Source organism: Gilliamella sp. B3022, assembly GCF_028751545.1.
In the GTDB taxonomy this organism is placed as follows: domain Bacteria; phylum Pseudomonadota; class Gammaproteobacteria; order Enterobacterales; family Orbaceae; genus Gilliamella.
The window spans coordinates 403,700-519,042 of the sequence record NZ_CP071867.1; the positions used below are offsets into that span (position 1 = coordinate 403,700).

A 115,343-nucleotide genomic window follows, 5' to 3' on the forward strand; every position below is an offset into this window, starting at 1 on the left:
TGCCTATTTTATTAGAGCCTATGGTATTTATAATATCATTGTTTTAGGAGCAACTTTAGCCGTTCTGTCTCTGTTTAGTTATTAAAAAAGTTGGTATTTTCATTAACTTTCAAATTTCTCATCAAGGTTATTGTTAATGCTAAGGCGTTCTCGAACGCCTTGACCCATTAAATTTAGATGATATTACTGTCTATGATCGAGTTTTTCACGTTCAATAGCTCGATAACCAATATCATGACGATAAAAGCAACCGTGCCAACGTATATTATTCACTTGCTGATAGGCACGTTGTTGAGCATCTAATACTGTATTTCCTAAAGCGGTAACACATAATACGCGTCCTCCATTAGTAAATACTTGCCCTTTTTCAAAACTGGTACCGGCATGAAATACTTTGCAATCTAAGGAGGATTCGGTTGGTAATCCAATGATTTCATCTTGCGTATTATAGTCGCCTGGGTAACCGCCTGCGGCCATTACAATACCGAGTGCAGGTCTAGGATCCCATTTTGATTTTACGGTATCTAATTTACCATCAACGGCAGCTAAACATAATTTGATTAAATCTGATTGCAAACGCATCATGATCGGTTGGGTTTCTGGATCACCAAAGCGACAGTTAAATTCTATAACCTTGGGATTTCCCTCTTTATCAATCATCAAACCAGCATATAAAAATCCAACATACACATTACCTTCTTGTGCCATACCATTGACGGTTGGATAAATGATTTGATTCATGATGTTAGCAAAAACCTCATCGGTCACAACCGGTGCTGGGGAATATGCTCCCATACCACCAGTATTAAGGCCAGTATCACCATCACCAACGCGTTTATGATCTTGACTAGTTGCCATTGGTTCGACATGTTTGCCATCAACCATAACAATGAAGCTGGCTTCTTCACCTTCTAAAAACTCCTCAATAACCACACGATGCCCAGCATCACCGAAAGCATTACCAGCCAACATATCTTTTACAGCAGCTTCAGCTTCTTCAAGTGTCATCGCCACAATAACACCTTTACCCGCAGCTAAACCATCCGCTTTAATCACAATTGGTGCGCCTTTCTCATGTATATAAGCAAGAGCTGGTTCGACTTCAGTAAAATTCTGATATTCAGCGGTAGGGATGTTATGTCGTGCTAAAAAATCTTTTGTAAAGGCTTTCGAACCTTCAAGTTGTGATGCCGATTTTGTTGGACCAAAGATTTTTAATCCCGCCTTTTGAAAACTGTCAACAACGCCAATAACTAAAGGTGCTTCAGGACCAACAATGGTAAGATCAATTTGTTCTTGCTGAGCAAAATTTAATAATCCACTAACGTCCGTGGCTTTAATATTAATATTTTCCAGACCTGATTCAAGTGCAGTCCCTGCATTTCCAGGAGCGACAAAGACTTTAGATACTAATGGAGACTGTGCTATTTTCCAAGCTAACGCATGTTCACGCCCACCATTACCAATCACTAATACTTTCATAAAAGATCCTTTATATGCTTCTTCCTTAAGAAGATAACCAATGTAATTTTAATAAAGATAAAACAAACTTAAAAAATGCATTAATGCCTAAAATGACGCATGTTGGTAAAAATCATCGCAATATCATGTTCATTCGCAGCTTGGATAACCTCTTCATCACGAATCGATCCTCCTGGTTGAATTACGCAAGTTACCCCCGCAGCCGCAGCTGCATCAACACCATCACGGAATGGAAAAAATGCATCAGAAGCAACGACAGAACCAGCAACTTCCAGATTTTCATCTTGTGCTTTCATTCCTGCAATTTTAGCGGAGTACACACGACTCATTTGCCCTGCACCAATACCAATGGTCATTTTATTTTTTGCATAAACAATCGCGTTCGATTTTACAAATTTAGCCACTTTCCAACAAAATAGTGAATCTGAAAGCTCTTGCTCAGTTGGCTGTCGCTTGGTGACTACTGTTAGTTGTTCGGGTGAAATCATATCCATATCACGCGATTGCACTAACAAACCTCCAGTAACGCGCTTGAAGTCCAAGCTGGCTAATGACGACGTTGACCATTTACCACATTCAAGCACACGCACATTTTTTTTAGTTTGTGTAACAGCCAACGCATCAGTACTGATTGACGGTGCAATAATCACTTCAACAAATTGTTTATCAATGATTGTCTGAGCAGTCTTAGCATCCAACTGTCGATTAAAAGCAATAATTCCACCAAAGGCAGAAGTTGGATCGGTTTTAAAGGCATTAAGATAGGCATTTAAAATATTATTACTTACAGCAACACCGCATGGGTTAGCGTGTTTAACAATTATGCAAGCTGGTTCATCAAAGGATTTCACACATTCTAGCGCTGCATCCGTATCAGCAATATTATTGTAAGATAATTCTTTGCCTTGTAGCTGTTTAGCTGTAGCAATAGAAGCTTGTTCAAAATTTTCTTCAATATAAAAAGCTGCCTTTTGATGAGCATTCTCACCATATCGCAAATCTTGTTTTTTAACAAATTGAAGATTTAAGGTTCGTGGAAACTTTCCTGCTGGCTTTTCGGTTTCACCATAATATGGGGGAACCAATTTGCCAAAATAGTTGGCAATCATACCATCATATTTAGCAGTATATTCAAATGCTTTTATTGCTAAGTTATATCGATATTTAAAAGATAAACAATTTTGTTGTTCATCCAACATATCAATGATTGTACTATAGTCCCGACAATCTACTACAATAGCGACATCTTTGTTGTTTTTTGCAGCGGAGCGTACCATCGTTGGTCCACCAATATCAATATTTTCTATCGCTTCTTCTAAAGTACAATTAGCGTTGGCAACTGTTTTTTCAAAAGGATATAAATTTACAACGACCATATCTATAGCGTCGATATGATGTTGCTGCATGACTTGATCATCTATTCCTCGACGCCCCAAAATGCCGCCATGTATTTTGGGATGTAAAGTTTTGACGCGTCCATCCATCATTTCTGGAAAACCCGTATAATCGGACACTTCAATGACTGGAATATGGTGGTCGATTAATAATTTGGCGGTGCCACCAGTAGAAAGGAGTTCAATATTTCTTTTTGATAATGCTTTGGCGAATTCAATAATACCCGTTTTATCAGAAACACTAAGTAAAGCACGGCGAATAGGACGAAACTGCTGCATGAAAAACTCCGAAATTTATATTCTAAATCCAAGTCTGTAAGTGGATATTATATATAAAATCAGAAACGATGTTTAGTATTAACTCCTTAAAAAAAATCGAAACATTTGAATTATATTATTTTCATAGGCAAGAATTATAAAAATAACCTGTCTTATTTATGATTACCTTATTATTAACCTGCAAAATTTACATAATGAAATGTATCTACGAATGATCCATTTAGTGGGGAAAATGCTAATGACAAAGAATATAATGCTGTTATCTAGGAAAAATTGCCTCTATGACTATAATCACTTGTACTTTTAATATTGGCAGAAATCCGATAAGTACGATTAAATAAGCTTAATTATCGTAAACATGGTAATCATGCTATTATAAACAAATTAACGATATAATAAAAAATACCCTTCAAACTATGGCTGAATTTTTAGTTAAGTTTTACTATTAAGAATGGAGATTAACCCATTAAATTAGGTTTTCGAATAGAGAGATTAAGTTTATTGATTAAAATTTTTTAGAAATAAATATTAAAAAACACAACGTTTAAGAATAGCTATTAATAAAAAATCAGGCAAAATATTTACCTGATTTTTTACTAAATTTCAATTAATCATCACTATATCCTAAGCTACGTAACGCGCGCTCATCATCGGCCCAGCCAGCTTTAACTTTGACCCAAAGTTCCAAATGTACTTTGTTATCAAAAAATGACTGCATATCCTTACGGGCTTCTATACCGATTTTTTTTATTTTTTCACCTTTGTTGCCGATAACCATTTTCTTCTGACCATCTCTTTCAACTAATATTAACCCGTTAATACGATACATTCCATTGCGTTCATCAACTTTAAATTGCTCAATTTCAACAGTCACAGAGTATGGTAATTCATCACCTAAAAAACGCATTAACTTTTCACGAATGATTTCGGACGCCATAAAACGTTGAGATCGATCGGTAATATACTCTTCAGGAAAATGATGTTCGCCTTCTGGCAAATGTTCTTTAACAATTTTTCTTATAATGTCAATGCCATCACCTTTTTCAGCGCTAATTGGCACTACATCAACAAAATTAACTTTTTGGCTAATTTCTTGAATATGTGGTAATAGTTGAGTTTTATCGATAACGTTGTCAATTTTATTGATAACCAACAATACTGGGCATTTGCAATCTTTAAGTTTGTTGGCAACCATTTCATCGTCATCATTCCAATGGGTTCCTTCAACAACAAAGATAACTAATTCGACATCACCAATTGAACTGCTTGCAGCACGATTCATTAAGCGATTAATAGCTCTTTTTTCTTCAATATGTAAGCCCGGAGTATCAATATAAATAACTTGATCATTATCTTGAGTATCAATACCAACAATACGGTGGCGCGTAGTTTGCGCTTTACGCGATGTTATAGAAACTTTCTGGCCTAGTAGTCGATTTAATAATGTTGATTTACCCACATTTGGTCGACCTACTATGGCGACAAATCCACAATGTTGTGTTGCTTTTGTCATTTTATACCTAATTGATTAAGTGCTTCTTGAGCAGCAGCTTGCTCGGCTTTGCGACGGCTTAGACCTCGCCCTAAATATTCACGACTATCATTCTCAAGTTTACATTGAATTAAGAATTCTTGCTCATGATTATCACCCGTTACTTCGAGAATTAAATAACATGGGCGCTCACAATGAATGCCTTGTAAATATTCTTGTAAACGTGTTTTGGCATCTTTTTGTTTAATACCTGGTTGAATCTGATTCAATCGAGTTTGATACCAAGTCAAAATTAAGCGTCGTACAGTTTCGATATTGCTATCTAAATAAATGGCACCAATAATGGCTTCAACCGCATCGGAAATGATCGAGTCGCGACGAAAACCGCCACTTTTTAATTCACCTTGACCAAGGATAAGATAATCACCTAATTTAAATTCTTTACCCATTTCAGCCAGTGTTTGCCCACAAACAAGTGTAGCGCGCATTTGACTCAAATCGCCTTCATCTTGTTTGACAAAACGTTCATACAGTTCATTAGCAATCACAAAACTTAAAATTGAATCACCTAAAAACTCTAAACGTTCATTATGCAATTTGTTAGCACTTCGATGAGTCAGTGCTAATTCTAATAAGGATAAATTATTAAATTGGTAACCAACTGATTGTTGTATTTGACTAAATTTTTTCATTATCATTACAATTAATGTATACCACCAATACGGCTAAATCGAATGCCTGTTGGCCATTCATCTGGTTGTTTCTCGAAACTGATCCAAATTGCTGTCGCACGACCAACAAAATTCTGCTCAGGTACAAAGCCAAAATAACGACTATCACCACTATTATCTCGATTATCACCCATCATGAAATAGTGATCTTTCGGTACTACCCATGTAGCAATTGGTTGACCATTTTGGCGATAGAAATATTTAGGATCCTCATGTGAACCTTGGGTGGTTAAAATTTCATGAGGTTTATCACCTAACGTTTCTTGTTGCATATTCATATTAAGTGATACAACAGATTGAGAATTTACAATCCCTTTATCAGCATACTGCTCTAATGTATAAAAATTCGGATTTGTTTTAAACTCTTGATGAACTTCTTTCCAATTGCTTGGTTGTGGTTGCGTATAATGTAAGTCCAATGGTTCAGATTTTTGTCCATCAATACAATTAGTTTCATCAGTTTGACAGGCAGGATAAATCAATATTTTCTTCTCTTTAACAAGATAGACAATTTTATCTCCTGGCATTCCAACGACGCGTTTAATAAGGTCCATTTGAGGTATGTTTGGATGTTTAAATACAGCAACATCCCCCCGTTTAGGATGACCTGTCGAGATTAATACTGTATTAGTAATAGGATCTCTTAATCCATAAGAATACTTTTGAACTGCAATAAAGTCTCCAATAAGCAAAGTTTGCATCATTGAACCTGAAGGTATTTGAAAAGGTTCGAATAAAAATGAACGAATGACAAATACAACAAATAAAACAGGGAAAAACGATGCGATACTTTCAACCCAACCTTTAGGTTTACCGACTTCAGCAAGTATTTTTCCATCAATTTCGCCGTTATGTTGCTTACGAACTTCTTCAACTTTTTGTTGTCTTGCTGGTTTCCATCTAAATTTCTCTAGAAACCAGAAGATTGCAGTAATCAATGTAGCTACTGTTAATATGATGGCAAATATTCCAGCCATTTTTTACCTCTTTAACTGATTAATCTTTTCCCACATGTAAAATAGCCAAAAACGCTTCTTGCGGTAATTCAACGTTACCAACTTGTTTCATGCGTTTTTTACCTTCTTTTTGCTTCTGTAACAGTTTCTTTTTACGGCTAACATCACCACCATAGCATTTGGCTAATACGTTTTTACGTAATTGTTTAACCGTTGAACGAGCAATAACATGATTACCAATAGCAGCCTGAATAGCAATATCAAACTGCTGACGAGGAATAAGGTCTTTCATTTTTTCTACTAATTCTCGTCCACGATAAGGTGCATTATCTTTATGTGTAATTAATGCTAATGCATCAACACGTTCACCATTAATTAATACATCTAATCGCACCATATCAGCAGCTTGGAATCGTTTAAAACTGTAATCCAATGAAGCATAACCGCGAGAAGTTGATTTTAATTTATCAAAAAAGTCTAAAACCACTTCTGTCATTGGAATTTCATAAGTCAATGCAACTTGATTACCGTGATAGACCATATTTGTTTGCACACCACGTTTTTCAACACATAACGTAATTACATTACCTAAATAGTTTTGTGGAACCAATATATTACATTCAGCAATTGGTTCTCGTAATTCTTGAATATTATTTACTGCTGGAAGTTTAGCTGGACTATCCACGTATATAATTTCATTAGAAGTCGTTAATACTTCATAAACTACTGTTGGCGCTGTCGTGATGAGATCTAGATTATATTCTCGTTCTAGACGCTCTTGTATGATCTCCATATGTAATAAGCCAAGGAAACCACAACGAAAACCAAATCCTAAAGCGCCAGAATTTTCTGGCTCATAAAATAATGATGCGTCATTCAAACTTAATTTGCCCAGAGCATCTCGGAAAGCTTCATAATCATCTGAGCTTGTTGGAAACAAACCAGCATAAACTTGCGGTTTGACTTTTTTAAAACCAGGTAATGGTTTATCTGCTGGCCTTTTAGCTGAAGTTAAAGTATCACCTACTGGCGCACCTAAAATATCTTTGATGGCACAAACCACCCAGCCAACTTCACCACAATTTAAAGTATCTTTATCAACTTGTTTAGGCGTAAAAATACCTAGACGATCGACATTATAAGTCATACCTGTACTCATAACTTTAATTTTATCGCCTTTGTGTAATTCGCCATTTTTAATACGAATTAAAGACACAACCCCTAAATAATTATCAAACCATGAGTCAATAATTAGTGCTTGTAGTGGTGCATTGGAATCCCCTTCCGGTGGAGGAATATCTTTTACTAATTGCTCCAATACATCTGCCACGCCCAGTCCTGTTTTAGCAGAGCAACGAACTGCATTACTTGCATCAATACCTACAATATCTTCAATTTCTTCAGCCACGCGTTCAGGTTCTGCCGCAGGTAAATCAATTTTATTGAGTACTGGAACAACTTCTAAATTCATATCTAAAGCAGTATAACAATTTGCAAGGGTTTGCGCTTCAACTCCTTGGCCAGCATCAACAACTAATAATGCACCTTCACAGGCTGCAAGTGAACGAGAAACTTCATAAGAAAAGTCTACATGTCCAGGGGTATCAATAAAATTCAGCTGATAGGTTTGACCATCATTTGCATGATAATCTAACGTAACACTTTGAGCTTTTATTGTAATACCACGTTCACGTTCCAGATCCATTGAATCAAGAACCTGCGCTTCCATTTCACGATCAGAAAGCCCTCCACAAATTTGGATAATACGATCTGAAAGTGTTGATTTACCATGGTCAATATGAGCAATGATTGAAAAATTGCGGATATTTTTATTCATATCAATAAATTATATTTTATGTTTTAGTTATATACTCTTAATTATCCGAAATGTTATTACAAAAAATAACAGGTTAGATAATCATGAAAAATAGGAAAGGAACATTTTACACATTAATAACCGCAAAGCATAGTGTTATCGAAAGTTTTGCGATTATTTCTCCACAATATTTTGGGCAATACGCTCAATAGTAACTTTAGGCAGATTACCAATAATAATAATATTTTTATTATTAATATTTGTCGAAAATATAGTACGATCGCCTTGCATAATAAGCTGATTTGATTGATTTGATTGATCTGAAGACACATTAACAGTAAATGAAAAAACTCCATCAGAAAACAATTTAGTGGCGATATCAGAATTATAAAAATTAACATTATAAGCAGCAATTTCTTTAAATCCTTTAGGTAACCATGCTAAACGCCAAACTTCAAGTATGTTATTTTGTTTTTCAATTGATAATAAAATAGGATAAGTACGGCTATCTATATATTCTTTGATCGTTTTTGGTTCAAAATTTTCATTTAAATCAACTACTTTTTGTTGGCTAATGATTTCACCACTTTGATCAAGTAGGTCAATTCGAAGAGGTAAAAAATTTTCATCATCAATCCAAATAATATAGCTATAACGATCTTTATCTTTAGCAATGATTTTAACCAATTGGACACTATGATTTGCTGTTCTGGTTTTACCTAACAAAATGAAATCATAAACATCAACTAATTGACTAAAATCATTATAAATAACATCAGGAAAGGCTTCTGTGATGCGTGAGCTAGTAATTGAAAAAGAGGCACTATCCGGTTGAAAATAACTTGTTACACCATTGTGCAAAATGATTTCTTTTGCTGGACCTTCAAGATAAAGTAATTGCGCTTTGATATTATCTTGCTTTTCAGAACCTAAATGAGAATATTCATAAGTGGTAACATATTGATCTTTATCTTGAGAAAGAAAATGAATTTGATATGTGCTGGTTTTGACAGCTTTGTGCATATTATTTAGTAATTGTAACGCTTTTTCGGTATCTTCCGCATAGGAAGTGAAAGTAAACAGCATCAACAGCAAAGTAATGATAAATTTAATACTCTGCTTAAATTTAAATGTATTTAAATAAAATGAACAATTCATAAACAATTAATGAGCATTAAGCCTTTTTTGTAACTCATAATCCTGTACAAGTAATCTAATTTTATCATATTGTCTTTTTTCAAGTAGTTGTTGGTCGTTATGTTGTTGAATACCACCAACTGGAGCAACATTAACACCTACAGGTAGAGTATTGAGTGTTGGAGTACCATTAAAACTGTCTAATTGTCCCTGCTGATGTTGAACACCTGCAATAATTGCCAACGTTACACAAGCTGCCAATCCAACTTGACTAACTTTTCCTACTACATCTTTTATACGATTCCAAAATAAATTTTCAACTTTCGGTATAGTGACTTCTTTTGAGATTGGTTGATCTGGAATTTCAAAATATAGGTTTTCGTCAGAAATAGCTTGAGCAATTTGATTTGAAATATCTAAAGTTAAAGTACTACTGTGCAGCTCACCTCGCATAGCAGATCTTACAATATGATAACGATGCCAACAAGATTGTAAATTTTCATCTTTTGATACAGCATCAATGAAACGATCATCTTTAAACTCACCATCCATAAGTGATGAAAGTTGCTGTTTCTGTTCTGTTTGCATAGTAGATACCTTAATGTTATAACTACTTTAACTTAATTGTTTCAATTAGTTATTAATGGTTTAATCTTTTCATCAATAATATCACGGGCTCTAAAAATACGCGACCTTACTGTTCCAACAGGCGTCCCCATAATTTCAGCAATTTCTTCATAACTCAGTCCATCAATTTCACGCAATGTAATAGCCATTTTTAAATCATCGGGTAATGCTTCAATTGCCTCAAATATTACTTTTCCAACTTCTTTTGAAAGTACTAAGCTTTCTGGATTGTCAATATCCCTTAAAGATTCTGCATTGTCATAACCTTCGGCTTCTGTTGCATCAATGTCCGATGATGGAGGTCGACGACCCTGCGAAATTAAATAATTTTTTGCTGTATTAACTGCTATTCTGTACAACCATGTATAAAATATACTTTCACCTTTAAATAGGCTTAAAGATCGGTAAGCCTTAATAAAAGTTTCTTGCACAATATCCGGAACTTCAGAAGCTGAAACGTAGCGAGAAACCAGATGAGCAAGTTTATTTTGATAACGAACAACAAGCAAATTGAACGCATTTTTATCACCATTTAATACGCGGTCAACTAATACTTGGTCTGTTACTTGCTCCCCCATTAAAGGCCAATCCTCACTATGTTAATAACTGCTTGTGGCCCAAAAATATGCTTACTAACAGTTAGATTATTAAATTAGAAAAAAGTTCCCATTTATTTTAATAGAAATATAAATTTTTTTCATATCAAAAATACCTTTAAAACAATTTCTACAAAAAATAATATTACTTTTATCGAACTTTTTATAATATGACGTAATTTACGATCAATGTTAATTCAATAAATAGATCTCTCGCTCACCAACATTATTATAAGTAATTTGATAAAATTGCGGTAAATTGAAATTGACAGAACTACTAGTAGCGAAAGTAAATCTGTCATCCGATAGAACATAAAAATCATTGATGGCTTTAACCATAGTTTCTTTATTGCCATTACAATTGCGATATATTTCTATCTGATTATGTTCATTTAAAATATATAGATCAAATCCTGTGTTGGTGTCTTCAAAAAAGAACTGAATTACACCTTGATACGCTACGCTGTCTATTTCTTTAGGCAGTTCATTCGTTTCATCTAATATATTTAATGGTGTTCCTTGTGCTTTATTATTAGATACTGCACCATAAAAATCAATGGCATTTTCAAATTGATGAAATGAGACACCGAGCCGTTCGAAAAATAGATACCATGATGCACCATCAATTCTTAAAGGTTTTACTTGAGTTAAATTATTTATCGTCGAACTTAATCGAAGTTCAATGCAATCATCCATCAATTTTTTTATTTGCTGTCTAATTTGATTATTTAAACATTGACTATAACAAAATATTTCCATTGAATTCGGTAAATCTGCATCTTTATGCATTCGGTTAAGTAACGCTTTAATAGCTTCAAGAACACATAATTTACCATTAAAATGTAAAACACGAATTTCATTCCATGAATTACGATATAATAAGTCTATCGATCCAACTAAGCTTAATTCATTTTCACCATAATTTAATACATTAGAATTAAATTCATTTTCTAAGTTTAAATTAGCTGTAGGATCGTTTTCGAGATTTAAAATGATGGCTAAATGACGTATTTCACATGGTCCATAAAGCTGTTCTTCGGTTGCTGTTGGAACATTAATAGGAAAATATGCTTTGAGATCTCTAATAAATTTGGTTATTTTAGTCTTATCGCGATCTTCCCCATTATGATAATAAAACTCTGTTGAGTCACAAATCATATTATTAAAATAACACCAACTCACTAATTTTACCAAATACTTACTGTATTCAATATATTGATGACCAATAATGTCATTTAGAAGTGGTTTTTGTTTATACACATACCAACCCGCTCGATTGATTCTATCTTCTTTAACGCAAATAAAAGTAAGCGTGCTTTCTTGTAAATTACTGGAAATATTAAGTTTTAATGTTGTAATTTTACCTGGCAACACTTCAAAAGAAGCATAAAGTTTACGCGTTAATATAGCTAAGTCTTGTGGGCTAATTAATGAATCTAAATTATTACGACGACCAAAATTCAGTAAATTTCGATAACCTGTCATCATAGTCTGTAATAATATTTCATGTATTTCCCGAACTTGTTCAATTTTCCATGTATTGCTAGCATCTAATTTAGCTATGAGCTCTTTACTCCATCCCCATTGTTTGACTAACTCATCTAGAATTTTTCGACGCCATGATGGTAGACAAGTTGGTACTGATAGTTTTTCATTAACTTTTAAATAAAAACACGTTCTAATAAGTTCTAATCGAGCAAAATCTTTAATTTCAATGAGGTAATTTGTTAACCTTTGCAAAAGCATATAATATGAATCTAAATAGCAACCTTGATAAATTTCTGCCTTTTGAATAGAACTACGCATCTCATAAGCGATTGGTTTATTTTCTGGATAAATCCACGAGTAAGCTTCAAGTAATAAAGTTTTCAAAACAGCTTTAAATGGAGAATCAATACTTTTATAGAGTTGCCACAAACTAGCACCAAAATATTCTTCCGCCGATAATCCCGTTAATGGCCCAAAATCGATCCATTCATCACGAATGATAATATTCTGTTCGACTAATGCTTGAACACATTTTTCATAAGTCGGATATTTTGTGTTATTAATAGTTAAATTGCTAGGCACGGCAAACCATAATAATAACTTACCTGCCAATAAGTTAGCCGAACGATAAAATTCTTCTAACAATAATATATGTTGAGCCGAACCGCAATTTTCACCAATTAAACATTCATGATGCTTATTAATAAAACGATCGACATCTACTACAAATAAGGTTAACTTAATTCCTAATTCATCTGCCCATTGTTCAATTAGACGGCATTTTTTTTGTAAAGATGATTTTCTGTTGGCAGATAAATTATTTTCAATACAAATCCATATATCCAAATCTGATGTAATTGATTGTCCAATCGAACATGTGCTTCCCATTGAATACAAGGCTGAAATATCAGATTTATCGGTTGTCAGTGGAGTAATGAAATTAAAATCATTTTGCAATTGAGTGGAAACGGTTTCAGAAATTTGATAACAAGCAATACCCTTAGGCATATCTTCATTTAGATAACCTGGAAGATTGGGATCATGAAAATGAAAAAAAGCCGGCAGAAATGAAAAAACATGTTGAAATTCTTCTGACATAGCATTCAGAGCACGTTCATGCTTCAGTAAAGCAAGATCTTTAAGTTGTTTTTTTATGTTGTTAATATAATATTGCATGGCATTATTCAAGTAAAACACGTGTACTACTAACAAACAATTTCAATCTAACATTTTCTTATTATAACGTAAATAGAATGTTAAATTAAAAAATAAAATAAATATTATGATCACATTAGAAAAAATATCGGATATTTTGAAAACCACCGAACGTCCTAAACAAATCAAAAATAAAGCAGCTGTGTTAATGCCAATTGTCAAAGTAGATAATCAATTACACTTATTATTCCAAATTCGATCTCAGAAACTTAAGTGGCAGCCTGGTGATATTTGTTTTCCGGGTGGTAAAGTTGAAAAAGAAGATATAAACCCTGAACAAACCGCGAAAAGAGAAACTTGTGAAGAATTAGGGATTCCAATCAATGAAATCACTATTTTAGGTCAGTTACCAAAATTTATTGCCTCATTAGGAATGATAATTTATCCGTTTATTGGTAAAATTGATTCTATTAAAAATTTAAAACTAAACATTGATGAAGTTGAAAGCGTTTTTACTGTTCCACTTGATTGGTTTAAAAGAAATCAACCTGTACATGCTACGATGCAAGTTGGACACAAACCAGATAATGATTTTCCTTATAACTTATTACCTAATCGTTCAAAAGACTGGCAAAAAAGATCTGAACATTTAGTTTACTTTTATCAATATAATAATTATATTATTTGGGGTTTAACTGCACAAATAACAAAACAATTTATTAATACTATTCAAAAAGCAATAAAATAAAAAATTAGCTTACTAATTTAAAATATATTTTTACTTTAATTTCTGTTCTTCAGTAATCGTTGTTTTTTAACACAATGTTTCTATAATTTTATCTATTACTATATATTTTTATCAGCTTCGTTAAATCTGAATATTTTAAAATAAACAGCTTTTTTGTTTCTTAGAAAAAACTTTATAACTATAAATTAATTATTAATGTATAGATAACGACATAAATATCTTAGATTTTGAAGGTATACGTATATCTTTACATTATGTTTATGATGGCAAATTAAATACAGCGTTAAAAATTAACTTTAATTGAAATAATTCAAAAAATGAAGGAAATAATCATGAAACGTTTAAATAAATCATCAATTGCACTTGCTCTTTTATTATCATTACCTGTTGCTAATCTTTATGCAGCTGATGCTTTAACTGCGCAAGAAGCAAAAAACTTAATTCCACTTAAAGAAATTTCTGTAACAGGTAGATATTTACAAGCTGAAAATGCAGCAGATGATATTTCTCAAGCTGCCGATGAAGCTGGTGCTAAGTACTATTATATCAAATCAATTGAAAATGCAATGACTAATAATTCAGCTGATAGTGCCATTGTTTATGCTGATATTTATCAATCCAATCAACCTGTCGCAGTTATAAAAAAAGAAGTTACAAAAAATGGTGTTGTTCTATATCCACGAGCTAAAGCTCTTTATTATCTCCCATTTGAAGTTATCAAATTTAAAGGTAATTACAATAATACTGCTGAAGTAATGAATGATGCGAGTAAATTGGCCGCAGAAAAAAATGCATATGCATTTTATGTTTTCTCTATTGCGCCTTCAGATATCAAAAATCAATCGCAAGAAATTGATGTTGCATTATACAAAAAAGATGCAGTAGTGAGAGATTTTATTGTTTCTAAGGCAATAGAAGGTGAAGATGCTTACGAAATCACAAGCGATGCGTTTAAAACAATGACACCATATAAAACAATCAGTTTCCATGGTTCATTCAACAATACAGCAGAAATCAGCGCTGAAGCTCAAAAATATGCAATTGCCAATGATGCACACTTCTACTATGTTAAAGAAATAACAACAAATTCAGCCAGTACTGCACAAACTGTTTATGTAAATTTATATAAATAGTGAAGTAATTTTTTATATAACTTTCTACGTGAAATATAAACTTAACTACGTGGAAAGTTATATTATCCCCTCCTTACTCTAGTCATAATATTCTTAAATATACATTGTCTTTAAGTGGAAAAGAACATCGATAATCAATATACGATCGACGTATTAGTTGAAGCGACTAAATAACGGAAAAAATGTATGACTAATTTAGTTATGATACTAGGACAAAATTATGAAGAATTGGTAAAATATAAGAAGAAAATCTATGTTTATGGCTGGGGTACCAGGATTCGAACCTGGGCATGGCGGGATCAAAACCCGCTGCCTTACCGCTTGGCTATACCCCAAGAAAAGATAATTATTAAGATTAAATGGTGCGGAAGAAGAGACTTGAACTCATATACCTTACGATAGTAGAACTTAAATCCAGCGCATTTACCAAACTCGTCATATCCGTAGTAAATAATCAATAAAGAGGCATATACTCAAGGATTAAACGGACTAAATCATCTTAAAAAATTATTCAAAAAGTAATGGCTGGGGTACCAGGATTCGAACCTGGGCATGGCGGGATCAAAACCCGCTGCCTTACCGCTTGGCTATACCCCAATAAAGGACAAACTATTAAGATTAAATGGTGCGGGTGAAGGGACTTGAACCCCCACGCCTCACGGCGCCAGAACCTAAATCTGGTGCGTCTACCAATTTCGCCACACCCGCACTGAATACTCCGATAAAAGTACTACCTAATCTTAATGGTGGCTACGACGGGATTCGAACCTGTGACCCCATCATTATGAGTGATGTGCTCTAACCAGCTGAGCTACGTAGCCATCTCATTCGCAACGTCATAACCAACACTGCGAGGCGCATTATGCTTAAGTTCCGGCAAATCGTCAACACTTTTTTTTAGATATTTTGAAAAAAAGCTGTGATCGATTAAGATGCAATCAAATCCGGTTTAATAACAATTCAATTCGCCTTTTTTGTAGTTCAATTTGAATGTCTTTACCAATAAATCCATCCGAAATAATTTTTTGCACATTAACGCTATTAGCTAGTTTATAAGCATTTTCTAAATATTGTGCTTGTGGATAAGATTCTGTTTTAGCCAATGCTTCGCTAGCCAAAACTAATTGATAAAGGTGTTGTGGATTACGCCATACATCAATCCTATTTAGCAAACAAATAATTTGCTCGGCAGTCAATGTTTTTACACACTGGACATCTTTATAGTATTGATTAACCATTATAGCAAGCTTAGTATAGTTATTGGGTGATTTCATTTTATTGCATAATTGTTCAACTGAAAGCATACTTGGTAATTGCGAACATAAAACACTAAAACGAATAGTTAAATCGTGAGTTAATGAAACAGAACGTTTTAGAGCATCGATGACAGTATCAGATAAAGATAACAATGGAAACAATATAGCAAGTGCACCACATTGTTCCAAAACTTTAAAGTAGATTTGAGGATCTGTAGTAGATAAGGCTTTTTCAGTCTCTTTCCAGACACGTTCTGAAGTAAGATAACTAATTTCTCCAGCTAACACCATATCTTTCATCAGATTCATTGTTTCGCTTGCAACAACAAAACCTAATTGGTGATAGCGTGCAGCGAAACGCGCTACTCGCAAAATTCGTAAAGGATCTTCACGGAAGGCGGGAGATACATGACGTAACAACTTACGTTTGATATCATCAACGCCATGGTAAGGGTCAATAATATTACCTTCTTCATCCATAGCAATTGCATTGATGGTAAGATCTCGTCGGATAAGATCTTGTTCTAAAGTAATATCTTTACTAAAATCACAAATAAATCCAGAATAGCCATTACCTGCTTTGCGTTCTGTCCTCGCTAATGCATATTCTTCTTTTGTAACCGGATGCAAAAATACAGGAAAATCTTTACCAACCTGTTGATAGCCTAAAGATAATAATTCTTCCGGTGTCGCTCCAACAACAACCCAATCACGGTCTACACTCAGTAATCCTAATAATCTATCACGAACACACCCACCAACTAAATAAATTTGAGACATTTAACGCATCCAACGATCTTTTTTACGACGAGGCATTATAAATGGTAAAATTAGACCTAATATAAGACCACCACCAGCAACAAGACCGCCATAAGTGAACCAGGTAAGAATAAGATCAACTCGTTTATCATCAACTTGATTTAACATTGAGTCTATCTGAGTTTTCTGCTGTTTGACTTTTTTTTCAAGATCGGCATTTTTATTTTGAAGAGTTTCAATTAATTTTTCCGCAGATTGCAATTTTTGCTCATATTCATTCACTATGATTCGTTGATGTTCATCAACATTATTCACTTTGTCTTGATATTCAGCTAATTTTGCTTCTAATTCGGGAAGGCGTTCTCGATAACTTGGCTCATCATTAAGTTTATTGCTCTCAATCCACGCTATTTTGCCATTATTAATTTGAACTCTTGTGTATTTTCCATCGTCACTTTTTTCAAGAAAAGTCACTTTTTGACCAGCTTTAACTGATCCAGAAAAACCATAATTAGCACTAGGACCACGGCGTAAGTAGATATCCATGTCTTCTGTCACGTATTTATCTGCAGCAATAGCACTAAAAACAAAACCAAGAAAAGAAATTATAATAATATTATGTTTTTTCATCATATTTAATTCAATCCATCCGTTTTTTAACCATGATAACATAAAAAATAAACTTTTCGCACATTCATTTCACAATATATGTCTTGAAAAAAAAGCCATCAACACAAAAAATGAAATCGATTACATTTTTTATGAGATCTTAATCACAAAATAAAAAATTAATCATTTAACTTTAATAGAAATAAAATTATTTTGACAGATAAAGAACATAAATTTTGGAGTCATCATGAACTATCGTCTTAAAAACAACCATATAGATGTCCTATTTCGAACAACACCTTATGCTGAACTTAGCTATTTTGGTAAGCGATTACAAAACATTCAACTTGAACAACTGGAAATATTAACTCCTGCTGTTCCTAACGCTCGTATTGATGTTGACGTTCCTTTTACTCTATGTCCTGAAGAAGGTTTGGGTAATTTTAGTACACCGGGACTTGAAGGCCATCGCAATAATAAAGATTGGTCTCCTGTTTTTATCACCAAAGAAGTAATTCAAAAAGAAAATGAAATTACCATTATAAGTGAAGATAATATTGCTAACCTACGTTTCATCAGCCATTTTATTTTAGATAACAGCGGCGTATTACAATGCCAAAATAGTTTAATTAATTTAGATGATGAGCCTTATCAGGTCAATCGTTTATCAATCACTCTCCCCTTACCTGAGAGAGCGCAAGAGTTAATGGCCTTTAGTGGACGTTGGATTAAGGAGTTTTACCCTCATCGTATAAAAATCGAACACTGTGGGTATTTGCAGGAAAACCGTCGTGGACGCACTTCGCATGAATATTTTCCGGGTATGGTAGCTGGCACCGAAGGTTTTAAAGAACAATCTGGTGAAGTATGGGGTATTCATTTAGGTTGGAGTGGAAACCATCGAATCCAAGTAGCCGTAAAAAGTAATGGTAAACGTTTCATACAAGCTGAAGCCTTATATATGGCAGGTGAAATAACATTAGCTACAAACGAATCGATTTCAACACCATGGTTATATGCAACTTATAGTGATCAAGGCTTGAATCAGATGAGTCAGCATTTTCATGAGTTTTTACGTGGTAACATTATTAAATTTAGCCAAAATAAACCTCGTCCAGTCCATCTTAATACTTGGGAAGGCATCTTTTTTGATCATAATCCAGATTATATTATGCAAATGGCGTCCAAAGCTGCACATATGGGGGTTGAACGATTTATTATTGATGATGGCTGGTTTGGTAAACGTGACGATGATTATCAAGCATTGGGAGATTGGTATTTGGATAAACGGAAATATCCAAACGGATTAGAGCCCGTAATTAAACATGTTAAAGATCTGGGCATGGAATTTGGTATTTGGGTTGAACCTGAGATGATTAATAAAAATTCTGATCTTTATCGTGCTCATCCTGATTGGCTACTTGAACTGAAAGGTTATAATCAGCCTGAAGGTCGTCATCAATATTTACTCGATTTACAGAATCCAGCGGTTTTTGAATATTTGCTTGAAAGATTGACTTGGTTGCTTGGAAGCTATGACATTGACTATATAAAATGGGATATGAATCGTGAAATAGTGCAAGCAGGTCATAATGGTAATCCAGCGATTGTTGGACAGACCGAAGCGTTATATCGTTTAATTGATATTTTACAAGAAAAATTCCCTCATGTTGAAATTGAGTCTTGTTCATCTGGCGGAGGACGTATCGATTATGAAATATTAAAACGTACTCAACGTTTCTGGACATCGGACTCTAACGATGCATTAGACCGCCAAATCATTCAACGTGGCATGAGTTACTTCTTCCCTCCTGAGGTCATGGGCGCTCATATTGGTGGTGCTTTATGTCATACTACATTTCGCGAGTTACATATGAATTTACGAGGTTTAACTGCCCTATTTGGACATATGGGCGTTGAACTTGATCCTGTTAAAGAATCTGAAAAGGAACAAAAAGAATTTGCTCATTATATTAATTTACACAAACAATTGCGTCCATTATTACATAGCGGTAATAGTGTGCGTTTGGATGTTGATGATCCTAATGCAATGCAAAGTTATGGTGTTGTAAGCAAAGATAAAAAAGAAGCTGCTTTCATTATTGCTCAATTGACATTACCAACCTATGCATTGAGTGGCAATTTACGATTGACGGGTTTGTCAGCTGATAAACAATATCATATAGAAATTCTTGATATGCCAGATAATATTGATCCAAAAATCAGTGGTCATGTGATGAAAATATTACCTATGTGGATGCAAACGAAAACAACAGTTTCTGGCGATTGGTTAATGAATATAGGATTACCATTACCCGTGCTCGATCCTGCAACGGCTATGCTGATAAAAATCACATCCAAATAAATTAAAAAAAACACAAAAAAACTATATTATTTAACAAAAAATGGGGATGAAAGTATTCATTCCCTTTAATAACATGTTAAATTTGAAATGGTTCGGCAAATAATACAATGATTGGCAAATAAAAATTTTTCTATTATTATAAGGTTTTATCTCATATGTTCAGTACCAAACAGACTGAATTAGTTAGAAGATATAAAAATATTTCAAGTATCGGTTCCCTCCCCCCTTTGCGAACCACTTTTGCTTTAATCGTCGGTAAACTACAATATTTTATATGGATAAACTTTAAGTAATATGGATATAAATTTTAAGTAGTAATATCAAATTAAAAGGAAGTTTTATGGTGACAATAAAAGACGTTGCACAATTAGCCAATGTTTCAGTTGCAACAGTATCTCGTGTTATCAATAATGCAAACAATGTTAGCAATAATAAGCGTGAGATTGTTAAAACTGCTATGGAAAAATTGAATTATTATCCAGATGCAAATGCTCGTGCTTTATCTCAACAAAATTCAAAAACCATTGGTATTATTGTCGCAGACGTTTCGGATCCTTTTTTTGGTGCTATGGTTAGTGCGGTTGAAAAAGTAGCTTATCGAACAGGGCATTTTTTATTGATAGGTAATGGTTATCACAATGAAAAAAAAGAATATAATGCTATTACCCAATTAATTGAGCATCGCTGTTCTTCGTTAGTGGTTCATGCAAAAATGCTTTCCGATAGTACCTTAATAAGATTGATGCAACAAGTTCCAGGAATGGTATTAATTAATCGTATAATAAAAGGTTTTGAAAAACGTTGCATTGCACTTGATGACCGCTATGGTTCTTACTTAGCTGTAAAACATCTAATTCAAAATGGTCATACCAACATTGGTTATTTATGTTCAAATCATGACATATCAGATTCATCCGACCGCTTACAAGGATATAAAGATGCGCTTTTAGAACATGATATTGACATCAATGATAACTTGATTGCTATTTCCTCACCAAATGAAATAGGCGGTGAACAAGCTATGATGTCCCTTTTAGAGCGCAATCGTCAAATTACGGCCATTGCCTGCTATAATGACTCAATGGCAGCAGGTGCTATTTCTGTGTTATATGATAATGATATAAAAATTCCATCAGATATTTCTATAATTGGTTTTGACGATTTATTACTTGCTCGGTATTTACATCCCAAATTGACAACTATCCGGTACCCATTGCAAACTATGGCTGAGCAAGCTGCTGAACTGGCATTATGTTTAGCAAAAAAAGAAATTCCACCCGCCAATTTAATTAATGTTTTTACTCCAACTTTAACCAAACGATATTCTGTTAACAAAATTAAATAATGGTATTGGATAATAAAAAATGTCGAAAATACTATAGATTAAGTGTTTTCGACATTTAACTATTTTTTAGAAACTATTATTTAAAACCAAACTTCAGTTTGCACACCAAAGCTAATTTGATTATCCTTACCATTAAAGTCAAATTTACTAATTTCATTTTGCAATGACTCTATATATGAAACATAGAAACGTATATCAGGTCTTGATGTTAAAATACTTTTACCAACTTTAAATGAGTGGAAAAGCGTTGTTTTAAAACCCTCTTCATTATAGTTTTTACCTTTGACTTTATTTTTTTGTTGAAAATAACCTAATTCAATGCCACTTTGATTATAATTATCCCATATATAAGCAGGTCTTATTGCTGATTTAAAACTCGAAAAATCCGTATGAGCCAAATTAAGATCATATGAGTAAACATCTGTTCCTGTCGTCATCGCAATTGCATGAGCCATAATAACTTTATCGGCTAGATAAGCTTCACCTTCAGATACCAATCGATAAGCTTTTCCTCCTGTGTGAGTACCGATGTAATCATTATCAGCATTAGCTGCAAATTCAGGATTATTCGTATTAATATTAGCCAATTGTGAAGCAACAGAATTGGTTGCTATTTGTAAAGTCCATTGATTAAATCCACCAAAGAAATTATTTTGCCTTAAAACAAAACTTCCCAGCCAAGCATTTTTTACACTCACACTATCTTGAATTTTGGATTTATTGGGTGCAGAATAACGTCCGTTAACGGCAAAAATTGCATCTTGCCATAAAGGAATATCTCGATAGCGAAATTCAACTTCATTCAAATCGACTTCTTCTCGTTTCGTTACGGTTTGTACTCCAGTATTACCACCATTTATAATTTTAACTTGTTTAACATTGACATCTGCTCTCACAAGCGCTAAATCAAGTTTCCCCACTCCAATTCCAAGATCCTCGATACCTATACCCCCCCCCGCCGGTGTTTTTTGTGTTTTCCAATCTAACATTTGGATTTCATTATAAGGAAGTGAATGTTTTCCTACCCATAAATTTGCATTAGGAAATCCAGGTACAAAACCTTTGGTAGATAAGTAAATATCAGAAAACTGCATAATATTGTCATCTTGAGTATTAAATAAACCAGCAGCTTTATTAGTTGCTACATTACCATCAATCATAACAATGGCATCAACTCTATGACTATCTTCATCATAAACTTTTTGTTTAAAAACAAGATCGTACCAACCTCCATATTCATTACCAAACCTACCTAATGCACCTTCAGCATAATTTTTTGGTTTACCATTTTGGGAAGTAGACCAACCACCACGAAAATAACCATTAAATGAAAAACCGATTTCGTCTTTGATGAAATCTTTAAATTCTGACAGAGTAAAAGCATTTTTTAGTGGTTTTATTTGTGATGTTATATCTGCATTATCACTTGGCTTGATATCATTAACTATAACGATTTGATTATTGGATGCCTGATTTTGTTGAACAACAGATTTAGAATTAATGTGGGTTTGAATTTGGGTTTGTTTTAATACTGGGGTTTGAGTTGAAAATTGAGTTGAAGTTTTAACTAAAGCACTACTTTGTTTTTTCAATACTTTTTGCTGATTGTTAATTACAATCTGTTGTTGTTGAATATTCTTATTTAATTGTGCTAGCTGTTTATTCGATTCAATCACTTGTTTTTTTAAATCTATGGATTCTTGAGAAAGTGCTAATAATTTTTGTTCTAATAAAGATATTCTTGCTTCTAACTCTTCTTGAGTAGCAGCAAAAGAGTGTTGTACTGAGCACAAGCCAAGTAAAGTAATTAAAACAATTCTTTTAGGTTTGACGTTAAATACAGCTTTAGTTAAATATTTCATTTTTCCTACTCATTATTGTATAGAGATTAAAGAAGCCTCATAAACTTGAGACAAAAAAAAACCTAAAAAATAGCAATAACTATTTTTTAGGTTTTGCCCATAATATTACGGTAGCAATCCAATGCTTAATAAATAAGCTTATTTAATATAACGAATAAAATTGATTATTAACAATATAAATCTACACAATGTGATATATATCACATTAAAATTGCATTTATTATTCAATTTCCTTTTTTAAACTAATCAAAAAATATTAATGTAATCGATTACACAAAGTGTTAACTTGATCACTTAAATAAAATAAAAACGATTTATAATAAATATTAAAGAGCCAGATTAATAAATGAAATAGTAAATAATTGATAAGTTGAACAAAAAGGAGAAAATAATGAATCTTTGTTTCAGTGAAATTATCAATCGATCGGATTGGAATAATTTATCTATTTTAAGTGTTAATCGACTTGATACCCATCCCAAATTTAATAGTTGGAGAGATAAACAACACGCTAAAAATAATAGTGATTCAGATGCAATATTATCACTCAATGGTGATTGGTTTTTTAGTTATTTTAATACTCCAAAACAAGTACCTGAATCATGGTTGGAAAAAGAACTTGATAATACCACTATTCCTGTTCCATCAAATTGGCAATTTTATGGTTATGATGCGCCAGTTTATACAAATATTCGTTATCCTTTTCCTTATAATCCTCCTTTTGTTCCTGAAGATAACCCCACTGGCTGCTATTCTCGCTATTTCAAAATTGATAAGAAATGGTTAAATCACGGAAATACAAGAATTATATTTGATGGTGTCAGCGCAGCATTTCATCTTTGGTGTAATGGTAAATGGGTTGGCTATTCACAAGATAGTCGCATTGCTGCAGAATTTGACTTGACTCCTTTTTTAAAAAATGGTGAAAACCGAATTGCTGTATTAGTTTTAAAATGGTGTGATGGTAGTTATTTAGAAGATCAAGATATGTGGCGTTTGAGCGGCATTTTCCGTAGTGTTTCATTACTTAACAAGCCAAAAGCACATTTAAGTGATATTCATATTAAAACGGCACTTGATGCTTGCTATCAAAATGCCACATTAACATTACAAGTTGACGTAAAATATCAAAGCGAGACGGATAGGCTAGATGTTGGCATTGAATTATGGCAAAAAGATAAACTTATCGTTGAACAAACACAACCAATCGGAACACCTTTTATTGATGAAAAAGGTGGATACAATGACCGAATGACATGCAATATTCCCATCACTAAACCACAATTATGGAGCGCCGAAACTCCAAATCTTTACCGAATCGTTGTTAGTTTAAATCATAATAAATCTGGCTTAATTGAATCAGAAGCTTATAACATCGGTTTTCGAACTGTTGAAATCAAATATGGTCAGCTCTGTTTGAATGGTAAACCCCTTCTTATTAAAGGGACTAATCGTCACGAATTCTATCCTGACCTAGGGTATGCTGTTACTAAACAAGCCATGTTGGATGATATTAAATTAATTAAACAACATAACTTTAATGCTGTACGTTGCAGCCATTATCCAAACGATCCGCGTTGGTATGAACTTTGTGATCAATACGGTCTATATTTAGTTGATGAAGCCAACATTGAATCACACGGCATGTTCCCTATGTCTCGTTTGTCGGACGATCCTCGTTGGTTAGCGGCTTATAGTGAAAGAGTCACCCGAATGGTACAACGCGATCGTAATCATGCAGCTGTAATTATTTGGTCATTAGGAAATGAATCTGGACATGGTGCAAATCATGATGCACTATATACATGGATAAAAAGCTATGATCCTACTCGCCCAGTACAATATGAAGGTGGAGGTGCCAATACCAAAGCCACTGATATTATTTGCCCTATGTATGCCCGTGTTGAACAAGATCAACCTCATCCTAATGTTCCCAAATGGGCGATAAAAAAATGGATATCCATGCCAGACGAAAACAGGCCTCTCATTTTATGTGAATATGCTCATGCAATGGGAAATAGTTTAGGGGCATTCTATAAATATTGGCAAGCCTTTAGACAATATCCCCGTCTACAAGGTGGATTTATTTGGGAATGGGCCGATCATGGTATTCGTTGCCATACCAAATATGGCAAAAGTTATTGGGCCTATGGTGGTGATTTCGGTGAAGCGTATCATGATAGGCAATTTTGTTTAGATGGTTTGGTTTTTCCTGACCGCATACCGCATCCAAGCTTAATTGAAGCTAAAAAAGTACAACAACCATTTCAATTTAAACTTGTTAGCCAAAAACCATTAGTTATCGAAGTGAAAAGTGAATATCTATTTCATACTACAGACAATGAAACATTGGAATGGGAATTACTGATAGATGGCAAAAAGCAACAAAGTGGTAAAGTTAAACTCAGAATATCACCTAACAATATCATTAATCTCAAACTTATTGAAGACATTGGTAATAATTTTGAAGGTGAAGACTTACACTTATCACTTAAAGTCATTCAAAATAGAGCTACCAAATGGTCGCCAGCAAAACATATCGTAGCTTGGGAACAATTTAAATTGACCAACAGTTTTATTCCACAATTGGCATTTAGCAAAAATAAAAAATTACTAAAATTAACTGAAAATAATAATGCTTTTAATATCAATTGGAAAAATCAAAGTTGGCAAATCAGCAAAAAAACGGGACAATTAAGCCAATGGGTTAAAAACAAGAAACCATTACTGGCCAGTGCACTTACTGATCAGTTTATTCGTGCACCAATTGATAATGATATTGGTATTAGCGGTGATTTCAACAGTAATAATAACCCTTATGCCTGGATTGAACAGTGGAAGGCAGCGGGTTATTTTGATCTAAGCCACCAATGTTTGGCAATCAAAGCATCACAATCCAGTGATTATGTTATCATTGAAGCCCTACACAACTACTCAGTGAAAAAACGCAAAGTCATTCAAAGTAAGTGGTTATATCAGTTTGATCAAGATGGTAAGTTAACTATCTCAGTTGAAGTAGATATTGCCAATGACATGCCTGCTCCCGCTCGTATTGGTTTGATGTATCAATTGAAAGAGATACCAGAACAGGTAAACTGGCTAGGATTAGGACCTCATGAAAATTATCCTGACCGAAAGACCTCTGCTATTTTTGGTGATTGGTCATTACCATTTGCAGAACTTTATACGCCTTACATTTATCCCTGTGAAAACGGCTTACGTTGCGATGTTAAACAATTAACTGTTAATGACATGACGATAATGGGTCATCAATTTAAATTTAACATCAACCAATATGGAACTAAACAGTTGATGGAAAAAAAACATCGTCATTTATTAGAGCCTCAAACATGCGCCTATGTCAGTATAGATGCTTATCATATGGGCATTGGTGGAGATGATTCATGGACACCTAGTGTACATCCAGAATTTTTACTAACAGATAAACATTATCGCTATCAATTGATTTTTACATGTTAATAAACGAAGATTGTACGACTAAAGTTAGGCACAGTTTATTTGTGCCTAAATTTTAGATAATTAAAAGGTTAATATTTCTTCACCTTCAAATAATTGATCGAGTTTTTCAATAAACTCTTGCTTAGGTTGATGATAAAAAATGCCATTATCAGGCATACCCCGTAAAAAGAGATAATATACCCCACCAAAATGAGTTTGAAATTGATAATTGGATAGTCTACTTCGCAAAAATCGATGCAATGCTAAACTATAAAGTTGATATTGTAGATCATAACGATGTTCTTCCATCACTTTTTTCAGTGCACGTTGCCCATAATAATCAATATTATCACCTAACCAATTTGACTTATAATCGACCAAATAATATTTTCCTTTAAATTCAAAGATTAAATCAATAAATCCTTTCAACATACCTTGAACCGTATCAAAGGATAATTCAGAACGCGATTGAGACAAATCATCATATTTTTTACACAAAGAATCCAATTGTTGGCAAGTTACAGATTGACGTATAGGTAAATAAAATTGTAACTCGTTTATGCATCTACCCATCAATATTTTTGATAAGTTTAACCCAGGTAGACCAAGGTCAGTCGCCAATACTTGCCTCATCCAATTGGCAATCGTGTTATTCCAATTAGAATTAAGATTAAGCTTTTTCACCATTTGTGCACATAATTCATCAATATTATCGGGTGAGATCTGTTCCATAATGCTGTGCATTAATGTACCTACATATGCCCCTTTAGGGAAATGGTGAATGTTGTAATTTGATATTATTGCCTCTTTACTATCCGATTCTGGTTGCGACTCATCCCAATCATTGATGATATCAAGATGATAAGTTAAGACACCTTCATCATGGCGTTGCAATTCAGTATAACTGGTCACTCGCCAACAGTTTGAAAGCTTACGCTTAAAAACGTTAGCGGATAATGTTGGAGCGGATAACATAGGTGGCACATAACGTTGCCCGTCAATTGGCAATTGAACATCAATTAAGTTTGCCAAACTACTAATAGCTCTTAAGTCATTTTTCAAAAGATGATTAATGGCTGTCTGGTTTTTTTTCAAAGAAGCAAGACCGATGCTGCAATGATAAACTGATCGCGTCATGGCAACATATAATAAACGTAAATCCTCGGCAAGGCGTTCATCTTCAATTTGTTGCTTAATTTCATCCGTTAATAACCATGCATAACTTAGTTTATAATCATTATCTTTATCATGATAAAATTGATTGTTAGATGATCGATACATTGAAATAAATGGTAACCAAACAATTGGAAATTCCAAACCTTTTGATTTATGTATCGTTATGATTTTAACTAGGTTATCATCACTTTCGAGACGCTGTTCGTGATTTTCTATATTAAGGTCAGGATTCACTATTTGTTTGGTCAACCAACGTACTAAAGCATGTGGGCTGTCTAATTCATCTGCAGCTTCTTGAAGCAATTCGCCTAAGTGCATTAGATTAGTTAAAGTACGCTCCCCATCTTGACGTGCCAAAATATTTTCAGCTAAATGACGTCTTTTCATCATACGGCGTAACATCACTAATACACCATAGTATAACCAAATCACTTGGTATTGTTTAAACTCTTCAACCAAACTTTCCCATTTATCCTGATCCTCTGTAATTTGCTCAAGTTCAGTCATTGTTTGACCAAATAATGATGTCATTAAGGCTAACCGTAGTGTTGATTCATTCTCTGGCATTAATACTGCTTGCAACAAACAAAGTACATCTTTTGCCTCACTTGATGAAAAAACACTATTATGATTTGATAGGTAGACACTTTTAACACCAGAAACGGCTAATTTCTGTTGAATAATTTCAGCTTCACGTCCGGTCCGCACTAAAATAGCAATATCAGAGGTCATCACCGGACGTTGTTCATGATTATCACTTAATACTGAAGAATTTGATAATAAACTTACTATTTGTTGAGCACAGCAGCTTGCCATGTATTGTTGATAATCCGCATTTGTTGAAACACTTTCAGGCAATAGATAAGCAGTTAATGCTGACACTTCTTTTTTATTGATTAATAATGATCTTTTCCGATTTCTTTCTGCTGCTTGCATTGGTAAAAAAGGAATTTCATCAAATACAAACGGTTTATCGTGATTGGCAAATAGTTGATTAACTGCATTCACCATTGAAGCTGAAGAACGTTGGTTTACATCCATCGTATAATGATTTTCACCTGTCGATCGCTTAGCTTCTAAATAAGTGAAAATATCAGCACCACGAAAACTATATATAGCTTGCTTTGGATCACCAATAAATAACAGACCGCAATCAGAATGCTGGCTATCGTAAATACGATTGAATATTTGATACTGTAATGGGTCGGTATCTTGGAATTCATCAATTAAGGCTACACAATATTGTGAAGCAATACTTTGCGCTAGTCGTTTACCATTTTTTACATACAAAGCACGATTAAGTTGCCAAATCAGGTCATCAAAACTTATAGCACCCTGTTTGAGTTTTTCTTTATAGATGCCTTTTTGGATAACACCGACAATATCCATTAAAATTTGGCTGCGTAAATTAAGTGGTTGTTGATAAAGTAACTCAATTTTTGCAAAAATACAGTGATAAGGAGCCTTCTTGCCATCTTTAGTTTTTTCGATTAATACGGATTGGCAAAATCTTTCAAGTTCATTGGGTAATTCAAACGTCTGGGTTGGTTGATTGGCCCATGTGGTGACTTTGTTTATCCAATTAGGTAAGTTACGGCTACTATAAGATTGTTTACTAATGCCTGATTGGGTAATAATCTCGGTTAATTCGTTAACCGCAGCTAACCATGATCGTTTTACTTCTTCAATCTGGTTAAAGTTATTCTGGTAAAATGTGTTAATCATATCGCTGATATCAGGATCAGCCTCATTATTGTTTTTTAATTCTAAAGTTAAATACGGCTTAATGTCTTTTAATAATGTGGCAGGATCTTGCCAAGTGCCGATGACTAAGTAAGCAAGAGATTTATCAAGTGGCGTAAAGTAATGACGCCAAAAGTCTTGTGCTACACGTAATTGCAGTTGATATTCATCAGCCATGAGTGTTTGTTCAAATAACACTCCTGATTCAAAAGCATGACTGGTTAATATACGTTGACAAAAACTATGAATAGTATAAATAGCGGCATCGTCCATTGATTGTTGAGCATCAGTAAGTTTTTGCACCGCAAACTTGCGATCATCGATTATTTCAATCAGTTTTTGATAAATAGGATCTTGATGATATCCCTGAAGTAAACCAAGCCTTAATTCTTGAATATTTTGTCGAATACGTGAACGTAATTCTTGCGTTGCCGCCTTAGTAAAAGTTACAACTAGGATTTGATTAACGTCAAGTGGCTTTGGATAACTATTTTGACCAATACCAAGTAATAACCTTAGATAAATAAAAGCGAGTGAATAAGTTTTACCTGTTCCGGCCGATGCTTCAATTAAGCTTCGACCGGTTAAAGGTAGATCAAAAAGATTAAGTTTTTTTACTGAACTTGCTGAAACCATTCAAGCTTTCCTACAGCATCTAATGTTAGCTCAATACAAGCAATAGCAGCAGTTGGAAACATAGGAGGTGGGACCTGCGGACAAAGTTCATTAACAACATATCCCACTAATGGCAGATGCGATACAATAATAACATTTGTTAAACCATTAGATAACAATACTCTAATTAAATCAACGATATGTGATGAGCTACCACTGGGTACTAAGCATTTTTCAGTTTCGACCTTTGTCACGTGGACATAAGTTGATAATCCGGACAATGTTTGCTGAGCACGTAAATAAGGACTCACTAAGGCTAAATCGAAGTTAAAATTTTGTTCTTTAAGCCATATACCAACTTTTTTAGACTGTTCAATACCATAATCAGTCAGAGTGCGACTTGAATCAGATGAAGCAGAAAATCCTGCTTCACCGTGTCTCATAATACAAACTTTCATTAATCTATTATTAACGTAATTTTAATTGGAAGATCATGCATTCTGCACCACAGCAAAAAGTAAATGTTGCTGATAATTTAAAACCATCATCAACTTTCTCAATATTACTGTTAATTTCACAAGGTTCTGTTTCAACAGTTTTTGCAGCTTGGGTCAATGATGCCAATTTAGCTTGTGCTTCTGATTCTGTTGCAAAGACATGTTCGTACTCAGCGCTGCAATTGTCATTATCAATAATTGTACCAACATCTACACAACAACACGCTGGAGTTTCGTTCGCTTTACATTTGTTTAAAGAATCTGTCATGCTATACCTCTGTTTACCGATTGATTTCGTTAATAGTATACTCTTAATCATAACTTAGGGCAAAATGTAAAAATTTTTATCACAACTGAAATTTTTGGCATATATTAAAACTTTATTTTTATTTTTCTCAATTAATTAAATAATATGATGCAACAAAATAATTACGTCCGAAAAATGGCAATCTTAGTTGCCGCAACGTTCTTTATGGAAAATCTAGACGCTACGGTGATCACTACTGCAATACCTGCAATGGCAAAATCATTTTTAACGAATCCTCAAGACTTATCTATTGGTATTAGTGCCTATATGCTCGCGCTTACGATTGGTTTACCCGCAAGTGGCTGGATAGCAAATCGTTTTACAGCCTATCGAATCTTTTCTATTTCGATTGTATTATTCATGTTGGCGTCAATATTGTGTGCTTTATCGACTAATTTAACTATGTTTACTATCGCAAGATTAATACAAGGTTTAGGTGGATCTTTAATGGTACCTGTAGGCAGAACCGTTGTATTAAGCCGAACTGAAAAACAGCATTTAGTTAGTACCATTTCGATTCTAGTTTGGCCAGGATTAATTGCACCACTGATTGGGCCAATTATTGGTGGATTCTTTGCTCAATATCTTACTTGGCACTGGATATTTTTTCTTAATATTCCATTAGGCTTTATTGCTCTATTTTTCGCCCATCGACTTTTACCGAAAGATCGACCTGAAAAGCGTTCATTTGATAGTGTTGGATTTATCGCCTGTGGATTAGGTCTATTACTGTTTGTTTATGGGCTTGAAATGATTTCTCACTCAAATAGTCGTCTTTGGCTTGCTCTCGGCAGTTCCTCTGCCGGTAGTTTAGTCTTAATCTTTGCCTATTATCATCTCACGCATACTCAATACCCATTAATCAGTCTGTACGCTTTTTCAAAACGCACATTTAAAATGACTTTTTTGGGCGGATCATTAACACGAATTAGCTTAAACACCGCACCATTTATTTTACCACTGATGTTCCAAGTCGGTTTTGGATGGTCGCCATTAACTACCGGTTCATTACTGCTTTCACTATTTGCGGGTAATATCATCCTCAAAACCGTTAATACCCCTTTAATTCACAAGTTTGGATTTCGTAAAATTCTTATCGTTAATGGTCTATTACTTTCATTCAGTTTTGTATTGTGTGCCTTTTTCACTTCAGAAACACCAATCATCTGGATTATATTGGTGCTATTTTTTTCTGGTGGTGCACGTTCTATCCAATTTACCACGATCACAACACTTAGTTTTTCTGAAATTGATAAAAACGAAATACAAAGCGCCAATATATTATCAACCATTATTCAACAATTGAATAACGTACTTGGTATTGTTTTAAGTGCATTATTCCTTTTTATTGCTTCCAGCTATAATGAACATAGTCAAACAGGTTTAATGGTTGAAGATTTTCGACTAGCCTTGTTTATGGTAGTAGGAATGACTTTAATGGCGATGATTGACTTTATCACCTTACCAAAAGGTGCAGGCAATAATCTAAAAGAAAAACAATAAAAAACCTCTACCATATGGCAGAGGTTTACAAGCATCAAAACACAATGTATTAAAATTTAGGTGCTGCTGGACGACCACGTTTTTTAGTGAAATTTTTGCTGTCGCCTATATCAGATTTTGTGCTTTTGCGACCACGCTTAGTTTCCGTAGCTTTGCCACTAATAAGGCTCATCTTCATTGGTTGATTAAGCACTCTTACTTTTTCAAAATGATTTAAGATATCTTTAGGCATACCTTTTGGTAGTTCAACAGTTGAATAAGTTTCATAAAGTTTAATATTACCAATATATCGACTACTAATATCTGCTTCATTCGCAATTGCACCAACAATATGACGTACTTCAACACCGTTTTCTTTACCCACTTCTATACGGTACATATCCATTTCACCCACATCACGGCGTTCACGACGTTTTGGTGTTTCACGATTATCCCCACGCAAACGACGTTCACCACCACGACTATCTCGATCGCGCAATTCACGTGATGGTTTGAATACTGGATCTGGAGGTAAAATTAATGGACGCTCACCTTGAGCTAACCTTAATAAAGCAGTCGCAATGGTTTCAAGATCTGCCCCACTGTCAGCTTGTATTTGTGATAACAAAATTTGATACTGTTGTAAATCGCTACTATCAAGTTGTTTTTGAACTTGCTCAGTAAACTTCGCTAAACGACGTGCTTCAAGTAGCTCTTTTGAAGGTAATCCCACTTCAGGAATTGGTTTTTTAATTGTTTGCTCAATATTTTTAAGCAAACGACGTTCACGACTATCAACAAATAAAATTGCACGACCAGCACGTCCTGCTCGCCCTGTTCGCCCAATACGATGAACATAAGACTCTGAATCTAAAGTAATATCATAGTTGATAACTAAGCTAATACGCTCAACATCTAAACCACGAGCGGCAACATCGGTTGCAATCAAAATATCTAAACGACCATTACGTAATCGATCTAAAGTTTGTTCACGTAACTGTTGTGTCATATCACCATTTAAAGCCGCACAACTGTAACCATGTTTTTCAAGTACTTCGGCCACATCCAATGTCGCTGATTTTGTGCGAACAAAAATAATCGCAGCATCAAAATCTTCAGCTTCCAAAAAGCGAACAATTGCTTCATTTTTTCTCATACCACGAACAAGCCAATAGCTCTGATCGATATCTGGTGCAGTTTGGTTAGTCCCTTTGATTTGTACCTCTTTAGGGTTATGCATAAATCGTTTAGTAATACGGCGGATTGGCGCTGGCATTGTTGCTGAAAATAGTGCTGTTTGATGATCTTCAGGAATCGTCGCCATGATGCTCTCAACATCATCAATAAAACCCATTCGTAGCATTTCATCAGCTTCATCAAGCACTAATCCTTTAAGATTAGAAAGATCTAATGTTTTACGATTTAAATGATCAAGTAAACGTCCTGGTGTACCAACCACAATTTGAGGGCCTTGCTTTAACGCTTTTAATTGAACGTCATAACGTTGACCACCATATAATGCTAATACTTTGATCCCTTTCATATATTTTGAATATTCTGCACAAGCGTCAGCAACTTGAATTGCAAGTTCTCGAGTCGGTGCTAAAACTAAAAGTTGTGGTGCTTTTAGATTTGCATCAATATTCATTAAGAAAGGAATTGAAAACGCAGCAGTTTTACCACTACCTGTTTGTGCCATCCCCAATACATCGTTTCCTTCTAATAATAAAGGAATACATTCAGATTGAATTGGTGATGGTTTGCTAAAACCAAGATCATTTAATGCGTTAAGGATATCCTCAGATAAACCAAGGTCAATAAAAGAAATTTCTTTTGTCATGTAAACTCGCTTAAAAATTTTGAATATACAAACTTAATTTTGGTTAACCATATTAGATACATTGATTAACAAATAACAGTAATCGCTAAATTATTACTATTTCAAACAAAAAAAGTTTATATAAATTTATGCCAGCTCACTAAATTGAAAATTTACAACTCACCCCAATAACTAACTACCGATATTGACTCAACTACGATCCAATGTATACAAAATAAATAAATTTAAAGTTAAATGATATTTATTTAAAAGATGATAAAACTATTTGTATTATCAAATGTTGAGAATATATTTTTTGGCAAATCAGAACTACGCTATAACAATATTTTCACTTTTAAAACTGGCATGACCCATGTTACTTTTCATTTTCTGCAAGTAACTTCATTTCATAGAGCGCCTGTTGATGTTCAACAAAGTTATAAATATTATTAGCTAAAGCATATTTAAATAACATTTTAGCACGCTCGTTGTTACCTTTACTTTGATAATATTTACCTAAATAAAAGTAGGCTTCGCAAAGACGTTCGGCTAGTTGCCGGTTACTTTCAACGCCTTGTTGAAGATTTTGCATTAACTTAGATTCATTAATCTTACCTAAATAAAATGCAATGATATCGCTACTATAAATCGTTTTATCATTCATAAGATCATAACGTTTTTGTAGCTTATTTTGTGCAGCTTTATTATCTATCTCTTTGTCAATTAAATAAAGCCATAAAATTCTTATCGGTTCATTCACATCAAATTGATAGAATTGATGTGCATCGCGTTCTGCTGATTGATAATGACCAGTACGATATAAAGTAATGGCACGATTTAAATAAGCATAAGCATAATTTGGATCAAGTTCTAATGTCGTATTAAAGGACATTAAAGCATTGTCAAAATCCCCTTCACGTAAAGCATAAGTTCCCATGAAATTGTAAATGTCTGGAATTTCAGGATTGAATTCCATCAAGTAACTAAAATCACTTTGCGCAAATGCTTTGAAGCCTAGTGAATCGTAAACAATGCCACGTTGAAATATAAGCTGTATCCGCGTAACTGTATCAATGTCTTTTTGAGATAACTGTTGACTTATTTGTGCAATTTTCAGTTCGTCATCATAGGAGACTTGATCAGGAACAGCAAGCAAAGGCTGAGAATTACAACAACCTGACATAAGAATAATTGCTAATGAAAAGCTAATAATTCTCATCAGGTTGTATTGTCTCATCTTAACTCCTAGTGAATAATTTTTTATTCGGTAGTTTGAGCTGCTTCTGTTGTTGGTTCTACAGCATCTTTCATGCTCAAACGAATCCGACCTTGTCGATCAATTTCTAACACTTTAACATTCACTTCTTGTCCAACTTTTAAATAATCAGAGACTTTTTCAACACGATGATCTGCAATCTGTGATACATGGACAAGACCTTCTTTACCACCAATAATTGATACAAAAGCACCAAAATCAACAATCCGTGTAACTTTACCTGCATAAATTTTGTCAATTTCAACATCTGCAACTAAATTATTAATGCGCGCCATTGCGTCTTTCGCTTTATTGCTGTCTGAAGCAGCAATTTTAACAGTACCATCATCAGTGATTTCAATAGTGGTACCCGTCTCTTCGGTCAAGGCTCTAATCGTTGCGCCACCTTTTCCAATAATATCGCGAATTTTGTCCGGATTGACATTCATGGTATAAATACGTGGTGCAAACTCTGAAATCTCTTGACGAGGTTTATTAATAGCTTGTTCCATCACGCCTAAAATATGTAAACGAGCACCTTTTGCTTGATTAAGCGCAATTTGCATAATTTCTTTCGTGATACCTTCAATCTTGATATCCATTTGTAATGCACTTACACCTTCACGGGTACCCGCTACTTTAAAGTCCATATCACCAAGATGATCTTCATCACCTAAAATATCAGATAAAACGACAAATTTATCGCCTTCCTTCACTAGCCCCATTGCAATACCAGCAACGGAGGACTTAATTGGTACACCAGCATCCATAAGTGCTAATGACGCACCACATACAGAAGCCATTGAAGAAGAACCATTAGATTCCGTAATTTCAGAAACAACGCGAACCGTGTAAGGAAACTCTTCTATACTCGGCATTACAGCTGCAACACCACGTTTAGCTAAACGACCATGACCAATCTCACGGCGTTTTGGTGAACCAACCATACCTGTTTCACCAACAGAATACGGAGGGAAGTTATAATGCAATAAAAAGCGTTCAGTGTATTCACCGGTCAACTCATCAATAATTTGAGCATCACGTTCAGTACCTAAAGTGGCTGTTACTAATGCTTGAGTTTCACCACGAGTAAATAATGCACTACCGTGAGTTCTAGGTAAGACATTCGTACGAATATCAAGCGCACGAATCATATCTTTTTCGCGACCATCAATACGTGGTTCACCAGCAATAACGCGTTGACGAACGATTTGACTTTCTAAATCAACAATAATATTGATAACTTCGTTTTCATCAAGTTCTTCATCTTTCTCTTTAAGTGCCGCTAATACCTCTTCTTTAATTAAATCGATTTGAGCATAGCGCGCTTGTTTTTCAGTAATTCGATACGCTTCACCTAAGCGATCTTTTGCTAATTCAGAAACAGCATTATAAAGTGCTTCATTTTTAACTGGTGCAACCCAATCCCATTTTTCGCAATTAGTTTTAGTCACAAACTCATTAATATTATCAATGACAACTTGTTGTTGCTCATGACCGAAAACGACCGCCGCCAACATTTGATCTTCAGTTAATAAATCTGCTTCAGATTCAACCATTAAAACCGCACTTTTAGTACCAGCAACCACTAAGTCTAAACGACTTGTCGCTAGCTCTTTTACTGAAGGATTTAAAACAAATTCATCATTTATCAAGCCCACACGAGCTGCACCAATTGGACCATGGAAAGGCACACCAGATAGGCATAGCGCAGCAGAAGCACCAATCATAGCAACCAAATCAGGACTAACATCTGGATTAACTGATACAACCGTGGCAATAATCTGAATCTCATTAACAAAGCCTTCAGGAAATAAAGGACGAAGTGGTCGGTCGATCAAACGAGCAATGAGAGTTTCCCCTTCACTTGGCCGGCCTTCACGTTTAAAAAATCCGCCAGGAATACGCCCAGCTGCATAAGTACGTTCTTGGTAATTAACTGTTAAAGGGAAGAAGTCTTGGCCTTCTTTAACTTTCTTGTCAGCAACAACCGTTACAAATACAGCAGTATCATCCATATTAACCATTACAGCAGCAGTTGCTTGACGAGCCATAATGCCTGTTTCTAAAGTGACGGTATGACGACCATATTGAAATTTTTGATATGTCGGATTAAACAAAATAATGTCCTCTTGTAGTAATTTTGTTGAAGTTTGATATTTTGATAGAGATCAGCACAACTTTAGTTATGATACTTACTTCAACAATGTGGGAATGATCAACAAAAGATTATTTCACTGTCACGACTAATGACAAATCTATAAATTATAGAACTCTCATTAGTCGCGCGAAACATGAGATATAATCTTTTACTTTTCGAACTCAGCATTATATCAGAGCCCTAATTTTTCACAACGAAAAAGAGGCCTAAGCCTCTTTCCTAGTAGATTATAAATTAGCGACGTAAACCTAATTTTTGAATCAGTTGGCTATAACGTTCGAAATCTTTACGACGTAAATAATCTAATAATTTACGACGACTAGATACCATGCGTAACAAACCACGACGACTATGGTGATCTTTCTTATGTTCAGAAAAATGACCTTGTAAGTCATTAATGCGTGCAGTTAAAAGTGCAACTTGAACTTCAGTTGAACCAGTGTCGTTAGTACCACGACCAAAGTCGGCAACGATTTTCGCTTTAGCTTCTACAGTTAGAGACATAATAAACCTCTTAAATTAACATAAAATATGGAATGACCGATCTCTAATTCAGACACTCCTCGATATTCATATACTAGATATATGAATCGTGCGCAATTATACTAGAATTTACTGAAATAGCAATTTGATTTGTTTTTATTGCACTGGCATCATTTAATGGTATAGCCATACTCTTCTTGAATGAGTTTTTTAAGTGCTTCAATATAATTTTGTGCCGAAATACTCAATTGTACTTTTTGAGAGGTAATCCACCCTACTAATATTTTTTCTTTCACTTTGAGCGGTATAGATATAATATCAGAACCATTCAAATCTGTGCTTAATATTCCCGTACTTATAGTATAACCATTTAAACCATGTAGTAAATTGAACAAAGTTGCTCTATCACTAACATGAATACTTTTTTTATGATATACCGTACTCAAAATCTCTTCCGAAAAATAAAACGAATTATACTCACCTTGTTCAAACGATAAGTAAGGATACTCTTCTAAATCATGTAAAGTTAGTAATTTCATATCAGCTAAAGGATGATTAGTACTGATAAATACATGAGGATCCGCTTCAAACAGAGGATTAAAAGTCAGCCGATGCTCTTTTAATAAACGTAAAATAACCTTTTGATTAAAATCATTAATATATAAAATGCCGACTTCGCTACGTAAATTAGCCACATCAGTAATGATATCGTAAGTTCTAGTTTCTCGTAATGTAAACTCGTATTCATCGGTGTGATTTTTTTTAATAAGATTAACAAAAGCGTTGACTGCAAATGCATAATGCTGAGTTGAAATGCTACATAACTGTTTCGATGGTGCTTTTTTAGCATAGTGTTGCTCTAACAGTTCAGCTTGATCCAATACTTGCTTAGCATACCCTAAAAATTCCACACCATCGGTTGAAAGTGAAACCCCTTTTGACGTACGCACAAAAATCTCAATACCAAATTCTGTTTCTAATTCTTTAACGGCAGTTGATAAACTGGGTTGGGTAATATATAAATTTTTAGCCGCTTCATTTATTGAACCTGAGCGGGCAATTTCTAAAATATAACGTAACTGTTGAAGTTTCATAGCATCACTTAATTGATTGTTATAAACAAATCATTTTGCAAAATAAATTCAACTATATACAAAATATAATTACAAGCGCAATAAAAAACTACAGTCCAAAACTCTAATTACACAAAATAGATAAACTAATTTAATATAACTTTTTATTCATGATATGGATCATAACTGTAATTAATTTTTAATTTCCTCGATAATTATTCTACTCACCAATTATCTAATATTAATATATCTTGCCAGTTTCCTTTATAAATACCGCCATGATAACAAATCACTTCTTCAATTTGGTAATGAAATAAACTTTTCACTGAACTTTGTGCTTGAGATAAGTCATAAGCAAATTCTGGATAAGGAATAATTAGTCGATCATCAACCAAAACCAATGCATCACCAGCTATAAGCGTTTTGGTTTCCTTAATATATAAGGATATGTGACCTTCAGTATGTCCTGGTGTAAAAATAACCTCAACACCTTGACTTATAGCTAAAATTTGGTGATTACTTAAAATATCAGTAACTTCAACCCTTTCTATACTTTCTAATATATTATGGAAAGTAATAGCCTGCTTTTTTTCATCATCAGATAAGGAAGAATATCTTTTTTCTGCTTGTTCTAAACGCAAAGGTTTTCTTCTTTTTTCGATATATGCTTTTTCTACATTAGATGACAATATTTTAATATAAGGATATTTTTTTTTAAAATCAGCTAATGAGCCAATATGATCAAAATCATGATGTGTAATAATAATATGAGATAACTTATTTAAATTTAGATCCTTTTTTTTTGCTTCTTGTTCAAATAAGTTGAACTGACAAGGATACCCAGCATCAATTAATATCATATTATTATCATCTTGTATAATAACAGGATGAATGACCTGTAAAACGCCATTATAATCAAAATTTATATCTAATACTTCAATTATCATTTTGTACTTAGCTTATTTGAGAATACTATGTAATTTGAATTAACTAAAATAACATAAAATTTAATTTTTGAAACTTATTCTTTACCAATATATTTCTACATTCAGCTTCAACGTACGAACTGAAGCGTTAAGACCAACTAGCGAGAGCAAAACAGCAGTTTTCTACACATCAAGGAAAATAGTTAAATGGCTTTGATAAGCTCCTTATAAAAATTCGCTATACATATTAAAACATCTTCTATCGTGCTTGACGCTATTCAGTGAGTACTTTGCCTAAATCATCAAATTTTTTCGCTCTAATTCTTTTAATAAAATAGCAGCGATCAAACCATTTTTACATGGTATTGCTTTTTATATACATATGATCCGCTGTCCATAACTCAATGCTTTTAATGCTGATTTTGATGTCCTGCTTAGTGACCAGATTAACTTGGGCATTTTGGGCTTGCAGGTTTATATCACCCTGATTGGCAAAGGTGCTGTCTGAGCCCTCTATACCTACTGGACTAATAAGATTCTGCTTCCCTGTGCATAGGTTAAAATCCCTTATTCGATAATCGGATTAATGCCATTTTGAATGGTTTATTACCTGACAATTATAATAATGGCAAAATTATTTGCCCGGACTTGTTGCCCATGATCTAAAAATTGGGTGGATTTTTCAGTTTAAGATATTGTCCCATGCTGACATTATTGCACTTTCCTTGCTACCCTTTAGGCATGCCGTGTTTTTTTAACCCGGCTTTAGCTTTGGAAGTGATTTCAGTTATTTTCAATTAGGGTAAGGATTCGGACACGCATCAGATCCTTGTGATATCCGTTCGGTATCCTTTTACCAAACTCTATTGACGGTGCATCAGGGTGAGCAACGGCATGATCCAACCGATCACATTGCCAGCCGGAACAAAACCAATAATAACCATGTTACTATAACCTGAGTTGAATTGACGTTAACAAATAATCTAAAAAAGATTATAAAACACTCTTTTCGTATATTTTGCAATCTTTTTTTAAAATTCTTTAAATTTGAATTATAAATATAACTTACTGATATCATTAATAAATTAATGAAATATCCATCAAGCTTATTGCCTTAGCATTATCAAAAAAAGAGAAACCGAATTGAACTTTTACCAATGGTTTTTGAACATTTTGCACGGAACGTTGGTTAAGTTTTAATAGCTGAATAATCCTTTTTACGGAATCGTCCCCCCTTTTGTTCAAAATTTTTGACAAAATAACGGATGGCAAAGTGATAAAAATGGGTTACAACCGACCAATAAGATAAGCTAATAAATGAAATTTTAGTGTGACGAATGAATTTTTTGAATATCGTGTTTTATAAGTAAATGATCATTTAAGTTGTAAAAAATATTCAGGAGTGTATACCGTTTTGTTTTTTGTTTTTACATTCACCTATAAAGTGCCAGCCAGAGCATAAAAGAAAAAACATACGTTTAAGTGTAAAACTGAATCACTAAAAGAAGTTTTCATAGAAGAGTTTGATACTCATAATGGTCGAGACGGTAATAAGCATGGGCCTTATTAGTTTTCGCCCTTTGGTGATAACCATTTTTGCTCCTAACCTTGCACCAATAAATTGGCCTACAAGCATGACTAAACCAATTGACCAAACCACTTCTCCACCAACAATAAAAAAGATTAAACCCGCTAAGTTAGAAGTAAAATTAAGTACTTTCGTGTGTGCAGTGGCTTTGGTTAAATTAAAACCAGCTAGAGAGATATAGGCAAGTGCGTAGAATGAGCCTGCTCCGGGACCAAAGAATCCATCATAAAATCCGATTATTAACGCTGGTAATATGGCAAATTGGATTATGGTTAAGCGACTTTTACGATCATTTACCCCAATGGTTGGGGATAATAAGAAATAGAGCCCTACACTGATGGTTAAAATGGGTAATAATAATTTTAAAAAGTTCGCTTGTATATGCATGACTGATAATGTGCCAAGCGCCGAGCCGATAAAAGCACATATAATCGCCCATTTTTGCTGTTTTAAATCAACCATGCGTTCACGAATAAAGTAAAGACTGGCTGAAAATGATCCACCACAGCTTTGTAATTTATTAGTGGCTAAGGCGCTCGCTGGAGGTAAGCCAACTGCCAATAATGCAGGTACGGTTAATAATCCTCCACCACCAGCAATTGAATCAATAAATCCAGCTAAAGTAGCAAGAGCAAATAATAATAATAAGAGTTCATCACTCATAATTTATTCATATCATTACACTGGGCCCGATAACGAAGATAGTGATCCATTAAAACAATAGCAACCATTGCTTCAGCAATTGGCACAGCCCTTATACCGACACACGGATCGTGCCGTCCATGTGTTGATACTTTAACACTCTCACCATGAATGTTGATAGATTGACTTGCGATTTCAATACTTGGCGTCGGTTTTAATGCAATACTCGTTAAAATAGTTTGCCCTGAGCTAATTCCACCCAAAATACCACCAGCATGGTTAGATAAGAAACCTTGTGGAGTTATTTCATCACGGTTTTCACTACCACGTTTACTAATAACATCAAAACCATCACCGATTTCTACACCTTTTACAGCATTTATGCTCATTAGTGCATGGGCAAGTTCGGCATCTAATCTATCAAATACAGGTTCACCTAAACCAACTGGTACATTTTCAGCTACAATGCAAACCTTCGCCCCTATTGAATCACCTTCTTTTTTTAATGATCTTAATAATTCATCTAATTTTTCAAGTTTACTTTCATCAGCACAAAAAAATGGATTTTTTTCAACTTGTTGCCAATCTTTTAATTGACATTTTATCTCACCCATTTGGGCTAGATAGCCGCGAATGGTGATCCCTAATTTTTCATACAAATATTTTTTTGCTATTGCACCAGCAGCAACTCGCATCGCAGTTTCACGTGCCGAAGAACGCCCACCACCACGATAATCGCGGATCCCGTATTTATGTTGATAAGTGAAATCAGCATGGCTTGGTCTAAAAATATCTTTAATTTTGCTGTAGTCTTGTGAACGTTGATCGGTATTCTCAATTAATAGACCAATGCTAGTACCAGTTGTTACCCCCTCAAAAACGCCTGATAAGATTTTTATTTGGTCAGCTTCACGCCGTTGAGTAGTATAACGCGAGGAACCTGGACGACGACGATCAAGATCATGTTGCATATCTGACTCAGTCAAAGCGAGCCCAGGAGGCACACCATCAACAACACAACCTAAAGCAATACCATGTGACTCTCCAAATGTTGTGACTTTAAATAATTTTCCTATTGAGTTTCCAGCCATAATAATTTTTCCGAATATTGAAAATAGCCTAAATAAAACAGTGATGATATTGAATCAGCTTTTCTCGAGTGATAGAAAAAACACCTAACCCACCTCGTTCAAATTGCAACCACTGAAAAGGTACTTGATGATATTGCTCTTGTAAGTGAACCCAGCTATTTCCTACCTCACAAACTAATACACCTTGTGGTGATAAATAATTAATTGCATCACTTAAAATTCGTTTAACGATATCTAAACCATCAAATCCTGCTTCAAGTGCTAATTTAGGCTCATAGGAAAACTCATCAGGCAAATCGTCCATATCTTCATTATCAACGTAAGGAGGATTGGTAACAATAAGATCATATTGTTTTGTTGGAATATCATTGAATAAATCAGATAGCATTGGTGTTACTTGGAAATTCATTTGATGCAAGTCGATATTTTGTTGTGCTACATCTAATGCTTCTAATGAAATATCAGTAATATCAACTTGTGCATCAGGAAAAGCGTAAGCACACGCAATACCAATACATCCACTACCTGTACAGAGATCTAAAATCTGTTGGGGTGATTGGGATAATAAAGATTGGAAGTGATTATCAATTAATTCACCAATCGGAGAACGAGGAATTAAGACTCGTTCATCAATATAAAAACTATGTCCACAAAACCATGCTTGATTCGTTAAATATGGTGTTGGCACTCGATCATGAATCCGTCTTTGGATTACATTGAAAAGCCCTTGTTTTTCATCATTTGTAAGATTTGCTGAATAAAATTCGGTAGGAATAAACAGTGATAAACCCAAAGTGGTTAAGATAAGTTGTTTAGCTTCATCGATAGGATTATCAGTTCCGTGACCTAAAAAAGCATCTGATAAACTAAGTTGCGATGATGTCCAGCGTATAAAATCCTGAACCGTGCGTAAGTTTTCCATAATGGCTCCAATGATTAAGGAGAGGGAAGGTATAACTCGTCACTTCCGATCACATTATAATGAGGAAATGCACTAATATAATATTGAAAATGATATATGTAAATCACATTGAACAAAAGATTCTTCATTTCCAAAAACTAAAATAAATATGGCGGTGAGGAAGGGATTCGAACCCTTGATACGTTGCCGTATACACACTTTCCAGGCGTGCTCCTTCAACCACTCGGACACCTCACCTTATATTTACAACCTGCTTTAGAAAAAGCAGGTTGCATACTATAATAATCTCAAGCTAATTAATCAAGTTTTTTTAATGCGTAAAAACAATGATACCAAACACAACTAAAACGGATAGAATTGCAACTGTTGTCATTAAAGCAAATTTTAAATCTGTACACATCTTAAATTTTCTCCAATAATTCTGTTATTGACCAAAACCTATTTATTAATTGGTGAACTAAGTGAAATAACCTCTTGAGTTGATTTTTTTACCTCAATATTTGGATATTTAGGCGCTAAATCCAAAAGAATTTCGACTGATTCATTTAAATAAGCATCTGGTTGCTTATAATCTTTAGGTAAATCTTCTAATTTAGAAATGGGTGGTTTACCTTCACGAGCTAAACGTTCATTGGTTCTTTTTAAATCACGATCTTCATAACTTTTTTGTTCAGCTTCACGATTCTTTTTATTGAGAGACACAATATACCGACGTTCTTTTTTATCATTAAGCTCTTGAATATCTTGATCGATATAAACAAATTCTGGATTATTTGAAATTCGAGTTAAATGTTCTGATTTCAAATAAGGCAATATTGGTTTTATATTAGTCAGCGTTAAATATTCAGATGATGGTATTTTATCCCATGGCATGGCATTATCTAAAAAACGTTCACCTGTTTCATCGTCATATTTTGTTTTGCCCATTTCAATATCGGGTTCAACACCTTTAAGTTGTGTACTCCCTCCATTGATACGATAAAACTTCTGTACAGTATATTGTACACCACCTAACTCGGGCCAATTAGGATGGAGTCTGGCATCTGTTTGATAAGCAATATTTCGTGAGGTTTGAACAGTCCCTTTACCATAAGTTGTTTCACCGACTATTACAGCTCGACCATAATCTTGTAACGCTGCAGCAAATATCTCTGAAGCAGAAGCGCTATAACGATTGACCATTACAACAATGGGACCTGTATATTCAATACCTTTATTTTTATCATCATAAACAATTACTTTTTGAAGATTATCGCGAACTTGAACTACTGGTCCATAATCAATGAAAAGTCCTGTCAAAGAGATAACCTCCGCTAAAGAACCCCCACCATTATTACGTAAATCAATAACCAGACCTTGTAACTTAGCTTTATTAGCATCCAATAAAAGAGATTCGACTTTATCGGTTAATCCCATATAAAAACTTGGTATATCAATAATACCAACTTTTCCTCGCGGGTTATCGACAATATTTAATTTTGCTTCACGATCTTCAAAGTGAATTTTATCTCGAGTAAGTTCAATAATTTTTGGTTTACTATTGTTACCCGCGGGCAATATTTCAAGTTTAACCACTGTTCCTTTCGGACCTCGAATTTTGTCAACGATATCATCTAAACGCCAACCAATTACATCTTCTATAGGAGAATTACTTTGCCCAACACCGATAATTTTATCACCTACGGCAATTGATTTACTTTTTTCAGCCGGTCCGCCAGTAACAAAAGACATGATTACTGTATAATCGTCTTGTTGACTAAGTGTTGCACCTATACCTTCAAAAGATAAACTCATTTCCGAATCAAAATCACGTTTTTTACGTGGTGCTAAATAACTGGTATGAGGATCTATTTCTCGCGCAAATGCATTCATAAAGACTTGGAAAGCATCTTCATTATTTGATTGTTCAATAGTTTTTAAAACTCGATTATAACGTTTGGTCAATATTTCTCGAATTTGAGTTTCAGTTTTTCCAGATAAAGATAAGCTAAGCTCATCATATTTAACACGCTTATTCCAATAAGAATCGAGCTCTTTTTCAGTAATTGCCCAAGATATATCTTCACGATTAAAATCAATTTCATCGTTAGTCGAAAAATCCATTGGAGATTGTAAAACTTTAAGCGCATATTTATAACGTTCATAACGTTTACGCATTGCAAGATTATAGATATCGTATGCCGTTTTTAAATTACCATCAAATAATTCTTGACCTAATAACTCTTGCCTGTTGCGGAAAGTATCGATATCGTCTTGAATGAATATCGCTTTACTACCATCTAGCATTTTAAAATAGCGATCAAAAATTTTAGCTGAAAATGCACCGTCTAATGCAAAGTTACGATAATGTGCTTGAGTAAAAAAATTTGTTACTCGCTTAGCTACAACTTGATGAACATCATCTTGTTTAAGTATTGGTAATTGTTCAGCGACAGGCTGTTTGGCCTGTACACTTAGACTTACAATGCATAGTGCAAGGCTTAATTTAATAGTGCCTTTGAGTAATTTATTCATTCAAATTCTCTATTTGGTAATAATATGCTCAGGTTTAACAGTTAATTCCATACCAGATCCGACATTTACTTTGATATGCTCTTTTTCAATATTAATGATTTGTACTTTTAACGGTTTATTACCTAATATTACTTTAACATAATCACCTATTTTTAATGTTTTGGCTTTTTTGACAGACGGACGTGAATTTTTACGTTTTTCTTTTTGTGTTCGCTCTTTTAAACGCTCTTTAGCTTTCTGTTTACTTTCTTTTAATTGTTGTTGAGCATATTCCATTTGTTCTTTGCTTATAAGTTCATTTAGATTTCCATCTAAATCAACACGATGAGCGCCTTCTTTAATACTATATAAATAGCGCCAACTCATGGTATAAGCGCGTAAGGCAACACGAAGTTTTGTTTTACTTAGCGCCTCATCATCCAAGCGAGAAAGGATATCTTGAAAAATTCCAATTTTTAAAGGTTTTGCTTCACCTTCAAGAGTAAAACAATTTGGAAATTGTTGAGCTAAATATACAATAATATCTTTACTATTTGTTAATTGAAACTGACTTTCCATTGTTTATTCCATAGCAACTAAATTGATTTTTTACTAGCGTTAAAGTATATCGCAGCTTGCGCAATAACACTAACTATCTTTTTTATGTTTATTAATAAAACTTATAAAATCTTTAATGCCGTTTCGCATTAACCACGATATAACAATGGATTTTTCATCAACAGATAACTGTTCAAATGCTGTCATCCATAATTGCAATGGATCAATTGGTGAAACAACATATGTAGCACTTTCTTCTTCAAGATATAATGCTTTTTTGACACTTAGAGGTAAGCTGCTTATATGATACTCTAAAGCCTTTCCTCTAACACCCGTTCTTTTGCGTGCAGTCCAATTTTCAGCTCTTGCTTTACGATTAACACCTTGTATCGTTGATGGCATCCCGGCAATACTTGATAGCTCTTTTGATGAGAACCATTCTTTCATTTTACTATCCCATTTTAACACAATAAGAAAAAATTATAGAAATTAAAGAAACTTTGATACAATAAATAAGAAACAAGAAGTCATAAATAACTATAGTTAGATTATAAACTTACTTGTTTAAGTAACATCAAAGCATATCATAGATATACAAGGTTATAAACTAAGAGGAAATAAAAAATGAAAATTGATTCTAGTGATTGGCATCCTGCAGATATTATTGCCGCACTAAAAAAGAAAGGCACAACGCTTGCTAATCTTTCTCGACAATCAGGTTTAAGTTCATCGACATTGAGTAATGCTTTAGCTAGACCTTGGACAAAAGGAGAATTTATTATTGCACAAGCATTAAATATGGAGCCACATGAAATTTGGCCCAGTCGTTATATAGATTCCATAACCAATCAACCGATAAAGCGCGTACTACGACTTAAGAAGAAAAAAAAGCGAAAATCCATGACTAAACAAAAAAAAATTAATAAAGAGTGATGAAATTATGGAAACATATAGAAATAAAAACAACATTTCTATCTTGATGTAGATTAAGTTTTTTGTAGATCTTGAACGTTACCAAACATATGCTATCATTCACATTCATGGAGAAAAAATATTAATTATCAGGTTACAATATAATGAAAAATGTTAATAAGTTCTTTATCGCTTTATTCTCAATCATATTATTATCGGGTTGTACACAAAATAATTTTATTGAACAAGGTACACCACTAAGTAAAGACAAAGTTAGTAGTATAGTTGAAGGTTCAACAACTGAAGCACAAATAATATCGTTATTTGGTGAACCGGCAAGTAAGAAAGTGATTAATTCTGATGAAGTACAATGGACATATAAATACATTAGAAAAAGCTCAACCAGCCATTTAATTATTGGTGAGACCCAATCTAATGCTATCAGCGGAACATTGGATGTTATCATTTCGAAAGGCGTAGTAACTTGGTATAATTATGATGAAAATCATGAACATAAAAGATGGTAGTTACACTTACTTTATTTATACCGATAGCACATTGCTATAATGTGCTATTAGCGTGAATTATTTTACTTCATTTAAGAGCAACTCTATCTTTTTCCGATAATAACCGTATAAAAAAGTATACACTTTACCCATCTATCTAATTAAGAACAGACATTACTGGACAAAATCATACATTAAGTTATACTCATTAACGAGATTAACCAGACAATCGCTGCTTTGTTATTGTCCTTTGTAAAAAGGAAACAAACAAAGGGGAGGAAAGTCCGGGCTCCATAGGGCAGAGTGCCAGGTAACGCCTGGGGGATGTTGGCGTGAGCGAACATTCACGACTAGTGCAACAGAAAGTATACCGCCGATGGCTTATTTATAAGAACAGGTAAGGGTGAAAGGGTGCGGTAAGAGCGCACCGCGCAACTGGTAACAGTTGTGGCACGGTAAACTCCACTCGGAGCAAGGTCAAATAGGGATTCATTGGCGCGGCCCGCGTTGAATCCGGGTAGACTGCTTGAGCTAATGCGTGAGTATTAGCCTAGAGGAATGATTGTCCACGACAGAACCCGGCTTATCGGTTAATTTCGCCCTCTTATTTATAAATTCATCTGTAAAATTAAATCTCAAGATTGCTTCTTCTTTGCTAACCAACGTTTAAAAGCAAGCCACAACGAGAAAATTAATCCTAATAATAATAATAAAACTGGAATCAACATAAGAAGAGACATGATTTGTTTTTCATATTTATTAAAAACTGGCGATAAACCAAATAAATAACCTAATGTTACAATTAAGAAGATCCATAATGTTGCACTTATCCAGTTATAAATATGAAATTTTCGACTATGTAATCCTGATAATCCCGCCATGATAGGTAATAACGTACGTACAAAAGCAATAAATCGCCCAATAAAAAGAGCTTGTAATCCATATTTATGGAATAAAACTTCTGATTTTTTATGATATTTTTCTGGAACATGTTCCATCCAGCTTTGTACAAGCTTAGTGTTACCTAACCAAAGACCTTGTGCATAACCTAACCAAGTACCTAAAGCGGCTCCAGCAATTAAAATAACATTTATTAAACCAAAATGAAAAACGTCGAGACTAATCAATACTCCAGTTAAGAATAATAAACTATCACCTGGTAAGAATGCTGCTGGTAAAACGCCATTTTCTAATAAAATAACGACAAATAACATACCGTAAAGCGTCCAAAGCACATTAGGATTTGATAGCGTTGCCACATCCAGATTAACAAAAGCATGATAAAGAGTAATGATTGTTTCCATCTATTTAATTTCCCATTTCATTTATAATTATTAGTTATTAATCGTTCCACCAACGGTTAAGTTATCCACTTTTAAAGTGGGTTGTCCAACTCCTACAGGAACACTTTGTCCAGCTTTACCACAAATGCCTACACCTGAATCTAATGTAAGATCGTTCCCTACCATCGATATTTGTTGCATGGTTTCAATGCCGGAGCCAATCAAAGTTGCACCTTTAACTGGCGTAGTTATTTTTCCTTTTTCAATCAAATAAGCTTCTGATGTTGAAAAAACAAATTTACCCGAAGTAATATCAACTTGACCGCCAGAAAAATTAGGTGCATAAAGACCATAATCTACACTGTTGATAATGTCGTTGAAAGACGATTCTCCTGCTAACATATAAGTGTTGGTCATTCTTGGCATAGGTAAACATGCATAGCCTTCACGACGCCCATTACCGGTTGAATATGTATTCATTAATTTAGCATTCATCTTATCAAACATATAACCTTTTAAAATACCTTTTTCGATAAGAACAGTTTTTTGACTTACTGTACCTTCGTCATCAATTGATAATGATCCCCTGCGATTTTCAATTGTTCCATCATCGACAATTGTACAGAGTTCCGAAGTAACTTTTTCACCAATTTTTCCTGAAAACACCGAGCTGTTTTTGCGATTAAAATCCCCTTCTAAACCATGCCCTACCGCTTCATGAAGTAATACACCAGGCCAACCCGCACCTAAAATTACTGGCATTGTACCTGCTGGAGCAGCTTTAGCAGATAATGAAACCAATGCAATCCGCACAGCTTCACGAGTATAACTATCAGCAAAGCTTTCAGACGCCTTAGGATTAATGTTCAAAAAATACTCATAACCAAAACGACCTCCACCGCCACTACCACCACGCTCACGTTTTCCATCTTTTTCTACAATAACCGAAACAGATAAACGAACTAATGGACGGATATCGGCACATAGTGTACCGTCAGTACCTGCAATCAAAATTTCTTCGTAACTACCCGTTAAACTGGCTGATACTTCAATTACATTTTTATCAATTGACCTTGCTAACTGATCAATATGTCGCAGCAATGCAATTTTTTGCTCTTGAGAAAAAGAATTAATTGGATTAATTGATGGATACAATGGTACGGTTTTAGCTGTTCTAAGCGGCGTAACAACAATAGGAGGTTGCTGTTTAGTAATGGAATTGGCTGCCAATACGCTTTGCTCTAAACGAGTTAGAGAAAGCTGATCAGTATAGGCAAAACCCGTTTTTTCGCCAACAACTGCACGAACACCAACACCTTGATCACGATGGAAAGAAGCATTTTTGATAATGCTATCTTCCAATACCCAGCTTTCGTAATAGCCAGATAAAAAGTATAAATCTCCAAAATCAATTTGCCTTGAACTTAACATATCAAGCAAATGCAAAATATCATGTTGACTTAAATTATTAGGGTTGAGTAGTCGATCACTCACTTGAGTTAATATCATAAATTCCTTAAATTTTTATTTTTGATGCTATCTTTCTGATATATATCCATTATTCTTTTATTTCCATACAGAAACGTATAGTTAACCTGAAACTTTTTAACACATTACTGTTTTACATTAGTACCACATCATATTGTTCTTGAATATAAAGTGGTTCAATTTTTACTTCAACTCTTTTACCAACAAAGACTTCAACTTCTGCAAGTGCATGTGACTCATCAATAGTTAAAGCATTAGCAACAGCAGATGACGCATAAACTAAAAAATATTCAGAACGATGAGCTTTATACACTCTAACAATTTCACGTAAAATTTCATTGCAAACAGTTTCAACTGATTTAACCATCCCTCTACCCTTACAAGCAGGACATTCTTCACACAAAATATGTCCAATACTTTCTCGAGTTCGTTTACGTGTCATTTCAACTAATCCCAATGTTGAAAATGAATTAATCGTCGTTCTAGCTCGATCTTTTGATAAAAAATCCTGCAATGATTGTAATACACGTTCTTGATGTACATTTTCTTGCATATCGATAAAATCAATAATAATAATACCTCCTAAATTGCGTAATCGTAATTGACGAGCAATAGCGATGGTTGCTTCTATATTGGTATTAAAAATTGTCTCTTCTAAATTTCGATGACCAACAAATGCACCAGTATTAATATCAATTGTTGTCATGGCTTCGGTTTGGTCAATAATTAAATAACCACCAGATTTTAGTTTAACTTTGCGATCTAATGCTCTCTGAATTTCATTTTCAGTATCATATAGATCGAATATCGGAATGTTACCACGATAATGAAAGAGTTTATTGGTCACTTCTGGCATAAACTCTTGAGTGAAATCGACTAAAAGATCGTAAGTTAATTTAGAGTCGACTAAAATACGCTCAATTGGATCACCGACAAAGTCCCTTAACACGCGTTGCGATAAAGCTAACTCACCATAAACTAAATTTTTGCTGGTAGGACGAGCCATTCGTTCTTGAATTTTACTCCATAACCGTTTTAAAAAATTTGCATCTTGCTCAAGCTCATGAGCGTTTGCACCTTCTGCGGCAGTTCTAACAATAAAACCACCATCTGGAGTTACGAATTGTTCAACAATATCTCTTAATCTTTGGCGTTCTTCTTCACTTTCAATACGTTGAGAAGTAGCAACATGAGCGGAATTTTGACCTGGCATCAATACTAAATAACGTGACGGTAAAGTAATATCGGTTGTAAGACGAGCACCTTTAGTTCCTAAAGGATCTTTAACTACTTGTACCATTAAATCTTGTCCTTGACGGACAAGTTCAGAAATGTCTTTTACTTGAAATTGCTCTTGCTCTGAATCCGAAACACATTCAGTATGAGGCATGATATCTGATGCATGCAAAAATGCAGCTTTTTCAAGACCGATATCGACAAATGCTGCCTGCATACCAGGCAAAATACGAATAATTTTTCCTTTATAGATATTACCGACAATGCCTCGACGAGATTCACGATCAACATGAATTTCTTGTAATACACCATCTTCAATATAAGCAACTCGCGTTTCGGATGGAGTGACATTCATTAATAATTCAACTGACATACAGAAATATTCCCCTAATTAATCGCAAAGTTTTGTTTTATTCTTTGCATTAGCAAATATATCCATATCCATAAAAAACCATCAACGCAACTTGATAATAATATATATGGTGACATAGTAATTGTATGATAAATACTTACCTGAAATATAAATATTAATGCATTATAACAAACCGAAATACCAAATAAGATAAAAGCCTGTTGCCATAAAGCTAAATTACTCAGCAATTGGTATTTAAATACGAGTAAATAAGCAATTAAAGAATAAATGAAGGCATGAACACCTAATATTGTCCCTGAACATAAATCTATTATTAAACCAAACACAAATGCTGTACCTATACCAATCTGATATGGCATAGTAATTAACCAATAAGCGATTATTAATAAAAATAAATGTGGTTTAAACATATCATATGATGGTGACCAAGGTATAATTTGAAAAAATAAGCCTATTAACAAAGTGAACCAAATAATTAATATGCTATTACGAGCCCTCATGCTTTACTCCTTGATCTCCCCATAGTAATAATAAATAACGTAAACGTTTTAAATCGGCTGTCGGCGTTGCTGAAATAACTGGAGTTGAATCGCTAATATCAAGTTTAACTGAACTGACTATTGCGACAGGATAACCTTCAGGAAAACGACCGTCTAATCCAGAAGTTACTAATATGTCACCAACTTTAATATCAACATTATTTGGTAAAAAATCGAGTGTTAAATCATTACTGCATCCGTTACCAACTGCCACCATAGAAATATCGTTTCTTAATATTTGTACAGGTATTGCATGTTGATAATCACAAACTAAAATTGCTCGGCTAGTATTTTGAGCTGTTTCATAAATTTGCCCAACAATACCTTTATCATCAACTACAGGTTGACCAATGTAAACACCCTCTTTTTTACCTTTATTGATAACAACTTGATAAACATAAGGGTCAGTATCAGCTAATATGACTTGAGCTGCCATTTTATGTTCATCATGTCTTAAAGGCGATCCGAGTAATTCTCTTAATCGATCATTTTCATGTCTAAGATGCTCAAGCAATAATAAATCTGTCTTTTTTTCAAGCAATATATTATTTAGATTTGCATTTTCTTTTTCTAACACTTCGCGTGTCTTTGACATCTCATACAGTGTGTCATACGTCGCTTTTGGCGCATTTGAAATATAATACAATGGCGAAATCATTGTATCTAAATAGTAACGAACTTCTTTAAACGGACGATAATTTAAATCTAATACTATTAATATAAAAGATAATAGTAAAGATATAAATAATTGCACACTAAGAGGAGAACGTTTAGAAAAAAGTAATTTCATTATCCAGTGCTTACCTGTTATATGCTTAAAATCTAATTAATTCAAGATATGACTCCGCCGACTATGTCGGCGGAAAAAATGAGATGTTTATTGACCATCGACTTCATAAATATGAAATTAATCAATAAGTAAATAATAATTACTCTTCACTAAAGAGATCTCCTCCCTCCATATCAACCATATCGAGAGCTTTACCACCACCTCTTGCTACACATGTAAGAGGGTCTTCGGCGACAACTACATGAATACCCGTTTCAGCCGATAATAATTTATCAATATTACGTAATAGAGCACCGCCACCAGTTAATACCATTCCATGTTCGGAAATATCCGAAGCCAGTTCAGGTGGACATTGTTCTAACGCAACTTTAACAGCACTAACGATACCACTAAGTGGTTCTTGAAGCGCTTCTAAAATCTCATTAGAATTTAAAGTAAAACTACGAGGCACACCTTCAGCAAGATTTCGACCACGAACTTCAATTTCAAGAACTTCATCTCCAGGATAGGCACTGCCAATAACATGTTTAATTCGTTCAGCGGTCGCCTCACCAATTAATGCACCATAATTTCGACGAACATAATTGATAATTGCTTCATCAAAACGGTCACCACCGATTCTTGCCGATGCCGAATAGACAACACCATTTAACGAAATAACGGCAACTTCAGTGGTACCACCACCAATATCAACGACCATTGAACCTGTTGGCGATGAAACAGGTAAATCCGCACCAATAGCTGCAGCCATCGGCTCTTCAATTAAATAAACCTCACGGGCACCTGCGCCCAATGCTGACTCACGAATAGCACGACGCTCGACTTGTGTTGCACCAACTGGTACACAAACTAATACACGAGGACTTGGTCTTAAAAAACTGTGGCTATGCACTTGACGGATAAAATACTGTAACATCTTTTCAGTTACAGAAAAGTCAGCGATTACGCCATCTTTCATCGGTCTAATAGCAGCAATATTACCTGGAGTACGTCCTAACATCTGTTTCGCAGCCTGCCCAACAGCAGCGACACTTTTAGGTGTGCCTGTGCGATCTTGACGGATGGCGACAACTGAAGGTTCGTTTAGTACAATACCTTGACCTTTTACATAAATAAGGGTGTTAGCTGTACCTAAATCAATCGATAGATCATTTGAAAACAAGCCACGAACTTTTTTGAACATAATAAAAACTCTTCCTAGAAATAATCTTGTTTAAGTGTTAGTGAGTACTTGAAGCAAACCATAGAATAAAATACTTAATTTTAATTTTATATCGTATAAAATAGTATTCTAGATTATTTTTTAAAACCTGTTTGCTTCAATAACAATTAGGTTTTTCTATTGTATCGCAATTCTAAAATAATACCTAGAAAATAGTATAATAACAGTTTGTAAAGGAAAGATATATAATGACAAAATCTAATTTACAGTGTATGCTTCCGCGTTAATGTTGAGTTACTGCCTTATTATCACTTTAAAAGATTACTTTTGAGATATTAAGGATGCATTAAATAATTGTTACTTATATCAAATAAACACGGTGTAATTCATGGATATACGCAAAATTAAAAAATTAATTGAATTAGTTGAAGAGTCAGGTATTTCAGAAATTGAAATTTCTGAAGGTGAAGAATCAGTTCGAATTAGTCGATCAATACCTACAGCAAACTATTCAGCGCCAATACAAAACATTCAAATCCCTCAAGCTGCCCCAGTTGTTGTAGCTCCTAGCTCAGCAAGTGAAAGTGTAGCTGAAACGGATCCTATTACTCCCGCTCCGGCAGGTACTACTATAAAATCGCCAATGGTTGGAACGTTTTATCGCACGCCAAGCCCAGAATCGAAAGCTTTTGTAGAAGTTGGTCAAACTGTCAATGTCGGTGATGTACTTTGTATCGTTGAAGCGATGAAAATGATGAACCAAATTGAATCTGAAAAAGCAGGCACAATTAAAGCTATTTTAGTTGAAAATGGTCAACCAGTTGAATTTGATCAGCCACTATTCATCATTGAATAATATTAACTTATTTATAAGATTAAGAGATCGAATATGCTTGATAAAATTCTTATTGCTAACCGTGGAGAAATTGCTCTACGTATCCTACGAGCATGTAAAGAACTTGGAATTAAAACTGTCGCTGTTCATTCCTCGGCAGATAAAGATTTAAAACATGTATTACTTGCAGACGAAACTGTCTGTATAGGTCCAGCAGCTTCCGCTAAAAGTTACCTCAATATTCCTGCATTAATTTCTGCCGCTGAAGTTACAGGTGCAGCAGCAATTCATCCTGGATATGGTTTTTTATCAGAAAACGCAGACTTCGCTGAGCAAGTAGAACGTTCTGGATTTGTTTTTGTTGGACCAAAGCCTGATACCATTCGTTTAATGGGTGATAAAGTGTCAGCAATTCATGCCATGAAAAAAGCTGGCGTACCTTGTGTGCCTGGCTCTGATGGACCTTTGAGCAATGATATTGAAAATAATAAGCAGATCGCCAAACAAATCGGCTATCCGGTTATTATCAAAGCGTCCGGTGGTGGCGGTGGTCGTGGTATGCGTATTGTTCGAGAAGAAAAAGATCTTGAACAAGCAATAAAAATGACCAAATTAGAAGCAAAAACCGCTTTCAATAACGACATGGTCTATATGGAAAAGTTCCTCGAAAACCCTCGTCATATTGAGATTCAAGTGCTTTCTGATGGTCAAGGCCATGCTATTTATTTAGGTGAACGTGATTGTTCAATGCAAAGACGTCACCAAAAAGTAGTTGAAGAAGCACCGGCAGTTGGCATTACCCCGAAAATGCGCAAATTCATTGGTGAGCGCTGTGTTAATGCGTGCATTGAAATCGGTTATCGTGGCGCAGGAACATTTGAATTCTTATTTGAAAATGGTGAATTTTATTTCATTGAAATGAATACGCGTATTCAGGTTGAACATCCAGTTACCGAAATGATAACAGGTGTAGATCTGATTAGAGAACAGATCTTAATTGCCGCAGGCAAACCTCTTTCTATCCAACAAAGTGATATTGAAATCAAAGGTCATGCCATTGAATGCCGTATAAATGCCGAAGACCCTAAAACATTTATGCCTTCACCAGGTAAAATTACTCGCTTCCATGCGCCAGGTGGTTTTGGTATTCGTTGGGAATCACACATTTATGCGGGTTACACAGTACCGCCTTACTATGATTCAATGATTGGTAAGCTAATTGCGTATGGTGAAACTCGTGAAGTTGCTATTGCACGAATGAAAAATGCATTAGCAGAACTAGTGATTGATGGTATTAAAACAAATATAGATCTTCACATTGAAATTATGAATGATAAAGACTTCCAAAAAGGAGGAACAAATATTCATTATTTAGAGAAGAAATTAGGCATTTACGAATAACAAAATAATCCCTATCATTTAGGGATTATTGCTATTTATTAAATATGGATAGAAACAAATGAAAAACTGGAAAAGAAGTGCTGAAGAAATTTTAACCATAGGGCCTGTTGTTCCTGTTATTGTTATTGAACGAATTGAAGATGCCGTGCCACTGGCAAAAGCGTTAATTAATGGCGGTGTTAAAGTTCTTGAAGTTACATTACGAACAGAATGTGCGCTTGAAGCAATCAAAAAAATCATTAAAGAAGTTCCAGAAGCAGTGGTTGGTGCAGGTACAGTAACAAGTGTTGAACAACTTAAACAAGTTACAGAAGCTGGAGTTGAATTTGTGATTACTCCAGGCATAACTGATGCCATTTTAAAAGCTGCAGTTGAAGGACCTGTTCCAGTAATTCCTGGTATTGCGACCATTTCTGAGTTATTAACAGCCCAAGAATATGGCTTAACAGCATTAAAATTTTTTCCAGCAGAAATTAATGGTGGCGTCGCTGCATTAAAAGCTTTTTCTGGTCCTTGTGGATATATGAAGTTTTGCCCTACTGGCGGTGTAAATCCTAAAAATTATCGAGATTATCTTGCACTTAGTAATGTACTTTGTGTTGGTGGGACTTGGTTTATTCCAACCGATGCTATTTCTAATGGTGATTTTGATAAAATTACTCAAATGGCAAAAGAAGCCGTTACTGGCGCCAAATAATTATTTTCCGCCGATATCATTCGGCGGTTATTCTGTTATTTAGTTATTTTTAACTTCTTAACCCTCGCCCACTTTCAATAAGTCGCCATGCAATTACATATAGTACAGAAACAAACAAAATTAACATTGAAAATGTGATCCATAGTGATACGTCAGTTACACCTAAAAAACCATAACGAAAACCATTAATCATATAAACGATTGGATTTAGTTTTGATACCCATTGCCAGAAAGTTGGTAGCATGGTTATTGAGTAAAATACTCCTCCAAGATAAGTTAATGGTGTTAATACAAATGTTGGAATAATACTGATATCGTCAAAAGTTTTTGCAAATACAGCATTTAATAATCCTGCTAATGAAAACAAAATCGAAGTTAATAGCAAAGTACAAATAACAAAGGGCCAAGAATGAACTTCAAAATGAACAAAAAATAACGATACCATCGTTACTAAAATACCTGTTAAAATACCACGCATCACACCTCCACCAACATATCCCCAAATCAAAATATGCGTTGGTACTGGTGCAACTAATAATTCCTCAATATTACGTTGAAATTTGGCGCTAAAAAAAGAAGAACAGACATTGGTATAAGAGTTTGTAATTACAGACATCATAATTAAACCAGGAACGATAAATGACATATAGCTAAAACCACCCATATCCCCCACACGTGAACCAATTAGATTACCAAAGATAATAAAATAAAGTGACATAGTGATAATAGGTGGGATCAACGTTTGCAACCAAATTCTTAAAAATCGTGTCACCTCTTTACGCCAAATACTTTTTAAAGCTATCCAATATAAATTACACATTATCACTTCCTTCTGAATTATTGTTGCGTAACAAATCAACAAATAGTTCTTCTAATCGATTAGTTTTATTTCGCATGCTAATCACTTTAACATTTTGATGATTGAGTTGCTCAAACAACTGATTTAAACCACGTTGTTTATCAACCTTAACTTCTAGCATTCCTGTATCAACATTTGTATAATTATAATCTGTTAAAACTATTGATTCACTTGTTGGTACATAATCGATAATAATAGTTTCAGATTGGCTATTAGCTAATAATTGACGCATAGAAGAATTCGCAATCAATTGACCATTTTGAATTATGCCAATATTACGACATAGCATTTCCGCTTCTTCTAAATAATGGGTAGTTAAAATAATCGTAATACCTTCATGATTGATTTCACGTAAAAAATCCCACATGGAACGTCGTAACTCAATATCAACCCCTGCTGTTGGTTCATCAAGAATTAATAATTTGGGTTCATGAACTAGTGCTCTTGCAATCATTAAACGTCTTTTCATACCACCTGATAACATGCACGCTCGACTGTGGCGTTTATCCCATAAATCTAAAATTCGCAGGTATTTTTCTGCTCGTTCTAAGGCCAATTTACGCGGTAGACCATAATAGCCTCCTTGATTAGTGATGATCTGAATCACTTCTTCAAATTGGTTAAAATTAAATTCTTGTGGTACCAAGCCTAATTGCCTTTTAGCATTGACAATATCGGTATCTAAATCGTAACCAAAAATTCGCACTTTACCCGAGGTTTTGGTTACCAATGAGCTTATTATGCCAATAGTTGTTGATTTCCCGGCACCGTTTGGACCAAGCAATGCATAAAAATCACCTGCCTTAACCGTTAAATCAATACCTTTTAAGGCTTCTACACCATTTTTATAAATTTTTTTAAGTGCGACTAATTCAAGCGCAGGAATAGACGACATGATAAAATCCTAATTGAATAAGTTATGATTGAAATTATATAAACTCAATTATTAATGAGCTGCAATATTGACAACTTAATGAACTGTTGTAAAGGTATTTTTAGTTTTCTTTATTTTGATATAAATGAGTTATAATTTTCAGCTTTAGCGTACATTAACTTTAAGAAGCCATTAGCAGTATTTTGATGTGGCCTTAATTTTGATTCATAGCGATAAAAAATCACCTAAGGAATAAGTATTATGTTTAAAATTGGTTTAGTTTCTGTGTCTGATAGAGCTACAAAGGGTATCTATGACGATGAAGGTATTCCATCATTAATATCTTGGTTACAAACAGCATTGAAAACTCCATTTATTACCGAAAATCGAATAATTCCAGATGAAATATCTATTATTGAACAAACATTATGCGAATTTGTTGACCAATTACATTGTGATTTGATTCTAACCACTGGCGGTACAGGACCTGCCATTAGAGATGTCACCCCTGATGCTACTTTAGCAATAGCCGATCGGGTAATGCCAGGATTTGGTGAACAGATGCGTCAAATCAGCTTACATTTTGTACCTACCGCTATTCTTTCCAGACAAGTTGGTGTTATTCGAAAAAAATGTTTAATTTTAAACTTACCTGGCAGACCAAAATCGATAAAAGAAACGCTTGAGGGTGTAAAAAATAGTGAAGGAAAAATAATTGTTAATGGTATTTTTGCCAGCGTTCCTTATTGTTTAGAATTATTAGAAGGACCTTACATAGAAACGCATGAGCAAATAGTAAAATCTTTTCGCCCTAAAAGCAGCAACAAATCGAATATTTGATTTTATGCAAATCTTATGCATAATTATGTTTATAGAATGTAAATTTTATAACTTAATGTTTGATATTTAAATGATTTCAAAAATGTTTATAAAACTTATTCTTTTATACCGATATATTCAGCAATATTAAGTTATTGCTATTTTAAGCTTAAACAGCAATAAATTAATTCCAAAGGAAAAATATGAAACAAGATGATCTGACTAAAGCTTTTAAAGAAATGCTTTTACAAGAAAAATTTAGTTCTCAAATAAGCATTGTACAAGCTTTACAAGAACAAGGGTTTGATAACATTAATCAATCCAAGGTTTCACGAATGTTAACCAAATTTGGGGCGGTTAGAACACGTAACGCAAAATCAGAAATGGTCTATTGCTTACCTGCTGAAATGAGTGTTCCTACAGCCAGTAGCCCATTAAAAAATTTGGTTGTTGATATTGATTATAATAGCTCAATGGTGGTAATTCGTACTAGTCCTGGGGCTGCACAGCTTATTGCCCGATTACTTGATTCAATTGGTAAATCAGAAGGTATTTTAGGTTCTATTGCTGGAGATGATACAATTTTCAGTACGCCAACTAAATCTTGTACGGTCAAAAGTTTATATCAAACTATTATTCAATTATTTGAACAAGAGTTATAACTATTATTCTAGAAATTAAAGTTTTAATAAATAATTTTTCCTATTTAACCTATTGACACATTTAGTAAAATCGTTAATTCTATATGATAATTAAATTGTAACTTAAGTTACGAGAACGAAGAGGCGCATTGCTCAGGTAGATTATTTTAGATACTGGAATCGATGATAAATGATTGAGGGGATGCAGTGCCGAGGTTTGATTGATTATCCAGAAAGCAATTAATCCGACTGCAAGGGCTGAATCCCTTGGGTTGTCACCCTAACAGGTGGAGCGCTTCGCGGTTTGTACTTTTTAAATAAGAACGGTAAATTGCACATACCCTCGCTCTAACTCTGTTAAAAATAAAATTTTTAATATGAGGAATACATGGAAACATCATTTGTAATTGCTAAGTTTGGTGGTACTAGTGTTGCTGATTATTCAGCAATGGTAAATAGTGCCAATATTGTTATCGCTAACTCATGTGTAAAAGTTGTAGTATTATCTGCATCTGCAGGTATTACGAACTTATTAGTAGCATTAGCTGAGGGTCGTGATTCTGATGTCCGAGCCCAGCATATAGCCAAAATTCAATCAATCCAATACAATATTTTAGAACAACTCCCTGAAAATCCAACATTAAGAGCTGAAATTGATCGCATCATTGCCAATATCGCATCTTTATCTGAAGCCGCAAGCTTAGCTACTTCACCCGCATTAACCGATGAGTTAGTCAGTCATGGTGAAATTATGTCTTCGAAACTATTTGTTGAGGTATTAAGAGAAAAACAAAAAAGTGCCATATGGTTCGATGTACGTAAAGTTATGCGAACCGATGATAAATTCGGTAAAGCTCAACCCAAAATTGAAGAAATCAAACAGCTTTGCTGTGCACATTTAAAATCCTTAAATACTAACGCGCTAATTGTTACTCAAGGTTTTATTGGCACAGAAAGTACAGGTAAGACTACAACATTAGGTCGTGGCGGAAGTGATTATACAGCAGCGTTACTTGGCGAAGCGTTAAATGCAACGCAAATAGATATTTGGACGGATGTTGCAGGTATTTACACTAATGATCCTCGCATTACACCATCGGCAAAAAGAATTGATGAAATATCTTTCGCTGAAGCTGCAGAAATGGCAACTTTTGGAGCGAAAGTTTTACATCCAGCAACATTAGTGCCAGCAGTACGAAGTAACATCCCTGTATTTGTTGGTTCAAGTAAAGCTCCACAAGATGGTGGTACGATTGTTTATAATACGAATAGTATCACATCTAAATTACCTGTGTTTAGAGCACTAGCATTACGACGCAAACAAACGTTGTTAACCTTAACCAGTTTAAATATGTTACATGCTCAAGGATTTCTTGCTAGAGTATTTACTATATTAGCTAAACATAATATATCCGTCGATTTGGTTACCACATCAGAAGTCAGTATCGCTTTAACTATTGATACAACAGGTACTTGTACTAATGGTAACAGTCTATTAACCAAAGAATTATTTGATGAGCTTTTAACTCTTTGTCATGTAGATGTTGAAGAAGATTTAGCTCTCATTGCCATTATTGGTAATAATTTAACTACGACAAAAGGTATAGCAAAAGAAGTATTTGGCGTGTTAGATGATTTTGTTATAAGACTTTGTTGTTATGGAGCAAGCACACACAATCTCTGCCTATTATCAAAAAGTAATGATGCAGAAGCAATTATAAAAATTTTACATAAAACCATTTTCGAATAAAAGCTTAAAAAGGGAGTGTTGATCTCCCTTATGCATAAATTTATATTACTATTGATTAGATACATGTTAAAAGATCGAAAAATTAACAAAAAACCTTAACTTTTATTACAAATAATTATAGAATAATCGTAAAGCATTATGTGAATAACATTATATGTAACGTATTCAAATAGTCGTTCTTTAATCTTTATATTAAATCATCTATCTCCATTTTTATGACCGTTAATCATTAATATAGTTAAAATTTGATTTACCAATTGTAATCAATAAAATTAAAACTTATATATTAATTTTAATATTTGATACATTTTCAAACTGTGTTTATAAGCTAAATTTAAACTTAATCAAACAAAGGAAATTATTATGGGTATTTTAAGTTGGGCTATTCTAGGATTAATTGCCGGTTGGATTGCAAAGTTCTTTATGCCGCTTGGAAGCGTGGGAGTAATTAAAACGATTTTATTAGGAATTGCAGGTGCCATCGTTGGCGGGTACATAAGTACATTTTTTGGATGGGGAAGTGTGACAGGATTTAATTTCCCTAGTTTATTTATCTCAGTGTTAGGTGCAATATTGCTTATTTACATCTACCGTCTGATGAAATAATATTCAGTTTTATACAGAATTGGCGGGAACTTCCCGCCAATGATTTATAAAAAATGAATCGAGATTATTATCGACGACATCACAGTCAATATAATTCTGTAAACTTAACTCATTTCCAAAATATCACTTTCTAAAATCCACGCACGCAAACAAAACTAAATTTTTCAAAATGCAATGAAATAGATAATATCGACACTATCCAAATGGTGATTGCATTATCAATTTCAATAAAATATTATGAAAATACAATAGGTAAATCTATAAATATAGCACAAAACCGTTTTCTTGGCTAAATTTCAGATAGCTACTATTTCAGTAGTCTCTTCATAAATGTCTTAAGTGAGACATTCGAAACATGAATAATTATTCCAATTTTGCATGATGGATTTATAATTACAGTATATAAAAGCATTTTAATAAATAATTTCACGATAACCGTATTTTTGTTATATTATTTAACAAACTTCATTAAATTAAACCTAAAGATTATAATGTTAAAAATATTCAATACATTAACTCGAGAAAAAGAAACCTTTAAATCAATTCATCCCAATAAAATTGGATTATATGTTTGTGGTGTAACTATTTATGACCTTTGTCATATTGGACATGGTCGCACCTTTGTCGCATTTGATGTTGTGACACGTTATTTGCGCTTTTTAGGTTATCAATTGACTTATGTTCGTAACATTACAGATGTGGATGACAAAATTATAAAACGTGCTCTTGAAAACGGTGAAACTTGTGAACAACTCACTGAACGCATGTTACAAGAGATGTATGCAGATTTTGATGCACTAAACATTAAGCGACCTGATGTTGAGCCTCGCGCTACTCAACAAATGCCACAGATTATTCAATTAATAGAAGAATTAATTGCAAAAGATCACGCTTATATTGCTGATAATGGTGATGTAATGTTTTCAGTAGATAGCGATCCTAATTATGGTATTTTATCACGTCAAAATTTGGAACAACTTCAAGCTGGTGCACGTGTTGATGTGGTTGATGTTAAACGTAATCCAATGGATTTTGTGCTTTGGAAAATGTCAAAACCTAATGAACCTAACTGGGATTCACCATGGGGTAAAGGACGCCCAGGTTGGCATATTGAATGTTCTGCGATGAACAGTTTTCAATTAGGTAATCATTTTGACATTCATGGTGGTGGTTCAGATTTAATGTTCCCTCATCATGAAAATGAAATTGCTCAATCTACCTGTGCTCATGATGGGCAATATGTTAATTATTGGATGCATTCAGGTATGGTAATGATAGACCAAGAAAAGATGTCCAAATCACTTAATAATTTTTTCACTATTCGCGATGTATTAAAACACTATGATGCTGAAACAGTCCGTTACTTTTTATTATCTGGTCACTATCGTAGTCAGCTTAATTACAGTGAGGAAAATTTAAAACAAGCTAGAATGGCTTTAGAACGGCTTTATACGGCACTTCGTGATACTGATGCTAATTATCCATATACAACAAAAGAGAGTAATTATTGCCATCAATTTTGTAATGCGATGAACGATGACTTCAATACTCCTGAAGCTTATTCGACCTTATTTGACTTAGCTCGAGAAATCAATAAAGCTAAAGCTGATAACGATATGCCGTTCGCCAACGAATTAGCGGCAGAATTGCGTTATTTAGCTGCTGTATTAGGCCTACTTGAACAAGATCCAGTGAAATTTTTACAAGGAAATCGACAAGATGATGCCGATGCTGAATTAATCGAAGCATTAATCAAACAACGTAACGAAGCCCGTGCTAGCAAAAATTGGGCTCAAGCTGACGAAGCACGTGATAAACTTAATGCAATGAATATTGTGTTGGAGGATGGGGCAAATGGTACAACTTGGCGGAAAAAGAGTTAATCCATTAAATTATCCTTACCATAATCGGTTATTGTTCAAAAATACCCACCCTTTTGTGGGTATTTTTATTCCTAAAAAATTACAACTTTTTATCAATCGACGTTAAAATTCCTCGTAAAATATTGAGCTCTTGTTGTTCAATTCGCGCTCGTGTAAACAATCTTCGCAAACGCCCCATAATTTGCCCTGGGTGATTAGCATTGATAAATTCTGTTTGCAATAAAGTTCTCTCTAAATGTTGATAAAAACGCTCAATATCAATATCTTTAGGGTACTCAGTTGTATGCGTATTTGAAGTTCCTTGCTCTGATGAACTATCTTGAAAGTTTAACAATGACATACGAATTTCATAACACAGTACTTGTACTGACATCGCTAAATTTAAAGAACTGTAGTGAGGGTTAGCTGAAATACCAACATGGAAATGGCATTTTTGCAATTCATCGTTGGTTAAACCCACTCGTTCTCGACCAAATACTAACGCAACTTGAGCATTAACGGCTTCATCAACGATTTTATCACCGCACTCTTTTGGTGTTAAATTGGGCCATTGTAAAGTACGAGGACGAGCGCTGGTACCTATCACGAGTGAACAATCAGCTATTGCCTCTTCTAAAGATGAAAAGATTACTGCATTTTTAATAATATCACTAGCACCTGCTGCTAATGATATTGATTGTGAATCAGGCTTTATCACTGGATTGACTAAACAAAGGTTGGATAAACCCATGGTTTTCATTGCTCTGGCAGCAGAACCCATATTACCAGTGTGGGACGTTTCAACCAAAATAATTTTAACATTATCTAAATAGCTCACATCTTCCTCATTAAAAGATCTTATAAAATAAATGAAATTGGTATTTACTTACAGTATATAGCAAAGCTAAGTAAAATGCAGTGTGATACTCTTATAACCATAAAATACATGATTAATAAAACCTTTTTTTTAAATTAAAAATCATAAAAAACTTATTTTATTAATAAACTTCTTATTGACGAAATAAAAATAATTTGCCAATGTATTAATAGAAAAATTAAAAAATATCAACTTAGTTGTTTGAAATTATAAAGGAGGTCGATTATGGCTTTAAGTATTACCAGTAAACAAATGGATATTACTCCATCAATTCGTAGTTATTTAGAAGATAAATTTTCGAAATTAGATAAATGGAGAGCGCTGTTAATCAATCCTCATTTTATATTATCTAAAGACCCTGATGGATTTATTATAGATGCCACAATTGCCACAAAAGGAACACCACTTGTCGCATCTGCAAAAAATATAGATATGTATACAGCTATTAACGATCTTATAGGTAAACTTGAAAAACAGCTAAATAAAATTCAACATAAAGGCGAAGCACGTCGAGCAACGGAAAGTATTAAAGGAGCAATTTTTGAAGAAGAAATCGAATAAATAAATCGTCCTGTTTTTTTAATTGGTACTACTTTAAGTAGTACCTTTATTTATATAGCTTGTTATAATATTATTAACCTTTAAAAAAATCTAATAAAAATGAAAGTAAACCCTTTATTACCTTTACGAGATAAAATTAACGAACTGGATCAGACTCTCTTAGAACTTATTGCTAAACGTCGAGAGCTTTCAACACAAGTCATTGATACTAAAATTCAGGCAAACATACCTGTACGCGACTTGGAGCGTGAACGTTCATTGATTAAATCATTAATTGAACATGGCAAAAAACATCATCTCGATGAGATTTTTATCAAACATTTATATCAAATAATTATTGAAGATTCTGTGCTTTTACAACAAAAAATTCTACAAGAAAAACTGAATTATGGCGCTATCTCGACCGCAAAAATTGCCTTTTTAGGTCCCATAGGATCTTATTCTCATACGGCTGCTCGCCGCTATGCTAGTGCTCATTTAGAGCAAATCGTTGAATCCAGTTGTGCTACTTTTAAAGATGTTTTCGAACAAATAGAAAAAGGCATTGTTGATTATGGTATTGTACCAATTGAAAACTCAAGTTCTGGATCCATTAACGAAATTTATGATTTACTACAAAAAACGAATTTACACATTATTGGAGAGCTATCACTACCAATTGATCACTGTATTTTAGCTATCCCAAATACCCAATTAGATCAAATTGATACTGTATATAGTCATCCACAACCATTCCAACAATGTTCTTATTTTTTGGAAGGATATCCGCATTGGAAGATTGTCTTTTGTGATAGTACATCATCAGCTATGGAAATGGTCGCTAAGTCAAACAAACCTAATTTCGCTGCTATGGGTAATAAAGATGGCGGCGAACTTTATGGATTACAAGTTCTTGAACATAGTTTTGCAAATCAAAAAGAGAATATAACGCGATTTATAGTTTTATCTCGTAAACCAGTTCAAGTATCCGATCAAATCCCAGCTAAAACGACCATACTAATGAAAACAGGCCAGCAAGCAGGCGCACTCGTTGATGCTCTATCTGTGTTACGGAATCACAATATTGTCATGACGAAACTTGAATCTCGTCCAATTCACGGTACGCCATGGGAAGAGATGTTTTATATCGACCTACAAGGTAATCTTTATTCCGAGGAAATGCAAAATGCATTAAAACAGCTAGCTAAAATCACTCTATATACAAAAGTGCTCGGTTGTTATCCAAATAACTCAATTACTGCTGTAATGTAATGACTGTAACCATCTCTCCCTTTGCAAAAGCTGTATTAAAATGGTATGAAAAGTATGGCAGAAAAACGCTACCATGGCAGATCGAAAAAACGTCTTATCATGTGTGGCTATCTGAAGTAATGTTGCAACAAACACAAGTTGCAACTGTTATCCCCTACTTTAACCGTTTTATTAAGTTATTTCCTAAAATAACGGATTTAGCAAAAGCACCTATTGATGATGTATTACATCTTTGGACAGGGCTAGGTTATTATGCCCGTGCTCGTAACTTACATAAAGCGGCACAAATTATTAATAATAAGTTTAATGGATTATTTCCGAGTCAATTTGACGATGTAGTGGCATTACCAGGAATTGGCCGTTCAACAGCTGGAGCAATTTTATCGCTTTCACAAAATCAGCATTACCCAATTTTAGATGGTAATGTAAAACGTGTTTTAACTCGATATTTTGCTGTTGAAGGATGGCCTGGTAATAAAACAGTCGAAAATAAACTTTGGCAATTAAGTGAACAGGTTACACCGAAACAAAATATTGCCAAATTCAATCAAGCAATGATGGATATTGGTGCGATGGTTTGTACTCGTACTAAACCTAAATGCACACTATGCCCATTGCATAAAGATTGTATTGCTTATAAGACAGAAAGTTGGCAACAATATCCAACAAAAAAAACGAAGACAACCAAGCCAGAAAAAACCGCCTATTTTTTGATGTTAGAATATAATCGTTCTATTTGGTTAGAAAAAAGACCTCCGTTAGGTATATGGGGAGGCTTATATTGCCTACCAGAATTTTCAAATGATCAAGATCCAAAAGAGTGGTTAGAAAAAAGGGGAATTATTACGACTGAACCTAAACAGTTAAACACATTCAGACATACATTTAGCCATTTTCATTTGAATATTACGCCAATTTATTGTGTTATTACCAATATTATAAAATGTTGGGACGAATCTTCTGGCTATTGGTATAAACTTGAATCAAATAATGCAAAAATAGGACTCGCTACACCCGTTTATAACTTATTGAAACAATCTGCTTAACATTACTGTCAAGCAGAAGCAAATTTATTTAATGTATAATCAGCCATTATATTTTGTTACATTTATTTTTTATGCATTGCAAACAATCTCAAGATTTAACAAACTGGTTAGTTTTTTTAATGGCATTTGCAATTGGTATCACTATTGCCAGCAATTATTATGCTCAGCCACTACTACATTCAATTACTCATGATTTGAATATTGCAGTTGATCATGCCGGCTTAATTATAATGGTAGCACAGTTAAGCTATGCTGTTGGTTTACTTTTTATCACACCGCTTGGCGATAAATTTGAACGAAAACGATTAATTATTATTTTAATGATATTATGCACTTTTGGGCTTATGATTAGTGCTTTGTCAAACAACTTATGGATGCTAATAATAGGTACATCCATAACAGGACTATTTTCAACCGTTGCACAAGTTTTAATTCCTTTTGCGGCAACTTTATCAAAACCTCAACAACGCGGTAAAATTGTTGGTACATTAATGAGTGGAATGTTAATGGGAATTTTATTGGGTAGATCCTTTGCCGGCGCTATTTCAACTCTTTCCGATTGGCATTATGTCTATTGGATTGCAACAGGTATTATGTCTATAGTTACGCTATCTCTCTGGATTTCACTGCCTAGTTACCGTAATACGGTTAATATAAACTACTTTCAATTATTATGCTCAATTGGTTCATTGTACAAACAAGAACCCATCCTCAGAATTCGTTCGTTATTAGCCATTATATCATTTGCACTTTTTTCTTTATTATGGACACCTCTTGCCTTTTTATTAAGTAATGAACCTTATCACTATTCCGACTTTATTATAGGTCTATTCGGAATTGCAGGAGCGGCTGGTGCACTAGGTTCGCCTATAGTGGGTAAATTATCAGACAAAGGTAAAGGTAGACTTGCTACCACAATAGGATTATGTTTATTGCTCATATCATGGTTACCACTTTCATTGGCTCAATACTCAATCATTGCTTTAGTATTGGGAGTAATTCTATTAGATTTTTCAGTTCAAGTTACACATGTTTCAAATATGAGTGCAATTTATCAAATAAGGCCTGATGCCCGTAGCAGAATGAATACTGGTTATATGATATTTTACTTTGTTGGTGGAATGCTTGGTTCAATCGGTTCTACTTATTTATTTAGCCATTATGGATGGATAGCAATTGTAATATCAGGAACAATTTTGGGACTCATGGGCATCATTTGTTGGATATTTTATACAAAAACGTATAGTGAACCTAAAACTTTTTTACAAACTAATTGATATTTAAAATATCGTTTAATTTTGACTTTAAGTAAAAACAAAATTATTATCCCTCAACATAAAAGCGTTGAACGTTGAGGGTAAATGAAAACTGATAATAAAAAAGTTATTATTAAGTAAATGGAACAAGCTATCACATTTTTTTGCATGTTTGTTAAAGCTATTCAATCATTGACAATGGAAAACTATTTTGAACTCAATTAAATCATGATGTTGATATTTACTTTTACTGATATATAAATTAATTTAATACTTTTATTAAGTTACCTAAGGAGTCATTTATGGCGACAATCTCTTTTCTTAATACTCCCTTCATCATCAAAAATTTATCATTAAAAAATCGTATTGTAATGCCCCCTATGTGCCAATATCAAGCAACCGATGGTATGCCTAATGATTGGCATTTTATTCACTATGTATCTCGAGCAATTGGTGGTGTAGGTTTAATTATTGTTGAGATGACAAATGTCGCTCCTAATGGACGTATTTCACCTAATTGTCTTGGGTTATGGAACGATGATCAGCGTGATCAATTTAAACGCATTGTAGATGCTGTACATGCTCAAAATGGTAAAATTGCCATTCAAATTGCTCATGCCGGTCGAAAAGCTTTAGGTGCTTCAGATGTTGTATCTTGTTCACCTATTCTTTACGATGGTTCAAACGAAGCCAATTCTAAATGGCAATATCAAATGCCAAGAGAATTATCAAAAGATGAAATCAAAGATATTATTAAAAAATTTGAAGAGTCAACAAAACGAGCCGTTGAAGCAGGTTTTGATGCCATTGAAATTCATGGTGCGCACGGATATTTAATTCATCAATTCAGTTCCCCAAAAACGAATCATAGAACCGATGAATATGGTCAGGATAAATTATTATTTGGTGAACAAGTTATAAAAGCAGCTAAATCTGTCATGCCTAGCAATATGCCACTTATTATCCGTTTTTCAGCGCAAGAATATAGTAAAGATGGATATGATATAGAATATGGGCGCCAAATAGCAAAACGCTTTGCTGATGCAGGAGCTGATATTTTAGATGTAAGTGGCGGCGGCGATGGTCAATTAGATCCAGCTCATACACCACTGTTTCATGCTGGATATCAAGTATATCTTGCTCGGGCGATCAAACAAGCAATCAATTTACCAGTAATCACTGTTGGCATGCTAGAAGATCCTTACCTAGCAGATTATGTATTAAGTACTGGTGATGCTGATCTAATCGCTATTGGACGAGGATTATTAAATGATCCTTATTGGGCAATACATGTACCATCTTCACCATTTGTACCAGCACCTTATCAAGTTGCTTTCAAATAATTCGACTTTGAATAAAATCCTGTAAACACATTACAGGATTTCAATACTCAGATAAAATTAAATATGCATTGCATATTTAATAAGTTGTTTTTTCAATGGTGAACAATTATCTATAGCATTCATACCGATAGTTCTTAGCGTTTTTTTCAATATATTATCACCATGAAACATATCTTGAATAGTTCTCATCGCAGTTAACATTACTAACGTATCTTTACGACGAGTGAATTGAAAAGATTTTAAATTTTCAGCAAGTCCAAAATCTTTTTGTTTATCATGTAACTGTTTAATGGTCGAAACTAATAAAGCAGAATCCTGAAAACCTAAATTCACTCCTTGCCCTGCTAGAGGATGAATAGTATGTGCTGCATCACCAATTAACACTAATCGATGTTTAATAAATTGTCTAGCCAAACGCGCTTTCAAAGGAAACACCGTACGTTTATTAATTACTTGGCATTTGCCTATTTTATCATCGGTTAATTTAAACAATTCTTGGCAAAACTTATATTCAGAAAGCGAGGTTAACATTGTTGTTTGATCAGGTTTAGTTGACCATACTAAACAACTTTTATTTTCTTGCCAAAGTGGTAAAAACGCAACAATACCATTTGGATAAAAAATTTGTTTGGCACAAGACTGATGGGGATATTGAGTCTCAACTGTTGTAATTAATGCATGATGAAGATAATTACGTTCAAAAACTGAAATTTTTTCGTGGTTTCGCAACCAAGAGTGTGCACCATCAGCACCAACAATCAGTTTAGCTTGTAAAATAGTATTATCAGATAAAGTTAAAAAAGCATAATCGGCATTATAAGTATTATCAATGGCTGTGAGATTAAAAATTGTTATATTGTGATTTTCTTCAGCAAATTGATACAAACAGTGAGAAATTAGATTATTTTCGATAATATAACCAAGATTAGGATACCCATAATCTTTTGCATGAGCTGAAAGATGTGCTAAACCGTTTTTTTCCCATACACCTATTTCGGTAAATTCTTGTACACGATGACTATTGAATAAATCGCTCCAAATGCCTATTTTAGACAAATACCTTTGGCTAGCACCATTAATTGCTGAAGCTCTAACGCCTATTTCGTGGTGAGGAAAAGATTCATAGCAATGAACCCTAGCATCGATAATCGCAATCTTTAAATCATATTGACTAAGTGCACAAGCCGTAGCTAGCCCAACTAAGCCACCACCAACAATGGCAACATCAAAATAAGTATTCATAAGATCAGTGGCTACTTATTATCTTTTTTTAATTCACTATCATCATTCATCGCTTTTTTAAAGCTTTTTAATGCAAAACCAAGATCTGAACCTAAATTACGCAATTTTTTAGTACCAAATACTAAAACGACCACGGCAAGAAACACTAAAAGGTGTGGGATACTAAATGACATAATAAAACCCTCTTACTTAACTACTCTTATCTATTTAAACATTTTCTTAGACGCAAGTTTTAATGAGGTATCATTATACTCTTTTTGTGAAAGGATTTCATAACTAGATTACGAATAAAAAAAAGACCTGTATAAACTATACAGGCCAACATGAAATATAAGGAATATAAGGAAAGAAAACAATGAAAAATCCTTACACTGCTTATTATCCATTTTTTTTCGCTTCAGTCAACGTTTTTATTTGTTTTTTTGTTTTATAAAAACGAATCATTAAAAACAAGAATAAAACATTAAAAATCATAATATTAAATCAAATTGATACTAAAATTTAGCCATTCCGCTAATTAGATTAAAATCAAAAATAAAATAAAAAAATGTTATTAACCATAAAAATAGCATAAACAAGACACAAAACAACAGATTTAAACCGAAAAATATCATTCATCAATTTTTTTCTAAATATCGGTACAACTATCTTAAAACGCAAAAAAACATTTTTCACAATATTATAACTCGCACAAAAAACGTTAAACCGAAGAAAAACACATTAAACACATATTATTCCCAATACCATGTATATAAAACTTAAAAAATATGCTCTATAATTAGCGAACGGATGAAAAAAGAAAAACGAGACAGAAATGAATATGATCAAAAATAAAAATGTCAAAACCTTCAAAGACAGACTATACAACTCGATGCAAGGTTTATCTGTTTCTGCTTTTGCGAAGAAATGTGATATGTCAGAAACTGTTATCAGGGATTATTTATCAGGAAAAACTTATCCCTCACTTACTCGTTTAGAGGTAATAGCTGAAAAATGTAATGTTTCATTTAACTGGCTTGCAACAGGTTACAGACTTGAAGTATTTGATCCCAAAGATGATGATGATGATGTATATAATGAAAATATATATCGTATTCCTGTTTATAAAAAACAATTACCGACAAAAGAAGAAGCACAATATCAACGTTTTATTCGTGAAACACCGCCAGTAATGAATTACCCAGTTGTAGAAGGCTGGGCATCCCATCGTGGTTTAGACATAAAAAAATTAATTCTCTATTGGGCAAAAGGTGATTTAATGTCTCCTGAAATTGAAAATAATAATGGACTTATTATAAACACGGATATCACTGAAATTATTGATGGAGCGATATATTTAATCGAATATGAAAATTTCACCCTATTAAGAAAAATTCGTCTAACGCTGAGCAGTTGGATTTTAATATGTAACAATAATCAATATCCAACAATTGAAGTACCTAAAGCACATTTTGATAAGTACAATATCGTTGGTCGTGTTGTACAAATAATTAAAGACGTCTTCTAAATTTAATAAATAGAAATCTTCTGTTTTTCAATATATAATTGCTGATGTGGGGAAATATTAATCAGATCTTTCCTCACTATTTTTTATATTCATAACTTATTTCATGATAGGTAGATAGTTAAGCAATGTTTATTTAAAATTTCACATAAAATTGGATGTTAGAATAATTGATATCTATTAACCCTAAACTTGTATTCCAATATCACTAATATATTTACCAAACAAATATCATTTTAATAATTAGGTCTTTTATGTATCGATTTTTTGAAAAATTGGTGTCGCCTTATCCTAAAGATGCTCCTCAACCGGCGGCTAAAAACTTTTTTAGTTTTATATGGCAGTCAACCAAAGGCACTCGCATATTTATGCTATTATTAATCTTATTGAGTGGATTAAGTGGTGCTTTCGAAGCTTTTTTATTTGCAGCATTAGGTAAAGTGGTCGACTGGCTCGCAGACGCTGAACCATCTAAATTTTGGCAGCAAGAAAAAACAACATTAATTATTCTGGCTATAATAATTTTAGCAAGCACACTGATCATTAGTTTACAAACGATTATTAAACATCAATGTCTCGCCGGAAATTTTCCAATGAGAATGCGTTGGAATTTGCATAGATTGGTTCTTAACCAAAGTATGCGCTTTTTCCAAGATGAATTTGCTGGGAGAATATCAGCAAAAGTGATGCAAACATCCCTTGCTGTTAGAGATACTTGTTTTTTAGTCGCGGATATTTTTATCTATGTTCTTATTTCATTTATTGCTATGGCGGCTGTTATTGGGCAATTAGATCCTTGGTTATTAATGCCTTTTCTTGGTTGGGGTGTGCTTTATGGGATTGCGATGTACTACTTTATTCCACGCTTAAGTAAAGTTGCTAGCATGCAGGCAGACGCGCGTTCTACCATGACCGGAAGAGTCACCGATGCTTATACCAATATCATGACCGTTAAACTGTTCTCACATGCAGGTAATGAAGCCAAATACGCTCAAGAATCAATGGATGAGTTTTTAGTTACCGTTAATCAGCAAATGCGTTTAGTCAGCAGTTTTGAAATTGTAAACCATATATTATCTATTACGTTGATACTTTGCACGACTGGTATTGCTTTATGGTTATGGACCGATCAATTAATTGGCATTGGAGCAATTGCCACAACTACCGCCGTCGCATTACGATTGAATGGTTTTTCTCACTGGATCATGTGGGAACTTGCTGCTCTATTTGAAAATATTGGTGTAGTAAAAGATGGCATCAATACATTTTCTTCAACTAAAACTGCTCACGATCAACCAAATGCAACAGAACTTATTGTTAAGCAAGGTAAAATAGAGTTTAAACACATTAATTTCAATTATGATATCAACAGACAAAAGTCAACCATTCAAGATTTGGATTTAACAATTAATTCAGGTGAAAAAATAGGTTTAGTCGGTCGTTCTGGAGCAGGGAAATCTACACTTATTAATTTATTATTACGCTTTTATGATTTACAAAGTGGTAAAATTATTATTGATGGACAAGATATCAAAACTGTTACTCAAGAAAGCTTACGTGCTCAAATTGGTATGGTAACTCAAGATACATCCCTATTACATCGCTCTGTACGAGAAAACTTGATCTATAGCAACAGTCAAGCCACTGAAGAAGAGATGATTACAGCAGCGAAAAAAGCTCATGCTGATAGCTTTATTCAAACACTTGTTGATGCAAATGGTCGAACAGGCTATGACGCATTTGTAGGAGAGAGAGGCATAAAATTATCAGGTGGACAACGGCAGCGCATTGCAATTGCCAGAGTAATATTAAAAAATGCTCCCATTCTATTATTGGATGAAGCTACCAGCGCACTGGATTCTGAAATTGAACAAGCAATTCAAGAAAGTTTATATACTTTAATGGAAGGCAAAACCGTTATTGCCATTGCTCACCGGTTATCAACTATCGCAGCAATGGATAGATTAGTTGTACTTGATCAAGGTAAAATTATTGAGCAAGGAACTCACAAAGAGTTGCTCGATAAAAATGGACTATACGCTCAACTATGGAAACATCAAAGTGGTGGATTCTTAGGGGAAAATGTGTAAACATCAATCTATTACAACAAAGAGTGATAGGACACATATAAGATTAAGTACTAATATGTGCCCTTGATGAGTTAGTCAATCAGTTAATAAAATTTTTATAAAACTCTGATTCAAATCGCATTATTGCACCATTTTTTGGTTCTCCTCGTGTATCAGCATGATATCCTGATAATAACTGCACAAACGCCAAATATTTACCATCGTTCTTTTGAATAAATCCAGCCAGATTATAACTACCTTGAATATAACCCGTTTTGGCTCGAATGGTTTCCTTAAATGGGATTTGATTAAAACTTTTACGATTTTGCAAAGTACCATCAACTCCAGCAATCGGTAGCATTTCAATAATTCCTAACTGCTCATTATTCGCTGAAATATATTGTAATATTTCCATTAATTTGTCTGCACTAACTAAGTTTAATCGGGATAATCCCGATCCATCAACAATGACTAAATTTTCAAGATTAATACCGGCTTTCGTTAGTAAAATTTGTTTGACTGCATCACTACTATTACGCCAAGTCCCTGCTATATTGTAATAATGTACCCCAAGAGTTCTAAAAATAGCATCTGCATATAAATTATTTGATTTTTTGAGCATAACAGTCAGTATTTCAGAAAGTGGGACTGATTGACTGGAAGTGAGTAAAATCAGTTGTGAATTATTTTTTTTATTTTTCTCTAAAATTTTACCATTAAGAACGATTTTTTGTAATTTAAGCTCTTTTTTTAAAATTGCAGAAAAATAAGCTGCTCCATCAAGTACCGCAAATTTTAATGGTATTTTATTATTACCTGAAGCAATGCATCCTGATAGGTAATAACGATTTTTATCCGAATAACTCACATCTAACTCACAATATTTATCATTCAAATCTTTACTATTAGTGGAAATCGTTTTGATATCAGCAGATACCACTACTGGAATATTAGATGATACTGAAACAGATGCTTTAGAGCCCACCTTTCCTGGTATAACTGTTGCATAAAAACAATTATCGTTTATGATTGCAGCTGAGGGAGGTGCATTATAACAAGCGGTTAAATTATTCCATGACCAACCCGCAGCTTTATCATGACTGGCAAAGACTGAAGTGTCTAAAATGATATTTCCAGCAATTTTTTCAATACCTTTTTGGTGCAGTTCAGTAAGCATTATTTTTAATCTATCACTAGAGAAAGTAGGATCCCCACTTAATTGTATGATAAGGTCCCCATTTAACTGCTTATTACTTATTGAACCATTAGTTTTCATAAGAGTTTTAAAGCGAAAATCACCCCCTAATTCAAGCTGTGCAGCTAAAGCGGTAATAACTTTTTGAGTACTAGCTGGTTGTTTAAATTGATCACTCTTATATTTTGCTAATGTTTTCGGATTACTACCAACAGATTGAACTAAAATAGATAAATCACTTCCTTTAGGTAACGTTGATAAATAAGGTTCTATTGACTGTGCATGTAATAATCCTGATAGAAAAAGAAGAATACATAAAATAATTATCCTGATATTATTCATGAAAATTGGCTCAAAATGTTATTTAACTATAATAGTCAATGGTTTTTTTCAAATATAACTTTTTTTGATTTAGCTAGCAATATATACTATATCACTTTTATACTTACATAGTACCGTTTATATAAAACAGTTCCAATTTCCCAAATTATCTGTGTATCAATATTATAACTAGGTGTCATAAATATGATTCAACACTCATTAGGATTTCCAGTAGAAACAGTATTAGTATTTGTTGGGTTATCCCTAACTGCAATTATTATCGACTTATATGCTCACCATAATGATAAACCTATCAGTTTAAAAAATGCAATTGGATGGTCAATTTTTTGGATAGCTGTTGCATTATGTTTTGCTTTATTTCTATATATTCATCATGGTAGTACAACAGCAAGTTTATTTATAACTGGTTATATACTTGAAAAAGCATTATCTGTCGATAATCTGTTTGTTATTATGGCCATTTTTTCATGGTTTACCGTCCCCAATAATTACCGTCATCGCTTGCTTTACTGGGGAGTTATTGGTGCCATTATTTTCCGAGCAATATTTGTAATAATTGGAACAAGCTTATTATCTTTAGGTCCATGGATGGAATTAGTTTTCTCAGTTATGGTTGCTTTTACGGGAATAATGATGCTAAAAAATCATAATAGAGATGAAGAAATTAAAGATTACTCCCATCATATCGCCTTTCGCATAGCAAAACATATTTTTCCTTCTTATCCTAAAATTGTAGGGCACACTTTTTTATTAACTCAAAAACAACTCGATACCGAACTAGCAAAACCAGAAAACAACGATTTAGTTGGCAAAATTTCTAAAAGTGCCGTCTATGCAACACCGCTATTTCTATGTATTGTTGTTATTGAACTCAGTGATGTTATGTTTGCTTTTGACTCAGTCCCAGCGGTGATTGCGGTTAGTCAAGAACCATTAATTGTGTATAGTGCCATGATTTTTGCTATTTTAGGACTGAGAACGATGTATTTTGTCTTAGAAGCTATGCGACAATATTTAGTTCATCTTGGTAAAGCAGTCATCTGTTTACTATTTTTTATTGCTGGTAAATTAGCTTTAAACGCCAGTAATCACCTGTTTGGTTACGGACTTGATATAAGCCCAACCTTTAGCCTTTATATCGTTTTAGGAATTTTAGTCCTAGGTATTATTGCCAGCTTTATCTGGCCAGAAAAAAATAATGAGTAATTGAACTGGAATTGGCAGGAGACCCTGCCAATATATTTAATTTACATTATTGTCTTTTTAATGAACGAATATAATAACTTACACCCAATATCATAAACCAAATAGGTGTTGCAATTAAAGCTTGACAAGTATCTTTCTCTAATGTAAGCAACACAATCATAAATGCAAAAAAGACCAAACAGACAAAGCACATCAAAATACCGCCAGGCATTTTAAAGCTAGATTGTTCATGCAAATCTGCTTTCTTACGACGATAAGCAATATAGGAAATTAAAATCATTGACCAAATAAACATAAATAAAATAGCTGAGATAGTCGTAACTATGGTAAATGCCTCCATCACATTAGGCACAAGATAAATCAATACCACTCCACCAAATAAGCAAAGACAAGAAAACCACAAACCATTAGCTGGAACCGAGCGACTTGACAACTTTCCGAAAGGCTCTGGCGCATCTTGTTTTTTTGCAAGTCCAAATAACATACGACTCGTTGAGTAAATACCACTATTAGCCGAAGAAGCTGCTGAAGTCAGTACGACAAAATTAATAACGCTTGCCGCAGCCGGTAATCCTATTAAGCTAAATAATTCAACAAACGGACTTTTATTTGGTGAAATAAATATCCAAGGTGTAACACTCATAATTATGATTAGAGAAAACACATAGAAAAAGATAATTCGAGCAGGCACAGAATTAATTGCTCGTGGCAAATTTTTATCTGGATCGACGGTTTCTGCGGCGGTAGTACCAACCAGCTCAATCCCTACAAAAGCAAAAATTGCAATTTGAAAACCGGCAAAAAAGCCTATAGTACCATTAGGAAAGAAGCCACCATATTCCCATAGATTTGAAAATGCTGCTGTTGTATCAGTTTGAGTGGAATGAAATGAGATTAAAATTAGCATAACTCCAATGGCAATTAATCCTACAATCGCAACAATTTTAATCATTGAAAACCAAAATTCTGTCTCACCAAACATTTTTACGGTCAATAAATTTAAGGTTAATAATAAAATAACCGTCAAAAACATCGGTATCCACGACTGTAACTCAGGAAACCAGTGTTGTGAATACCCCGCAATGGCAACAACGTCTGCAATTCCGGTAATAACCCAGCAAAACCAATAAGTCCAGCCGGTAAAAAAACCAGCCCAAGGACCTAAAAGGTCATTGGCAAAATCGCTAAAGGATTTATACTTCAAATTAGAAAGAAGTATTTCACCCATTGCACGCATAACAAAAAACAGGATAAAACCAATAACCATATATACCAAAACGATCGAAGGTCCAGCGAGACTTATCGTTTTACCTGACCCCATAAATAAGCCTGTACCGATTGCACCACTAATGGCAATTAATTGGATATGTCGGTTAGAAAGGTTTCGCTTTAGATCATGGTTAGAGGATTTAATGCTCATTGCTATTATTACCTTTTATTTTCACAATTTTCCGATTCAAAGAGTATGAGACTATAAAGTCTATAGAATCAAATCGCAAGCTGAATTGTTATGAAAACTTTTTATGGATTCATAATAATTATCTATAGTTTCTTATAATAGAATTGTGTAGCATAACCAACTATCCTTTATAACTTATTATAATAAATGATTAATATGAAACAAAATAACCATTGCTTTTATTTATCAGTCTTATTTATTTTGATTATCTTATCAGTATCAACTGGCTGTCAAAGCAATTTAAATAAAAATACTAAACAAGATCAACAATACAGCGATGGTAAGTTGCTCTTACCTTTTAATGTATCACCTACCCATTTGAGTTATCCTGTTAACATATCCGATTATGTTATTCAGATTGCAAAGATTGAATCTTCATCCCCGGAGTTGTATCGTCAAAATGAACATATTTATACCGCTATTAATAACTGGATTACTAACTTATTAGATTTCGATGAACTTCTTAAAGTCGGATTAAATAGTTATGGGTTGGCTGGACAAGATGGCTATGGTAATGTACATTTCACTGGTTATTATACACCTGTCATCAAAGCAAGACATACCCCAACATTAGAATTCAAATATCCTATTTATAAAATGCCAGCAATAACTAAAGGGCAATTGCCTAGCCGCGAACAAATTTATAATGGCGCATTAGCCGATAAAGGGTTGGAGATAGCTTACAGTAACTCTCTAATGGACAACTTTATTATGGAAGTTCAGGGAAGTGCTTATATTGATTTTGAAGATGGCAATCCTTTAGTATTTTTCAGTTATGCGGGTAAAAATGGTTATAGCTACTCAAGTATTGGGCAATTGTTAGTAAAACAAGGTGAAATAAAAAAAGAAGAATTGTCAATGCAAGCAATAAAAGATTGGTCTGAAAATAAAAGCGAAGAAAATCTTAAAAAATTACTGATTCAAAATCGTTCTTTTGTATTTTTTGAACCAAAATATAATGCAGAAGTAAAAGGTGCAGCATCCATCCCCTTAATTGCAAATGCATCGGTTGCTTCTGATAAGACATTAATTCCCATTGGCTCAGTGATATTAGCCGATGTTCCTCTTCTTGATCAAGATGGTCAGCATCGAGGTAAAAGAGAGACGCGATTAATGGTAGCACTAGATGTAGGGGGAGCTATAAAAGGTCAACACTTTGATCTTTATCTCGGGATTGGTGAAAAACCAGGCGCACTAGCTGGTTTTTACAATCACTATGGACGAGTATGGTTGATAAAACCTTAATTTACGAACATCGACGACATTAAAAGAACCTGTTAGAATAAACTAATATAAGTTGCATTAAGGATAACTCATGAGATTATGCGATCGAGATATCGAAACGTATTTACAAAATGGTAAATTAAAAATAACCCCTCAGCCCGCACAAAACTGCATCAATGGTGCAACTATTGATGTAAGATTAGGCAATAAATTTCGTACATTTAGGGAACATACTACACCTTATATTGATTTAAGCGGTCCTAAAGAACAAGTATCTGCGGTTTTAGAAAAAGTGATGAGTGATGAAATTGTATTATCTGAAGGTGATGCATTTTACCTTCATCCTGGTGAGTTAGCATTAGCCGTGACTTTGGAATCAGTTACAATTCCTAATGATTTAGTTGGCTGGTTAGATGGGCGCTCATCCCTTGCCAGACTTGGGCTTATGGTACACGTTACAGCCCATCGTATCGATCCTGGCTGGCAAGGACAAATTGTGCTAGAGTTTTTTAATTCCGGAAAAATACCATTAGCTCTTAGACCAGGAATGACAATAGGAGCACTTAGCTTTGAAACACTAACGGGTCCAGCAGCTAGACCGTATAATAGTAGACAAGATGCAAAATATAAAGATCAACATGGCGCAGTTGCTAGCCGTATTGATAAAGACTAAATCACCCAGTAGTTTTTATTCTGAAGGAATATTAACATGATCAAAAAAATATTAGTTACTCTTTTAATTTTAATCCTACTTTCTGCCATTGGTATTGTATCTCTTATTGTTTTTGTTGATCCTAATAATTATAGAGGATTTATTTCTAATACCGTTAAAGATAAAACAGGTTATGAATTAACTATTGATGGTAATTTACGATGGCACATTTGGCCACAAGTTAGCATATTAACTGATTCAGTTAAATTATCAGATATTGATGCCAAAAAACCAATTTTAACAGCAGATAATATGCGCCTTGATGTAGAACTGTTTCCTTTATTTTCAAAAAAATTAACGGTCAAAAATGTTTTTATAAAATCCGCTATTATCAATATTACCGATGAAAGTAAAGGACAAGTTTACAAACATAAAGCTCAACAACAAACAACTACAGATGAAAATCAAACTTCCCAAACTAAGCAGCAAAAAGACTCATCAAAATGGGCATTCACTTTAAATAAACTTGAAGTGTCTGATAGCACTGTTGTTTTACAAAATAAAGACGATTTCATTAATTTTAGAAATATTAATCTTGCTATCACTCAAAAAACAGATAAAAAAATTGCCATTGATGTTAAAGGCAATATCGACCGTAACCAGCAAGATTTTTCCTATGTGGCTAATGCTGATGTCGATTTAGCTTTATTTCCAGAAAAAGCCATAATTGATTTAAAGAAATTTAATTACATTTATAAAGGGATTGACCTTTCAGCCAAAGAATTGAAAGGCAATTTGAAAGGAGTAATTGATTATTATCACAATTCAAAACAATTAATGAGTAAAGATTTATCTTTTTCTGCTAATGAAAATTATTTTTCAGGCTCTTTTAATGCAAATTTTGATAAAAAACCTTATATAGATTTAACGATAGCGAGTAATGAATTAAATTTCACACCTTTTATACAGAAAGACAAAGATAAAAAAACAAATCAAAACATTACAATACAACAAACTCCGCCCGTTGTATCTAATGTTATAAATGTCGATAATGAACTAAACTTCCTTAATAATTTTAATGCTAAAGCAAAATTAGACATTAAAAAATTAAATGTTAATAATATGATATTCAATAATATCAATGTTGCTTTAGTCAATAATGATGGAGTAGCAACAATTCAAAATATCAGTGCTGACTTCGCCAAAGGGCACATAGCTGCTACCGGTATGGCAAATGGTAAACAAAAATATACTCAAATCAAGTTAATTCCAAAAATTAGTAATATTGATCTCAATACATTCTTCAACCAGATGGAAACACCAAATGATTTAGAAGGATTATTTAATGCGAACGGAGATATAGAGCTAAGTACATTATCCGCAAATAAATTATTAGAAAGCTTAAAAGGTAACTTATCAATCAATATATCCAACGCAAAATTAAACAAAATTAATATCAATAATATTATTGAAAATGCTGCAACTAAATATATCAAAGATGTTTCATCAACTGAAAATCTGAAAAATTATACAGAATTTTCTAAAATCAGTACGACTGCCTATTTCAATAAAGGGGATCTAGAATTAACAACATTGAATGCGCTTTCACCAACCCTTGAAGTGGTTGAAGGCTCAGGCAGAGTTGGTATGATTCAAAAAGATCTCGATATTAACATGAATGTTAAAATTCTTGGTGGATGGAACGGAAAAAGCGAAACTATTGCAAAGCTACAAAAGCTAGTAATACCAATGCATATTTATGGGGAATTTTCAAAACTTCATTATCAGCTTGATTTAGGTCAAGTGATTAAAGATATTTTTAATGATAAGTTACAAGAAAGTTTAGATAAATTTCGCAATAAACTAGAGAATCGAAATTCAAAAGATGACTCGAAATCGAATTCAAAGCAAAAAGCCGTCGATATGTTAGAAAATCTATTGAGTAAATAATAAGATAAATTAATTAATCAATATAATAAAAAAGGTGAGTTAAACTCACCTTTTTTATTGTTAGTACCGTTTTACTCTATTTACTATAGAATAAACTTACTAAGATCCTCATCCGCCACAAGTTTATCTAAATGGTCACTTACATATTTAGCATCAATAGTAACTGTTTTACCACTAAGTTCACTTGCATCAAATGAGACTTCTTCCATTAGACGTTCAAGAACAGTATGCAATCTACGAGCACCAATATTTTCATTTTGCTCATTTACTTGCCAGGCTGACTCAGCAATTTTACGAATACCATCAGGAGTGAAGTCAATATTAACACCTTCAGTTGCCATTAACGCTTTATATTGAACAGTTAATGATGCATTAGGTTCAGTTAAAATTCTTTCGAAATCTTCGCTTGTTAATGCTTGTAATTCAACTCGAATTGGTAAACGTCCTTGAAGCTCGGGAATTAAGTCTGATGGATTTGCTGTTTGGAATGCACCAGAAGCGATAAATAAAATATGATCGGTTTTTACCGAACCATGCTTAGTTGAAACAGTACAACCTTCAACAAGTGGTAATAAATCACGCTGAACACCTTCACGCGAAACATCTGGCCCAGAAGAATTACCTCTTTTACACACTTTATCGATTTCATCGATAAACACAATACCATTTTGTTCAACAGCTTCAATTGCTTCATGCTTAAGATCATCAGGATTAACCAATTTTGCTGCTTCTTCTTCAATGAGCTGTTTGAAAGCATCTTTTATCTTCATTTTACGAGCTTTTGTTTTTTGACCGCCTAAATTTTGAAACATTGATTGGAGTTGGCTGGTCATCTCTTCCATACCCGGTGGCGCCATAATTTCAACACCAATATTAACACCAGCTACTTCAATTTCAATTTCTTTATCGTCAAGTGCGCCTTCTCGTAATTTTTTTCTAAATGCTTGCCGAGCTGTTGAATCATTATTATTTTCAACTTGTCCCCAACCATCTTTAGCCGGTGGTACAAGTACATCTAAAATACGCTCTTCAGCTAGTTCTTGAGCTCTGTTACGATTTCTTTCAATAGTTTCTTGTCGAATCATCTTAACAGCAGAGTCTGTTAGATCTCGAATAATTGAGTCTACTTCTTTTCCTACATAACCAACTTCAGTAAATTTTGTCGCTTCTACTTTAATGAACGGAGCTCTAGCAAGTTTAGCTAATCTTCTTGCAATCTCTGTTTTACCAACACCCGTTGGTCCTATCATAAGAATATTTTTCGGTGTGACTTCATGACGTAATGCTTCATCAAGTTGCATACGACGCCAGCGATTACGTAAAGCAATTGCAACAGAACGTTTTGCTTTATCTTGTCCTATAATATGTTGGTTTAATTCGCTTACAATTTCGCGAGGAGTCATTTCAGACATAATAGTATTTCTCTTAAATCAGTTTAATTAGTAATTGAGCTCTTCAATAGTTTGGAAGTTATTGGTGTAAACACAAATGTCACCAGCTATTGATAGAGATTTTTGTACGATATCATGTGCAGATAATGATGTATTATCTAATAAAGCCCTTGCAGCTGATTGAGCGTAAGGTCCACCCGAACCAATGGCAATAAGATCATCTTCTGGTTGTATAACATCACCAGTACCTGTAATAATCAGTGAGGCACTTTCATCAGCAACAGCAAGTAATGCTTCTAATTTGCGTAACATTCTGTCTGTACGCCAATCTTTGGCTAATTCGACAGCGGCCTTAGTTAAATGGCCTTGGTGCATTTCAAGTTTACGTTCAAATAACTCAAAAAGTGTAAAAGCATCGGCAGTACCACCAGCAAAACCCGCAATTACTTTATTATTATATAAACGACGAACTTTACGTGCATTACCTTTCATTATAATGCGTTCACCAAGTGTAACTTGACCATCACCACCAATAACCACTTGCCCTTCACGGCGAACACTGACTATTGTTGTCATATTCTGCTCCTTCTCTTACTTTAAATAACTAAATTTGGAATGAATAGAACATATATGAGGACGAATAATTGATTTTCAACATCTCTATTAAAAGATGTTGAAAATTTATTTCCATTAAGAATGCCTTAAATCAAAACATTTTTGATACAAATAATTTCAATATCATTTTGGTTGGAATTCAACAATCATTTTTTTTACTTTATCATATAGCCCAATTGCTGGTTTTGGTATTGTTGCAAGTTTAGTAGCAGCAACCGCTTCACGACATAAAGCATCATCACCTCCACTAGCGGCAACATTAAGTAACAGCCCATCCGGCGCTATTTGAATTTGTAAAACACAACTTTTGCCACTATAAACGTTAGCTGGGTTTATAAATTTATTACTTATAGCATTTGTCACTAATGCTTTGTATTTAGCTAGTTCATCATCGGATGAACCTCTACGGCTTGCCGCTGCTCCACTTAGATTACTTGGAGAATTTGGAGAGCCAGAAGTCAGCCCGCCTAATAGATCATTAAGCGCTTTATCTTTTTTAGCCTGTTCTGCCTTCTGTCTTGCTTTTTCCGCGGCTGCCCTTTCTGCTGCCGCTTTCTCAGCTGCCGCTTTTTCCGCGGCTGCCCTTTCTACTGCCGCTTTCTCTGCCGCCGCTTTTTCCGCGGCTGCCCTTTCTACTGCCGCTTTCTCTGCCGCCGCTTTTTCCGCGGCTGCTCTTTCCGCGGCTGCTCTTTCTGCTGCTGCTCTTTCTGCTGCTGCTCTTTCTGCTGCTGCTCTTTCCGCGGCTGCTTTTTCCGCGGCTGCTCTTTCTGCTGCTGCTCTTTCTGCTGCCGCTTTCTCTGCTGCCGCTTTTTCCGCGGCTATCCTTTCTGCTTCTTGTTGTTTTAATTGCTCAGCAATTTTAATCCGTTCTTTCGTTAAGTCTTTTAAATATTGTTGTTCAGCAAGTTGTTTTTCTTGTAATTCTTTAGCTTGATCTGCTACCTGCTGTTCTCTTTTTTTATCAGCTTGTTGCTGGCTCTCTTTTGTTTTTAAATGTCGCTGATGTTGATCACTCATAACAGAAGGATCGATCATAATAGCATCTATACTATTACCAGTCTCTTTACCATAATCTACACTATCTTTTTCTTGCATAGCTTGATAACCAAGAATAATAATTAATATTAAATGTAATATAATCGATATTATAATTGGGATACTTAATTTTGAATTTCTCATATAAGACATTGCTGATATTTTTTATGTATTATTATGCTTAGTTAAATTGGTTGAGTCATCAAGCCAACTGATTTAACGCCTGCGGATTGCAATAAATTTAACGCTTTTATAATTTCTTCGTAAGGAACATTCTTAGCACCACCAACTAAAAAAACAGCTTTTTCATTTATTGAAATTTGATGTTTTACCTCAGCAATAATTTGCTCCTGAGGTAAATCTGATTGACGAGTTTGATCAATAATGAGAGCATATACACCAATACCAGATACTTCAATGATTATTGGTTTATTATCAGCAGGAGATACTGTTTTTGATTCTGATGCTTCAGGTAAATCTACCTCAACACTTTGGCTTATAATTGGCGCTGTGGCCATAAAAATAAGCACCAACACTAATAATACATCAAGCAAAGGAACTATATTGATTTCAGATTTAGTTGAATATCGTGAACGTCTACTCATAATTATTTCCTAACAGCTACAGCTTGACGTTGTAAAATAGCTGAAAATTCATCAATAAAATTAAGGTAACTCTGTTCAATTCGGCTTACACGTAATGTTAAACGATTATAAGCAAGAACAGCTGGAATAGCAGCAAATAAACCAATCGCCGTTGCAATTAAAGCTTCAGCAATCCCTGGTGCAACCATTTGCAATGTTGCCTGTTTTACTGCCCCTAAAGAGATAAATGCATGCATAATTCCCCATACAGTACCAAATAAGCCAATATAAGGACTAATTGAACCTACAGTACCTAAAAAAGGAATATGTAATTCTAAATTATCGAGTTCACGATTCATTGCCAAACGCATAGAGCGAGATGCGCCATCTAATGCAGCTTCAGGCATATTAGGATTAATTTGGTAAAGACGAGAGAATTCTTTGAAACCTGAATAAAAAATATGTTCTGTACCACTAATGTCTTCTTTATGGTATTTTGCTTTATCAAACAAAATATTCAACTCTTCAGATGCCCAGAAACAATTTTCGAATTGATCAATTTGCTTTTTAGCTTTTCCTAGAATTTTACTGCGTTGGAATATAATAGCCCAAGACATTACAGAAAATGTTAGTAATAATAACATAACACCTTGTACCAAAAGTCCTGCCTGTAAAAATAGATCAATAATATTCAAATTTTCCACTTAAATAAACTCCAAAACTAATAACTTTGGAAGCGCACATGGCTTCATTTTAGTCATATTAACACAAGCAATAACTACATCAGCATTGCTGATAATTTGCTTATTCTGATTTAATATAGTCTGTTTAAAAATAATAGACGCCTTACGAATTTGCTCAACCTGAGTGCTGATAGTTAGCATGTCATCTAAACGGGCTGGAAAGTCGTAGCTAATATCCATCTTTTTAACAACAAATGCAATACCTTCTTGTAGCAACTTATGTTGATTAATATCAAGCTGTCTTAGCATCTCTGTCCTAGCGCGTTCATAAAAAGCAAGATACCGAGCATGGTAGACAACTCCGCCAGCATCTGTGTCTTCATAATAAACCCTTGCATTCCAATTGAATTGTTTCATATTCTAAAATCTGATTTCAAAAAAATTAGCAATATTATATTTGAAAATAAAATTCGCACACTATGATATAAAAATAGTTAAATGAAAACAATTATCATTTGTAAATTATTTATCACATTTCAGACTAATAATCAAAAAGGTGACAATTTGCCACCTTTATATTTATTTTTCTGTATACTTCGCTATTTGTTCGTTTCTTTTTCATTACTAGAATTCTCAACCCAAAGTCCAGTAACAACAGCAAGCATGCAAGTTGCAATGACTCCAACTAACCATAAGATATAATACATAATTAATCCTTAATAAAGTGAATGTTTATTATTTTCAATATGATTTTTATCTAACCGCCCAAACATTTTTATATAACACCATGATGTATAGAAAAGAATGATTGGTAAGAATATTGCCACTACACCCAACATTATATTCAGGGTTAATTGACTAGAACTTGCGTCCCAAATTGTTAAACTAGCATTTGGCATAATGCTTGATGGAATAACAAATGGAAATGTTGCAATACCATATGTAAATAATACACAAGTAATAGTTAATGAAGATGATAAAAATACTAACCCATTTTTATTCAAACTAGAACAAAAAATGGTAAACAAGGGCAACAATACTCCTAACGCAGGTACTACCCATAAAATAGGATAATTCATGTAATTTTTTAGCCAAGAAACATCTGTTGATACAGTTTTATTTAACGGGTTAGAAACACCGTTATAATCAATTATACTAGTAATTTCATAACCATGAATGCCAAAAATAACCCAAACACCAGCCAATACGAATGCAATTAACATAATTAAACTTGCCACTTGGGTTGCTTTTCTAGCTCTAAGATAAAGTTCTCCAGAAGTCTTCATTTGTAACCAAGCACCACCATGGGCAACCATAAGCATTAAGCTGACAATACCCGCTAATAATGCAAATGGATTAAGTAGACCAAAAAAAGAGCCTTCATAAAAGGCACGATAAGAATTATCAAATCTAAATGGCACACCCTCTAATAAGTTTCCAAACGCTACCCCAAACACAAGTGCGGGAACAAAGCTTCCTAAGAAAATAGCAATATCCCACATATTCCGCCATTTAGTATTTTCTAGCTTACTACGGTAATCAAATCCAATTGGTCTAAAAAATAATGCACATAGCACTAAAATCATTGCGATATAAAAACCAGAAAAGGATACAGCATAAGCCATAGGCCAAGCAGCAAAGATACCTGCCCCACCGGTAATTAACCAAACTTGGTTACCATCCCAATGAGGGGCAATTGCGTTTATCATTATACGACGTTCAGTATCGGTTTTTCCGATAAAAGGTAATAAAATACCAACGCCCATATCAAAACCATCAGTGACAACAAAAGCGATTAAAACAACACTAATCAACAGCCACCAGATGATGCGTACAATTTCGTAATCAATCATTGTATAACTCCCTATGCCTATTCTGATACCGCTTGTGTTTTTTCGTAATAATAATTGCCTGTACCCAACGAACTCGGTCCTAATCGAGCGAATTTAAACATCAAGTACATTTCAGCAACTAGAAATAGCGTATATAGACCACAAATTAAGACCATAGTAAATAATACTTCACCTGGTGTTAACGATGAATTGGCGACCCCAGTTGGTAAAATATCTTGAATTGCCCAAGGTTGACGACCATATTCCGCAACAAACCAACCACATTCACAAGCAAGCCATGGAGATGGTAACAATATAAGAAGTAAACGATGTAACCAACGCTTTTGACCAATTTTGTTTTTGTAAGTTGTCCATAAAGCTAGCCCAGTGCCTAAAATCATCAATAGTCCAAAACCAACCATTCCTCTAAATGCCCAGAACAAAGGCCATACAGCTGGAATTGAATCTTCGGTCGCCGCTTTAATATGTTCTTCAGTAGCCTCAGGAATCGTCAAATTATCACGATCGGTAAAGCGTTTAACCAAATAACCATATCCTAAATCGGCTTTATTATCTTCAAAGGCTTTAAAAACAGAGGGATCTTGATCGCCCTTTTGAATTTTTTCCAAATTACTATAGGCTAAGATACCATTACGAATTCTGGTTTCATTATCATTAATAATATCTTTTAAACCAATTACTTGCTTGTCAAGCGAACGTGTAGTCATGATTCCCATTAGATACGGAATTTCTATTGCAAATAAATTTTCCTTATTTTTTTGCGATGGAAATGCAATAACATTAAATGACGCTGGAGCAGGTTGAGTTTCCCACTCACCTTCAATTGCTGCAAGTTTAGTAGGTTGAACAGTCGACAATTCGTGTCCGGCTTCATCGCCCATGAAGGCAACAACAATTGACATAATAAAACCAAACATGGCCGCTACTGCAAAAGAACGACTTGCAAAAGGTAAATCTCGTTTCTTGAGAAGATAATATGAACTAATACTTAAAACAAACATCGCACCAGTTAAATATCCTGCTGCAACAGTATGTACGAACTTATATTGAGCAACAGAATTAGTAACTAATTCAAAGAAACTAGCCATTTCCATACGGGAATTTATCGGATTAAAGTCTGAACCAATAGGGAATTGCATCCAGCCATTAGCAACTAAAATCCAAAGCGCGGAAAAGTTTGAACCAAACGCCACACACCAAGTAACCATTAAATGTTTACCACGACTTAGTCTATCCCATCCAAAAAAGAATAAACCAACCATCGTTGATTCCAAGAAAAATGCCATTAGTCCTTCAATTGCAAGAGGTGCCCCAAAAATATCCCCCACATAGTGCGAGTAATAAGACCAGTTGGTACCGAATTGAAATTCCATGGTTAAACCGGTAGCGACACCAACGGCAAAATTAATACCGAATAATTTACCCCAGAATTTGGTCATATCCTTCCAGATTTGCTTGCCACTAACAACATATACAGTTTCCATAATTGCAAGCATAAATGCCATACCCAAAGTTAATGGTACAAAAATGAAATGATACATTGCTGTGAGTGCAAACTGAAGGCGCGACAGTTCTACTATATCTAACATAAAGCGTTCCCTTTATCCTTAAATGCCCACAAATTTTATATCATCATTTTAGCAATTGTATAACATTATTTAAAGAATAAAAATTGACGAATATCAAAAAACTATATGTCAAACTGTTTTTTTACAGCATCTCCAATATCAGCAAGATTACTAACAATCGTGATACCAGCTGATAATAATGCTTTAGTTTTTTCTTTTGCTGTCCCTTTGTTACCCGAAATAATTGCACCAGCATGTCCCATACGTTTACCTGCTGGAGCCGAGGTTCCAGCAATGTATGCTATAACGGGTTTAGTCATATGTTTTTTAATATATTCAGCGGCTTCTTCCTCAGCAGTACCACCAATTTCACCTATCATAACAATAATTTCAGTATCAGGATCTTGCTCAAGTAATTTCAAAATTGAAACAAAATCGCTTCCAGGAATGGGGTCACCGCCAATACCGACACAAACAGATTGTCCAATACCTATATCAGTTGTCTGTTTAACTGCTTCATAAGTTAACGTTCCAGAACGAGAAACAATCCCGACTTTGCCTGATAAATGAATATGTCCTGGCATAATACCAATTTTACATTCGTTTGGTACAATAATTCCAGGGCAGTTTGGTCCAATCATTGTTACGTCGTTTTGTATCAATTTTTCTTTTACAATTAACATATCTAAAGTTGGAATGCCTTCAGTTATACAAACGATTAGTTTTATCCCAGCATCAATGGCTTCCAAAATGGAATCTTTCCCAAATGCAGCAGGCACATAAATAACAGTGGCTGTAGCACCGGTGGCGGCAACAGCCTCTTTAACGGTATTGAAGACTGGCAAACCTAAATGTGTTGTTCCACCTTTACCTGGCGTGACGCCCCCAACCATTTTTGTACCATATGCAATGGCTTGTTCAGAATGGAAAGTACCTTGACTACCAGTAAATCCTTGACAGATAACTTTGGTTTCTTTATTAACTAAAATTGACATAATAAATCTTCTCCATTCCTACTATTTGGCAACAGCAACGATTTTCTGTGCAGCATCTGTTAAACTTTTTGCAGTAATAATATTTAACTTACTATCAGCTAAAATACCTCTAGCAATTTCGGCATTGTTACCTTGAAGTCGTACAACAACAGGAACCTTAAGACCTATTTCTTCGATGGCACTTATAATACCTTCAGCAATTAAGTCACAACGAACAATGCCACCAAAAATATTGACGAAAATCGCTTTGACATTTTTTTCTGATAAAATTAATTTAAATGCTTCAGCTACACGTTCTTGTGTTGTACTTCCTCCAACATCTAAAAAGTTAGCAGGTTCCCCACCATATAATTTGATGATATCCATAGTAGCCATAGCTAACCCTGCGCCATTGACCATGCATCCTATATTTCCATTTAAAGAAACATAACTAATACCTTGCTTGGCTGCAATCGATTCAAGTTCATCCTCTTGTGTTGTATCTTTTAAATAATTTAATTTAGGATGTCGAAAAAGCGCATTATCATCAAGAACGATTTTAGCATCTAAACAAACAAGCTCTTGCTCATCAGTAATAACCAAAGGATTGACTTCAGCTAATGAAACATCATTATCTAAAAATAGATTAGCAAAATTAACAAATAATTTAGAAAATTGGTTAACAAGTTTACCTTTTAACCCTAATTTAAAGGCAAGTTCACGACCTTGATAAGCAGATGGTCCAGTTAATGGATCAAGTGGCATTTTATGAATTAAGTGTGGGGATTTTTCAGCAACACTTTCAATATCAACACCACCCTCAGTCGAGGCCATTATAACAACACGTTTAGAACTTCGATCAATTACTGCTCCCAAATAAAGTTCTTTATAAATATTTGAAGCTTTTTCAATTAAAATCTGATTTACCGGCTGTCCTCTAGATGTTGTTTGATAAGTAACTAAATGTTTACCTAACCATTTTTCAGCAAAAGCTTTTATTTCATTGAAGTGTTTAGTACAAATTACGCCTCCAGCTTTGCCTCTTCCTCCGGCATGAACCTGGCATTTAGCAACCCAAGAACCAATATCCGATTGAGGTTGTAACTTTGATAAAACATCTTTTACCTCATCAACTGAATTACAAACATATCCTTCAGGTACAGGTAAATTATATTCTTTAAAAATGTATTTTGATTGATACTCGTGCAGGTTCATAACTAAATTCCATGATTTAAATTAATATAAACACTGATAATAATTCTAATCTAAGATGAAGAAATTGTGTAGTAAATAATATCTTATGTTGATAGTAATTGAGAACGATTGCTGATATTAAGTGACAATGATATACTCAAAAAAATATTTTGATGAAGTAATAACAGTGAAGGTATAAATATGGCAAACGTTGGTATTTTTTTTGGTAGTGATACAGGTAATACAGAAAATGTAGCTAAACAAATCCAACAAATTTTAGGCTGTGATAAAGCAGATATTTTTGATATTGCAAAATCTACCAAAGAAATAATTGAACAATATAATTACCTTTTTTTAGGTATTCCAACTTGGTACTATGGTGAATCACAAGCAGATTGGGATGATTTTTTTCCTAACCTAGAGCAAATTGATTTTAATGGTAAAATGGTTGCAATTTTTGGTTGTGGCGATCAAGAAGATTATGCTGAATATTTTTGTGATGCAATGGGTACATTACGAGATGTTATCGAACCTAGAGGTGCTAAAATAGTCGGGCATTGGTCAACTGAAGGATACAGTTTTGAAGCATCGAAAAGTTTAGTGGACGATACTCACTTTATAGGGTTAGCCATTGATGAAGATCGCCAACCAGAGTTAACCGAAGAACGTATTAGTAATTGGGTCAACCAAGTTAAAATCGAAATGAACATTTAATCAATTACAATGATTTCTTTTATTTACTGTGCATAGTTTCTATAATGTGTAATTATTAATAACTTAATTGGGATGTAATATGACAAATCATGATAATGATAATAATGCAGCACTCAAAAGTGCTGGTTTAAAGGTTACGTTACCACGATTAAAGATTTTAGAATTATTGAGAGATCCTTCATGTCAACATATTACCGTCGAGGATCTTTATAAAAAATTGCTTGATATGGGTGAAGAGATCGGACTAGCTACTGTCTATCGTGTTTTAAATCAATTTGATGATGCTGGGATCGTGACACGCCATAATTTTGAAGGTGGAAAAGCGGTATTTGAGCTTGCAACACAAAAACACCATGATCATTTAATTTGTCTTGATTGTGGTGAAGTGTTTGAATTTCGAGATGAAATTATTAATGCAAGACAAAAAGAAATTGCTGAGCAATATGGAGTTAAATTAACTTTTCATAGTTTATATCTTTATGGACACTGCCAATCAGGTAATTGTAAAGCCCATCCTGAACTTCATACAAAAAAATAAGCCTATTTCTGATAGGCTTTTCACTTACAATTATAGCTAAAACAAGTTATCTTTTCTATCAGGTTAATATTTACATGAAACAACTTTTAAATTTTATACCCCTCGTAATCTTTTTTATATTTTTAACAATGTATGATGTTTTTGTTGGTGTGCAGGCTTTAATGATAGCAGCAACGGTTTGTTTTCTAATTGTTCTTATCATTTATCGAAAAATCGACAAAGTAGAATTGATATCTTATTTAATGGTGATGATTTTTGGAGGATTTACTCTTTATACTCGAGAACCTAATGTTATAAAATGGAAAGTGACAATTATTAATTTTTTATTTGCCTCAGGTTTACTTATTAGTCAGTATTTTTTCAAAATAAACCTGCTTCAAAAACTACTAGGCAGAGAAATTCAGTTAGATATAATCTTTTGGAATAGATTAAGTATATTATGGATAGCTTTCTTTATGACATGTGGAGTTATTAGTTTAGGTGCAACCTATTATACAACAGATGATTTTTTCTGGATTTTTAAAGTATTTATTTTACCTGGTGCATCGTTATTATTATCCTTGATATCAGGAATCTATATATATAAACATATAGATAAAGATATAGACAATAAATAGCACAAGATGGAGTATTTTAATATGAAACAATCCGATACAACCCCTAAAGGACAACTAGTACTAAGAACACTGGCAATGCCTGCTGATACAAATCCTCATGGTCATATTTTTGGCGGTTGGATAATGTCACAAATGGATCTTGCTGGCGGTATTTTATCAAAAGAGATCGCTAGAAATCGAGTTGTAACGGTAAACGCGAGTAGCATTACATTCCATAAACCGGCAATGGTGGGAGATGTAGTTTGTTGTTATGCTCATTGTATTAAAACAGGAAAAACTTCTATTACCATTGGCATTGAAGTTTGGGTTAAAAAAGTGATTGATCCATCTGATTCATTAAAACGTTTTTGTATCACTGATGCTGTATTTACTTATGTTTCAGTAGATAAACATAATAATCCCAAACCTTTACCTGAAGTATTTCAGAATTATGATTGTACAAAAGATGGGATTAATAAACTTAACCTAAATAATAGCTAACTTATATGCAATATACTTCATTCCACGCCTTAGTTAGTTCATTGATCTTTTTTGTTTATTGGTTGATGATCGTTGCCACTACGTTAAGAATAGTATTTAAACGCAGGCCAACCACCTATGTCATTGCTTGGATGCTAGTGATTTATATCATACCAATAGTTGGAATTATTCTTTATTTTTCGTTAGGTGAAGCTCATTTAGGCCAACAGCGTGTTAAACGAGCACAGAAAATGCGACCAATCATTGCTAACTTTATCAATAGAATTAGCGTCCTTCCGAATATTTTCACAACCCAAGTTAGTCAAGTTAGTAAACCTATTTTTCAACTTTGCAAGCATCAAACCGGACTAGACGGCATAAATGGTAATCATATTGACCTGCTTAGTGAAACTGACGCAATTTTTGATCATCTAATTGAAGATATCAATCAAGCAACCTCTAACATTGAGATGGTATTTTATATTTGGAATGAAGGCGGTCGAGCAGATGATGTTGAAAAAGCATTGATTGAAGCAACTAAACGTGGTGTAACTTGTCATTTAATGGTAGATTCTGCAGGTAGCCGCCGTTTTCTTAGAACAAATGCAAGTAAAAGAATGCGTGAAGCAGGAATCATTATTGTTGAAGCCTTAAAAGTCAACTTGCTTCGATTTATGTTTAGACGACTCGATTTGCGACAACATCGTAAGGTTGCAATCATAGACAACTATATCTCATATACAGGTAGCATGAACATTGTCGATCCTCGCTTCTTTAAACAAAATAAGCATGTTGGTGAGTGGGTCGATATTATGGTTAGAATGCGAGGTCCTGTTACCACATTAATGGGTGCAATTTATGCTAGTGATTGGGAATTAGAAACAGGTACTGATCTTGCTTTACCTAAAATTACGGACTTTGCCGAACCCCCAGAAGAAAAAAAACATATTATGCAATTAATTGCTTCTGGCCCTGGTTACACTGAAAACATGATCCATCAAGTATTATTAACAGCAATCTATTCAGCTCAAAAACAAATAATTTTTACTACCCCCTATTTAGTTCCTAGTGATGATATTTTACATGCCGTATGTACTGCCGCTCAGCGTGGAGTGGAAGTTATTATTATCGTTCCCAGAAAGAATGATTCTTTAATGGTCAAATGGGCTAGTCGAGCATTTTTTTCTGAATTGCTTGATGGTGGAGTTAAACTTTATCAATACAACGATAATTTATTACATACTAAGAGTGTTTTAATTGATAATCAACTGAGTTTAGTCGGTACAGTTAATTTAGATATGCGAAGTTTATGGTTAAATTTTGAAATTACGACTGTCATTGATGATGCAGAATTTGCCCAATCACTTTCTTATCTTTTACAAAAATATTTAGCTCAGTCTGAAGAAATAAATATTGAAATATGGAAACAAAGACCTATTTGGCAACGTATTGTAGAACGGTTATTTTATTTTTTTGCACCATTACTATAATTAATAACCGTTTTGGGATAAATCAGGAACAAAACGATTATCACCAATACGAAATACTTCTGTTTCAAGCATACCATCGTTGGTTAATGTAATTTCACGCCAACCTGGTGCATCTTTATCTGCGAGTCCAAAATCATAACTATTAGGTTTAAATTGTACACAAGTTGATGGAGTAGAAAATGCTTTACATGCATACCATTGATGCTCTTGGCTTTGATGAATATGCCCCCATCCTAATCCTTTTATTTGGGAATAAGTCTGTAAAATTTTTTCTAACTCAACACTATTTTTCAATATATGTTGATCCAGCCAATGACACTTTGAATTGATTGGATGATGATGTAAAAAGACCAGTGCATTTTTGTCAGAATATCTATCTAATTTTTCCTGTAAAAAAAGCACTTCTGAGTTAGGTAATAAACCATAAGCTTGGCCTTCGACTTGACTATTTAAAAGAATAATTATCCATTTATCACTTAACAAAATGACTTTATTATCTAAAAGTCGATAATTATCAAAAACGGATTGCATAGTGCCATAGTTATCATGATTTCCAGCTAACCAAACACAAGGTGTATTTAAAGTGGTTATTTGTTCTGCAAAAAATTTATAAGCTTCTTTTGTACCATCTTGAACAAAATCGCCCGTTGCTACGATTAAATCATAAGTTCTTCTGCAATTTTTGATCTCATCAATTACAGCCAAAAAACTCGCGTTTGAATTCACACCAAGCAAAGTACGGCTATTGTCAGAAAAAAGATGAGTATCTGTAATTTGTAATATTTTACCGTAATTTTTATTTTTTGTTGGAAGCTGTAAAAGTGACTCCAAAATTCACCTCAGTTATTCATCAAATATTATGGTTAATAATGTTAATAGCAAAACAGAACATTGCAGCAGAGTATATAATTTTATTATAAATCTTAGCGTTATAATAAAGTGTAAAATATATCACATTTTAATGAAAGAAATAATTAAATATAATCAGTAATATTAATCACTTCCATTCATTTTTTAGATTCAAATAATTAAGTTGCAACCATTGTAAAGCAATAATTGATGCTGCATTATTAATTAATCCCTCTTCAACCCATTTATAAGCTTGATCTCTACTGACAACATGAACTTTAATGTCTTCATTTTCTTCCACAAGTCCATGAATACCTGTTGCTGTTGAAGCATCTACTTCACCAATCAAAATATGCAATTTTTCAGTTAAACTACCAGGAGAAGCTAAATAACTAATAATAGGCTTGCATCGTCCAATAGTAACACCTGCTTCCTCAATTGCCTCACGTCTTGCCACTTCTTCATACGATTCATTTTCATGATCCATCATTCCCGCTATCAACTCTAACATCCAAGGGGTTTCTTGGGTTTCTATTGCAGCAATACGGATTTGTTCAATTAAAACTACCTCATCACGTTTAACATCATATGCTAGCAAAACTACAGCATGACCGCGTTCTAAAACTTCTCTGGTAACGATATCGCTAGTTGATCCATCAAATTTACGATATTGGAAACGATATTCAAGTAAAGAAAAAAAACCTCTATAAAGAACTCGTTTAGATAGATTGAATACATCGTTTTTGTTAAAATTTATTGGATTATTAATTTTCATATTGTTTCTCATTTTAAAGTAAATTTTATTAAAAAGTGCGAATGATAAAGAAACTATGCTTACTATATGCTAATTATCTGTTAAAATCGCATAAATGAAAATACAATTATATTTTATATGTTTTTAAAGAGATGATTGATGAAAAAAACGCTAACCTTTCTAATCGGCTTAACATTAAGCCAAGCAGTTTTTGCTGAAAATTTGATTCAAGTTTATGAACAAGCTAAAGAGACAAATCCAGATCTACGCAGTTCTTTAGCTGATAAAGAGAAAGCTTATTCGGCAATTTCAGGCTCACGAGCAAGTTTATTACCACAAGTTGGTTTAAGTGCATCTTATGGTGTAACACATGGCCGCCGCGACATCAGTGGACAGAAAAACAAAAGTGGTAATTTATATCAAGTAACGTTATCGCAAAGTATTTTTGATTTCTCAAGTTGGAAAGCTTTAGATATTACGAAAAAACAAGCAAGTATTGCTGATATCTCTTATCAATATCAAGGTCAAACATTAATTCTAAATACTTCGGTTGCTTATTTTAATGTTCTAAAAGCACTTGATGCTTTAAGCTTCATTGATGCTCAGAAGAAAGCAATTGGTCGTCAATTAGAGCAAACTCGTCAACAACATCAAGTAGGCTTAGTGGCCATTACCGACGTACAAAATGCGCAAGCTAATTATGATTTAACTGTTGCCCAACAAGTTAACGCATTAAATGAATTGAATAATTCAATCGAAAACTTACGTCAAGTCAGTGGTCGTTTTTATTCAAGCTTAGCAACGATTGATACAAAAACATTTAAAACAGAAGAACCAACTCAAATTAGTATATTGTTAAAACAGTCCGAGTCAGCTAATCTTAATTTATTAACAATGAAATTAAATCAGGATATTGCTCGTGAACAAATTAAACTTGCACAATCAGGTTATATGCCTACTGCAAGTATAGATGCATCGACAAACTTGAATAAAAATGAGAAATATGGAAATTATTCTTCAAATAATGCTATTGTATCTCATCATAATAAAAGCTATTCTGGTAATAATTATGTTGGCGTGAGTGTGAGCATGCCGATTTTTTCTGGTGGTGCAACTATGTCACAAGTTGAACAAGCACAGCATAATTTTGTCAGTTTTAGCGAGAAATTAGAAAGCACTAATCGCAGTGTGATTAATCAAGTTCGCTCATCTTACAATAATATTACATCTTCAATCAGTTCAATCAAAGCGTATCAACAGGCTGTTGTTTCTGCCGAAAGTTCATTAGAAGCGACCTCATCTGGATATCAAGTTGGTACACGTACCATTGTCGATGTGTTAAATGCAACAACTCAGCTATATAGTTCTAAACGGAATTTATCGGATGCAAAATATAATTATCTAACAAGTTTATTACAGTTGAAATATGCCGTTGGTACTTTGACAGCAGATGACTTAGTCTATTTGAACAATATGTTAGGTAAAGAGCTGAGCACTCTAGCGACCATAAAATAATAAGTATTATTAATGATTCTATAACTATTCACATAAAAAGGCGGTTATCATCGCCTTTTTTGTTATGATCAACTTCACTAAGTATCTAAATAAATCAAATTTGAATTTATTTACAAAATAACTTAATACAAAAAAATCCTTTCCATTTATCATGCTGAATTCAGCATAAACTCAATAAACATCTTAAGGTTAGGAAGCTGTTGTTTATCGGCCTTATAAAGCATATGAACTTCTCTTGCTGGTGGTAAAAAATCTTGTAATATTGGCAATAATTTATTCTGACAAATAAGCTCACTGAGCATTGATTTAGGTAACATGGTTATACCCAACCCTTCGACAGCAGCATTTGCTAAAGCTAAAGTATCATTACTTTTTAAGGATCCTGATATAGGAATATTGACTACTTTTCCATTAATACTAAAAGGCCAAAGATGATCTTTCTTAGTTGGATTAACATATTGATAAATCAAGCACTGATGTTTTTTTATATCATTAGGTATTGTGGGCACACCATGTTTAGCGAGATAACTTGGCGAAGCTGCAAAAATAAGTTGATAAGAATTGAGTTTACGCGCAATAAAACTTGAATTAGCTAACTCGCCAATACGAAAAACAACATCAAAATCGTCTTTAACTAAATTAACATAGCGATCACTTAATTGAATATCAACATTTACTTTAGGATAGCATTTCATAAATCGACTAAGAACAGAAATTAAATTAAAATGCCCGTAACTCACCGGTGCACTAATTCTAAGCTGTCCTTTAGGCTCTTCAATAAATTGTTGTGCTAATATTTTTGAGCTTTTCACTTCATCAAGAATGAATAAACACTTTTCATAATATTGTTTACCAAATGCTGTTAAACTTTGCGATCGTGTCGTCCGATTCAGTAACTTTAAACCTAAATAATCTTCTAGAAATACCACATATTTGGCAATCATTTGTGGTGAAGTATTTAGTGAAATGGCTGAAGCTGCAAATGAACCCGTTTTCACGGTCAATGCGAAAGCTTCCATACTTCTTAAAAGATCCATATTACCAACCCTCAGTTGTTAATAAACCAATTTTCAAATCATTTATTATCTTTTATTTTAAGAGCATAATACAACAAAGTCATTAATCATCAAGGAATTACTGTGTTGAAAAAAATTGGAATAATTGGAGCGGGATTTATTGGTCAGGCTTGTACTAAGTTATTTATTCAAGCTGGATATCAAGTCATGATATGCAATTCGCGCGATAAAATAACATTATTTAGCGTAGCAAGCAGTTTGGGATGTAAAGTGGGTAGCCTACAAGAAACCGTTGATTTCGGTGATATTATTTTAGTAGCAATCCCTTTTATCAATTATCAACAGTTACCAACAGATCTTCTCAGTAATAAAATTGTTCTTGATGCTATGAATTATTACCCTGATCGTGATGGACGTATTCAAGTATTAGATACTTTCCAAACGACCACAAGTGAATTAGTCGCCAAACATCTTTATAAATCTAAAATAGTCAAAGTATTCAATGCTATTCTTCAACAGGATATTTTAAAAGATGCCAAACCCAATGATAAAACAAATCGAAGAGCACTTCCCATTGCAGGGAATGATAATTTGGCAAAACAAACTATATTTAAGTTAATTGATCAAGTCGGATTTGACTATATTGATGTAGGAAAATTATCTGAAAGTTGGCGATTTGAGCGTGCTAAACCTGCTTATTGCGTTCCACTAAACCTTGAGCAATTAAAGCTAGCGTTATCTATGGCTGACAGAAAAACTGAACTATCTCATAACTCATGGAAATCTTATATTAAATAGAAAATTTTATCATCTTTAATACTTTAATAATGAAAGATGATAATAATTAGTTAATTTAATCATTCATTAAAATTTAAATAACAACTTCAAAAGTGGATATAAAAAATGGTCAAAGCAGATTTAAGATATACTGTCATTACAGGAGCGAGCTCAGGAATAGGTTATGCAACGGCTATTGCATTTGCAAAACGAAATAAACCACTAATTATTATTGCCAGACGGCAAGAGCAGTTAATCTTACTCAAACAAATAATCGCTGATATTAATCCTGAATTAGACGTCATTATAAAAAAATGTGATTTATCTTTATCAAAAAATGTTCATTCACTTTTTACAGATCTAGAGCAATATTTTATTGAAACTTGGATCAATAATGCTGGTTTTGGTCATTATGGTAGTATTGGCGAACAAGATTTAAACAAAATAGAGTCAATGTTACATTTAAATATTGAAGCATTAACAATCTTATCAACGCTCTATGTGCGTAAATATCATGATCAAGCTGGTACACAACTTATCAATATTTCATCAAGGGGTGGATATACTATCGTTCCAAACGCAGTAACTTATTGTGCAACTAAGTTTTATGTCAATGCCTTTACTGAAGGATTAGCACAAGAATTAATAAAGGCTAAAACACAGTTACGTGCAAAAGTTCTAGCTCCGGCAGCAACTCAAACCGAATTTGGTCAAAAAGCTAATAATGTTGATCAATATGATTATGATAAAAGTTTTGCAAAATATCATTCTGCTGATCAAATGGCGCAATTTTTATTAGAACTGTATGATAGCGATAAAATCATTGGAGAGATCAGTACAAAAGATTTCACATTTTCGTTAAAAGATTGCATATTTCCTTATTCAGGAAATCCTTCAGAAAACCAAAAAAATTAAATTATTTTATTTATTAATAAGAAAATAGAATTTAAATTTTATGCACAAAGAATAATATTTTCATCTCAAATGAAATATTCACGGGTTTAGGGGAATAACAGCATCGATATCCCCTTGCCATTAGTTGATAGTACCAAACTAAATTTAAAATAATGGTAACAGGATTTATCGTTATATATAACTATTATTAGCTATAACCAACAATAACAACTAAAATCTATAATAAATTTCATATTGAAACATATATTTAAGTAAAATTATAAAAAAGTACTGACTTGTACTTAGACTAAGATCTATGATAACCAAATGTCGATATGTAAAAATCACATTTGGATTAGATTCATCAATGATTCTATTTTAGCAATCCTATCTTCTACTTTTTTAGCTGCACCGTCTAACGAATAACCATCATCCATTAATTCTTGAATAAGAATAATTTTTTTAATATTAGCTAAATCAAACTGGCGAGATTTAGATTGAGGATCAACCGTGTTAATAATACCCTTTTCTTCCCAATAACGTAATTTTCTTACAGGGACTTTTGTCATCTCGGAAACTTCACCAATACCTACAATAACCTTTGATAAAAAGTCATCATATGAATGCTTCAAAGTACCATCTTTCATTACAATTCATCTATTAAATAAAAATTATTAAAACATTTTATAACTCGACATATCGATTAGCAACAAATTATATTTTACTTAAACACTAAATGAATATAGAATACAATAATTGTACTTTAACTACAATAATTGAACATTTGGAGCGCTAGATGAAATTTAAATTAATGATGGGAACTGTATTCATCCCATTGCTCGCACTTGCAGTTGTTACACAACTTTACTTATTTATGCCAGTTTCTACAAATTTAGTGATATTTGTTAAATATGCAACGCCAAATAATATTGGATTATTAACCACTATATTTGGTATTTTTTATGCTTCTGGATTGATCATTTGGGGAAGTCTATCCGATAAAATAGGAAAAGACTTAACATTAATTATTGGTCTTTTGCTGCTTGCCTGTATTAGTTTTATTGTACCGTTATTAAAAAACTACTATTTATTATTATTTGCTCGCGCTATTCAAGGATTTTGCGCTGCTTCCTTTCCACCAGTGGCATTAGCTTGGGTTTCAATAAATTTATCTGAAAGTTCAAAACCTATAGCGATATCAATAATAAGTTGTACATTTTTACTTGCTGCAACTGTAGGTCAATGGCTTGGTTCTTTTTTAATTTCTAATTCTCTTTATTGTTCAATGTGGTTTTTAGGAAGCGTATATATTTTTGGTGCCACTATTTTTTACATTTACCGTTCAAATATCAAACAAGACAATCAAGTGTTGACAGATATTTCATTACTCACCATTTTTTACAAACTCCCTAACCTATTAACCAATAGAAAACTATTTCCTATATATGTTTGCTCACTATTTGTTTTACTTAGCTTTGTCACACTTTATTTTTTGTTACATCGTAGTCCACTGATGATTTATGTTCCAATACTTAGAAATATTAGTGTTTTTGCCCTGCTTTTTAGTTTAACAGCCAGTTACTTATTTAAAGTAATTGAACCAGTGTTTGTACTAGCCATATCACTTTGTCTAATGGCTGTATCACTATTGATACATATGTTCTTTTTAAATGGTCAATTAAATAATGTGTTTATTTTATATCTCTTTCATTTTAGTTTGATTATTGCTCTTGCGTATGCTGTTCCCTCAATGATTATAGGTGTCGCTTTGCAAGCAGAGCTTAAAGATCGCGGTATTGCAACATCATTATATACCTGCATTTTATTTATTGGTGCAAGTTTAGGATCCTACTTACCAACTTTGATTAATCCGCTTATTTTAATAATAGCGCTTGCTATTTTACTTTTAATTTGCTCATTACAACTTATCTTTAATTTACAACTTAATCGTTAAAGGCATTAATTCATCATGACATTTTTTATCAAATTCATATTTATATTCAGCAGTTTTTACTCGACCTGCTATGCTCATGAATTGAGCCACAAAAAGGAAAATACCATGACCTCAACACAATCAAAAAAATTAAGTACGCTACTCACACCAAATTTATCTAAGTTATTACTTAATGAGGAACTTGATTTCAATTTAGTTTTAACACACAAAGGAATGCATAATGAACAATCTATTAATTTATATCGTTTTGAACCACAAACAACCATGCAACTCGATAGCCAGCACATCTCTTTTTTATTGAATGATACTGGTAAATTACAAGGTTTTGTCAGATTATTACCTCAATATCAATCAACCGAACAACGGGTTGCAAAAGATACAGCTTTGGCAATCACGCAAAAATTTCTTGAAGTTTATTCCCCTGATTTATTAGAAAACTATGAAAATAAATGGATTGATGTACATGATGAAAATATTATAATTAATGGAAAGAAAATTACATTAACTGGCATGAAAGTTAAATGCCGTGATTTGAATACAGGACTTTATTTTTGGACAATTATCGCACCAGATGAGACAGTAATGGTATTTGAAAGAGATATCAAATGGGATTTTATTCGAGCGGGTCGACAAACGCAAAAATGGTTACATGATAGTTGGTTAAGTAAACATTTATAATAAAAAAAGAAACTTAAATCAATATTACTTTAATAAATCAATTCATTTTTTATACTTAAACGTATATATAACCTCAAACATCTTAACAAGAATATTGACTTGTTAAGATGTTATTTAAAAATACAGATATGAATTATGAAATTCGCATACCTGGTTTTGCTCCACTATCCGGTGATAATAGATAAACACCGTCACTATCGTCTTTACTACTTGCACAAAGCACCATACCTTCTGATACACCAAAACGCATTTTACGAGGGGCTAAGTTAGCAATCATAATTGTCAAACGACCAATTAAAACTTGAGGATCAGGATAAAATTGTTTTATTCCCGAAAATACATTACGCGTTTCATCACCAATATCAAGTGTTAATTGTAATAATTTATCTGAACCTTCCACAAAAGTAGCATTCTTGATTAAAGCAACGCGCATATCAACTTTAGCAAAATCATCAAATTTAATGGTATCAGCAATTGGTTCAGCTACTTTTTCTTTAGCAGATGCAGTAGATGCAGTAGATGTCGTTAATTCTTTAGTTTCTTCAATCATTGCAGTAATTTTTTCCATATCAATACGGTTAAATAACGCTTTAAAGCGATGAATAGTATGTCCAATTAAAGGTTTATCAATACTGTACCATTCTAATTGACTATTTAAAAACTCTTCAGTACGTTGCGCTAACGATGGTACAACGGGTTTTAAGTAAGTCATTAGAATGCGAAATAGAAAAATACCCATTGAACAAATATCTTGTAAAACTTGATCTTGTCCTTCTTGTTTAGCCACAACCCATGGTGCTTTTTCGTCAATATAGCGATTGGCTTCATCAGCTAATGCCATAATTTCGCGAATAGCTTTACTTGATTCACGATGTTCAAAGTAATTGGCAATGACGTTAGCTTTTTCAACAAATTGTGCATATAGCTCTGGTTCTGCAACTTTATCAGATAATTTGCCATCAAAACGTTTACTAATAAATCCAGCCGAACGTGATGCGATATTCACAACTTTATTAACTAAATCACTATTAACACGTTGCACAAAATCTTCTAAATTTAAATCAATATCATCAATATGTGGTGATAATTTTGCCGCATAATAGTAGCGCAAACAATCTGGATCTAAATGTTTTAAGTAAGTATTTGCTTGAATAAAAGTCCCGCGCGATTTTGACATCTTCGCGCCATCAACGGTAACATAGCCGTGCACAAAAATATTGGATGGTTTACGATATTCGCTACCATCAAGCATAGCTGGCCAAAATAAACTGTGGAAATACACAATATCTTTACCAATAAAGTGATAAAGTTCAGTACTAGAATCTTTATTCCAAAACTCATCAAAGATGGGTTTATTATTTTTATTACAATAATTCAAGAAAGATCCCATATAACCAATTGGAGCATCTAACCAAACATAGAAATATTTACCTGGTGCATCAGGAATTTCAAAACCGAAATAAGGGGCATCACGGCTAATATCCCATGGTTGTAAACCTGCTTCAAACCACTCTTGCATTTTATTAGCAACCTGTTCTTGCATTGTACCAGAACGAATCCAAGCTTGTAACATGCCTGAAAAAGCGGGCAAATCAAAAAAGAAATGCTCCGATTCTTTCAAAATCGGCGTTGCACCTGAAACGACAGATTTTGGATCAATCAAATCGGTAGGATTATAAGTAGCACTACATACTTCACAATTGTCACCATATTGGTCTGGTGCTTTACAATGAGGGCATGTACCTTTAACAAAACGATCAGGTAAAAACATGTGTTTTTCTGGATCGAATAATTGTGATATGACTTTAGTTTTAATATAACCGTTAGCTTTTAATCGTTTATATATTTGTTCTGATATTTCGCGATTTTCAGGGCTATGAGTTGAATGGTAATTATCATAACTAATGTTAAATCCAGCAAAATCGCGTTGATGTTCAGTTTTAACTTCTTCAATCATCTGCTCTGGAGTAATACCTAATTGCTGAGCTTTAAGCATAATTGGTGTACCGTGCGCATCGTCGGCACAAATAAAATAAATTTCGTTACCGCGCATACGTTGAAAACGTACCCAAACATCCGCTTGAATATGTTCAAGCATATGACCTAAATGAATTGAACCGTTTGCATAAGGAAGTGCACAAGTCACCAATATTTTGCGTTGCGTTGTCATGTGAATTAATTACCTTTTATTACATAATGGCAGAAATAGTACATCAAACGTGTGATTATCGCCAGATTTATGCCATAATTTGATAAAATTTGTTTATATACTCAATGGTATTGTATAGTGTAAAAGTCATAAATGTTAGATTTATTATGTGTGTAAGATATGTTTCACATTTAATAAATAATGATGTGACTTGAAATATTCTAAAGCCAAAACAATATGAGTATAAGTGAATGCATAACAATTAAGGCTAAAAATCATGGAAGCAAGAAAAATTCTGGAAAATTTTACTCATCCTACCTTACAAAAAAATTTGATTGAACTTGGCGCAGTTAAAACTTGTGAAATAGAAGATCAAATTCTAGTCATTAAGTTAGTTATGCCTTTTGCATGGCAAGTAGCTTTTGATGAACTTAAATCAGCAGTCACACCACAGTTACTTAAACTTACTAATGTTAAAGATGTTAAATGGCAGATTGAATACAATATCGCCACACTTAAACGCGCCAATAACCAACATGCAATACACAATATAAAAAACATTATTGCTATTAGTTCTGGTAAAGGTGGCGTTGGTAAATCATCCACTGCCGTTAATATTGCACTAGCACTACAAAAGCAAGGCGCTACGGTGGGTATTTTAGATGCAGATATTTATGGTCCTTCCATTCCCACCATGTTAGGTACAGAAAAGAAACAACCCTTAACACCAGATAATAAACATATGTCACCCATAATGGCATATGGGCTGGCGAGTAATTCAATTGGTTATCTAGTGGATTCTGATGGTGCAATGGTATGGCGTGGACCTATGGCCAGTAAAGCATTATTGCAAATATTACAAGACACACTATGGCCTGAACTTGATTATTTGATCATTGATATGCCGCCAGGAACAGGGGATATTCAGTTAACGCTTGCACAAAGTATTCCAGTCACTGCAGCGGTCATTGTAACAACTCCGCAAGATATCGCACTGATTGATGCCAAAAAAGGGATTACCATGTTTACTAAAGTTAGCATTCCCACTTTAGGCATTATTGAAAATATGAGTTACCATATTTGTGAAAATTGTGGTCAACATGAAGCCATCTTTGGCGAAGGAGGCGCAAAGCGTCTAGCTGAACAATATCATACAGCATTACTTGGACAGATCCCTTTACACAAAACTCTACGTCAAGATCTTGATACAGGTAAACCCACTGTCATTAATCATCAAGAGAGTGAATTTACCCAAATTTATTGTCAAATCGCAGGTCGTATTGCGAGTGAACTTTATTGGCAAGGTCAAGCCATCTTACCAGATATATCTTTTAAAGCACTTTAATATACAAAAAATATATTGGCTTTTAACGACTAAAAGCCAATATCAAGATAGATTAAAAGAATGCAGTAAAATAAAAACCCTCTTTAGAGTTGATACTCACTATTTCAAATGGCTAAATTCCTCTTTAGCTTTAGCTAGCTGTTTATTAAACTCCCCATTGGTATGTAGCTGTGCAACAACAGCAGCTGCCATCACTTTAGCTGCATCAATATCACTTTGCCAATGATAACCACAAATGACTCGACTTTCCCCAATTTCATAACCACGTTTTAAAATCTCGTTTTGGCGTAGTGGGTTTATTTCTGCAAGCACTAACGAAATAGCAAACCCCAAAGTAGTATGCCCTGAAGGATAAGAACCATTGGTAGATAATGTTTTCTCATCTTCAGGACGACATGTTGGTTCATTGAAAAAAGCAAATGGACGAACTCGATTATAATAAACTTTTGCTGACCGAGTAGCAAGATCCCCTGCATCTTCTTTCATTGTCGTGATAAGCTTGTAAATTTCTGGTGTTGAAGTACTTGAAATCTCATAACCAAAAGAGGGGGAAAATCGTTTAGTAACATTATTTTTCGTCGCATCAGCATCTAAATATGCCTGATGCCCTCGTTCAGTATTACGAACAGACTTCCCCCAGTCATATTGGGCTTTATCCCTAAGAAATTCAATACTATTGTAAGATGGTGGTTGAGGCAAAAGTAGCAAACTATCTGGAGCCTGATCAACTTTAAGGTAATAATCTTCCGGATCGGTTGTTACATCCTTTGCTTCAATGGCGAACACATTTGTACATAACAAAGAACAAATGATAATACTCTTTACAAAAACTTTTTGCATACTTATCTCCTCAATAAAAAAATAATATTTGAAATTTAATCATTTATTTAATAATATAAATTTACTTATTCATTTTTTAAAGTGATATAAAGCATTTATATTAGATCGATAAATCGCTGCTTAATAAGACTGGCTTTTGTATAAATTGGAACTTACATTAATAAATCATGATATTTGATGATGTGACAACAGTCACATTTCAATATCTAACGATCAGTCCTACTGAATTTAAAAATTTTATAAGGAGTATCGCTTTGGATTAACCAATTGATAAACGAATATGTCCATCAATTGATTTTTAATTTATATTACACAAAGATTTTGTCGCGAAACATAAAAAACACAGCACCGAGCAAACATAAACCAGCCCATATAAAATCAGTTTTAAAAGGCTCTTTTAGGATATAGATTGAAAATGGAATAAAGACAGATAAGCTAATAACTTCTTGAATAATTTTTAACTGCCCAGTAGTTGCTATTTGAAAACCAATACGATTAGCTGGAACTTGCAATAAATATTCAAAAAGCGCAATTCCCCAGCTAATAAACACCGCTATAATCCAAGTTTGATTATGCAAAAAGCGTAGGTGTCCATACCAAGCAAAAGTCATAAAAATATTACTTAAAATGAGTAAACTGACCGTGATAATAAGTGGGTTCATAATAATCACTAGTATATTAAAATAAGGGAATAATATTATATACCTTTGCATAAAAAATATGCAAAATGACAAGGTTGATTTTTGTTTTATTACATAACAATTAACAAATTTAATAATAAAATCAATTGTGTATTTCAATGCATAATAAATTATTGATACTAATTGCTGCTAATTTTAGAGTTAATGAAAAATATCATTCCCATCAACTCGACACAAAGGAAACCATTATGCAAAGAAGAGTAAATCAAGTTACTATGAAAGGTCATCCGATTACATTGCTCGGACCAGAAATCAAAGTTGGTGATCAAGCGCCCGATTTTGTTGTCGAAAATATAGAAATGCAGCCAGTTAAATTATCGGATTTCAAAGGTAAAGTCAGAATTATTAACTCCGTACCATCCATTGATACTTCAGTATGTAGCGCTCAGGTGCACCGTTTTAATGTTGAAGCGACAAAATTAAAAGATACCACTATATTTTCAGTCAGTGTCGATTTACCTTTTGCATTAAATCGTTATTGTGCAGCAGACGGAATTGACTCAGTTAACATCACATCGGATCACAAAACTCTCGATTTTGGATTAAAATATGGAGTCGTAATTGAAGAAAAGCGTTTATTGGCGCGTGCGGTATTTGTTGTTGATAAAAATGATAAAATTGCTTATGTTGAATATGTAAAAGAAACCTCAAATGAACCTGATTACGATAAAATATTGAACGTAGTTAAAACACTGTGATAAAAATAAGAACCATAATGATGTTTATGCCACCTTATTTCATTAGGTGGCGTTTGAAATTAAGATTTATCTTTCCTATATATGTAACAATGGTTAAGATTCAGTTATAATTACCAATAATCAATTTATCCCATCTTTAAGTAAAATCATGAATAATGCTAAAAAGCGCTCTCGGATCTGGTCGTCGATTCTTTGTTTAGCTTTTGCTGGATTTATTTTCAATACTACCGAATTTGTACCGGTAGGTTTACTGCCTAATATTGCGGAAAGTTTTTCAATGGATGTAGCTCATGCTGGGTTATTATTAACTATATATGCTTGGGCTGTATCATTACTGTCGTTACCATTGACAGTATTAACATCCAAAATGGAGCGTCGCAAACTCCTTATTTTTCTGTTTTGTTTATTTATTGGAAGCCATATATTAGCTGGCTTTGCATGGAATTTCTATAGTTTAATGACAGCGCGCATTGGTATCGCTTGTGCACATGCAGTATTTTGGGCTATTACCACACCTTTAGCTGTTCGATTGGCACCAAATGGCAAAAAAGCCAAAGCGATGAGCTTTATTGTAATAGGCACATCAATGGCAACCGTGCTCGGTATTCCGATAGGTACCAAAATAGGAGAATTAGTCGGTTGGCGTATCACGTTTTTATGTATCGGTGGCATTGCCTTTGGAATTTTAGTTTTATTGCTTTACTTGCTCCCCAAAGTACCAAGTATTAATACCATTTCACTCAAAGATTTGCCAAAGGTGTTAAAACGTCCAGCTTTACTCAATATTTACTTGTTAACGGCTATTATTATCACTGGACATTTTACTGCCTATACTTATATTACTCCATTTATGATGAAGGTAGGTGGATTCAGTCAAGAAATTGTTGTCCATCTATTATTAATTATTGGATTTTCAGGCATGATTGGCAGTGTTATTTTTACTCGATATGCAAGTAAATACCCAACAGCAATATTAGTTGGACCCATGATATTATTAATGGCATGCTTATTATCACTCTACTTCTGCACATTTAGCCTTTACACCGCGATGGTGCAAGGCGTGATATGGGGATTATCAATCACCATTATTGGTATGGTAATGCAAAGTAAAGTAATCGATATCGCGCCAGATGCCACCGATATAGCTACGTCTGTTTATTCTGGGATTTATAATATTGGAATCGGAGGAGGAGCCTTTGTTGGCAGCCAAGTATTAGTAAAACTGTCTACCCATTACATTGGGTTGGTTGGTGCTATTTTTGTTATTTTAGCGTTACTACTTTTTTTCTTGTTATCCAAAAAAACCTGGTAAAAGCAAATAAGCACTGGTTATACCAGCGCTTATTAATTTTGTTAATTGATGCGATAACATTCATCACTGTTGACTAAGTGCTTCTAACTGCTCCCAGCGGTCGAACACAGCTTCTAATTCGACTTCTTTATCACTTAATGATTGTAAAATTTGATTCGTTATATCATGAGGTTGATTAAAAAAGTCATTTTGACCAATTTGCTTTTGTAAATCAGCAATTGCTATTTCAAGCTGTTCTATTTTACTTGGTAATTGAGCTAATTCACGTTGTTCGTTATAGCTAAGTTTCACTTTCTTTTTAACTGCAAAATCTTTATTTTGGTTATTAATCGTTTTTGATTCTTGTTTAGTTTGTTGACTACTAGTATTTATTTTTAAAACTTTAACAGGTTGTGCCTGCTGCTGTTGTTGTAAAGCATCAGCATAGCCTCCTGAATAAATACCAATATTCCCTTTATCTTCAAAAAACCAACATTGTGTTACAACATTATCAACAAACTGCCGATCGTGGCTTACCAATAAAACGGTTCCTTGATAATCATTGACTAATTCTTCTAATAATTCTAGCGTTTCAATATCTAAATCATTTGTTGGTTCGTCCAACACTAATAAATTGCTGGGTTTTAAAAACAGTTTTGCCAATAACAATCGATTACGTTCACCACCAGATAACGCCCTTACTGGCGTTCTAGCTCTTTTTGGCGGGAATAAAAAGTCCTGTAAATAACCCAATACATGACGTGAACGACCATTTACCATCACCTCTTGCTTGCCTTCAGCCAAGTTATCCATCACTGTTTTTTCTGGATCAAGCTCCA

The 115,343-nt window shown here is 33.8% G+C and carries 102 protein-coding genes, 5 tRNA genes, 1 other RNA gene and 1 riboswitch (2 of these 109 running past the window's edge); of the genes, 42 read left to right on the forward strand and 66 right to left on the reverse strand.

What is annotated here, in order from left to right; translation table 11 throughout:
• On the forward strand, nt 1-85 hold the 3' portion of the coding sequence (locus tag J4T76_RS01735; RefSeq protein ID WP_267339408.1) for a hypothetical protein. Its footprint begins 254 nt before the window's first position; the window shows 85 of its 339 coding nt (coding positions 255-339); its start codon lies off the left edge, out of view; it ends in the stop codon at nt 83-85.
• A 98-nt stretch (nt 86-183) separates the two neighbouring features.
• Here the strand turns inward: J4T76_RS01735 and purD are convergent, their stop codons facing one another.
• The 10 genes from purD to J4T76_RS01785 all read right to left on the reverse strand — a co-directional run bounded on the left by purD (nt 184) and on the right by J4T76_RS01785 (nt 13,195).
• A complete protein-coding gene (gene purD / locus J4T76_RS01740) occupies nt 184-1,482 on the reverse strand; it encodes a phosphoribosylamine--glycine ligase (protein WP_267345249.1) in 1,299 nt (432 codons plus the stop codon).
• Between the two features lie 80 nt (nt 1,483-1,562).
• Nucleotides 1,563-3,155, reverse strand: a complete 1,593-nt coding sequence (gene purH, locus J4T76_RS01745) for a bifunctional phosphoribosylaminoimidazolecarboxamide formyltransferase/IMP cyclohydrolase (protein WP_267355719.1) — start codon at nt 3,153-3,155, stop codon at nt 1,563-1,565.
• A 607-nt stretch (nt 3,156-3,762) separates the two neighbouring features.
• Entirely contained in the window at nt 3,763-4,668 is a 906-nt protein-coding gene (era, locus tag J4T76_RS01750) for a GTPase Era (RefSeq protein ID WP_267355721.1), read from the reverse strand.
• On the reverse strand, nt 4,665-5,342 hold the full coding sequence (rnc, locus tag J4T76_RS01755) for a ribonuclease III (RefSeq protein WP_416380331.1): 678 nt from the start codon (nt 5,340-5,342) through the stop codon (nt 4,665-4,667). The genes era and rnc overlap by 4 nt, the downstream gene beginning before the upstream one ends.
• Before the next feature lie 8 nt (nt 5,343-5,350).
• Entirely contained in the window at nt 5,351-6,355 is a 1,005-nt protein-coding gene (gene lepB, locus J4T76_RS01760; RefSeq protein WP_267345246.1) for a signal peptidase I, read from the reverse strand.
• 19 nt (nt 6,356-6,374) lie between these two features.
• Entirely contained in the window at nt 6,375-8,171 is a 1,797-nt protein-coding gene (lepA, locus tag J4T76_RS01765) for a translation elongation factor 4 (protein WP_267339414.1), read from the reverse strand.
• 153 nt (nt 8,172-8,324) lie between these two features.
• Nucleotides 8,325-9,308 (reverse strand): MucB/RseB C-terminal domain-containing protein, encoded by a 984-nt coding sequence (locus J4T76_RS01770; protein ID WP_267339415.1) that lies wholly within the window; start codon nt 9,306-9,308, stop codon nt 8,325-8,327.
• A gap of 6 nt (nt 9,309-9,314) precedes the next feature.
• Nucleotides 9,315-9,875: an RseA family anti-sigma factor gene (locus J4T76_RS01775; RefSeq protein ID WP_267339416.1), complete on the reverse strand. Its 561-nt coding sequence runs from the start codon at nt 9,873-9,875 to the stop codon at nt 9,315-9,317.
• A gap of 41 nt (nt 9,876-9,916) precedes the next feature.
• On the reverse strand, nt 9,917-10,492 hold the full coding sequence (gene rpoE / locus J4T76_RS01780) for an RNA polymerase sigma factor RpoE (RefSeq protein WP_267339417.1): 576 nt from the start codon (nt 10,490-10,492) through the stop codon (nt 9,917-9,919).
• Between the two features lie 210 nt (nt 10,493-10,702).
• A complete protein-coding gene (locus J4T76_RS01785; RefSeq protein ID WP_267345244.1) occupies nt 10,703-13,195 on the reverse strand; it encodes a class I adenylate cyclase in 2,493 nt (830 codons plus the stop codon).
• A gap of 85 nt (nt 13,196-13,280) precedes the next feature.
• Here J4T76_RS01785 and J4T76_RS01790 point away from each other — a divergent pair, with 85 nt between their 5' ends.
• Nucleotides 13,281-13,901, forward strand: a complete 621-nt coding sequence (locus J4T76_RS01790) for an NUDIX hydrolase (protein ID WP_267355723.1) — start codon at nt 13,281-13,283, stop codon at nt 13,899-13,901.
• Between the two features lie 332 nt (nt 13,902-14,233).
• A complete protein-coding gene (locus tag J4T76_RS01795) occupies nt 14,234-15,034 on the forward strand; it encodes a YdgH/BhsA/McbA-like domain containing protein (RefSeq protein WP_267339420.1) in 801 nt (266 codons plus the stop codon).
• A gap of 260 nt (nt 15,035-15,294) precedes the next feature.
• Here J4T76_RS01795 and J4T76_RS01800 read toward each other — a convergent pair.
• The 6 genes from J4T76_RS01800 to J4T76_RS01825 all read right to left on the reverse strand — a co-directional run bounded on the left by J4T76_RS01800 (nt 15,295) and on the right by J4T76_RS01825 (nt 17,682).
• Nucleotides 15,295-15,369 (reverse strand) — tRNA-Gln (locus J4T76_RS01800).
• 187 nt (nt 15,370-15,556) lie between these two features.
• Nucleotides 15,557-15,631, reverse strand: a tRNA-Gln gene (locus J4T76_RS01805).
• Nucleotides 15,632-15,657: 26 nt separating this feature from the next.
• A tRNA-Leu gene (locus J4T76_RS01810) sits at nt 15,658-15,742 on the reverse strand.
• A 36-nt stretch (nt 15,743-15,778) separates the two neighbouring features.
• A tRNA-Met gene (locus J4T76_RS01815) sits at nt 15,779-15,855 on the reverse strand.
• A gap of 117 nt (nt 15,856-15,972) precedes the next feature.
• Nucleotides 15,973-17,070, reverse strand: a complete 1,098-nt coding sequence (locus tag J4T76_RS01820) for a multifunctional CCA tRNA nucleotidyl transferase/2'3'-cyclic phosphodiesterase/2'nucleotidase/phosphatase (protein ID WP_267339421.1) — start codon at nt 17,068-17,070, stop codon at nt 15,973-15,975.
• Entirely contained in the window at nt 17,071-17,682 is a 612-nt protein-coding gene (locus tag J4T76_RS01825; RefSeq protein WP_267339422.1) for a TIGR04211 family SH3 domain-containing protein, read from the reverse strand.
• 223 nt (nt 17,683-17,905) lie between these two features.
• On the opposite strand from J4T76_RS01825, the gene J4T76_RS01830 reads away from it, so the two are divergent.
• Together J4T76_RS01830 and J4T76_RS01835 are read left to right on the forward strand one after the other, a co-directional pair.
• A complete protein-coding gene (locus J4T76_RS01830; RefSeq protein WP_267339423.1) occupies nt 17,906-20,023 on the forward strand; it encodes an alpha-galactosidase in 2,118 nt (705 codons plus the stop codon).
• 340 nt (nt 20,024-20,363) lie between these two features.
• On the forward strand, nt 20,364-21,368 hold the full coding sequence (locus J4T76_RS01835; RefSeq protein ID WP_267345240.1) for a substrate-binding domain-containing protein: 1,005 nt from the start codon (nt 20,364-20,366) through the stop codon (nt 21,366-21,368).
• Between the two features lie 80 nt (nt 21,369-21,448).
• Here the strand turns inward: J4T76_RS01835 and J4T76_RS01840 are convergent, their stop codons facing one another.
• Nucleotides 21,449-23,230 carry a carbohydrate porin gene (locus tag J4T76_RS01840; protein WP_267345239.1) on the reverse strand — a complete coding sequence of 594 codons (1,782 nt, stop codon included), beginning with the start codon at nt 23,228-23,230 and terminating at the stop codon, nt 21,449-21,451.
• 391 nt (nt 23,231-23,621) lie between these two features.
• Between J4T76_RS01840 and J4T76_RS01845 the strand changes: the two genes are divergently transcribed.
• Nucleotides 23,622-26,708, forward strand: a complete 3,087-nt coding sequence (locus J4T76_RS01845; protein WP_267339426.1) for a beta-galactosidase — start codon at nt 23,622-23,624, stop codon at nt 26,706-26,708.
• A gap of 60 nt (nt 26,709-26,768) precedes the next feature.
• Here the strand turns inward: J4T76_RS01845 and recB are convergent, their stop codons facing one another.
• The 3 genes from recB to J4T76_RS01860 are packed head-to-tail and all read right to left on the reverse strand — an operon-like array spanning nt 26,769 to nt 30,986.
• Nucleotides 26,769-30,242: an exodeoxyribonuclease V subunit beta gene (recB, locus tag J4T76_RS01850; RefSeq protein ID WP_267339427.1), complete on the reverse strand. Its 3,474-nt coding sequence runs from the start codon at nt 30,240-30,242 to the stop codon at nt 26,769-26,771.
• Nucleotides 30,221-30,664, reverse strand: a complete 444-nt coding sequence (gene sixA, locus J4T76_RS01855; RefSeq protein ID WP_267339428.1) for a phosphohistidine phosphatase SixA — start codon at nt 30,662-30,664, stop codon at nt 30,221-30,223. The genes recB and sixA overlap by 22 nt, the downstream gene beginning before the upstream one ends.
• 25 nt (nt 30,665-30,689) lie before the next feature.
• Nucleotides 30,690-30,986 (reverse strand): YfcZ/YiiS family protein, encoded by a 297-nt coding sequence (locus J4T76_RS01860; RefSeq protein WP_267339429.1) that lies wholly within the window; start codon nt 30,984-30,986, stop codon nt 30,690-30,692.
• A 174-nt stretch (nt 30,987-31,160) separates the two neighbouring features.
• Between J4T76_RS01860 and J4T76_RS01865 the strand changes: the two genes are divergently transcribed.
• Complete coding sequence (locus J4T76_RS01865; RefSeq protein ID WP_267339430.1) at nt 31,161-32,528, forward strand: MFS transporter; 1,368 nt, start codon at nt 31,161-31,163, stop codon at nt 32,526-32,528.
• 49 nt (nt 32,529-32,577) lie between these two features.
• Here the strand turns inward: J4T76_RS01865 and J4T76_RS01870 are convergent, their stop codons facing one another.
• The 14 genes from J4T76_RS01870 to J4T76_RS01930 all read right to left on the reverse strand — a co-directional run bounded on the left by J4T76_RS01870 (nt 32,578) and on the right by J4T76_RS01930 (nt 47,965).
• Complete coding sequence (locus J4T76_RS01870) at nt 32,578-34,347, reverse strand: DEAD/DEAH family ATP-dependent RNA helicase (protein WP_267339431.1); 1,770 nt, start codon at nt 34,345-34,347, stop codon at nt 32,578-32,580.
• A gap of 355 nt (nt 34,348-34,702) precedes the next feature.
• Nucleotides 34,703-35,563, reverse strand: coding sequence for a lipoprotein NlpI (gene nlpI / locus J4T76_RS01875; RefSeq protein ID WP_267339432.1), 861 nt, complete (start codon nt 35,561-35,563; stop codon nt 34,703-34,705).
• Nucleotides 35,564-35,586: 23 nt separating this feature from the next.
• On the reverse strand, nt 35,587-37,701 hold the full coding sequence (gene pnp / locus J4T76_RS01880; RefSeq protein ID WP_416380323.1) for a polyribonucleotide nucleotidyltransferase: 2,115 nt from the start codon (nt 37,699-37,701) through the stop codon (nt 35,587-35,589).
• A 275-nt stretch (nt 37,702-37,976) separates the two neighbouring features.
• A complete protein-coding gene (gene rpsO / locus J4T76_RS01885) occupies nt 37,977-38,246 on the reverse strand; it encodes a 30S ribosomal protein S15 (RefSeq protein WP_267339433.1) in 270 nt (89 codons plus the stop codon).
• Nucleotides 38,247-38,395: 149 nt separating this feature from the next.
• Nucleotides 38,396-39,319 (reverse strand): LysR family transcriptional regulator, encoded by a 924-nt coding sequence (locus J4T76_RS01890; RefSeq protein WP_267339434.1) that lies wholly within the window; start codon nt 39,317-39,319, stop codon nt 38,396-38,398.
• A 203-nt stretch (nt 39,320-39,522) separates the two neighbouring features.
• The gene (locus J4T76_RS01895; RefSeq protein WP_267339435.1) at nt 39,523-40,245 is read right to left on the reverse strand and encodes an MBL fold metallo-hydrolase; all 723 of its coding nucleotides are present in this window, start codon (nt 40,243-40,245) and stop codon (nt 39,523-39,525) included.
• Between the two features lie 1,477 nt (nt 40,246-41,722).
• Nucleotides 41,723-42,475: a TSUP family transporter gene (locus J4T76_RS01900; RefSeq protein WP_267339436.1), complete on the reverse strand. Its 753-nt coding sequence runs from the start codon at nt 42,473-42,475 to the stop codon at nt 41,723-41,725.
• Complete coding sequence (aroC, locus tag J4T76_RS01905) at nt 42,472-43,545, reverse strand: chorismate synthase (protein ID WP_267354447.1); 1,074 nt, start codon at nt 43,543-43,545, stop codon at nt 42,472-42,474. The genes J4T76_RS01900 and aroC overlap by 4 nt, the downstream gene beginning before the upstream one ends.
• Nucleotides 43,546-43,573: 28 nt before the next feature.
• The gene (prmB, locus tag J4T76_RS01910) at nt 43,574-44,467 is read right to left on the reverse strand and encodes a 50S ribosomal protein L3 N(5)-glutamine methyltransferase (protein WP_267355725.1); all 894 of its coding nucleotides are present in this window, start codon (nt 44,465-44,467) and stop codon (nt 43,574-43,576) included.
• Nucleotides 44,468-44,616: 149 nt separating this feature from the next.
• Nucleotides 44,617-44,704: transfer RNA gene (locus J4T76_RS01915), tRNA-Ser, on the reverse strand.
• Between the two features lie 73 nt (nt 44,705-44,777).
• The gene (cydH, locus tag J4T76_RS11805; RefSeq protein ID WP_416380322.1) at nt 44,778-44,867 is read right to left on the reverse strand and encodes a cytochrome bd-I oxidase subunit CydH; all 90 of its coding nucleotides are present in this window, start codon (nt 44,865-44,867) and stop codon (nt 44,778-44,780) included.
• A 38-nt stretch (nt 44,868-44,905) separates the two neighbouring features.
• Nucleotides 44,906-46,981 (reverse strand): carboxy terminal-processing peptidase, encoded by a 2,076-nt coding sequence (gene prc, locus J4T76_RS01920; RefSeq protein WP_267339439.1) that lies wholly within the window; start codon nt 46,979-46,981, stop codon nt 44,906-44,908.
• A 9-nt stretch (nt 46,982-46,990) separates the two neighbouring features.
• Nucleotides 46,991-47,539, reverse strand: coding sequence for an RNA chaperone ProQ (gene proQ, locus J4T76_RS01925; protein ID WP_267339440.1), 549 nt, complete (start codon nt 47,537-47,539; stop codon nt 46,991-46,993).
• Nucleotides 47,540-47,608: 69 nt separating this feature from the next.
• Nucleotides 47,609-47,965, reverse strand: a complete 357-nt coding sequence (locus tag J4T76_RS01930) for a DNA-binding protein (protein WP_267339441.1) — start codon at nt 47,963-47,965, stop codon at nt 47,609-47,611.
• A gap of 177 nt (nt 47,966-48,142) precedes the next feature.
• On the opposite strand from J4T76_RS01930, the gene J4T76_RS01935 reads away from it, so the two are divergent.
• The 3 genes from J4T76_RS01935 to rnpB all read left to right on the forward strand — a co-directional run bounded on the left by J4T76_RS01935 (nt 48,143) and on the right by rnpB (nt 49,538).
• Nucleotides 48,143-48,451 carry a helix-turn-helix domain-containing protein gene (locus tag J4T76_RS01935; RefSeq protein WP_274460506.1) on the forward strand — a complete coding sequence of 103 codons (309 nt, stop codon included), beginning with the start codon at nt 48,143-48,145 and terminating at the stop codon, nt 48,449-48,451.
• Nucleotides 48,452-48,594: 143 nt separating this feature from the next.
• Nucleotides 48,595-48,957 carry a hypothetical protein gene (locus J4T76_RS01940; RefSeq protein ID WP_267339442.1) on the forward strand — a complete coding sequence of 121 codons (363 nt, stop codon included), beginning with the start codon at nt 48,595-48,597 and terminating at the stop codon, nt 48,955-48,957.
• Between the two features lie 192 nt (nt 48,958-49,149).
• An RNA gene (gene rnpB, locus J4T76_RS01945) (RNase P RNA component class A) lies at nt 49,150-49,538 on the forward strand.
• A gap of 33 nt (nt 49,539-49,571) precedes the next feature.
• On the opposite strand, the gene J4T76_RS01950 is transcribed toward rnpB, so the two are convergent.
• The 6 genes from J4T76_RS01950 to J4T76_RS01975 all read right to left on the reverse strand — a co-directional run bounded on the left by J4T76_RS01950 (nt 49,572) and on the right by J4T76_RS01975 (nt 55,828).
• Nucleotides 49,572-50,240, reverse strand: coding sequence for a DedA family protein (locus J4T76_RS01950; protein WP_267339443.1), 669 nt, complete (start codon nt 50,238-50,240; stop codon nt 49,572-49,574).
• A 30-nt stretch (nt 50,241-50,270) separates the two neighbouring features.
• A complete protein-coding gene (tldD, locus tag J4T76_RS01955) occupies nt 50,271-51,728 on the reverse strand; it encodes a metalloprotease TldD (protein WP_267345234.1) in 1,458 nt (485 codons plus the stop codon).
• A 112-nt stretch (nt 51,729-51,840) separates the two neighbouring features.
• Nucleotides 51,841-53,316, reverse strand: coding sequence for a ribonuclease G (gene rng, locus J4T76_RS01960; RefSeq protein WP_267339445.1), 1,476 nt, complete (start codon nt 53,314-53,316; stop codon nt 51,841-51,843).
• Nucleotides 53,317-53,330: 14 nt separating this feature from the next.
• The gene (mreD, locus tag J4T76_RS01965; protein ID WP_267339446.1) at nt 53,331-53,816 is read right to left on the reverse strand and encodes a rod shape-determining protein MreD; all 486 of its coding nucleotides are present in this window, start codon (nt 53,814-53,816) and stop codon (nt 53,331-53,333) included.
• Complete coding sequence (gene mreC / locus J4T76_RS01970) at nt 53,803-54,645, reverse strand: rod shape-determining protein MreC (protein WP_267339447.1); 843 nt, start codon at nt 54,643-54,645, stop codon at nt 53,803-53,805. Before mreC ends, mreD begins: the two co-directional genes overlap by 14 nt.
• A gap of 139 nt (nt 54,646-54,784) precedes the next feature.
• Nucleotides 54,785-55,828 (reverse strand): rod shape-determining protein, encoded by a 1,044-nt coding sequence (locus J4T76_RS01975; RefSeq protein WP_025316140.1) that lies wholly within the window; start codon nt 55,826-55,828, stop codon nt 54,785-54,787.
• Between the two features lie 367 nt (nt 55,829-56,195).
• Here J4T76_RS01975 and accB point away from each other — a divergent pair, with 367 nt between their 5' ends.
• The 3 genes from accB to J4T76_RS01990 are packed head-to-tail and all read left to right on the forward strand — an operon-like array spanning nt 56,196 to nt 58,740.
• The gene (gene accB / locus J4T76_RS01980; RefSeq protein ID WP_267339448.1) at nt 56,196-56,663 is read left to right on the forward strand and encodes an acetyl-CoA carboxylase biotin carboxyl carrier protein; all 468 of its coding nucleotides are present in this window, start codon (nt 56,196-56,198) and stop codon (nt 56,661-56,663) included.
• 33 nt (nt 56,664-56,696) lie between these two features.
• Nucleotides 56,697-58,043, forward strand: a complete 1,347-nt coding sequence (gene accC, locus J4T76_RS01985) for an acetyl-CoA carboxylase biotin carboxylase subunit (protein ID WP_267339449.1) — start codon at nt 56,697-56,699, stop codon at nt 58,041-58,043.
• Nucleotides 58,044-58,101: 58 nt separating this feature from the next.
• Nucleotides 58,102-58,740: a bifunctional 4-hydroxy-2-oxoglutarate aldolase/2-dehydro-3-deoxy-phosphogluconate aldolase gene (locus J4T76_RS01990; protein ID WP_267339450.1), complete on the forward strand. Its 639-nt coding sequence runs from the start codon at nt 58,102-58,104 to the stop codon at nt 58,738-58,740.
• Nucleotides 58,741-58,789: 49 nt separating this feature from the next.
• On the opposite strand, the gene J4T76_RS01995 is transcribed toward J4T76_RS01990, so the two are convergent.
• On the reverse strand, nt 58,790-59,560 hold the full coding sequence (locus tag J4T76_RS01995; protein WP_267339451.1) for an ABC transporter permease: 771 nt from the start codon (nt 59,558-59,560) through the stop codon (nt 58,790-58,792).
• A complete protein-coding gene (locus J4T76_RS02000; protein WP_267345232.1) occupies nt 59,553-60,494 on the reverse strand; it encodes an ABC transporter ATP-binding protein in 942 nt (313 codons plus the stop codon). Before J4T76_RS02000 ends, J4T76_RS01995 begins: the two co-directional genes overlap by 8 nt.
• A gap of 240 nt (nt 60,495-60,734) precedes the next feature.
• Here J4T76_RS02000 and mog point away from each other — a divergent pair, with 240 nt between their 5' ends.
• From mog to cysS, 5 genes are all read left to right on the forward strand, one after another.
• The gene (gene mog, locus J4T76_RS02005; RefSeq protein WP_267345230.1) at nt 60,735-61,313 is read left to right on the forward strand and encodes a molybdopterin adenylyltransferase; all 579 of its coding nucleotides are present in this window, start codon (nt 60,735-60,737) and stop codon (nt 61,311-61,313) included.
• Between the two features lie 182 nt (nt 61,314-61,495).
• Nucleotides 61,496-61,954 carry a transcriptional regulator ArgR gene (gene argR, locus J4T76_RS02010; RefSeq protein ID WP_267339454.1) on the forward strand — a complete coding sequence of 153 codons (459 nt, stop codon included), beginning with the start codon at nt 61,496-61,498 and terminating at the stop codon, nt 61,952-61,954.
• A 110-nt stretch (nt 61,955-62,064) separates the two neighbouring features.
• Nucleotides 62,065-62,239, forward strand: a riboswitch (Lysine riboswitch).
• 82 nt (nt 62,240-62,321) lie between these two features.
• On the forward strand, nt 62,322-63,683 hold the full coding sequence (lysC, locus tag J4T76_RS02015) for a lysine-sensitive aspartokinase 3 (protein WP_267354451.1): 1,362 nt from the start codon (nt 62,322-62,324) through the stop codon (nt 63,681-63,683).
• 363 nt (nt 63,684-64,046) lie between these two features.
• The gene (locus tag J4T76_RS02020; RefSeq protein WP_267339456.1) at nt 64,047-64,289 is read left to right on the forward strand and encodes a GlsB/YeaQ/YmgE family stress response membrane protein; all 243 of its coding nucleotides are present in this window, start codon (nt 64,047-64,049) and stop codon (nt 64,287-64,289) included.
• A gap of 491 nt (nt 64,290-64,780) precedes the next feature.
• A complete protein-coding gene (cysS, locus tag J4T76_RS02025) occupies nt 64,781-66,172 on the forward strand; it encodes a cysteine--tRNA ligase (protein ID WP_267339457.1) in 1,392 nt (463 codons plus the stop codon).
• A 79-nt stretch (nt 66,173-66,251) separates the two neighbouring features.
• On the opposite strand, the gene trmJ is transcribed toward cysS, so the two are convergent.
• Nucleotides 66,252-66,932 carry a tRNA (cytosine(32)/uridine(32)-2'-O)-methyltransferase TrmJ gene (gene trmJ, locus J4T76_RS02030; protein ID WP_443135234.1) on the reverse strand — a complete coding sequence of 227 codons (681 nt, stop codon included), beginning with the start codon at nt 66,930-66,932 and terminating at the stop codon, nt 66,252-66,254.
• A gap of 321 nt (nt 66,933-67,253) precedes the next feature.
• On the opposite strand from trmJ, the gene raiA reads away from it, so the two are divergent.
• From raiA to J4T76_RS02055, 5 genes are all read left to right on the forward strand, one after another.
• Nucleotides 67,254-67,589, forward strand: a complete 336-nt coding sequence (raiA, locus tag J4T76_RS02035) for a ribosome-associated translation inhibitor RaiA (protein ID WP_267339459.1) — start codon at nt 67,254-67,256, stop codon at nt 67,587-67,589.
• A gap of 99 nt (nt 67,590-67,688) precedes the next feature.
• The gene (gene pheA, locus J4T76_RS02040) at nt 67,689-68,840 is read left to right on the forward strand and encodes a bifunctional chorismate mutase/prephenate dehydratase (RefSeq protein WP_267339460.1); all 1,152 of its coding nucleotides are present in this window, start codon (nt 67,689-67,691) and stop codon (nt 68,838-68,840) included.
• The gene (gene mutY, locus J4T76_RS02045; protein WP_267354453.1) at nt 68,840-69,886 is read left to right on the forward strand and encodes an A/G-specific adenine glycosylase; all 1,047 of its coding nucleotides are present in this window, start codon (nt 68,840-68,842) and stop codon (nt 69,884-69,886) included. Before pheA ends, mutY begins: the two co-directional genes overlap by 1 nt.
• A gap of 119 nt (nt 69,887-70,005) precedes the next feature.
• A complete protein-coding gene (locus tag J4T76_RS02050) occupies nt 70,006-71,163 on the forward strand; it encodes an MFS transporter (protein WP_267339462.1) in 1,158 nt (385 codons plus the stop codon).
• A gap of 281 nt (nt 71,164-71,444) precedes the next feature.
• Nucleotides 71,445-72,485, forward strand: coding sequence for an NADH:flavin oxidoreductase/NADH oxidase (locus tag J4T76_RS02055; RefSeq protein WP_267355728.1), 1,041 nt, complete (start codon nt 71,445-71,447; stop codon nt 72,483-72,485).
• 57 nt (nt 72,486-72,542) lie between these two features.
• Here J4T76_RS02055 and J4T76_RS02060 read toward each other — a convergent pair whose 3' ends face one another.
• Nucleotides 72,543-73,727 (reverse strand): FAD-dependent monooxygenase, encoded by a 1,185-nt coding sequence (locus J4T76_RS02060; protein WP_267339464.1) that lies wholly within the window; start codon nt 73,725-73,727, stop codon nt 72,543-72,545.
• A gap of 11 nt (nt 73,728-73,738) precedes the next feature.
• On the reverse strand, nt 73,739-73,900 hold the full coding sequence (tatA, locus tag J4T76_RS02065; RefSeq protein ID WP_416380321.1) for a twin-arginine translocase TatA/TatE family subunit: 162 nt from the start codon (nt 73,898-73,900) through the stop codon (nt 73,739-73,741).
• A gap of 641 nt (nt 73,901-74,541) precedes the next feature.
• On the opposite strand from tatA, the gene J4T76_RS02070 reads away from it, so the two are divergent.
• Nucleotides 74,542-75,234 (forward strand): LexA family transcriptional regulator, encoded by a 693-nt coding sequence (locus J4T76_RS02070; protein WP_267339465.1) that lies wholly within the window; start codon nt 74,542-74,544, stop codon nt 75,232-75,234.
• A gap of 251 nt (nt 75,235-75,485) precedes the next feature.
• A complete protein-coding gene (locus J4T76_RS02075; protein ID WP_267339466.1) occupies nt 75,486-77,321 on the forward strand; it encodes an ABC transporter ATP-binding protein in 1,836 nt (611 codons plus the stop codon).
• A 79-nt stretch (nt 77,322-77,400) separates the two neighbouring features.
• Here J4T76_RS02075 and dacB read toward each other — a convergent pair whose 3' ends face one another.
• Nucleotides 77,401-78,837 carry a serine-type D-Ala-D-Ala carboxypeptidase gene (dacB, locus tag J4T76_RS02080; RefSeq protein WP_267354454.1) on the reverse strand — a complete coding sequence of 479 codons (1,437 nt, stop codon included), beginning with the start codon at nt 78,835-78,837 and terminating at the stop codon, nt 77,401-77,403.
• A 183-nt stretch (nt 78,838-79,020) separates the two neighbouring features.
• Between dacB and J4T76_RS02085 the strand changes: the two genes are divergently transcribed.
• Nucleotides 79,021-80,043, forward strand: a complete 1,023-nt coding sequence (locus J4T76_RS02085; protein WP_267355730.1) for a TerC/Alx family metal homeostasis membrane protein — start codon at nt 79,021-79,023, stop codon at nt 80,041-80,043.
• A 46-nt stretch (nt 80,044-80,089) separates the two neighbouring features.
• Here J4T76_RS02085 and cycA read toward each other — a convergent pair whose 3' ends face one another.
• Nucleotides 80,090-81,463, reverse strand: a complete 1,374-nt coding sequence (cycA, locus tag J4T76_RS02090; RefSeq protein WP_267339469.1) for a D-serine/D-alanine/glycine transporter — start codon at nt 81,461-81,463, stop codon at nt 80,090-80,092.
• Between the two features lie 195 nt (nt 81,464-81,658).
• On the opposite strand from cycA, the gene mltA reads away from it, so the two are divergent.
• From mltA to asmA, 3 genes are all read left to right on the forward strand, one after another.
• Nucleotides 81,659-82,747: a murein transglycosylase A gene (gene mltA / locus J4T76_RS02095; RefSeq protein WP_267339470.1), complete on the forward strand. Its 1,089-nt coding sequence runs from the start codon at nt 81,659-81,661 to the stop codon at nt 82,745-82,747.
• 70 nt (nt 82,748-82,817) lie between these two features.
• The gene (dcd, locus tag J4T76_RS02100; RefSeq protein WP_267339471.1) at nt 82,818-83,399 is read left to right on the forward strand and encodes a dCTP deaminase; all 582 of its coding nucleotides are present in this window, start codon (nt 82,818-82,820) and stop codon (nt 83,397-83,399) included.
• Nucleotides 83,400-83,435: 36 nt separating this feature from the next.
• On the forward strand, nt 83,436-85,328 hold the full coding sequence (gene asmA / locus J4T76_RS02105) for an outer membrane assembly protein AsmA (RefSeq protein WP_267339472.1): 1,893 nt from the start codon (nt 83,436-83,438) through the stop codon (nt 85,326-85,328).
• A gap of 83 nt (nt 85,329-85,411) precedes the next feature.
• Here asmA and hslU read toward each other — a convergent pair whose 3' ends face one another.
• The 11 genes from hslU to sucC all read right to left on the reverse strand — a co-directional run bounded on the left by hslU (nt 85,412) and on the right by sucC (nt 95,246).
• Nucleotides 85,412-86,740, reverse strand: a complete 1,329-nt coding sequence (hslU, locus tag J4T76_RS02110) for an HslU--HslV peptidase ATPase subunit (protein WP_267339473.1) — start codon at nt 86,738-86,740, stop codon at nt 85,412-85,414.
• A gap of 27 nt (nt 86,741-86,767) precedes the next feature.
• Nucleotides 86,768-87,295: an ATP-dependent protease subunit HslV gene (gene hslV, locus J4T76_RS02115; protein ID WP_267339474.1), complete on the reverse strand. Its 528-nt coding sequence runs from the start codon at nt 87,293-87,295 to the stop codon at nt 86,768-86,770.
• Between the two features lie 162 nt (nt 87,296-87,457).
• Nucleotides 87,458-88,513, reverse strand: a complete 1,056-nt coding sequence (tolA, locus tag J4T76_RS02120) for a cell envelope integrity protein TolA (protein WP_274460508.1) — start codon at nt 88,511-88,513, stop codon at nt 87,458-87,460.
• 41 nt (nt 88,514-88,554) lie between these two features.
• The gene (gene tolR / locus J4T76_RS02125; RefSeq protein ID WP_267339476.1) at nt 88,555-88,974 is read right to left on the reverse strand and encodes a colicin uptake protein TolR; all 420 of its coding nucleotides are present in this window, start codon (nt 88,972-88,974) and stop codon (nt 88,555-88,557) included.
• Nucleotides 88,975-88,976: 2 nt separating this feature from the next.
• Complete coding sequence (gene tolQ / locus J4T76_RS02130; RefSeq protein WP_267339477.1) at nt 88,977-89,657, reverse strand: protein TolQ; 681 nt, start codon at nt 89,655-89,657, stop codon at nt 88,977-88,979.
• Nucleotides 89,658-90,053 carry a tol-pal system-associated acyl-CoA thioesterase gene (ybgC, locus tag J4T76_RS02135; RefSeq protein ID WP_267345221.1) on the reverse strand — a complete coding sequence of 132 codons (396 nt, stop codon included), beginning with the start codon at nt 90,051-90,053 and terminating at the stop codon, nt 89,658-89,660.
• Nucleotides 90,054-90,235: 182 nt separating this feature from the next.
• Complete coding sequence (locus J4T76_RS02140; RefSeq protein ID WP_267339479.1) at nt 90,236-90,343, reverse strand: cytochrome bd oxidase small subunit, CydX/CbdX family; 108 nt, start codon at nt 90,341-90,343, stop codon at nt 90,236-90,238.
• 9 nt (nt 90,344-90,352) lie between these two features.
• Complete coding sequence (gene cydB, locus J4T76_RS02145; RefSeq protein ID WP_267339480.1) at nt 90,353-91,489, reverse strand: cytochrome d ubiquinol oxidase subunit II; 1,137 nt, start codon at nt 91,487-91,489, stop codon at nt 90,353-90,355.
• Between the two features lie 17 nt (nt 91,490-91,506).
• Nucleotides 91,507-93,078: a cytochrome ubiquinol oxidase subunit I gene (locus J4T76_RS02150; protein WP_267345220.1), complete on the reverse strand. Its 1,572-nt coding sequence runs from the start codon at nt 93,076-93,078 to the stop codon at nt 91,507-91,509.
• Nucleotides 93,079-93,179: 101 nt separating this feature from the next.
• The gene (sucD, locus tag J4T76_RS02155; protein WP_267339482.1) at nt 93,180-94,052 is read right to left on the reverse strand and encodes a succinate--CoA ligase subunit alpha; all 873 of its coding nucleotides are present in this window, start codon (nt 94,050-94,052) and stop codon (nt 93,180-93,182) included.
• Nucleotides 94,053-94,073: 21 nt separating this feature from the next.
• Entirely contained in the window at nt 94,074-95,246 is a 1,173-nt protein-coding gene (gene sucC, locus J4T76_RS02160) for an ADP-forming succinate--CoA ligase subunit beta (protein WP_267339483.1), read from the reverse strand.
• Between the two features lie 180 nt (nt 95,247-95,426).
• Between sucC and fldA the strand changes: the two genes are divergently transcribed.
• The 5 genes from fldA to cls all read left to right on the forward strand — a co-directional run bounded on the left by fldA (nt 95,427) and on the right by cls (nt 99,043).
• The gene (gene fldA / locus J4T76_RS02165; RefSeq protein ID WP_267339484.1) at nt 95,427-95,939 is read left to right on the forward strand and encodes a flavodoxin FldA; all 513 of its coding nucleotides are present in this window, start codon (nt 95,427-95,429) and stop codon (nt 95,937-95,939) included.
• A gap of 79 nt (nt 95,940-96,018) precedes the next feature.
• The gene (gene fur / locus J4T76_RS02170) at nt 96,019-96,477 is read left to right on the forward strand and encodes a ferric iron uptake transcriptional regulator (RefSeq protein ID WP_267339485.1); all 459 of its coding nucleotides are present in this window, start codon (nt 96,019-96,021) and stop codon (nt 96,475-96,477) included.
• A 74-nt stretch (nt 96,478-96,551) separates the two neighbouring features.
• On the forward strand, nt 96,552-97,094 hold the full coding sequence (locus tag J4T76_RS02175; protein WP_267339486.1) for an inner membrane-spanning protein YciB: 543 nt from the start codon (nt 96,552-96,554) through the stop codon (nt 97,092-97,094).
• A gap of 21 nt (nt 97,095-97,115) precedes the next feature.
• Complete coding sequence (yciA, locus tag J4T76_RS02180) at nt 97,116-97,574, forward strand: acyl-CoA thioester hydrolase YciA (protein ID WP_267339487.1); 459 nt, start codon at nt 97,116-97,118, stop codon at nt 97,572-97,574.
• Between the two features lie 5 nt (nt 97,575-97,579).
• Nucleotides 97,580-99,043, forward strand: a complete 1,464-nt coding sequence (cls, locus tag J4T76_RS02185) for a cardiolipin synthase (protein ID WP_267339488.1) — start codon at nt 97,580-97,582, stop codon at nt 99,041-99,043.
• Here the strand turns inward: cls and cpdA are convergent, their stop codons facing one another.
• Together cpdA and nudF are read right to left on the reverse strand one after the other, a co-directional pair.
• Complete coding sequence (gene cpdA / locus J4T76_RS02190) at nt 99,044-99,874, reverse strand: 3',5'-cyclic-AMP phosphodiesterase (protein WP_267339489.1); 831 nt, start codon at nt 99,872-99,874, stop codon at nt 99,044-99,046.
• A 166-nt stretch (nt 99,875-100,040) separates the two neighbouring features.
• Complete coding sequence (nudF, locus tag J4T76_RS02195; RefSeq protein WP_274460509.1) at nt 100,041-100,667, reverse strand: ADP-ribose diphosphatase; 627 nt, start codon at nt 100,665-100,667, stop codon at nt 100,041-100,043.
• A gap of 138 nt (nt 100,668-100,805) precedes the next feature.
• Between nudF and tolC the strand changes: the two genes are divergently transcribed.
• Nucleotides 100,806-102,161 (forward strand): outer membrane channel protein TolC, encoded by a 1,356-nt coding sequence (gene tolC, locus J4T76_RS02200; protein WP_267339491.1) that lies wholly within the window; start codon nt 100,806-100,808, stop codon nt 102,159-102,161.
• Between the two features lie 149 nt (nt 102,162-102,310).
• Here the strand turns inward: tolC and J4T76_RS02205 are convergent, their stop codons facing one another.
• Nucleotides 102,311-103,198: a LysR family transcriptional regulator gene (locus J4T76_RS02205; RefSeq protein WP_267339492.1), complete on the reverse strand. Its 888-nt coding sequence runs from the start codon at nt 103,196-103,198 to the stop codon at nt 102,311-102,313.
• A gap of 102 nt (nt 103,199-103,300) precedes the next feature.
• Here J4T76_RS02205 and J4T76_RS02210 point away from each other — a divergent pair, with 102 nt between their 5' ends.
• Together J4T76_RS02210 and J4T76_RS02215 are read left to right on the forward strand one after the other, a co-directional pair.
• Entirely contained in the window at nt 103,301-103,975 is a 675-nt protein-coding gene (locus J4T76_RS02210) for an NADPH-dependent F420 reductase (RefSeq protein ID WP_267339493.1), read from the forward strand.
• A 105-nt stretch (nt 103,976-104,080) separates the two neighbouring features.
• Nucleotides 104,081-104,869: an SDR family NAD(P)-dependent oxidoreductase gene (locus J4T76_RS02215; RefSeq protein WP_267345217.1), complete on the forward strand. Its 789-nt coding sequence runs from the start codon at nt 104,081-104,083 to the stop codon at nt 104,867-104,869.
• Nucleotides 104,870-105,192: 323 nt separating this feature from the next.
• On the opposite strand, the gene J4T76_RS02220 is transcribed toward J4T76_RS02215, so the two are convergent.
• Nucleotides 105,193-105,480, reverse strand: coding sequence for a MerR family transcriptional regulator (locus J4T76_RS02220; protein WP_416380328.1), 288 nt, complete (start codon nt 105,478-105,480; stop codon nt 105,193-105,195).
• A gap of 164 nt (nt 105,481-105,644) precedes the next feature.
• Between J4T76_RS02220 and J4T76_RS02225 the strand changes: the two genes are divergently transcribed.
• Both J4T76_RS02225 and J4T76_RS02230 read left to right on the forward strand, forming a co-directional pair.
• Complete coding sequence (locus J4T76_RS02225) at nt 105,645-106,802, forward strand: MFS transporter (protein ID WP_267355735.1); 1,158 nt, start codon at nt 105,645-105,647, stop codon at nt 106,800-106,802.
• 105 nt (nt 106,803-106,907) lie between these two features.
• Entirely contained in the window at nt 106,908-107,480 is a 573-nt protein-coding gene (locus J4T76_RS02230; RefSeq protein ID WP_267355737.1) for a hypothetical protein, read from the forward strand.
• Nucleotides 107,481-107,613: 133 nt separating this feature from the next.
• Here J4T76_RS02230 and metG read toward each other — a convergent pair whose 3' ends face one another.
• Nucleotides 107,614-109,650 carry a methionine--tRNA ligase gene (metG, locus tag J4T76_RS02235; RefSeq protein ID WP_267355739.1) on the reverse strand — a complete coding sequence of 679 codons (2,037 nt, stop codon included), beginning with the start codon at nt 109,648-109,650 and terminating at the stop codon, nt 107,614-107,616.
• Between the two features lie 256 nt (nt 109,651-109,906).
• Between metG and apbC the strand changes: the two genes are divergently transcribed.
• Complete coding sequence (apbC, locus tag J4T76_RS02240) at nt 109,907-110,974, forward strand: iron-sulfur cluster carrier protein ApbC (protein WP_267339499.1); 1,068 nt, start codon at nt 109,907-109,909, stop codon at nt 110,972-110,974.
• A 99-nt stretch (nt 110,975-111,073) separates the two neighbouring features.
• On the opposite strand, the gene J4T76_RS02245 is transcribed toward apbC, so the two are convergent.
• Together J4T76_RS02245 and J4T76_RS02250 are read right to left on the reverse strand one after the other, a co-directional pair.
• Nucleotides 111,074-111,814, reverse strand: a complete 741-nt coding sequence (locus J4T76_RS02245; protein WP_267339500.1) for an acid phosphatase — start codon at nt 111,812-111,814, stop codon at nt 111,074-111,076.
• A 308-nt stretch (nt 111,815-112,122) separates the two neighbouring features.
• A complete protein-coding gene (locus tag J4T76_RS02250; protein ID WP_267339501.1) occupies nt 112,123-112,476 on the reverse strand; it encodes a DMT family protein in 354 nt (117 codons plus the stop codon).
• A gap of 227 nt (nt 112,477-112,703) precedes the next feature.
• Between J4T76_RS02250 and tpx the strand changes: the two genes are divergently transcribed.
• Nucleotides 112,704-113,213: a thiol peroxidase gene (gene tpx, locus J4T76_RS02255; protein WP_267339502.1), complete on the forward strand. Its 510-nt coding sequence runs from the start codon at nt 112,704-112,706 to the stop codon at nt 113,211-113,213.
• A 148-nt stretch (nt 113,214-113,361) separates the two neighbouring features.
• Complete coding sequence (locus J4T76_RS02260; RefSeq protein WP_267339503.1) at nt 113,362-114,525, forward strand: sugar transporter; 1,164 nt, start codon at nt 113,362-113,364, stop codon at nt 114,523-114,525.
• 63 nt (nt 114,526-114,588) lie between these two features.
• Here the strand turns inward: J4T76_RS02260 and J4T76_RS02265 are convergent, their stop codons facing one another.
• Nucleotides 114,589-115,343: the 3' end of an ABC transporter ATP-binding protein gene (locus J4T76_RS02265; RefSeq protein ID WP_267339504.1), read on the reverse strand. The gene runs 1,174 nt beyond the window's last position; only the last 755 of its 1,929 coding nucleotides appear in the window; its start codon lies off the right edge, out of view — the gene reads right to left on this strand; its stop codon occupies nt 114,589-114,591.

What these genes read in the sequence shown, in the direction of transcription:
- purD (WP_267345249.1), bottom strand. Translation starts at nt 1,482, where the DNA reads ATGAAAGTATTAGTGATTGGTAATGGTGGGCGTGAACATGCGTTAGCT.
- purH (WP_267355719.1), bottom strand. Translation starts at nt 3,155, where the DNA reads ATGCAGCAGTTTCGTCCTATTCGCCGTGCTTTACTTAGTGTTTCTGAT.
- era (WP_267355721.1), bottom strand. Translation starts at nt 4,668, where the DNA reads ATGACAAAAGCAACACAACATTGTGGATTTGTCGCCATAGTAGGTCGA.
- lepB (WP_267345246.1), bottom strand. Translation starts at nt 6,355, where the DNA reads ATGGCTGGAATATTTGCCATCATATTAACAGTAGCTACATTGATTACT.
- lepA (WP_267339414.1), bottom strand. Translation starts at nt 8,171, where the DNA reads ATGAATAAAAATATCCGCAATTTTTCAATCATTGCTCATATTGACCAT.
- J4T76_RS01770 (WP_267339415.1), bottom strand. Translation starts at nt 9,308, where the DNA reads ATGAATTGTTCATTTTATTTAAATACATTTAAATTTAAGCAGAGTATT.
- J4T76_RS01775 (WP_267339416.1), bottom strand. Translation starts at nt 9,875, where the DNA reads ATGCAAACAGAACAGAAACAGCAACTTTCATCACTTATGGATGGTGAG.
- rpoE (WP_267339417.1), bottom strand. Translation starts at nt 10,492, where the DNA reads ATGGGGGAGCAAGTAACAGACCAAGTATTAGTTGACCGCGTATTAAAT.
- J4T76_RS01790 (WP_267355723.1), top strand. Translation starts at nt 13,281, where the DNA reads ATGATCACATTAGAAAAAATATCGGATATTTTGAAAACCACCGAACGT.
- J4T76_RS01795 (WP_267339420.1), top strand. Translation starts at nt 14,234, where the DNA reads ATGAAACGTTTAAATAAATCATCAATTGCACTTGCTCTTTTATTATCA.
- J4T76_RS01820 (WP_267339421.1), bottom strand. Translation starts at nt 17,070, where the DNA reads ATGTCTCAAATTTATTTAGTTGGTGGGTGTGTTCGTGATAGATTATTA.
- J4T76_RS01825 (WP_267339422.1), bottom strand. Translation starts at nt 17,682, where the DNA reads ATGATGAAAAAACATAATATTATTATAATTTCTTTTCTTGGTTTTGTT.
- J4T76_RS01830 (WP_267339423.1), top strand. Translation starts at nt 17,906, where the DNA reads ATGAACTATCGTCTTAAAAACAACCATATAGATGTCCTATTTCGAACA.
- J4T76_RS01835 (WP_267345240.1), top strand. Translation starts at nt 20,364, where the DNA reads ATGGTGACAATAAAAGACGTTGCACAATTAGCCAATGTTTCAGTTGCA.
- J4T76_RS01840 (WP_267345239.1), bottom strand. Translation starts at nt 23,230, where the DNA reads ATGAAATATTTAACTAAAGCTGTATTTAACGTCAAACCTAAAAGAATT.
- J4T76_RS01845 (WP_267339426.1), top strand. Translation starts at nt 23,622, where the DNA reads ATGAATCTTTGTTTCAGTGAAATTATCAATCGATCGGATTGGAATAAT.
- recB (WP_267339427.1), bottom strand. Translation starts at nt 30,242, where the DNA reads ATGGTTTCAGCAAGTTCAGTAAAAAAACTTAATCTTTTTGATCTACCT.
- sixA (WP_267339428.1), bottom strand. Translation starts at nt 30,664, where the DNA reads ATGAGACACGGTGAAGCAGGATTTTCTGCTTCATCTGATTCAAGTCGC.
- J4T76_RS01860 (WP_267339429.1), bottom strand. Translation starts at nt 30,986, where the DNA reads ATGACAGATTCTTTAAACAAATGTAAAGCGAACGAAACTCCAGCGTGT.
- J4T76_RS01865 (WP_267339430.1), top strand. Translation starts at nt 31,161, where the DNA reads ATGGCAATCTTAGTTGCCGCAACGTTCTTTATGGAAAATCTAGACGCT.
- J4T76_RS01870 (WP_267339431.1), bottom strand. Translation starts at nt 34,347, where the DNA reads ATGACAAAAGAAATTTCTTTTATTGACCTTGGTTTATCTGAGGATATC.
- nlpI (WP_267339432.1), bottom strand. Translation starts at nt 35,563, where the DNA reads ATGAGACAATACAACCTGATGAGAATTATTAGCTTTTCATTAGCAATT.
- rpsO (WP_267339433.1), bottom strand. Translation starts at nt 38,246, where the DNA reads ATGTCTCTAACTGTAGAAGCTAAAGCGAAAATCGTTGCCGACTTTGGT.
- J4T76_RS01890 (WP_267339434.1), bottom strand. Translation starts at nt 39,319, where the DNA reads ATGAAACTTCAACAGTTACGTTATATTTTAGAAATTGCCCGCTCAGGT.
- J4T76_RS01895 (WP_267339435.1), bottom strand. Translation starts at nt 40,245, where the DNA reads ATGATAATTGAAGTATTAGATATAAATTTTGATTATAATGGCGTTTTA.
- J4T76_RS01900 (WP_267339436.1), bottom strand. Translation starts at nt 42,475, where the DNA reads ATGAGTGATGAACTCTTATTATTATTATTTGCTCTTGCTACTTTAGCT.
- aroC (WP_267354447.1), bottom strand. Translation starts at nt 43,545, where the DNA reads ATGGCTGGAAACTCAATAGGAAAATTATTTAAAGTCACAACATTTGGA.
- prmB (WP_267355725.1), bottom strand. Translation starts at nt 44,467, where the DNA reads ATGGAAAACTTACGCACGGTTCAGGATTTTATACGCTGGACATCATCG.
- cydH (WP_416380322.1), bottom strand. Translation starts at nt 44,867, where the DNA reads ATGTGTACAGATTTAAAATTTGCTTTAATGACAACAGTTGCAATTCTA.
- prc (WP_267339439.1), bottom strand. Translation starts at nt 46,981, where the DNA reads ATGAATAAATTACTCAAAGGCACTATTAAATTAAGCCTTGCACTATGC.
- proQ (WP_267339440.1), bottom strand. Translation starts at nt 47,539, where the DNA reads ATGGAAAGTCAGTTTCAATTAACAAATAGTAAAGATATTATTGTATAT.
- J4T76_RS01930 (WP_267339441.1), bottom strand. Translation starts at nt 47,965, where the DNA reads ATGAAAGAATGGTTCTCATCAAAAGAGCTATCAAGTATTGCCGGGATG.
- J4T76_RS01935 (WP_274460506.1), top strand. Translation starts at nt 48,143, where the DNA reads ATGAAAATTGATTCTAGTGATTGGCATCCTGCAGATATTATTGCCGCA.
- J4T76_RS01940 (WP_267339442.1), top strand. Translation starts at nt 48,595, where the DNA reads ATGAAAAATGTTAATAAGTTCTTTATCGCTTTATTCTCAATCATATTA.
- J4T76_RS01950 (WP_267339443.1), bottom strand. Translation starts at nt 50,240, where the DNA reads ATGGAAACAATCATTACTCTTTATCATGCTTTTGTTAATCTGGATGTG.
- tldD (WP_267345234.1), bottom strand. Translation starts at nt 51,728, where the DNA reads ATGATATTAACTCAAGTGAGTGATCGACTACTCAACCCTAATAATTTA.
- rng (WP_267339445.1), bottom strand. Translation starts at nt 53,316, where the DNA reads ATGTCAGTTGAATTATTAATGAATGTCACTCCATCCGAAACGCGAGTT.
- mreD (WP_267339446.1), bottom strand. Translation starts at nt 53,816, where the DNA reads ATGAGGGCTCGTAATAGCATATTAATTATTTGGTTCACTTTGTTAATA.
- mreC (WP_267339447.1), bottom strand. Translation starts at nt 54,645, where the DNA reads ATGAAATTACTTTTTTCTAAACGTTCTCCTCTTAGTGTGCAATTATTT.
- J4T76_RS01975 (WP_025316140.1), bottom strand. Translation starts at nt 55,828, where the DNA reads ATGTTCAAAAAAGTTCGTGGCTTGTTTTCAAATGATCTATCGATTGAT.
- accB (WP_267339448.1), top strand. Translation starts at nt 56,196, where the DNA reads ATGGATATACGCAAAATTAAAAAATTAATTGAATTAGTTGAAGAGTCA.
- accC (WP_267339449.1), top strand. Translation starts at nt 56,697, where the DNA reads ATGCTTGATAAAATTCTTATTGCTAACCGTGGAGAAATTGCTCTACGT.
- J4T76_RS01990 (WP_267339450.1), top strand. Translation starts at nt 58,102, where the DNA reads ATGAAAAACTGGAAAAGAAGTGCTGAAGAAATTTTAACCATAGGGCCT.
- J4T76_RS01995 (WP_267339451.1), bottom strand. Translation starts at nt 59,560, where the DNA reads ATGTGTAATTTATATTGGATAGCTTTAAAAAGTATTTGGCGTAAAGAG.
- J4T76_RS02000 (WP_267345232.1), bottom strand. Translation starts at nt 60,494, where the DNA reads ATGTCGTCTATTCCTGCGCTTGAATTAGTCGCACTTAAAAAAATTTAT.
- mog (WP_267345230.1), top strand. Translation starts at nt 60,735, where the DNA reads ATGTTTAAAATTGGTTTAGTTTCTGTGTCTGATAGAGCTACAAAGGGT.
- argR (WP_267339454.1), top strand. Translation starts at nt 61,496, where the DNA reads ATGAAACAAGATGATCTGACTAAAGCTTTTAAAGAAATGCTTTTACAA.
- lysC (WP_267354451.1), top strand. Translation starts at nt 62,322, where the DNA reads ATGGAAACATCATTTGTAATTGCTAAGTTTGGTGGTACTAGTGTTGCT.
- J4T76_RS02020 (WP_267339456.1), top strand. Translation starts at nt 64,047, where the DNA reads ATGGGTATTTTAAGTTGGGCTATTCTAGGATTAATTGCCGGTTGGATT.
- cysS (WP_267339457.1), top strand. Translation starts at nt 64,781, where the DNA reads ATGTTAAAAATATTCAATACATTAACTCGAGAAAAAGAAACCTTTAAA.
- trmJ (WP_443135234.1), bottom strand. Translation starts at nt 66,932, where the DNA reads ATGGGTTCTGCTGCCAGAGCAATGAAAACCATGGGTTTATCCAACCTT.
- raiA (WP_267339459.1), top strand. Translation starts at nt 67,254, where the DNA reads ATGGCTTTAAGTATTACCAGTAAACAAATGGATATTACTCCATCAATT.
- pheA (WP_267339460.1), top strand. Translation starts at nt 67,689, where the DNA reads ATGAAAGTAAACCCTTTATTACCTTTACGAGATAAAATTAACGAACTG.
- mutY (WP_267354453.1), top strand. Translation starts at nt 68,840, where the DNA reads ATGACTGTAACCATCTCTCCCTTTGCAAAAGCTGTATTAAAATGGTAT.
- J4T76_RS02050 (WP_267339462.1), top strand. Translation starts at nt 70,006, where the DNA reads ATGGCATTTGCAATTGGTATCACTATTGCCAGCAATTATTATGCTCAG.
- J4T76_RS02055 (WP_267355728.1), top strand. Translation starts at nt 71,445, where the DNA reads ATGGCGACAATCTCTTTTCTTAATACTCCCTTCATCATCAAAAATTTA.
- J4T76_RS02060 (WP_267339464.1), bottom strand. Translation starts at nt 73,727, where the DNA reads ATGAATACTTATTTTGATGTTGCCATTGTTGGTGGTGGCTTAGTTGGG.
- tatA (WP_416380321.1), bottom strand. Translation starts at nt 73,900, where the DNA reads ATGTCATTTAGTATCCCACACCTTTTAGTGTTTCTTGCCGTGGTCGTT.
- J4T76_RS02070 (WP_267339465.1), top strand. Translation starts at nt 74,542, where the DNA reads ATGAATATGATCAAAAATAAAAATGTCAAAACCTTCAAAGACAGACTA.
- J4T76_RS02075 (WP_267339466.1), top strand. Translation starts at nt 75,486, where the DNA reads ATGTATCGATTTTTTGAAAAATTGGTGTCGCCTTATCCTAAAGATGCT.
- dacB (WP_267354454.1), bottom strand. Translation starts at nt 78,837, where the DNA reads ATGAATAATATCAGGATAATTATTTTATGTATTCTTCTTTTTCTATCA.
- J4T76_RS02085 (WP_267355730.1), top strand. Translation starts at nt 79,021, where the DNA reads ATGATTCAACACTCATTAGGATTTCCAGTAGAAACAGTATTAGTATTT.
- cycA (WP_267339469.1), bottom strand. Translation starts at nt 81,463, where the DNA reads ATGAGCATTAAATCCTCTAACCATGATCTAAAGCGAAACCTTTCTAAC.
- mltA (WP_267339470.1), top strand. Translation starts at nt 81,659, where the DNA reads ATGAAACAAAATAACCATTGCTTTTATTTATCAGTCTTATTTATTTTG.
- dcd (WP_267339471.1), top strand. Translation starts at nt 82,818, where the DNA reads ATGAGATTATGCGATCGAGATATCGAAACGTATTTACAAAATGGTAAA.
- asmA (WP_267339472.1), top strand. Translation starts at nt 83,436, where the DNA reads ATGATCAAAAAAATATTAGTTACTCTTTTAATTTTAATCCTACTTTCT.
- hslU (WP_267339473.1), bottom strand. Translation starts at nt 86,740, where the DNA reads ATGTCTGAAATGACTCCTCGCGAAATTGTAAGCGAATTAAACCAACAT.
- hslV (WP_267339474.1), bottom strand. Translation starts at nt 87,295, where the DNA reads ATGACAACAATAGTCAGTGTTCGCCGTGAAGGGCAAGTGGTTATTGGT.
- tolA (WP_274460508.1), bottom strand. Translation starts at nt 88,513, where the DNA reads ATGAGAAATTCAAAATTAAGTATCCCAATTATAATATCGATTATATTA.
- tolR (WP_267339476.1), bottom strand. Translation starts at nt 88,974, where the DNA reads ATGAGTAGACGTTCACGATATTCAACTAAATCTGAAATCAATATAGTT.
- ybgC (WP_267345221.1), bottom strand. Translation starts at nt 90,053, where the DNA reads ATGAAACAATTCAATTGGAATGCAAGGGTTTATTATGAAGACACAGAT.
- J4T76_RS02140 (WP_267339479.1), bottom strand. Translation starts at nt 90,343, where the DNA reads ATGTATTATATCTTATGGTTAGTTGGAGTCATTGCAACTTGCATGCTT.
- cydB (WP_267339480.1), bottom strand. Translation starts at nt 91,489, where the DNA reads ATGATTGATTACGAAATTGTACGCATCATCTGGTGGCTGTTGATTAGT.
- J4T76_RS02150 (WP_267345220.1), bottom strand. Translation starts at nt 93,078, where the DNA reads ATGTTAGATATAGTAGAACTGTCGCGCCTTCAGTTTGCACTCACAGCA.
- sucD (WP_267339482.1), bottom strand. Translation starts at nt 94,052, where the DNA reads ATGTCAATTTTAGTTAATAAAGAAACCAAAGTTATCTGTCAAGGATTT.
- sucC (WP_267339483.1), bottom strand. Translation starts at nt 95,246, where the DNA reads ATGAACCTGCACGAGTATCAATCAAAATACATTTTTAAAGAATATAAT.
- fldA (WP_267339484.1), top strand. Translation starts at nt 95,427, where the DNA reads ATGGCAAACGTTGGTATTTTTTTTGGTAGTGATACAGGTAATACAGAA.
- fur (WP_267339485.1), top strand. Translation starts at nt 96,019, where the DNA reads ATGACAAATCATGATAATGATAATAATGCAGCACTCAAAAGTGCTGGT.
- J4T76_RS02175 (WP_267339486.1), top strand. Translation starts at nt 96,552, where the DNA reads ATGAAACAACTTTTAAATTTTATACCCCTCGTAATCTTTTTTATATTT.
- yciA (WP_267339487.1), top strand. Translation starts at nt 97,116, where the DNA reads ATGAAACAATCCGATACAACCCCTAAAGGACAACTAGTACTAAGAACA.
- cls (WP_267339488.1), top strand. Translation starts at nt 97,580, where the DNA reads ATGCAATATACTTCATTCCACGCCTTAGTTAGTTCATTGATCTTTTTT.
- nudF (WP_274460509.1), bottom strand. Translation starts at nt 100,667, where the DNA reads ATGAAAATTAATAATCCAATAAATTTTAACAAAAACGATGTATTCAAT.
- tolC (WP_267339491.1), top strand. Translation starts at nt 100,806, where the DNA reads ATGAAAAAAACGCTAACCTTTCTAATCGGCTTAACATTAAGCCAAGCA.
- J4T76_RS02205 (WP_267339492.1), bottom strand. Translation starts at nt 103,198, where the DNA reads ATGGATCTTTTAAGAAGTATGGAAGCTTTCGCATTGACCGTGAAAACG.
- J4T76_RS02215 (WP_267345217.1), top strand. Translation starts at nt 104,081, where the DNA reads ATGGTCAAAGCAGATTTAAGATATACTGTCATTACAGGAGCGAGCTCA.
- J4T76_RS02225 (WP_267355735.1), top strand. Translation starts at nt 105,645, where the DNA reads ATGAAATTTAAATTAATGATGGGAACTGTATTCATCCCATTGCTCGCA.
- J4T76_RS02230 (WP_267355737.1), top strand. Translation starts at nt 106,908, where the DNA reads ATGACCTCAACACAATCAAAAAAATTAAGTACGCTACTCACACCAAAT.
- metG (WP_267355739.1), bottom strand. Translation starts at nt 109,650, where the DNA reads ATGACAACGCAACGCAAAATATTGGTGACTTGTGCACTTCCTTATGCA.
- apbC (WP_267339499.1), top strand. Translation starts at nt 109,907, where the DNA reads ATGGAAGCAAGAAAAATTCTGGAAAATTTTACTCATCCTACCTTACAA.
- J4T76_RS02245 (WP_267339500.1), bottom strand. Translation starts at nt 111,814, where the DNA reads ATGCAAAAAGTTTTTGTAAAGAGTATTATCATTTGTTCTTTGTTATGT.
- J4T76_RS02250 (WP_267339501.1), bottom strand. Translation starts at nt 112,476, where the DNA reads ATGAACCCACTTATTATCACGGTCAGTTTACTCATTTTAAGTAATATT.
- tpx (WP_267339502.1), top strand. Translation starts at nt 112,704, where the DNA reads ATGCAAAGAAGAGTAAATCAAGTTACTATGAAAGGTCATCCGATTACA.
- J4T76_RS02260 (WP_267339503.1), top strand. Translation starts at nt 113,362, where the DNA reads ATGAATAATGCTAAAAAGCGCTCTCGGATCTGGTCGTCGATTCTTTGT.